The sequence below is a fragment of the Streptomyces nodosus genome, assembly GCF_008704995.1.
In the GTDB taxonomy this organism is placed as follows: domain Bacteria; phylum Actinomycetota; class Actinomycetes; order Streptomycetales; family Streptomycetaceae; genus Streptomyces; species Streptomyces nodosus.
In genome coordinates this window covers 7,671,349-7,772,587 of record NZ_CP023747.1, presented here as the reverse complement: position 1 = coordinate 7,772,587, position 101,239 = coordinate 7,671,349, and the positions used below count along the sequence as shown (strand labels likewise).

Below are 101,239 nucleotides of genomic sequence, written 5' to 3'. Positions count from 1 at the left end.
CAAGTTGGCAAAGGCTCAGTGTCGACCCGCTGCTCTCGATGGATCAGCACCAGTCGCTCAACGGCTACGCCTATGCCGACAACAGTCCCGTCACCTTCAGCGACCCGACAGGGCTCAAGAAGGGCGGCGGTCTCGGTGCCCTTCTCGGTCTGGTCGGCGGCGTGATCGGTGCCGTGCTCAGCACCGTGGGCGCCATAATCTCCAGCGGTGTCCTCAGCGGCAGTGGCGGTGGTGGTGGAAAGACAGGCACCGCGACCACCACGAGCACAGGCACGACGCAGTGCCACTACGCGATGGGGATGAACCAGTGCACCACCACCGGTCCCAGGGCCCCGGCCATGACCGACAACAGCGCCAACACTGGCAACAGCTGCACCGGGTCCGGATACCCGGCCTGCCCGGGCCTGATTGGTGACCAGGGCAACCCTGAGATCATCAAGGAACTCCTACTCATCGGCTGCGGCTGGATCCCTGTCGTCGGAGCGGCCTGCGACGGGTACGACTTCAAGCGCTCGGTCGACGACGGCGACATGGTCGGCTCAACCCTGGGTGCCATAGGCTTCATTCCGCTCGTCGGCGACTTCCTCAAGGTGCCGGGTCAGCTCAAGGACCTGGAACGGATCGCGGATGTCTCAAGGGCAGCCAAGACACGCCCCATCGTGAAGTGGTCCACCCCCGATTACGACGGGTGGGGACACGTGCTCGATAATCACCGCACGAGCGGAAAGGGATACGCAAAAGACCCCGATGGAAAGGGAGTCTTCGAGGGTAAGTTCGTCAAGGGGGAAAAGCTCAAAAAGCGGATCCAGGAAGCCGTCGGAAAAGGCAAGGCGATGCCTAACACCAAGGGGCGTGATGGCGTCGTCTACGAGTACAACTTCGGCCCAGGTAATGTAATCGGACGGCTCTCCAAGAACGATGGCGGGGGAGTCTCAACGGGAATCAGGGTTATCCTGGGGCCTGACGGATCCCTTCGCACGGCCCACCCGATCTAGAGGGAGTACGTAGAGGAGGGCTGGATAGGGAGGGGGGTCGCCCTCCTTATCCAGCCCTCCCTGCATGAATGCCCCGCACATCGAATGCGGAAACTAGGAGAAAAATTGCTAGAGATCAGCTTTGCCCCAGATGTCGACAGCGACATTCCTGAGGCTGCCAAGGATGCATGGAGGGCCGGCAGGATTGACCTCGCCACGCAGAGCGCGACCAACCTGCGCTACGGATACTTTGAATATCCGATTAATTTCATCGTGGGCGGGCATGTACTCTTGTCCGCGACGCGGACCCCATTGATCGACATCATGTTCAGCCTGGCGTACTCGGTCCAAGAGTTGAACTCGGTCGGATTCTCAGAGATCGATTTTACCGAGAACACTCACGTCATTCGAATCGGGCTCGATGAGGGTCGAGTGGCCTTCACGTCATCGCGCTCGCCCGCGGTGACGTCAGATTGCCCTTTCGAAGAGTTCGTTTCGACGGTTCGTAAGTTTGTCGCGAACGGGATCAAATGGCTGACGGGCCAATATCCACAGATCGTAAAGAACCCCGCACTGCGTGAATTGCACAAACTCACACACATCTGATGCCACCATCATCGTGAGCCCATTCCAAGCAGAGCGTGTCGGGCAACCAGGGCTTCGGCGGGCCGGCGTCGGTGCATTCCGGCTTCGCGGGCCGGGAGATGGAAGGTCTCGAGAGCTACCTCCGGGGGAATCCGGCCGCCCTTCCCAACACGCCCCTGCTTGCCTCGGTCTTCACCAACTCGCTGTTCGTTAAACTGTACGCGGAGGGCCTGAGCAGGAGCCGGGACCAGGATGCGGTTGGCTCAGGCGACCATCCGCGTGACCGCAGTGCGGTGTTCGACGCTTATGTCGATCATCGGGCGGAGACCATCTGTTCCCGGCTGGGGCTGGACCCTCTCGAGCGGCCCGTGCACCGTGCGGTGAACGCTCTTGCCTCCTGCATGGCCGCGGGACACCATTTCGTGCTTCCGCGCAGTGAGGCCCGCGGCCTTGTCGACGCCTGCGCGCCCGGACCTACGGGGCCGAGGCCCAGATCGGTATCGGCTTCCCCTACCAGGCGTTCGGTGACGACCGCGTCGTGCGGTCGGTCTTCGCTGCCCACCAGGACGAGATCGACTCGCTGCGTGAGGGCTGGCAGCTGGCCGCCGATTCCCCTCTGCGGGAGTGGCTGCGTCAGGCCTCTCCTAACTATCAGGAGGCGGCGTTGGTTCTGCTGCCCGAGCAGGCCAGCCGTGAGGCCGACGAACTCCTGAGCAAGGCGCGGGCTCGGCTCCAGCATGAATCGGCAGATCACCAGTGGAGTCTTGAGGAGTCACGCCGCACGATCGCCAAGCTCCTCTGCGAAACAGAGGAGGTGCAGTCTGCGGCCAAAAAAATCCTTGAGGAGGCCCACCGCGCAGCTGGCGTCCTCGTGCGGGACGCAGAGCAGCAGGCTCAGTCGATCGTTGGCGACGCGCAGACTTGGACTGCCCACTGTCGTGCCGCAGCGGGTCAGCAGGCTGTGGAGGCGACCAGAGCGCGTAGCCGGGTACGAGATTCTGATGCAGCCTTCGACGAGGTCTGTGCGGGAAGTTGGCAGCTCCTGCTGTTTGCCGCCCATAAGGCCTGGGACAGGGCTGGATTCCGCCTGCCGGAGCATGTGGTCATCGAGAGCGCGTGCGAAGTGCAGTCACTACAGCCCATGTGGGCATCCGGTATGCGTTCGGATGTCGCAGCCGTTGTGAACCGCTCCAGGTCTGATGGAGGCTCGATTCCCTGAGAGGATCGAGTCATGGCCCGTCCGTCCCCTTACCCTGCCGAGCTTCGTGAGCGTGCGGTGCGCATGGTCGCGGAGATCCGCCCCAACTACCCGACCGAGTGGGCCGCGATGAAGGCGGTCGCCGCGAAGCTGGGCATCGGTTCCGCCGAGACGGTGCGGACGTGGGTCCGCAAGGCCGAGGTCGACGCCGGCCGGCGTCCCGGGGTGACTTCGGAGGAGGCCGCGGAGATCAAGCGGCTGAAAGCCGAGAACGCCGAGTTGCGCCGGGCCAACGAGATCCTCAAGGCGGCCTCGGCTTTCTTCGCGGCCGAGCTCGACCGGCCGTCGAAGCGCTCGTAGCGTTCATCGACACCCATCGGCAGGTGTTCGGAGTCGAGCCGATCTGCAAAGTCCTGACCAGCCACGGACTGAAGATCGCGACGAGCACCTACTACGCCGCCAAGAACCGCACCCCCAGTGCCCGGTCGATCCACGACGCAGAGCTGAAGACACAGATCAGCCGCGTCCACGCCGACAACTTCGGTGTCTACGGACTGCGGAAGGTCTGGCGTCAGCTGCACCGCGAGGGCATACCCGTGGCCCGCTGCACGGTCGCCCGGCTGATGCGTGACCTCGGGCTCGAGGGCGCCCGACGCGGGAAGAAGATCCGCACCACCATCCGCGACGACGGCCATGATCGGCCCTCTGACCTGCTCAGACGCGATTTCACCGCATCCCGTCCGAACGAGCGGTGGGTCGCCGACTTCACCTATGTCGCCACCTGGTCCGGCATCGTCTACGTCGCCTTCGTCGTGGACGTGTTCTCCCGGGCGACCGTCGGCTGGTCGGCCGCCACCAGCAAGCGGGCCAAGCTCGTCCTCGACGCCCTCGACATGGCTCTATGGCGCCGCGACCGGGACGGCATCCCCGCAGGTCCCGGGCTCGTTCACCACTCGGACGCGGGCAGTCAATACACGTCTTTCGCGTTCACCGCCCACCTGCTCGAGGCCGGCATCGACGCCTCGATCGGCACCGTCGGCGACGCCCTGGACAACGCCCTCATGGAGTCCCAGATCGGCCTCTACAAAACAGAGCTGATCAACCCCCGCAGGCCCTGGCACGGCCTGGCCGACGTCGAACTCGGCACCGCGGAATGGGTCGACTGGTTCAACAACCAGCGCGTCCATACCGCCATCGGCGACATCCCGCCCCACGAACACGAGACCAACCACTACGCTCAACAGCAGCCCCAACCGGCGGCTGGAGTCAACGCATAGAGCCTCCACCGATCCCGGAGCGGTTCACTCATCGAGTTGTCGGTGCGCCGGCTGTTCTGCGACAACAGCGACTGCACCAGGGTAACTTTCGCTGAGCAGGTCGAGGGGCTGACCAGCCGTTACGGTCGGCGAACGCCCGTCCTGCAGCGGACCATAGGTGCTCTTGGTGTCGTTTTGGCCGCTCGCGCCGTGGTCCGGCTGGGGCTGGTGCTGGGCATCGTGGTCAGCCGGATGACTGTGTTGCGCGTGGTGATGGCGCTGTCGGAGCCGGCCTGGGCGGTCCCGCGGGTGCTGGGAGTGGACGAGTTCGCGACGAGGAAGGGCCGCCGGTACGGGACGATCCTGATCGACTGCGAGACCCACCAGCCCCTGGACCTGCTGCCCGACCACAAGGCCGGGACTTTGGCCGCGTGGCTGCGCGAGCACCCCGGCGTCGAAATCGTCTGCCGCGACCGCGCGGCGTTCTTCGCCGAAGGTGCCCGTGCTGACGCCCCGCAGGCCCATCACTGCGCAGACAAATGGCATGTGTGGCACAACCTCGGCGACGCCGCGAACGCCTGGTCTCCCACCACCGCGTTCTCCTCCGCGGCCTCGTCGAGCCGGAGCCTTCGCCCGAACCCGAAGCCGGACCGGGGCCTGTGCCGACTGCCGTCGGCCAGGAGTCGTCCGGGCCCTACCCGGCGGGGAAGTTCCTCGACCGGCTCCGCGACACCCACGCCGCGGTTCGGGCGCAGGTCGAGCAGGGCCTGAGCCTGCGCGAAGTCGCCCGCCGGCTCGGGCTGGGCCGCAACACGGTGCGGAAGTACGCTCGCGCCGCCAGCCCGGAGGCGATGCTGCACGGCCAGTGGCAAGACCGGACCAGTAAACTCGACCGATACCGACCTTACCTGGAGCAACGGATCGCCGAGGGCTGCACGAACCTGTCGATCCTCCACCGTGAGCTGCAAGAACGTAGGGCCCGCTGCGCCTACAGCACCCTGCGCGACTATGTCCATCCGCTGCGTCCCGGACGCCGACCCGCAGCCAGCCGTCCGCCGATGGCCCGGCCGCCCTCGCCCCGCGAAGCCACCCGCTGGATCATGAGCCACCCCGACCACCTACGTGACGACGACCGGCTGCGGCTCAAGACACTGCTGGCCCGCTCGCCCGAGCTCACAGCCACCACCGCCCACGTCCGGACGTTCGCAACCCTCATGACCAACCGTGAAGGAGAACGGCTGCGCGGATGGATCGCCGATGTCTGCGCCGACCAGCAGTGCGGCCTGGCCTCCTTCGCCGCCGGGCTGATCACCGACCTCGACGCCGTCGTCTTCGGCATGAGCACCGAATGGTCCTCCGGCCCCGTCGAAGGCCGCGTCAACGACCTGAAAGCCCTCAAGCGCAGCATGTTCGGCAGAGCGAAACTTCCGCTACTGCGCAAGCGGCTCCTCCTGATCGCGGCCAGCCGTCGACCCTAGCCTTTGGCGCCTCGGGCCTGGCGGTCCAGGAAGTCGATCAGTCGCGTCGCCGAACGCAGCAGCCGTTCTCGCTGCTCGGCAGGAAGAGACGCGAGGAGGTCGACCAGGACTCGCTTCCGCGGGACGTACACCATGTTGCCGGAGTAGATGCGGCAAGTGGAGCACCAGGCGAGTCCGATGCACCGCTCGAACATCGAGGACTCGGGTGGATGGAAGAGATACTGGTACGAGCAGACGGGTGTTCCGCAGGCGGCGCAGACGCGTCGATCGCCGTCGGGAATCGTGTCCCAGCTCCCGACCTTTCGCCAATGTTGCCGCCCAGCCGGTGCTCTTCAAGTCGTCATGCCGAGCATTCTCGCGTACGGAGATCCACCCAGCACAGCCTCCGAGCAAGACTCCGGCCGACCACAGACCGTAGCCGACCCTTGTTCACCTTCACGGAATCCGTGCCTGAACCCTTTTCAGCCGTCGCCGACACTCAAGAACTGGCGACTCCTCCGCAAACTCCGCTGCTCGACCACCCGCATCACGGGCCTGGTCCAAGCTGTCCTCACCCTGCATCACGCCAGCTCACCCGCAGGTTGAAAAGACCTCACTGAACAAAATCTCCCACTCGAGCGGCCGCCATGCCGCAGCCAACGGGCAGATCATCACCCGCGCCCCCTCCCCGTGCCCACCCCAGCAGCACTGGAAGTCCCTCGCGCTGAACGACGGCGTTCTCGAGCCCGTCCGACCTCTGATCAGCTTCCAGAGATCGACGAGAGGTCGCAGAACGGGCATCTGCGCTCCCCCAGTCACTGCTCTATACGCGTCCTAGAGCACTTGATGCCAGTCCAGGGGAAGTTGCGGTGAGTAAGGTCAGAGGCCTGCCAAACGGAGAATCTGCAGGTCAGAAGCTCGCAGATGCTTTCCGAATACAGTTGAAGCGTCGCAGGTCAGAGAGCCCTCCGAATACCAAGATCACATCATCTCTGTCTGGTCGCGACAGCATGATGGACGCCCTCGCCTTTGAGGCGGCAGTCGCGGAGGATCTTCCACGTCTTCATCCGTGCGAAGACGTGCTCGACGCGGGCCCGGACCTGCTTGTGGGACTTGTTGTGCTCCTCTTTCCAGTCCGCAAGTTCGGTCTGGCCGCGCTCGCGGCGGTGCGGAATGACGAGTCCGGTGCCCGGGTAGCCACCGTCGGCGATCGTGATGGTCTTGCCGACGGCGGCCTTGGCGCCGGACTCCTCCCATGCCTTGCAGTCGTTGCGGTTACCGGCGAGCGGCCGGCCGACCACGACGACCAGGCGGGTGTCGGCGTCGATGACGACCTGGTGGTTGGTGGAGTACCGGTAGTTCTTTGACCGCTCAGCGACGGCGTGATCCCGGGTCGGGACCAAGGTGCCGTCCACGATGAGCACGGTGCCCTTGGCGAACCGCTTGCGGGGCTGGAGCGCGAGCATCGGCCCAAGGCGGTCGATGATGCGGTCCGCTGCCGACTTGGACACCCCGAACAGCGGGGCGAGCTGGCGCATCGTGAGGTTCGTGCGCCAGTACGCCGCGACCAGCAGTGCCCGGTCCTCCAGGGGGAGGCTCCACGGCCGGCCCATGCGGACAGCGTCCGCGCCCTGGCGGCGCAAGACCGTCACCAGCTTCCGCAAGGCTCGGGGGCTCAGTCCGGTGAATGGAGCTATCCAGGACGGCTCCGACGCCGTGATCACACCAGCCACGCGGAGATCATCCCAGGACGGTTAGGGTGCCGCCGTCGAGCCGACGGACTGGAGATGGATGATGGAGCAGGACGAAGCCCTGCAGCTTGCGGTGGCGTTTCTCGCGCAGAGCCAGCGTGATGACGAGCCGCCACTGGCCATCGATGCAGAGCAGGTCCGTGAGAGCAACGGGTTCCTGATCGTGCCCTACAACTCCGTGCAGTATCTGGCCTCGCGCGATGTGAGACAGCAGCTGTTGGACTGCTGGCCCATCCTCGTCGACCTTGAACGCGGAGACGTGCGGTTCGGAACCCTGGACGAGCGGCATCTGTGGAAGAACCTGAGCAGTTGACGAGGCCGTGGCTGCCCCGCAACCACAGTTACGGGACAGCCCTTAGCCGACCGAGATCAATTTCAGCGGCACTTTCTGTGCCTCGACTACTCACACCCGTCGTGGTTCCGGCCCGGGGGTCAGGCTCCGGCCTTGTGGTCCCGCCCCTGACGCCCGCGCCCCGCCGCTGCCGTCGTGGCTCTGCCCCTGTCGTCGTGGCTCTGGTCGGGGGGTCAGGTTTCGGGGAGCGCTGTCGGGGTCACGGTTGCTGTGAATGCGCAGGTGTCGTTCTGCACCGCGGTGATGCGTAGGGGTGTCGCACCGGGGCGGTTGTCCACGGGTCTGCGGCCGTTGCCGGGCCGGCTGGCGTTGTGGTGGCCGGTCTCCTTGCTGGATGGTTCGGTGTGGATCCAGCAGGGTGCGTCGAGTTCTACGTAGTGGGTGAATTCTGCCTGTATGGCGGTGGTGATCAGTGGCTGCGGGTGGGTGTGGGCGTGGGTGGCCTGTCGGGCTGCTTCGAGCAGGAGCATGCCTGGGGCGTGGTCGACGGGGTGGTCGAAGAGTGCCGGGTGGGTGAGGTCGACGCGTAGTTGGTGGAGTGCGGGGGAGTTGGTCGGGGACAGTACGACGTCCGTGAATTCGGTCCGGGCGACCGGGGCCGGCGCGGTCGGTGGTGCGAGGGGGAGGGCGCGCCGGTAGGCCTCGGCGATGTCGGCGTAGGGGCCGCGCAGTCGTGGGTAGAGGGCTGGTGACAGGTTGGCGAAGCGGGTGGATGCGGTGCCCAGCGGGCGGTCGTCGAGGGACAGGTCGATCCGCATGTCGACGGAGACCAGCCGGCCGGCGCGGCGGATCACCTCCGGGCAGGTGATCCGCATCTCCACCTCGGCCGGGGTGTTTGAGACCGCCAGTGCGGCCGGGTCGATCTTGTACCGGAAGCGGCTCCATACCTGCCGGTGGCCGAAGGGGACGTCGTAGGCGGCGTGGCTCAGCAGCGGCACGCACTGGCGGACCGACTCCGCCACGAGCATCGGGTCGTGGAAGCCTCCTACCGGCCCGTAGAAGGGGTGGGTGAGCGGCCACCGGGCGGTGACGCGGTGGCGGTCCGGTCCGGCGGGGCTCCAGCCGGTCAGCAGGACTTCGGACTGCACCGATTTGTGCACGTACTCGCGAGGTACCGCGGTGGCGGGCGAGGTGGGTGTCGCCGGGTTCGAGGCGGTAATCGACATGTGGAATCCCCCAAGGAAGTGTGGGCTGTGCACCGTTGTGACTACGTGCAGGCGTTCGCTCCTCGGAAGAAAATAAAGAGTGCTCGTTTTGTTTTAGGTTTTTGTACGGTAAAGGAATAGTCAGGAATAGGTAAAGCGGGGTGGGGAAAATATGATGTGTCCGTTTATCGCGGGCAAGTGGGAGGGGGTGTTCCGGGGTGGCTGGCCTGGTGACGATCAGGCGGGTAACATAGGGAGCGTTCTGTTTCTTTGGGGGTTTCCGATGGCTCAGCAGCCAAAGCAAGAGCGTGCTGTCCAGACTCGTGAGTCGCTGCTCCGTGCGGCTGCGGACGTCTTCGACGAGGTGGGTTTCGCCGGCGCCAGCATCAGCCGCATCCTCAAGAGGGCCGGACTGACCGCCGGGGCCCTCTACTTCCACTTCGACTCGAAGGAGGACCTGGCGCGCGCGGTCATGAACGCGCAGCCCCGGTCGATCGTCCCGTGGCTGGAGTCCGAGGGGCTGCAGCGGCTCGTCGACATCACCATGGTCTGGGCGTACCAGCTCCGGGTGGATCCGCTGCTGCGGGCGGGTGTGCGTCTCACCGGTGAGCAGGGCTCGTTCGGCGTGAAGGACGCCGCTCCGTACCAGGAGTGGAGCCAGATCATGACCGAGTGCCTCGAATCGGCCCGTGAGAGGGGCGAGTTGCAGGCCGGCGTCGAGCCCGCCGAGCTGGCCGAGTTCGTGGTCGAGGCGTGTACCGGCATGCAGATGTACTCGGCCGTCGCCAGCGAGGCGCGGGCGGACCTGTCCGAGCGCGCGGTTCGGATGTGGCGGTTGCTGCTGCCGGGGGTCGCCGTCCCGGCCGTTGTCGCCCGTACCGAGGTGAACCCGGACCGGATCCGGGACGTGCTCCGGGTGGCGAGCACCGCGGCCACGGCCGCAGACGGGCAGGTCCGGAAGGGCGCCGAGGAGTTTGTGGGCGGGGAGAGAGCCGACGCGGCCGGCTGAGGCCGCGCTTCCAGTGCCGCGGCCGGGCCCGCGGTCTCACCGAGGGGGATCACATGAGTCAGGGTCTGGCGCATCTGCGCCTGGGCGCGGTGAACATCGACGGTGTCATGCTGAACGACACCTTCAGTCCGGTCATCCACCACTTCCTGGTGAGCCGCGGCTGCGTGTACACCGCCGAGCTGGAGCGCACGATCTTCTCCCAGCCCCGCGCGGTCGCGGGGCGGCTGCTCGCCGAGGCCGGGGGGCTGGCGATGAGCGGCGAGGAAGCGCTGGAGGCGTACTTCGAGGAACGGGCGCGGTATCTGAGGACCTGTCCGGTGCGGGTGAACGAGGGCGCTGTCGCCCTCGTGGGGTTGCTGCGCGGCCTGGGGTTGCGCACCGTCTGTTACGGCGGTCTGGGCAGGGACCACTTCGACGCCTTCCTCGGCGAGCACGCGGCGCTGTTCGACGCGCCCGGCTATATCTGCACCGACTCCTTCCGGCCGGGCCTGCGCGAGATCGCCACCGAGTACTTCGGTGTCGAGCACGACGAGGTTCTGGTCGTCGACGACGTCGCCCGGGTCGCCGAGGAGGCGCGGCTGCTCGGCATGCCGTTCGTCGGCCACCCGAGCCGCTTCGAGCACAGCTTCCAGCGGCAGTTGATGCGCGAGGCCGGGGTGCGTCACCTGGTGGACTCGCTGCACGCGATCGACGAGGACCTGCTGCGGACGCTCGACAGCGAGGCGGCGGCCGGCACGGCGTGGGCCGCCTGACGGCCCACGCCGCGTTCTACGAGGCACACGGCGGGGTCCGCGCCCGCGCGGGGTGCGGACCCCGCCCGCGCGCAACCGACTTCACGACGGCAAGGGGGCACAGTGGGCATGAATGGTGCGAGGCGGCTGCTGGACGGCAAGGTGGCCATGATCACCGGGGCGTCCAGCGGCATCGGGGCGGCGGCCGCCCGGCTGTTCGCCGAGGAGGGGGCCGCGGTGGTGGTCGTGGCCCGGCGCAAGGACAGGCTGGACGACCTCGTCGCGGAAATCCGCGCAGGTGGGGGGCGGGCCGTCGCGGCGGCCGGTGACGTGACGGACCCGGACGACGCCGAACGGGCGGTGGCGGTCGCCGTCGACGCCTTCGGCACCCTGAACGCGGCGTTCAACAACGCCGGTTACGCCACCGCGGGGGCGCCGCTGCACGAGATCGACGACGCGACGTACGAGCGCACCGTCGACGTCAATCTGCGCGGCGTGTGGAACTGTCTGCGCCACCAGATACCGGCGATGCTCGCGGGTTCGGGGGGCTCCGTGGTGAACACGTCCAGTGTGGCCGGGACGAAGGCCACCGGCGCCTCGGCCGCCTATGTCGCCGCCAAACACGCGGTGATCGGACTGACCAGGGCGGCCGCGCTGGACTACGGGCAGCGGGGCATCCGCTGCAATGCGCTGGTCGTGGGCAGTACCCGCACCGAGATGATGGAGGGCGTGCTGCAGGCGTACCCGGAGCTCGAGGAAGTCTTCATGGCCGACTCGGTGCAGCGGCGGATCTCCGCGCCGGCCGAGGTGGCACAGGCCGCGGCCTGGCTGTGCAGCGACCGTTCCTCGTTCGTCACCGGCACGGCGATGGCCGTCGACGGCGGTTCGACCGCGGTGTAGCCGTGCGGCGCCGTGCGCCTGTCCCGGACGGGACAGGCGCACGGCCGGGACAGGAGCCCTCGGATCCCGAAGAGCCCCTGTCTCAGGGATGGCCGCGCCCCCTCCCCGTGAAAGAATAGCGAACGATCGCTTTTCTTTCAGTGGAAAAGCGGGGACGCCACCGGCCGGCCCGCACGGTCCGGCCGGGCCCGGCCCCGAGGGAGGAACGAGGAGATGGTTGTTCAGGAGAGGGCGGTGCGCACACGCAGGAGGCTCGTTCGGGCCGCCGCCCTGGAGATCGACCGGGTCGGCTACGAAGGGGCCCGGCTGTCCCGGATCTGCGCGTCGGCATCCGTCTCGATGGGGGCGCTGACCTTTCACTTCCCCTCCAAGGCCGCCCTGGCCGACGCGATCCAGGAGGAGGGCCGGGTGATCGCCCACACGCTCGTGGACCGGGTCCTGGAGTCGCGCGAGCCCACGCTGCGCGCGGTGGCCGAGCTCACTGTCGGGCTCGCCGGGCTGCTGGAGGAGAGCGTCGTCGCGCGCTCGGCCGCGCGGCTCGCCAGGGAACGGCCGCAGGAGCCGGACCGGTGGACCCAGGTCTGGCTGCCCACCGTGCAGGACCTGCTGGAACGCGCCCGCGAGGACGGCCGGCCACGGCTCGCGGTCCGCCCCGAGGCGGTGACCACCCTCGTCAGGTACCTGCTGACGGGCGCCGAAGTGCAGATCCGCGGCGCCGGAGCGCCGGTGGCCGGCGCGGACGTCGGGAGGGTGGCCGACCAGGTGGAGGGGATCTGGCGGCTGGTCCTCGACGGCATGGCGGCTCAGGGCGGCTGACCCGGCTCTCGATCGTTCTGTTTCGGCAAGAAACGACCCGGCGTAGAAAAACATAGCGAGCATTCTGTATGGTTTCTCGGTGTGGGGGCGCGTACCGCCCCTCACACCGCGTATCGGCAGGTGCGCGTCAATCGAGGCAGGGGGAGCGTGAGATGCCAGCAGTCGTGAGCACCGTCGGCCGGCCCGCCGAGGCGGCGGCGGACGTCGCAGTCGTGGGCGCGGGACCCGCCGGCCTGTACGCCGCCTACTACGCCGGGTTCCGCGGCCTGTCAGCGGTGGTCGTCGACGCCCTCGACGAGCCCGGCGGCCAAGTGGCCGCCCTCTACCCGGAGAAGCTGCTGTACGACGTGGCCGGCCACCCCGCCGTCAAGGGACGGCAGTTGATCGACAACCTGCTGGAACAGGCCGCCCCGTTCGGTACGCGCTACCTGCTCGGCCGGACGGTGGTTGGCCTCGCCCGCCGGACCGGAGGCTGGACGCTGAGCACCGACGACGGCGGCCGAGTGGACGCCGAAGCCGTGGTGATCGCCGCCGGGCTCGGCAGGTTCGTGCCCCGCAGGCTGCCCTGCTCGGTGCCGTACGAGGGCAGGGGCGTCGCCTACCACGTCCCGCGCCCGCAGGCGCACGCAGGACGGGACGTGGTCGTGGTCGGCGGCGGCGACAGCGCCGTGGACTGGGCCCTGGCCCTGGCCCCGCTGGCCCGCAGCACGACCCTCGTCCACCGGCGGGGCACCTTCCGCGCCCACGAGTACAGCGTGCGGCAGCTGTACGCCTCCGCCGTCCGGGTCGTCACCGACGCCGAGGTCGTCGCCTGCCACGGCACCCAGCGGCTCGAACGGGTCGAGATCCGGCGAGGCGACGAGGCGTTCACCCTGCCCGCGCAGGCGCTGGTCGCCGCCCTCGGCTTCACCTCCGGCCTCGGTCCCATCGCCGAGTGGGGAATCGACCTGGAGCACCGCAGGATCCGGGTCGACCGATCCATGAGCACCAACCTGCCCGGCGTCCACGCGGCCGGCGACGTGTGCGCCTACCCGGGCCGCGTCCCGCTGATCACCGTCGGCTTCGGCGAGGCCGGCACCGCCGTGAACCACGCGGCCGTGACCCTGCGCCCCGGCGTACGGCTCGCGCCCGAGCACTCCTCCGACGCGTTCCCCGGTGCACGCGACCGCGCAGCCGTCCCGTCGGCGTCGGCCGCGTAGCACCGGCGCCTCGGTCACCGCACCGCATCCCGCGTGCCGGGATGCCCGACCCGCCTCAAGGGGGCCGTACAGCAATGCCGCTCAACAAGCTCACCCTCATGCCCGACAGGGTGGAGATCCTGCTGCCCGACGGCTCCTGCCTCACGGACATCGAGTACGAGAGGCCGGAACAACTGATCCCGTTCGGCTGCCGCTCAGGGGCCTGCGGCGCCTGCGTCATCGAAGTCCTCGACGGCTCCGCGGCGCTCGGGGAGGCCGACCCCGACGAGACGGACTTCCTTGAGGACCTCGGCCGGGCCGACGGGAACCACCGGCTCGCCTGCCAGTGCCGCCTCCTGGGCGCCGCAACCGTCCGCGTCGCGCAGCAGTGAGCGCGGGCCGGCACGACACCGCCTCGCCCCACCACCTCCGTGGAGGAATCCCATGCACCAGCACACCATGATCCCCGGCGTCGTGGACGGCACGGTCACGTCCTCCGTGGACGCCGACGGCAACGTCTCGTTCCGGATCGCGATCCGCGAGAGCGGCCTCCGGCCCGAGAAGGCCGACCACATCGAGATCGTCCTCACACGGCAGGACGCCCGTGCCCTCATGTCGGCCCCCGAGCGGTCCGCGCCCGTCGCCTGCTCCGTCGGCGTCCGGCTGAACAGTGCGCCCTTACCCGCTCTCTCCTCCCTCTAGGAGCCCCGATGGCACTGCTCGACCAGCAAGGCACCCCCGCTCCGGCCACCGGCATCCTGCCCGCTCCGGCAACCCGTGATCCGCGCGAGTCCATGACCGTGCTCCCGGGATTCCTCCAGTTCCCGCTGACGATCCTCACGGGCAAGGCACTGCCCGGCCAGCGGTCCCCGGGCTGGACACCCACCTTCCACCTGGTGACCGCCACGACGTCGATGGCCGCCGGTGTCCTCATCAGCACGCTGGCCTACGCCCTCGGCGGGCCGTTCCTGCTGCTGCTCGCCGCCGGCTGGGCGGTGACACTGCACGGGATGCGCAACCTGCGGATGATGATCTACCACCAGTGCTCGCACCGGAACATGTACCGCCGCCGCAGTCCCGACCGGGCCATGGGCCACGCCGTGTCCAGCCTCCTGATCATTCAGAACTTCCAGCGCTACAGCCGCGAACACGTCAGCGACCACCACGCGCTCGACCACATGACGCTGAAGGACCCCACGGTCCAGGCCTTCCTGGTCAGCCTGGATCTGCACCCGGGCATGACCCGCCGCCGCATGTGGCGCCGCCTCCTCGGAAAACTGGCCTCCCCGCGCTTCCACTTCGCCTTCGCCGTCTCCCGTGCGCGCTCCTTCTGGAACGAGTCGGCGCGCACCGAGAAAGTGGCGGCCGTCACCCTCTACGGCACGCTCGCCCTGGTCACGGCGGCGACCGGCACCTGGCCGGCCCTCCTCGTCGTCTGGTTCGTGCCGCTCGTCCCGCTGTTCCAGGTCAGCAACACCCTGCGGCTGTGCGTCAAGCACACCTTCCCCGAGCCCAGCCTCGAGGACCGCCGCAGCCGGGCGTACTTCGCCTCGCTGACCAACGCCATCTTCCTCGGCGACCCGGCCCCCGCACCGCAGATGCCTGCCGCACGCCGCGCCCTGGCATGGACGCGCTGGACCCTGCGGCTGCTGTTCGTGCACGCCCCGTCCCGCTACCTCGTACTGACCGGCGACACCGTGGTCCACGACTTCCACCACCGTCACCCGCGCGCCGCCAACTGGCCGAACTACGTCTTCGCCCGCCAGGAGGACGCCGAACGCCTCGCGCCGGGGCAGCCGCCGTACCACGAGGTCTGGGGCCTGGTGCCCGCGATCAGCCACGTCTTCGACTCACTGGCCGCCGCCGACCCCGAGGAATTCGACGTCGACCGGCTGAGGTCCGTGAGCAAGCGCGAGCTCTTCGCCGCTTTCGACGACTGACCGCACAGCCACCCACACCACCCCACCAACGACACCGAACCAGGAAGCCCGATGCGTACTTTGCCGGACCAGCACTCCGCACCCCGTACGGTCGTCCTCGGCGTGGCGGCCAGCGACAGCCATGCGGTCGCCAACCACCTCATCGCCCACTCCCTGCGCGGCCTCGGCTACCACGTCGTCAACCTCGGCACCTGCACGGCCGTCGAGGAGTTCGCCGACGCCTGCGAGCGGTACCCGCACGCCGAGGCCGTAGTCATCGGCAGCCTCAACGGCCATGTCCACGAGGACCTGCGCGGCCTCGACCAGGCCAAGCGGTCGGGCCGGATCACTTGCCCCGTCGTCGTCGGCGGCAACCTCTCCGTCGGCAGCCACAAGGACGCCTCGGCCCACGACCGCCTGTACGCCGCCGGAGTGGACCACATCCTGACCGACGCCGCCGAACTGCCCCGCCTCCTCGACCGGTTACGGCCCGACGGCCGCGGTACCCGGCTCACCGATCTGGCGGCGTCATGAGCGTCACCTCCGTCCCGCCCGCCGGCGCTCGCTCCAACACCGTCCCACCGGCCTGCGCGACCTCGCTGCCCACGCCGTCCCAGTCCGCCGCGTACATCGCCTCGCTCGGCAAGCCCACCGCCGCCGAGATCCTCCAGGACTGCAAGGACCGGGGTCGGGTCGCCCTGCAGCCGCGCTGCGGCGTCGGCGGCCACGAGCAGATGAAGCGGCTCCTGACGACCCTGGAGGAAGAAGCCCGCCCCGACATCCTGACGCTGACCATCGACTCCCACACCCGCCTCAAACGGTTCGGCGAGGCCCGCCGCACCCTGCACCTGCGGCCGGCCGACCTCAACGGCTACCCGCTGGTCGCCCACGGCTGGCAGCGCGGCCGTGAACTGAACGAACTGGTCGACGCGCCGCTGGAGATCCGGCACGGATCCCCCGACGCCCGCCTCCTCTTCGACGTCTCCGTCGCCTCCGGCATCACCTCGTTCGAGGGCGGCGGCATCTCGTACAACCTGCCCTACTCCAAAGCCGTACCGCTCGCCGAATCCCTGACCGCCTGGCAGGACGTGGACCGCGCCTGCGGCGAACTCGCCGGGCACGGGGTGATCGTCGACCGGGAGCTGTTCGGCACCCTGACCGCGGTGCTCGTGCCGCCGTCGATCAGCCTCGCCGTCAGCGTGCTGGAGGCGGTCCTCGCCACCCGGGCCGGTGTCCGCTGCGTATCCGTGGCCTACCCGCAGGGCGGCCACCTCGTCCAGGACGTCGCGGCCCTGCGCAGCATCCCCGTCCTCGCCGAGCGCTACCTCCCGGCCGGCATCCAGGTCCACGCGGTACTGCACGAGTTCATGGGCGTCTTCCCCCGCAAACGCGACAACGCCGAGGACCTCATCCTCTACGGGGCACTGGCGGCCCGGCTCGGCGGGGCCTCCAAACTGATCACCAAGACGTACCAGGAGGCGTACGGCATCCCCGACACCGCAGCCAACGTGGCCGGTCTGCGGCTGGCCGACCGGGCCAACTCGCCGCTGCTGGACTTCGTCACCGTCGACGACCGCCAGGTCACCGAGGAGCAGGGGTGGATCCTCGACGAGGTCGCCGATCTCGTCGAACCGCTGCTGCAGCACCCCGACCTGATCGAGGCGGTCGTCGAGGCGTTCGCCGAGGGACGGCTGGACATACCGTTCAGCGCCAGCCGCTTTGCCCGCTCCGACATCATCCCGCGGCGCGACGCCACCGGCGCCATCCGCTACCAAACCGTCGGCGCCCTGCCGTTCGCCCCGGCCCGGCTGCAACGCAACGAAGAACTGCTCCACGCCGTCGACGGCCCCGGCGAACCGGGAATCGACACCCTGATGGCGGGCCTCACCGGCGATATCAACTACTTCCGCGGGCTCTTTTGCGAGTCCGAACCGCACGCCAGCGCCCCCGGACCCGACAGGTCCCTCAACACGACGGCCGCCACCCCCACCGCACCCGGCGAATCGAGGAACTGATGCGTGCCCTGCAAGTGACCCGCCCCGGCGGACCCGACGCCCTCACCGTCACCGACCTGCCCCGCCCCAAGGCATCCCCCGGCCACGTCGTGGTCCGCAACGAAGCCGTCGGCCTCAACTTCATCGACGTCTACTTCCGCGACGGCACCTACCCGACGGCCTACCCGTTCGTCCCTGGCCAGGAAGCCGCCGGAGTAGTCACCGCCGTGGGCCACGGCGTCACGGACTTCGCCCCGGGCGACCGGGTCGCGTACGCCACCCAGCTCGGCGCCTACGCCGAATACACCGCCGTCCCGGAGGCCAAGCTGGTACCCGTTCCCGAAAGCGTCACGCTGCCCGACGCGGCAGCGGCCCTCCTCCAGGGGCTCGCCGCGCTGTACCTCAGCGGTACCACCCACCCCGTCAGAGCCGGCGAAACCGTGGTGGTGCTGGCCGCCGCCGGGGGACTGGGACAGCTCCTGGTGCGGCTGGCCGCACATCTCGGCGCGCGGGTCGTCGCCGTCGCCTCCACCAAGGAGAAACGAGAAGCCGCCCTGGCCGCGGGCGCCCACCACGCCCTGCCCTACAAGGACTTCTCGGCCGGAGTACGCGAACTCACCGGCGGTGAAGGTGCGCACGCGGTCTACGACTCGGTGGGCGCGGCCACGTTCGAGGAAAGCATCAGGGCACTGCGCCGCCGGGGCACCCTCGCCGTGTGCGGACTGTCCAGCGGCCCAATCACGCCGGTCGACGTCGAACTGCTGCGCACCGCAGGCTCCCTCTACCTGACCCGGCCCACCCTCGCCGACCACGTCCCGGACGCGGCCTCGCTCAGGGCGGCGGCCGCCGAGCTCTTCGCGCACGTCGCCGACGGCGTGATCCGTCCCGACATCGGCGAACGGCTGCCGCTGGCCGAGGCGGCGCGGGCCCACACCCTGCTGGAAAGCCGGGCCACCACCGGCAAGGTCCTCCTCACGCCGTGACCCACCGACCGCACCCCGCCACCAGCCCTGCCCCGAGCCGTACCCACAGCCGCTCCCGAAGCGGAGGAAGGACGACGTCATGAGCGTCGACGCAGGCGCCGAGGTGACCGCGGCCCCGTCCACCGGCACCGCCCGCCGGGGCATCGGGGCGGTCCCGGCGCCGGTGCTGATGCTGGCCGGGATGGTCAGCACTCAGCTCGGGGCCGCCTTCGCCAAGCAGTTGTTCACCACCGTGGGACCCGCCGCGATGACCGTGCTACGGCTCGGCTTCGCCGCAGTGGTGCTGCTGCTGCTCTGGCGGCCGTCACCGCGCCTGGACCGGCGCACGGCGGGGGCGGTCGCCGTCCTCGGCATCGCCATCGCCGGCATGAACCTGTGCTTCTACCTGGCCATGGCCCAGATGCCCGTCGGCGTCGCGCTGACCGTCGGGATGGCAGGCCCGCTCACCGTCGCGGCCCTGTCCTCACGCCGGGCCCGCGACCGGCTGTGGGCGGTGCTCGCCGGGTGCGGCATCGCCCTCCTCGGCTGGCAGGGCGGCGCCGCCGGACTCACCGGGCTGCTCATCGCCCTGGCCTGCGCGGTGTTCTGGGGCGCGTACGTGCCCCTGTCGGCCAGGGTCGGCGCACTGCTGCCCGGCGGGAGCGGACTCGCACTCGCGATGGCCTTCGGCACACTGTGCGCCCTGCCGGCCGGACTGTCCGAAGGCGGCTCCGCGCTGACCGATCCGGCGGTCCTCGCCTTCGGCTTCGGCGTCGCGATGCTGTCGTCGCTGGTGCCGTACACCTGCGAGATGGAGACGCTGCGCCGGGTTTCCGCGCTCATCTTCGGGGTCCTGCTCAGCCTGGAACCGGCGATCGGCGCCCTGGCCGCCCTGCTCGTCCTGCACGAGACCATCTCGCCGCTGCAGACGCTGGGCCTCACGGCCGTCGTCGCCGCGTCGATCGGCGTCATCCGCGGCACGCGCGGCGCCCCCGCCGAGCGGGACACCACTTCACGAGACACACCGGACTCACGAGAGCAAGGACTCCGCCAATGATCGACACGGGCAGGAACGCGGCGCTGGCCGGCCGGCCGGAAGGCCTCGAACAGCTGAGGACGCTGGTGGACTCCGCGCTCGGCACGCTCCACGACGCCTTGCTGAAGCGGGGCGGGCCGGTCGCGGCCGGCGGCCCCCGGGCGGCGGCCGCCGCGATGGACCGGTTCCTCGACGGGGGAGCGTTCCTCGCCGAGAGCCCCAGCCCCCGCCGGGTGACCGAGCTGTTCGAGGCATACGCCGCCGGAGCGGCCGACCTCACGCACCCGGCCGCCGTGTCCCGCATGCAGTGCGCGCCCACGGCCGCCTCCGTCGCTGCCGAGCTGCTCGCCGCCGCCCTCAACCAGTCCCTGCACTCCTGGGAGAGCGGCCCCTTCGCCCTGCAGCTGGAGCGGCGGCTGATCGCGGAGATGGCGTCATGGGCCGGCTTCGGCGCCGGGGCGTCGGGCACCTTCACTCCGGGAGGCAGCATCTCCAACCTGATGGGCCTGCTGGTCGCCAGGGAACACGCCCTGCAAGAGAGCGGCGAGGTGTCCCGCTCGGGCCTGACGGGCCTGCGGGCCGCGCCGAGGATCCTGTGCTCGACGGCCGCCCACTTCTCCGTGGCCCGCGCGGCCGGCTTCCTCGGACTCGGCCGGGACACCGTGGTATCCGTGCCGGTGGACGACCTCGGCCGGATGCGCGCGGCCGAAGCCCGCCGTGTCCTCGACCGGTTCGCCCCCGACGAACTCCCGCTGGCCCTGGTCGCGACGGCCGGCACGACGGACCGCGGCTCCTTCGACCCGTTGCCCGAGCTGGCCGACCTGGCCGCCGAGCGGAACACGTGGCTGCACGTCGACGCGGCGTACGGCATCGGGGCACTGTTCTCCCCCTCGCTCGCACCCCTCCTCGCCGGGCTGGACCACGCCGACTCCATCGCCTTCGACCTGCACAAGTTCGGCTGGACACCGGCCTCGTCCAGTGTGCTCCTGGTCCGCGACGAACAGCACCTGCGGTGCCTGGACCAGCAGGCCGTGTACCTCAACCCGGCGGACGACGAGGCGGCCGGATTCACCGCACTGCTGGGCACCTCGATGCAGACCACGCGACGCTCGGACGCCTTCAAGATCGCCGCGTCCCTGCTGACACTGGGCCGGGAGGGCATGGGCGCCTGGGTGGACCGGTGCCACGGCCTGGCCCGCTACGCGGCGGCCCGCATCACGGCTGGCACGGACCTGGACCTGCTCGCCGAGCCGCTGCTCAGCACGGTGATCTTCCGCTGCCGGCCGCCCGCGCGGGGCGTGGCCGACGAGAGCGCCTGGAACGCCGCGGTCCGGCGCACGCTCATGGCGCGGGGACACGCGCTCGTGGCCCGCACCAAGGCGGCCGGCCCCGACGGCGAGCCCCGGGTCCACCTCAAGCTCGTCCTCCTCAACCCGACGACGACCGAGGCGGAGATCGACGAACTGCTGGCGGACATCGCCGCCGTCGCCCGGGAACTGGCCGAGGCCGGCCCCGGCGAGGGCGGCGACGGAAGCACATACGGCGACTGACCGGCAGGCGGCGCGACTTCAACCCCGGAGGACCACGTGGACATCCGCCAGCTCACGACCTTTCAGAAGGCTGCCACCCTGCTCAGTTTCAGCCGGGCGGCAGCGGAGCTCAACTACGCCCAGTCCAGCGTCACCGGCCAGATCAGGAGCCTGGAGAACGCACTCGGCGCCGAGTTGTTCGAGCGGCTCTCGGGCCGCAGCGTTCGGCTCACCCAGGCCGGGGAACGGTTCCTGCCGTACGCCGAGCAGTTGCTCTCCCTGGCCGACGAGGCCCGCAGTGCGACCAGGGGCGGCAGCGAGCCGGCCGGCCGGGTCCTCGTCGGAACCATGGAGAGCATCGCGACCTACCACATGCCGCCGATGCTGGAGTTCTTCCATCACCGCCACCCGGGACTGCAAGTGGTGCTGCGGCCAGGTTCCGGCGAGGAGACCGTCCAGGCACTCGGCCGGGGCGCCCTCGATCTCGGGCTGGTGATGGATGTGAAGACCCGGCACGCCGGCATGGAGAGCGTCGTGCTGCGCACCGAGCCCCTGGCCGCCGTCGTCCGCCCGGACCACCTGCTGGCCGCACGCCGGCTGGTGACCACCGACCAGTTGCGGGAGGCGCCCCTCCTGGTGCCTGAGGCGGGGCCCGGCTGCCGCAGACTGCTGGAACGGGAGCTGTGGGGCGGCCGGGAGCCCGTGCCGCTGCTGGAGTCCGGCACCGTGGAGTCCGCGAAGCGCTGGGCGGCAGCCGGGCTCGGGATCGCCCTGCTGCCCGCCGTGGCCGTGGCGGACGACATCGACACCGGCGTCCTCGCCCCGCTCGCCTGGCGGCCGCCCTTCGAGGTCAGCACCCAGCTCCTGTGGCGCCGCGGCACACGACTGACCAGGGAAATGCGAGTCTTCGTGGACAAGGTCAGTGAATTCCTGACCGAAGAAGCCGAACGAATAGCCGCCTGAATTCCCGGCCGCCCCCCCCGGCCCGGAAACGCGACCCATCGGAATATCCGAACCCTGCGATTCACGAAGCCGATCGAGAATTCATTGACCGGGCACCTCGGGACTGGTGAAATCAATACATCAGCACGGGGGCCGAAAGAAAAAGAAAAACGGATCCCGTGAAATCGATCGTCGTGAAGAAGGAGCCCGCCATGAACGCCACCACCGCCTCCGCCCAGCAGATGCTCGCCGCCCTCTACGCGAACGGCACCGAGTTCGACGCCGACTTCAGCAAGGTCGACGACGCGACGCTGGCGAAGCTCCGCGAGGCCTCCGCCTCCGGTGACGAGGCGCTGCAGAGCCTGCTCACCACCCTCGCCTTCAACAAGTTCGAGGGTGCCGACCAGGCCACCCGACTCTCCGCCTCGCTGGCCGGCATCAAGCAGGCCGCCGTCGCGGAGATCTTCGAGGAACTGCCGACCACGTCCATCGACGAGCTGCGCGCCGCCGCCGAGGCCGCCGGCTACGAGGTCGAGATCCTCGGCTGAGCGAAGGACGGGCAGGGGGCGGGCACACGGCCGCCCGCCCCCGCCTCCCAGGTCGCACATCCAGGAAAGGAAGGACTGTTATGAACGAGTCGTTCGCCATCGAGGGGCTGGGCTGGCGCGAGAACTGGCGGATCGAGAACGGGAACGATTCCTACGTCGTCCCCTTTCCCACCCTGCGGCCCGCGACCCTCGTTTTCCACGGCGAAACAGAATTCAGCTACGGACACTACGGAATTCACCTCGGCCAGGCCGATTGGCTGACCTTCATGGGCCCCAGCACCCGCACCATCACCGGCCACTTCATCGACTGCCGCGAGGGCTCCCCCACCGCGGGCGTCCGCGAGAGGCACACCTGGTCCCCGACCTCCGCCCGAGCTCTGTACATCCCGCCCGGCGTAGCACACACCTTCGACGGCCTGGAGTTCGTGAACTCGATCAACTCCTACGAACTGTTCCTTCCGGACCCGAAGGAATGGGTCCACGGCTCCCTCGACTGGCAGCCCGACGCCGACATCATCAACCTGCCGCTCGACGTGCCCGACGAGGACCTCCCGCTGTACAAGCCCAACACCCACCTCGCCGACGAACTCTGGTACGACATGGTCGCGGCGCAACAGCGGGCGATGATCCCGAAGGTCGCCTACGAATACCCGGTCACCCGCGACGTCCGCCTCGCCGACGGCACCGTCCGCCGGGTCGAGCTGCGCCGGCCCCTCCCGAAGGACGGCAGAAAGAACTGGGAATCCTTCGACGGCGTGTTCGGCGTCGGCTGGGTGCGGCACCCAGTGATCCGCAGCGGCGCCGAGTCCGGATTCTCCGCCCTCCTCGACCGCCACCCGCTGTACTTCATCGACCACGGTGAGGACCGCTACACGCACGACGCGTACGGCATCCACCTCGGCCAGGAAGACCGGCTGACCTTCGTCGGCCCCCGTGACCAGGAGGTCACCCTCCACCTGATCGACACCCGCGTCGACTCGCCCACCTACGGAGCCGACGTCTCGTTCACCCTCTTCCCGGACCCGGAGCGCTACCTGCTCATCCCGCCCGGTGTGGGCCACGCCTTCGAACACCTGGAGAACGTCTACACGATCAACCGGCCCCGCACACTGCTCCCCGAGGACGGCGGCGAGTACCTGCCGGGCAACGACGTCATCGACTGGCCCGTCGACCAGCGCCCGATGCCCTCCCTGCGGGCCAACGCGGTGCCCGCGAGCCGGGAGTACTACGAGGAGCGGGTCGCCGACCAGAAGAAGCTCCGCGCGATACCGCCCACGCACTCCACCCCCTCCGTGATGATGATCACCGGCGAGAACGGCCAGCAGATACGGATCGCACTCAGGAAGAAGGTCCCGGCAGCCTCCTGACCCCGTAGAGGGCGGCAACACTCCCGCCCCTCCGCCACAGCCCCTCCGCATCCCCGGCCGTGCGTGCGGCCACCGTAACCCCGGTGGCCGCACGCACGGCGTCCGCCGTACCCACGCCCCCGAGAACCCGCAGAGTTGGGAATCCCGATGAAGTCCCTGACCAAGCCCTTGGTGCCACTGCGGCACCGTGACTACCGCCTGCTGTTCGTCTCCTACCTCATCAGCATGGTGGGCGACGGCGTCTGGCTGGTCGCCCTGCCCTGGGTAGCCATCGAGCTGGACGCCGACAACTCGGGGCTGGCCATGGTGGTCGGTGCCGAGTCGGTGGGCCTGATCAGCTGCGTACTGATCGGCGGAGCCCTGGCCGACCTCTATCCCCGCAAACAGGTCATCGGCTGGTCCCACGCAGTGGGCTTCACGGTGCTGGCGGCACTCGCCTTCGTCCACCTGAGCGGACATCTGGAGGTCTGGCACCTGGTCGGCGGCGCCTTCGTGCTGGGCGCCGCCGCCGCCGTCAGCGGGCCGGCGGCCGATGCCTTCACCCCCGACCTCGTCCCCGAGGACGACCTGCACGCGGCGAACGCGCTGGAGTCGATCGTGCGGTCACTCGCCGTCCGGATGGTCGGCCCGGGTATCGGAGGCCTGCTCATCGCGCTGGTCGGCTCGCTCGCCGTCATCACCCTCAACGCGCTCAGCTTCGCCGTCGCCGCCCTGTGCGTCGCCGCCATCTCCTTCCGCCCCGCCTGCTCGGCCGATGCCGGCAAGGAGACCACGGGAAACAGCGAGCAGGAGAACACCGGGGAGCCCGTCCGGTACCGGGAGGCCCTGCGGTATCTCTTCGGAGAACGCTGGCTGTGGGTGCTCATCGCCTGGTCCGGCGTGGTCCTGCTGCTCCAGTCGGGCCCCCGGCAGGTCCTGTTGCCGTTCCTGATCCACGACGACCTCGGCGGCGACGCCCGCGGCTACGGACTGCTCGTCGCCGTCACCGGTGTCGCCGCCGTGGTGAGTTCGTTCGCCCTGGCCGCCCGCAAGCCGCCCGCCGACTACGCCCGCCGCATGCTCCTCGCCTGGACGATCGGCGCGGCCCCGCTCGCCCTGATGGTCTTCTCCCCGTCCCTGTGGCTGCTGCTCCCCCTGGGCGCGGTGTACGGCTTCTTCTCCACGGCCGGCAACGTCTACTGGTCGACGCTGGTGCAGACATCCGTTCCCAACGCGGTCCGCGGCCGGGTCATCAGCATCGACTGGCTCGGCTCGCTGGCCCTGGTCCCGCTGTCCGCGACTCTCGCGGGCGTCGGTTCCAGCCGGGAGTTCATGGTCTGGGTCTTCGTCCTCGGCGGCACGCTGCCCGTCCTGCTGACCCTGATCACCCTGCGGTGGGTGGACCTGCGCGGGCTCGGAACTCAGCAGACCCCCGACACCGCCCCCCAGGCGCCGATGGAACAGACGCAACCGGCGACGCCGGACACCCCCCGGGAGGTCCACGGCACTCTCTCCGCCGAACCGGCACCGGCCCGGACGGGCCGGTGACGGGAACCGGAACCACCATGAGGCCGTCCCCGCCCCCGTACGCGACAGCGTGCGCGTACGGGGCCCGTTACCACGTACGCCCGGCCAGCCGGCCCCCACAGCGGCCGGCCCGGTACATCCGGCCGGAGAGCGCCCGCTTTCGCTCGGCGTCGTACTGCGGCCGTACAGCTCCTTCGCTGCCGGGCCCGCCAGGCAGGCCGCACTCGACTTCCCTCACGTGCCGCTGCCAGGCCGGCGCCTTCTCGCGTGCCGCGGCGGGGGCGGTCTCGAACAGCCCCCACTGCGGGGCCGCCCGGGGCACGTCGGCCCCGATGACGGCGAAGCCGGGATCGGCGAACAGGTGCCCGGCGAGTACAACCTCACCGCCGCCGTTCGGGCCGAGGAGGCGGACGTCCGGCACTGTCACGTTGTTGGGTGTGTGGTCGTCCGATGGTGTGTCGGGGTGCGGCGGGACCCGGGTGGGCCCAGGGGTCAGTCTGTGGCGGGCAGGCCGATGGTCTCGGTGATGTGATCCCAGATGGTGAAGCGGACGGTCATCTCGAGGCGGTGTTCAGTGGCGGTCATCAGGTGACGGCGGGGCCGGAAGTGGGATGAGATGCCGCTGAACGCGGACAGGAACCTTTCGGCCGCGCCGATCGAGCGGAAGCCCTTCATCGCGCGTTCGCGCTGCCTCGTTGGCTGGTGGGAGTTCTCGGCCCGGTTGTTCAGCCCCTTGTGTGAGCGGTGCTCGACTGAGGGCATGACCTCGCGGTGGGCGGCGCCGTAGTAGCGGAGCTTGTCGGTGACCATCACCCTCGGCACCGCCCGGGTCTTCTTCACCAGGCGCCGCAGGAAGCGCCTGGCCGCGGCCTTGTCCCGCCGGTTCTGGACGAGGATGTCGAGGACGTCGTGCCCTTCATCAAGGCGGCGGCCTTGTCGGCCGACAGGCCGGTGGGTGCTCCGCCGGGCAGGAGATCGCGTAGGACGGCGTGGAGTCGGTTGAGGACGCGGGTGCGCTCGTGGACCAGGTCATCCCGCCGCTCGGTCAGCAGCCGAAGGATCGTGGTCTGGTCTTCCTGGACGACGGGGCGCAGGTCATGGCGCAAGAGGGCGACCTGGGCGACGTGGAGGGCATCCTTGGCATCGGTCTTGCGGTCTCCGCCGGTGGCCAGCAGCCGGGCCCGGGCCGACAAGGTGGAGGGCACGTCGACCACGTACTCGCCCGCGGCGGCCAGCTGCTGGGCGAGCGAGGTGCCGCTAAAACCTCCCGAAGCCCGTCCACGACCGGCCCGCGCCGGCACCGGGGATGCCGGTAACGCGACAGCCACCGCACGTTCGCCACCAGCGCCTGTCCCGGAACCCCGACCCGCTCGAAGCGCCACCCCGCCTGACGGCAGGCCCGGCGCGTCACCTCGAACGCCTCCGCGTCCCTCGCCTCGATCCGCTCATCGGCACGGACATCCACGACCACCGCCGAGCCGTCCGCGCGGCGCACGAAGCAATCCGGAGCATGCCGACGCTCATGCTCGCCGTCGTGCCAGTGCAGCCAGGACGGCTGCGAGGCGATCCCCACCACCCCGGGATCGAAATCCATCAACAGAAGCCGGTCCCGCTCCAGCCACGACTCGAAACCGACATGCCGCCCTGTCGTCGCCGCCCAGTACCAGCCCGAGAAGTGACGCTCACCGCGCAACCAGCGAAACGGCCGAACCGCCGCCACGTCCTCAAACCGCGCCGTCACGCAGTCCAACAGCGGACGCCGCCGACACTCCCGGACAGCATCCACGTACGACAGCTCGACATACGGCTCCGCAAGATCCACCCCCGCCGGTACGGCCACCCAGCACCCCCAGTACGTCCCCTCGTACGACTAGGTTCGCTGGCAAGGAAGCGGAACGGGTTGCGTCCAGGGAAGTGGTGTACGGGTTCGACCTGATCCGGGGGTTTGCTCCGGCATCAGGATGGTGCCCGCATAGATGAGCGGCCACCGGCTGATCTTCGAAGTGTCGAAGCCTCGAAGGAGATCAGCACGATGACCGCACCCGACAGTCTGCCCCTGCACGCCCTCACCGAGGACAACCTCGCCTCGGCGAGTCCCGATCTGCTGCGCGCGATGGTCAAGACGTTCGCCGACGCGCTCATGTCCGCGGAGGCCGACGCCCTCTGCAACGCCGAATACGGGCAGGTCAGTGACGAGAGAGTCAACCACTGCAACGGCTACCGCCCGCGAGAGTGGGACACCCGGGCCGGCACCGTCGAACTGGCCGTCCCCAAGCTCAGGTCCGGGAGTTACTTCCCGCACTGGCTGCCGGAACGACGTCGCCGGGCCGAGCAGGCCCTGATCTCGGTGGTCGCCACCGCCTACCTGCTCGGGGTCTCCACCCGCCGAGTGGAGAAACTCGCCGAGTCCCTGGGCGTCACCCAGCTGTCGAAGTCGCAGGTCAGCACGATGGCCAAGCACCTGGACGAACAGGTCGCCGCCTTCCGCAACCGCCCCCTGGACGCCGGCCCCTACACCTTCGTCTGGGTCGACGCCCTGACCCAGAAGGTCCGCGAGGGCGGCCGCATCATCAACATCCACGCGCTCATCGCGGTCGGCGTGAACGCCGACGGACACCGCGAGATCCTCGGCCTGGACATCGCCACCGCCGAGGACGGCGCCCACCACAGTATGAGACCCGGAGATCAGGGATCGGCAGCGTCGGCGGCGCCCTGAAGGCAGTTCGAGCCGCCCGCGGTCCGCTGCGTCCGTACCCATGCGCGGCGTGGATGCCTGTGGAGCGGGCCAGTTCCCGCCGCACGAGATCGGCCTTCTTGCCAGGGCTCTTCAGGGCACCGGCAGAGAACGCTCCGGCGCCGCCGGAGGAGGCACGGACGGCAAGGGGTTCCGGGAACTCTTCGGCCCTGGCGGGCACGGCCGCATTCCCGCCCGACAATGTGCCGGTCTCCACCCGGCGCCCGTACCGCTCGCCCCACTCGTGCGCGGTCAGCAACGTCAGTCAGGCGATCCGGCATCACCTGCACCACGATTCCGTTCGCTGCCCGGCTGGCAGGACGCCATCCCGGCTCGATCAGACCACGCAAAACTCGTGGCCTTCCGGGTCTGCCGTCACCACCTGCTCCGGCCTGCGCCGCATGGCGCTCTGCAGATCCTCGGTACGGGGCCGCCGCGCTCTCGGCGGACGTGCCTGCGGTGCCGGGCTGACCGGCTGTCAGCCCGGCATGCCCGGCTCGGCGAGACCGCTCTCGTAGGCGATGATCACGAGCTGTGCCCGGTCCCGGGCGTGCAGCTTCGCCAGCAAGCTGCCGACGTGCGTCTTCACGGTCGGCAGGCTGATCACCAGGCGTTCGGAGATCTCGGCGTTCGACAGACCGTTGGCGATCAGGACGAGCACCTCCTGCTCCCGCTTGGTCAGCCCGACGAGCCGCCGCACGGGGCGCGGCGGCTCGCTGTGCCGCGAGAAGTTCGCGATGAGCCGGCGCGTGACGGTGGGGGCGAGCACGCTCTCGCCGGAGGCGATGACGCGGATCCCGGCGACAAGGTCGGTCGGTGAGGCGTCCTTCAGGAGAAAGCCGCTCGCCCCGGCCTGCAGCGCCGGGTACACGTACTCGTCCATGTCGAACATCGTCAGCGCGAGCACCCGCACACGGGACAGCTCCGGATCCGAGCAGATCCGCCGGGTCGCCTCCATGCCGTCCAGGACCGGCATCCGCAGATCCATCAGGACGACGTCGGGGCGCAGGCTGCGGGCGAGTTCGACGGCAGCGGCGCCGTCGCCCGCCTCGCCGACTGCGGTCATCCCGGGCGTCGCGTCGATAAGGACGCGGAAGCTGCCGCGCAGCAGTGCCTGATCGTCCGCGATCAGCACCCGGACCGCCTCGGCCATCGTGCGTTCCTCGCCTGCTGTTCGTCGGAGTGGAGGTTCAGCGATCTTAACAAGTCCGCCGTCCCCGGCCTTCCTGTGATGCCGGCGTCAGCTCCCCGTCCTCGGTGACCGTGGTGCCGTACGGCTGCGACAGTCGCGCGACCTCCGCGAGGATCTCCTTCGACAGCACCGGGTCGGCGAGGCGCGGCCGCCCCCTGCGGTGTACCGGCTCCCCGTGGCCCAGGTCGACCGGGTGCAGCCTGGCGGCGACGAGCGCCCCGTCCTCGAACGTGAGCTGCGGCACCACCGATCGCCAGTAGCGCGGGTGCGGGGCGAACAGCCGGCGGCCGTCGCCGCTCAGCGCGGCGAAGTAGCGGCCGGGGGTGAGCCGTTCACCGGCCGGTACGCCCGCGTAGTCCTCGGCGGGGACGCGGTCGGCGAGCTCGATCTGGCTGACGATGTTGCCGAGGCTGTAGAAGACGGGCCGGCCCCGGTACAGCTCCACACCGCGCAGGGCGTGCGGGCCGTGCCCGACCACGGCGTGGGCACCCTCGTCGATCACGCGGTGCGCGAACTCCCGCAGGAACTCGGCCGGTTCGTCGGCGGTCGGCCCGGGCTCGTGCGCGTGCACACTGACCAGGACCAGGTCCGCACGGGCCCTCGCCTCGGCCACCCAGAGGGCGATCTGCTCCAGGTCGCGCGGGTCGCACGCGGTCGTCAGGCCCGGCTGGTCAGCCACCTGGAACCGCGCCCCGTAGAGCGTGTAGCGGTCCGCCCCCGGTTGCGCCGGGTCGAAGCCGAGCAGGGTGCGCGCCTCGGCGCGCCGCGCCCTCAGCCCGGTGTCCCCGTCGATCTCCCGCAGTACGTCCATCTGCTCCGCGGTGACATGCAGCGTGGCATGGTGCCGCAGCGGGTTGAGGCCCGGACGGCCGGGCAGGTCGGGCGAGGGCTCGGCCGCCTCCTGGCCGGGCAGGAACGTCGAACTGCACGAGATCAGCGCGAGGCTGCCGGCGGGCCGGTCGACGTAGACCGGGCGCCGGGCGGCGGTCAGATCGGCGCCGATGCCCGCGAAGGGGATGGCGCGCGCGGTGAGCCGGTCCACGGTGCCGAGCACGCCCTCGGCGCCCATGTCCAGGGCGTGGTTGTTGGCGCAGCCCAGGACGGAGAAGCCCGCTGCGGTGACCGCGTCGAGCACGCCAGGATCCGCGATCAGCCCACCGCCGCCCGCCGCGTTGTGCACCGGGTGGCCGCGGTCCGCGCCCGGCACCACCTCCAAGTTGGTGAAGGCGAAGTCGGCGCCGGTCAGCAGCCCGCGCAGGTGCTCCGCGGCCGGTTCGGGGGTGATCAGCGCGGACCGGGTGGCCATGCAGTCGCCGGAGAGCGCCACGGTCAGCCGTGTCATCGCCGCGCCTTCGCCACCGCGCGGGCGAGTTTCCCGGCCGCGTCCCCGCCGGTGACGTCCACGCGCTCGCCGTCGACCATGACGGTCGGGGTCAGCGAGACGCCGTCGGCGGCGGCGACGTCGGACACATAGGTCACCCAGGGTTTGTGCGCCGCGCCCCGGACGCAGCTCCCGAAGGAGGCGTCCTCGATCCCGGCCTCCTCGCCGAGCAGGACGAGTTGGCGCTCGCTCAGGCCGGGGCCCCGTTCGGCGGGCTGCTTCTCGAAGAGCACCTTCGTGTACTCCTCGAACCGGCCCGCGTCCGCCGCGCAGGCCGCTGCGGACGCGGCCCGCGTCGAGTAGCCGGCGGGCTTGCTGTAGCCGTCGAGGAAGGCGACCGGGTGGTAGACCAGCCGTACCGCGCCCTTCTCCTTCAGGGCCTCCAGTTCGCCGGACAGGGACCGTTCGGTGTTGCGGCACTCGGGGCACAGGTAGTCGAGGTACAGGTCGACCCGTACCGCGCCCTCGGAGGCCGCGATACCCGTCTTGTCCTGCGTCGCTCCGGCGGGCGCCTTCGCAGGGGCCTCGCCCGGATCCGTGTCGTTGGCACGGACGAGCCCGGCGCCGAGCAGCGCCGCGACGGCGAGGCCGACGGCGGCCACGGCGGACACCAGCACCGCTCGCCGGCGCCGTCGTCGGCCGAGGACCATGTCCCGTACTTCCGCGGGCTCCAGACTCATGCCTTCAACTCCTCTGTGTCGCTCGGTGGGTCTCGTACGTGTCATTCGTCGCGCACGTCCAGGACCCAGCGGTCCAGGGCGTAGTGGGTGCGCGGACGGCGGATCAGCAAGGCAGCGGCCCCCAGAAAGAGCAGATCGCGCGCGATGTCCACGGCGTAGCCACGCTCGGCGCCGCTGCTGAGCGCGGACCCGGAGCCGAAGCAGCCGCAATCGACGGACAGGCCGCGTGCCCACACCGAAGCGATCGCCGCGATGTACACCGCCATGAGCAGCGCCGTGGCCACGGCCGCCGCCCGGGTGGCAAGCCCGGCGATCAGCAGCAGCGCGAGCGCCACCTCAACGAACGGCAGTGCGCCACCAACGAGTTGGGCCGTGTTCCCGGACACGATCTGATACAGCTCCACCGAGCGCCCCGCGTCGGCAAGGTCCTGGATCTTGACCAGCCCCGCGTAGCCGAGGACGGCGGCCAGCAGCAACCGCGCGGCCACACCCGTCCACGTCGTCACCGCCTGCCTCACGCCCGGCCTCACTTCGAGCTGGAGAAGCGGTATGTGGCCACGCCGAGCGCCAGCGCGACGATCGCGGCGAGCAGCCCCAGCTCGGCGACGACGGGCGGATGCCAGCCGCCGACCAGCAGCCGGGTCTGCTCCGAGCTGAGCACATCGGGCCCCGGCAGGGTGCGGCGCACCGCGTCGATGCCGTAGGTCAGCGGATTCAGCTTGACGACGACGGCGAGCCAGCCCGGCAGCCCGTTCGGCGGGAACATCGCGCCGGAGAAGAACATCAGCGGCATCAGGCTCAGGTTCACCACGACCTGGAACGTGTCCACTTGACGGATCGTCACTGCGGCGAGCAGGCCGAGCGAGGTGAACAGCAGGGAGATCAGCAGGACTTCGACCATGACGACCAGGAGCACCGGCGTGTACCGGATGCTCGCGATGCCGCCGACCGACAGGACGAGGAGACCGTAGATCGCGCCGGTGGTGGCGCCGCCGAGCGCAAGACCGAGTACGACGCTGGACCTCGGGAACGGCGCGACGAGCATCTGCCGCAGCACCCCGAGCCGCCGGTCCCACACCAGCGAGATGCCCACCGCGATGGCCGGCGCCTGCACCGACATGACGAGTACGCCGGGGAACAAGAAGGCCCGGTAGTCGTTGAGTTGGGCCTTGCCGAGGTTCCCGGACGCGGCGTCGAGTCCGGTGCCGAGCACGACGAGGAAGAGGAGCGGGGTGACCAGGCCCATGGCCAGGCGCACCGGGTTGTGCCGCAGCCGGATCATCTCCCGGCGCCACAGCAGGAGACAGGGGCGCAGGGCGCTGACGGCGCGGCGCTCCTCGGTGGCGGCGGGCGCCTGGAGCGCCGTCTCGGTGATGCTCATCGCAGCCCCTCCCCGATGGTGTCGAGCGTGTGCCCACCCGCCTGGCTCTCGCGGATCGCGGCACCGGTGTGGTGCAGGAAGACGTCGTCGAGGGAGGGAGGCGCGATGGACACCGCGCGCACCGTCAGACCGAGCCCGGTACACAGCCGCGGGACCAGCGTCGCGCCGTCCGACACCCGCAGCAGCAGCCCGTCCGGGGTGGGTTCGGCCGCGAGACCGAACCGCTCGGCCAGCGCGTCGGCGGCCCTCGCATCGTCCTCGGTACGCAGCACCACGAGGTCGGAGCCGATCACGGACTTCAGCTCGGCGGGTGTTCCCTGGGTGACGACCCGGCCCCGATCGACGATGGCGACCTGGTCGCAGTGCTCGGCCTCCTCCAGCTGGTGTGTGGTGAAGAAGAGTGTGATGCCCTGCTCCCGGCGGAGCCGGTCGAGGTGGTCCCACACGGCGGCGCGGGTCTGGGCGTCGAGCCCGGTCGTCGGCTCGTCCAGGAAGAGGACGCGCGGCGACCCGATCAGGCCCCGGGCGATCTCCAGGCGGCGGCGCAGACCGGTGGAGAACTGCCGGACCGGAACCCTGCTGCGCTGTGACAGCTCCATCAGGTCGAGCATGGCGGCGATCGCCGCACGGGCCCGCTGCCGCGGCAACCCGCACAGGTCCGCCTGGAAGCGCAGGTTCTCGGCGGCCGTCAGCTCCAGGTCCAGCGTGGACTCCTGGAACACGATGCCGATGCGGCGGCGCACCTCGGCGGGGCGCTCGGCGACATCGAAGCCCGCCACCTCCGCGCGTCCCGCCGTGGGCCTGAGCAGGGTGGTGAGCATGCTGATGGTGGTGGTCTTGCCCGCGCCGTTCGGCCCGAGGAAGCCGAACGTCGAGCCGGCCGGCACCGCCAGATCCAGCCCGTTCACGGCGGGCGTGGTGCCGTAGTACGCATAGAGGGCCTCGGCCCGGATCGCGTCCGTCATACGCGGCCTCCCGGCCCGAGCCGCACGGCCAACACCGTGCGGAACGCGCTGAGTTCGCCGGGCTCGTCGACCGGGCGGCCATCGACCTCGACCCAGGCGTGCGCGCCGAAGGGCCGGGTTCGAAAGCCCGTGCACCAGTCGGCCCAGCGGCCGTGTGCCCGGCACAGCAGCACCGTAGCCACGGACCGTTGCAGACAGCCCAGGCCCGCGCAGCGCGTGCTCACCGACACCACGGCGCGGCGGGCCCGCGCCGCCTCGGCGTACCCGACGGGACGGGCGCCCTTGCTGAGCACGCCGAGCACCCGGTGCAGCCGGGCCGGGGGCAGCTTCACCAGGAGGCGGGCCGCGCCGACCGCGCAGCGTGGGCCGAGCTGGCGGCGAAGCGGGAGGCGGGCCGCCTGTTCGGCGACGGCTGGGGTGGTCACCGGTCGACCTCCACGAGCTCGGCCGCGCTGAGCGAGCCGATCAGCGCCTGTATGTCCTTGCGTACGCGCTCGGCGTCGACCGGCGCCGCGGCGGCCATGCCGGCGACGACCGCGTCGGGCCCTTCGCCGTCGAGCAGCCTGCGCAGCACGGCGCAGCCGGAGGCGTTGAGCTGCCAGTAGCGGCCGCGGCGCCCGTCGAGCAGGACGGCACCGGAGTTGATGTCCGTGAGGGTGACGTCGCGGGCGAGGCTCAGCTTCATCTGCGTACTCCCGTGTCCTGGACATCCGTCGTGGTCTGCGGGTGCGTACGGAGCCAGCTCTCGCACGCCACGGTGGTGTCGATCGGCTGGAGGTGGTGGGACATCGGCCCCGGGTTGAGCACCGCGGCCCGGAACCGCTCCGGGTCGATCAGACCGAGCCGGGCCAGCCGCGAGTCCTCGCACAGTTCGAGGAGGCGGGCCCGGTTGCGCTCGAGGCCGCGGAACGCCTCCGCGCTGAACTCGCCCTTGTCCCGCCGGTCGAGGATGCCGGCGGGTACGGCTCCGCGCACCGCGTCCGTCAGCAGCGGCTTGAACCGGGCGCTCGCCAGCCGCTCCTCGACCCGGACGGCGAGCGCCGCCTCGATCACCCGGTCGTCCAGGAACGGCGCGTCCCAGGCGATGCCGGTGCCCGCGAGCACAGTGTTGACCTGGCGGATCGTGGACCCCTCGAAGACCAGTGAGGCCAGCGCCTGATGGCGGGTGCGGTCGGCATCCAGCGGCTCGGGCGTGCGCCCGGCGGCCTCGGTGAGCAGCTCCCGCACCGCCGCAACCGCGTCCGGCGTGGCCCACGCCGGCATACGCGGCGCGAACACCCAGCCGAAGTCGGGCTCGTCGAGCGAAGGGGGAGGCGCGCCGATCCGGGTGGCGACCGCGGTGAGGTTCTGTGCGAACGTCGACCGGTCGAGCAGGGCCCGTACGGTGGCACCCCACGACCAGCGGTTGGCAAGCCGGTACCGGTTCACCAGGAGCAGCCCGCCGATGGGCCGGGCCCGCGCCAACGACCAGGCCGAGGTGGGCATCCGCCCGAACAGTTCGTCCCCGCCGAAGCCACTCAGATGCAGCGAGGACCCCTCGCCGCGCGCCCGGTGCGCCAGGTCGCGGATGTGCGCGAGGCCCGACGCCCAGGTGGAGGGGCCTTCGGGTGCGGTGTTCGCGTGCTCGGCGGTGTAGCCGACGTCGAAGAGGTTCTCTGCGCGGTCCGCAGTGAGGGTGTGATGGCGGGCGTGCGGCAGCAGCGCGGCGGCCCGGTGCGCCCACCGGGTGTCCTCATTGGCGCTGTCCAGCGGCGCCACGTGGTACGTGACCAGGTCGGCGTTCGCCGCAGCGGCCAGGAAGCACAGAGACGTGGAGTCCATGCCGCCGGACAGGTCCGCGCTGATCGTCCGGCCGGGCCGCACCCGTGCGGCAAGCGCCTCGTCCAGCGCGGTGCGCACCGCCGCGGCACCCTGCGCGAGCGACCGGGACGCCTCCGGCAGCCGCCACCACCGCACCTGCCGCGCCCGCCCCTCAGCATCCATCCGCAGCCAGTGCCCGGTCGTGAGCGGGTCGACACCGCGCCGCACCGGACGCTGGGCCAGCGGCCAGGGTGCGCCGCCCGGCGCGAGCAGCCGCGCGGCGAGCACGGACTCGTCGAGGTCCGCGCCGGTGAGCCGGGCGAGCGGTGCCACACCACTGGCGGCGACCGTGACACCGTCCACCGCAGCACTGAAAATCTGTCGTACACCGACGACCGAGCCCTGGACCCGCACGGTGCCGTCCAGCGACACCAGCACATGGCAGGAACCCACCAGCCGGGACGCGATCCGGTCCACCTCGTCCAGCGACCGCAGCCGCCCGAGGCGGTCCTTCGCCGCCGCCTCGTCGAGTGTCACCTGCCCGATCAGCGCCATCCGGCGCGGCCCCGCCACAACCAGGTGAACCTGGTCGTCGGGCCAGTCGCCCACGATCCAGGGCCGCCCCGACGCGTGGTTGATCCGCCGCCCCGGCGCGAGGCGGGCAGCGGGCCCGGCCGCGGCCGGACAGTCTGGAAGTACTACGAATTCCATGTCGCCTCGTTCCCCGGGCGGTGCCGGTGCGTCCGGGCGGACGCACCGGCACCGGCTGATCACCAGAAGCAGACGATCGCGTAGCCGCAGCCGGCGAAGTCGTTGCAGCTTCCGACGCCGAGGCACTTGGTCAGCTCGTCGAAGTCGCCGATCTCCTGGAGCATCGGGGGCTCGTAGATCTCAACCGACATGGTGTCCCTCCCAATTGAGCCGGGCGGAGAGGGCCGACCTTTTCGGCCCGCGTCCCGACGTGAGGGAAACTATGGCGTCGCATGTCCTACCGGCATGGGTCAGCGGCCCTTGCCGTGTCCCGTCACGCGTCCCACCGCCGGTGCCGCACCCAGCCGAACGCGACCGCCGCCACGGTCCACACCAGGAGCACCACACAGCCGCGGACCGCGTCGTGTGTGCCGACGGTGAGCAGCTCGCTGCCGGCCCGGTCGGGGAAGTACCGCACGACCGCCTTGGTGGCGCCGATGACCGACAGGATCTGGGAGCCGGCCAGCACCATCGGCAGCAGCACCGCCAGCGGCACGACGGCGCTGCGCGCGGCCGTCGCGATGCCGGCCGCGAACAGGCTCATCAGTGTCAGATAGAGCACCGCCCCGGCCAGCGCCCCGGGCACCCCCGGGTCGGTGAGGGAGGCTCCGTGCGGGCCGAGCGCGGCCTGGGTGACGAGGTATCCGGCCACGGTGACCGGCACCGCGACCAGCAGCGCGGCGGCCGCGGTGACGGTCAGCTTCGCCGCGTACAGCCGCCCGCGCAGAGGCACGGCGAGCAGCGAGGCGCGCATCATCCCGGAGCCGTACTCGGTGCTCACGACGAGGACTCCGAACACGATCAGTGCGAGCTGCCCGTACAGGATGCCGTCCAGACCGGCCTGTTGGGCGGTGAAGCCGTCGCGCAGCATGCCGCTGTCCGACTCGATCGCCGACTTCGCGGACCACCCGTCGAGAGCGGCCACCCCCAGGCTGAGCGGCACGAACAGCAGCAGTGCGAGGAAGGTGCTGCGAATCCCGCGCACCTTGGTGAACTCGGCCCGGACGGCCGCGAGCGTCTCAGACACGGTGGCCCCCGTTCTCCTTGCCGACCAGCGCGAGGAACGTGTCCTCCAACGAGCCGGTGTGCGTGCTCAGTTCGTCGAGGGTGCGGCCGCCCGCCGTAGCGATCCGGCTCACCTCGGCGGCGGCAAGACCGTCGACCTCCAGACTCCCGTCGACGGCGCGCACCACACGGGCGCCGTGCCGCTCCAGCTCCGGGACCAGCGCCCCGGGTTCGAGGGTCCGTACGCGTACATACATCCGCCCGTGGAGCCGGATGAACTCGTCCATGCCGGTATCAGCGAGCAGCCGCCCCCGGTCGATGACCACGAGATGGTCCGCGACCAGCGACATCTCGGTCATCAGATGGCTGGAGACGAGGACGGTGCGGCCCTCGGCGGCCTTGGCCCGCAGCAGCTCGCGCAGCCACCGGATACCCTCCGCGTCCAGGCCGTTGACCGGTTCGTCGAGGACCAGCACCGGCGGGTCGCCGAGCAGAGCGGCGGCCAGGCCGAGCCGCTGCCCCATGCCGAGAGAGTACGTGCCGACCCGCCGCCGCGCGGCCCCCGCGAGGCCGACCAGGTCCAGGACCTCGCCGACCCGCTGCCGCGGGATCCGGTTGCACTGGGCCATCCAGCGCAGATGGTCGGCGGCGGTCAGGCTGCGGTGCGGGATCGCGGTCTCCAGGAGTGCGCCCACGTGCCGGGCCGGACGGCGCAGTTCCGGGTAGGCGCGCCCGTCGAACCGCGTCATCCCCTCGTCGGGCCGGGTGAGGCCGAGCATCATCCGCATCGTGGTGGACTTGCCGGCCCCGTTGGGCCCCAGGAACCCGGTGACGGCGCCCGGTCGCACCGTGAACGTCAGGCCGTCGACGACGGTCCGCTCCCCGTACCGCTTGGTCAAGTTCTGAAGGTCGATCACACAGCCAGCATTCCCGCGGCCCCCCGTGCGCACATCGGACCGTGGTCGGGAAGGCCGGGTGGGCAGACCCTGACAGACCCATACCTGAGGATGAGTCCGCGGCCGTACGCCGGTCAGTAGGGCAGCGTCGCGAGGACCCGGAAGCCGCCGCCCGGCCGCGGTCCCGCCGAAAGAGCGCCGCCGTGCGCCTCGGCCCGCTCGCGCATCCCGACCAGGCCGAGCCCGCCGCCGGGCACCACCGGCCGGTGCGCACCGCCGGGTACGGGTCCGTCATCGGCGACTTCGATCGTCAACGCGCCCTCCCGCGCGGCCAGTTCTACGCGGCAACGGGTAGGCGCGGCATGCTTGACGACGTTGGTCAGGGCCTCCTGCACGATCCGGTACGCCGAGGTCACCACGGCGTCCGGCAGCTGCTCGGCACAGCGGGACGCCAGGTCCACATGGACGCCCGCAGCCTCCGCCGTGCGTACCAGGGCGGGCAGATCGGCGAGACCCGGCAGCGGCTTGAGGCCGTCAGCGCCCGCCTCGTCCTGGCGCAGCAGCTGGAGCGTGGAGCGCAGGTCGCGCAGCGCCTTGCGGCTGACACCCTCGATCACCGTCAGGGCCTCGCGCGCCTCCTGCGGGCGTGTGTCGACCACATGGTTGGCGATACCGGCCTTGACGGCGATCAGGCCGACGCTGTGCGTCACCACGTCGTGCATGTCCCGGGCGATCCGCAGCCGCTCCTCGACCTTGGCTCGCTCGGCGGTCTGCTCGATCACCCGAAGGACGTTCTCCCGCTGCTCCCGCACGGCCGCGCCCGCCGCCCAGGTCGCGCCGAGGGCCAGCACCCCGAACACCACCTGTACGGTGCCGGTCCCGCCCTCGTAGTGCTGCCCGCCGGTCATGGTCAGCAGGGCCGCGCCCACCGCACACCCCCCGCCGACGGCGACCGCGCCGCGGCCGGGTCGGCGCCGGCTCACGGCGACTGCGTACAGCGCGTAGGCGGCGGCTGGGAACGAGGTCGCCGCGAGTCCGAACGGCACCGCGACGCACGCCACGGTCAGGACGAACGCAAAGACCGGTAGCGGCCACACCCGCCGTACCGCCAGCGGCAGCGCGGCGGCGAGCGACAGCAGCCACCCGGCCGCCTCACCTGATCCGCCGCCGGCAAGGGCGGTCCGCACCGGCGCCAACTGCGGCAGCAGGGCGAAGCCGAGCGCGGCCATCGCATCGAGCACGAACGGTCGCCGCCCCAGGATACGCATCATGCGTCGAACGTAGCACCGCCCGAATCGGAGCGATTCGGACAATTTCATGGGCGCACTTGTGTTCCCATGAACCATCTACTCATACTCAGCAGGCGTCACACCATGCCGTCTGCCCGACCGCTGTTGTCTCTCCGCGCCCTCTCCACATGGCTGGACAACGAGCCGAAAGAATCCCGCGCATCTTCACCGTGCCGAGATCCCGCACGGCCGACCACCGAAGGAGACGTACCCAGTGGCGTCGCAATTCGATTCCGCGAGCGACCCGAACGGCAAGATCAACCTGATGATTCTCGGTGACGATCCGGTGGCCCTCGCCGGACTCGAGGCCATTGTCGACAAGGACGACGAAGTGACGCTCGTCGACCAGCCGTTCGACAGTGATCAGGCCCGGTCTTCCGCCGACGCGGCGGAACAACCGCACGTCATCATCCTCGGCGAGCCGCCTTCGAAGCGTGCGATCTGCGCGGACGTCCACCGGATCAAGACCACGTACGGCCGCACCGCGCGCCGGCCCAGAACCCTGGTGGTGTCCCAGAACGATGACGACGACGTGATAATCGCCGCATTACGCGCCGGCGTCAACGGCTATCTCACACGCATCGGTTCACCCGAGGAACTGCTCCACTCCATTCGCATCGTGGCCACAGGTGGAGCGGCATTCAGTACCGCGGTAGCCGCCAGATTCAGCAGGTATTTCAACACCATGCAGAGCATTCCGGAGTGCGCCGAGCTCGCAGATCTGACCAGTCGGGAACTGGAGATCCTGGAGCTGCTCGCCGGGGGCATGGGAAACCAACAGATCGCGCGCAGGCTCTTCTTGGCCGAGAAGACCGTCCGCAACTACGTCTCGCGGATCTTCACCAAGCTGGAGGTCCACGACCGCACCGCTGCCGCGGTGCGGGCCCGCGACGTCGGCTTCGGCGGCCCGCCGAAGCACGCCTGAAGCGGCGGAGTCAGGTGCGCCGGTCGGCGTCGCGATCAAGCCGGCCCAGGCCCCCCACACACCGCACCCCCGCTGCACTCTCCGCGATCAGGCCGTTGACCAGGAGAAACACAGTCCCTGTGGACGTTTCCGCGGTGTTGAGGACGCCGGTGCCCCACGCCGTCCTGGACGGGTTGTCCCGCCACTCGCCGATCGGAGTGTCCGCCTTCGACAGCGAACTGCGCTATCTGCATGTCAACACCGCCCTGGAGACGATCAACGGCGTGCCCGAGGTCAGGCACCTCGGTCGGCGGCCGTCCGAGGTGCTGCCCGAGGTGAACGGCGCCGAGGTGGAGACCGTGATGCAGCGGGTGCTGGACACCGGCGAACCCGTGGTCGACTTCCGCACGACGGGCCGCACCACCCGGTCCTCGTACGAGGACCGGGTGGTGGCCGACCGTGTGCGGGTTCGTGAGTTCGATGATGAGATGAGGGTCGGCGACTGCTGCCGATCGTCCGCAGAGGCACCGGCTCGGTGGTGACGTGGTGGCGGGCGCGACCTACACCCGCCCGCATGGGGTCCGGCACCTGTTCGCGGCCTACGACCTGGCCCGAGACTAGCTTTGCGGCCACGTCAAACCCAAGAATAACCGCACCAGGTTCCTGGAGTTCTGCCGCTACCTGCGCAGGGACCACCGCCCGGAGGTCGGTGGCGGCACCGAGTGCACCGCCCGGGCGCGCACCCTCTGCTAGTGCCTGAGGTCGAACAGCGCCGGCAGGCGGCCGCGGCGGCGGGCCCTGCGCCGGGGAATAAGTCCCGCCGCCTCCCTGTCGGAGGGACACCCACCGAGGAGGCGCACAGTTGAACCTTTCTGAACGGATCTCGATCCCGGCTGCGACGGCTCCTCACCCACAGCAGAAAGAGCCGGAGATGAATGACAAAGGCAAGACGGCGGGCGCTGTTTCGCGGCGCGGGATCCTGAGAGGCGTCGCCGTCGGCGGCGGCGCGGTCGCGGCTGCCGCCCTGCTCCCCGCGGGCGCTGCTCACGCCGACGACCGGGGCCCGGCGGGCGGCGGCACCGTGCGGCAGGTGCCCGGGGTCCACACCGTGATCGACACTTCGCACGCCACCGACGAGGCCGCGCGGATCTTCAGCGCGTACTTCCGCACCAAGAGCGCCAAGGACTACGAGGGCATCAGCACGTTCTTCTCGAAGCAGAACGCCAACTATCTCGACGCGATCCTCGGCTGGCCCTTCTACGGCTGGCAGGCCATCCATGACCTGTTCGCCCAGTACATGCCCCGGTGGCCGAAGGACGGCACGTCCTCCCCGGTCCGGATCCTGGGGGACGCCACCAGCGCCGTCGTGTTCTTCACCAACACGACGGGGCTGTTCGGCCCGTCGGAGATGCGTGCCGCCGGTGTCGTCAACTTCCAGCGCGGCAAGATCGCACGCTGGGTCGACTACTGGGACGGCCGCCACTTCGGGACCGACAACCTCGACGCGGAACGCCTGCCGGCCGACCAGTTCCCGACGGACTGGATGGAGTCCACGGTCGGCGAGACCGCATCGCCGGTGATCCGGAAGGTCTCCGAGCAACTCTCGGCAGCCCTGCGGGCGGGTGAGGGCGAGCGCGCGGCGGCGCTGTTCGCCTCGGACGCCGTATTCGAGGACATGACCGCGCACCTCCAGATCCTGGGCCCCCGCAGCATCGGCGCCTACCTCACCACCGCCTCCGACGTCCTGCCCTACACAGGCAAGGGCACCAGGGTGCGGCACGTCGTGGGCAGCGCCCGCGGCGGCGGCTACGAGTGGGCCGCCGCGGGGCCCGTTCCACGCGGTCTTCACACCCTCGAACTCGATGCCCAGGGCCGGATCACCCGGCTGACCGCAGTCTGGGACGGCACCCTCGTGGACGACGAGACCCTCATGACGATGGCCCGCAGGGCGATCGAGCACTGACTCGGCGTTCCCACCGCGCTGTCGGCCCCTGTGCGGGGATGGGCGTTTCGCCCCCCCGCACAGGGGAAGTGCCGCCAGGTCCCTGTCGCAGCTGCAGTGCCGGCGTACGCGGTATGAGTAGCTGGTCAGGCAGGAACCGGCTGATGGCCTAGTACGATGCGATGCTTCCCCGGCGGTGAGCCCAGCCGCTTCGAGGGCGCCACAGTACTGTGGTCGGCACGGCGTGCGAGATGTGACCAGCGGCGCCTGAGCCTCCCGGCCGGCGCACATGTCCGGAATCCAGAGAGGCAGGGGCGCGGGGCGGCTTGAGGAACGGCCGTGCTGGCGGGGCCCGTTCTTGGCGGGTACCGCCAGCACCGAGGGTCACGCAGACGCCGTCGGCACGGCCGGTTCCGGGACGAGCCCTGCCTCGCGGGCGGCGATGACGGCGCACGCCTCGTCCACGTCCGAGCTGTCGCCGCTGACGCCCACGGCGCCGACGATCACACCGCTTCCGTCTCGCAGCAGCACGCCCCCGGGGGCCGGGAACATCCGGCCGTCAGAGGCGACCGCGAGCGCGTCGAAGAAGCCGGGGAAACGCTTCGCTGCCTCGGCGATGCCCCGCGAGCTGAAGCCCAGGCCGAGTGAGCCCCATGCCTTGCCCACGGCGATCTGTGGACGCACGATCCCGGCGCCGTCCTGCCGGTAGAGGACGACCTGGTGCCCGCCGGCGTCCAGCACGGCGACGGTCAGCGGGGCGGTCCCCCGGCGTCGTCCCTCCTCTAGCACGGTGTGCGCGATCCGCTGCGCGATATCGAAACTCAGCATGGTGGGATCCACTTTCATCTCGTTGTGCACGGTGCTCGGTCAGAAGCTTTCGTGACCGCACCGTCCGGGGCCAGGTCTCGCCGGTCGCCGGGTTGCCTGTGGCGTTCCGATGAGGCCCGTGCCGCGTGGACAGGCAGAAGCGGATCGGTATTCCCACCTCGCCCCTGCCCGGGCGGGTCGGCTGCAGGAGAGAGGAGGATCGGGCGGGACAGCGCGTCGCCCCGTCCCGGCGCAGCTGTCAGCCGGTGGTGGCGGTCGAGACGGGCACGGAGGCCGGATCGGGCGCCGACGGCTCGGTGGCGTGGTCCGTGAGATAGGTGCGGAGGGCCTGGCGGCCGCGGCTCAGCCGGCTCATCACGGTCCCGATGGGAACATCGGTGATCCGAGCGATCTCCTTGTACGAGTAGCCTTCGACGTCCGCGAGCAGGACGGTGCGCAGGAAGGGGGCGGGCAGGGAGGTCAGGGCCGTTCTGAGTACATCGTCGGGTAGCCGATCGAGGGCGGCCTCGGCAGGATCACGTCCGATGCCGGTCGGGTCGGCAGGACGGTCGTACCCCTCCAGGCCCATCACCTCGGGACGCAGTTTGCGGGCGTTGTAGGCGTTGATGAAGGTGTTCGTAAGGATGCGGCTGAGCCAAGCCCGCAAGTGAGTGCCGCGGAAGCTCTCACAGTTCTTGTGCGCCCTGAAAAAGGTCTCCTGCACCAGGTCCTCCGCGTCCGCGGAGTTGTGGGTCATCCGGTAGGCAGCGGAGAACAGCGTCGACGTGTACCCCACTGCCTCCTCTGCCCACTCCTCATCAGACCGTGCCATCGCTTTGCCCATCGCATTCATCCTCATCGCACGACGAAACTCACAGACGAAACTCACAGACGAACAGGACCGGTGCGGCACGGGCTTTATTCCATCCCGGCGGGCGTGATGCGGGCGGACGGCGGCGGGTTCGCGATGTCGCAAGAACAGCGGCGCAGACCCGCCCTCCGACAACGCGTCACAGACGGAGCGGGCGAGTCCGCGCAAGGACCTGGTCGGCGTCATTCCAGTCGGTGCCGGGCACATCGATGTACAGCTCGATCTCGTTGCCGTCGGGGTCATAGAGATAGATGCTGTGCGTGACGGTGTGATCGCTCGCGCCCTGCACCGGGATCCCGGCGTCGGCGAGTGCCTTGATGGCGGCGGCCAACTCCTCGTCGGTGTCACCGATTTTGAAGCCGATGTGGTAGAGCCCGGCGCGGTGGCCGTTACCGGGGTGAGGGGCGTTCTCGCCGACCTCGATGAGCAGCATCTCGTGATGGGTGCGCCCCGACGAGAACGCCTGTACGAGGCCACGCAGATGCTTCGGCGACTCGATGGCTCGGAAGCCAAGCACGTCCCGGTAGAAGTGCACAGAACGGTCCAGCTTCTTGACGAAGAGCACGACGTGCCCGAGCTCTCGGATCTCCATGGGTCCTCCCTTGTCCAGTTCGGCAAGCAGACAGGCGCAGGCACCGTTTCATTCCCGCGACCAGGTGGGAGGTTCATCGGCCGTGCGGGGCGGCGCGCCGGAGTCAGCCGGCGCGCCGCGAAGGGAGACATCTGGCGCGGGTGGTCCCGTCGCTCTGTCGCTTCAAAGGTGACTGTCGTTACTGGGGCAATCCGCCGGTGACGCCGATGGTGGTGCCGCTGACCCAGGCGGCGAGGTCGCTGACAAGGTATTCGGCGGCGTCGGCGACATCCTTGGGAGTGCCGATACGGTCTCCGATGCGGCCGGCGGCCTGGAGGCTGCGGAATGGGGAGTCGGCGGGGATGGAGTCGATGAAGACTCCGGCGTCGTCGATCGGCCCCGGCTGGATGATGTTGACCGTGATGCCACGGTCGGACGTCTCCCTGGCGAGGACTTCAGCGAAATAGCGGCCGGGGGCCTTCGTCGCGGTGTAGAGGCCCGCTCCCGGTACGGGGTTGGCGATGGCGGTGGAGGCGATGTACACGATCCGCCCGTTGTCGGAGATGTTCTTGGCAGCCCGGTGCATCGTCAGGAGTGCGCCTCGGGCGTTGACGTTGACCATGTTGTCGATCTGCTCGTCGGTGAGGTCGGTGATCGGGACACCGAGAAGTTCAAGGCCGGCATTGGCGACGACGATGTCTGCAGAACCGAAGCGCTCTTCGGCCTCGGCGAAGAGACGGTCGACGTCTGCGGCCTCGGAGATGTCGGCCTGGACTGCGATGGCCTGTCCTCCGTGCTCGTGGACCTCCTTCAGCGCCTGCTCGCCGTTTGCGGTGTCGGACGAGTAGTTGATCACGATGTTGGCGCCGAGTTTCGCGTAGCGCAGCGCGATGGCCTTGCCGATGCCTCGGGCGGAGCCCGTGACCAGGGCAGTCTTGCCGGTGAGGTCAGTCATTTCTTTCTCCGGTGTCTCTTCGGACGGGCTGCTGATCGGTCGGACAGGGTCGGTCTTTCGTCTGGACCAGGCCGGATCAGGGAGCAGGGTCTGGTGCCGGGGGTGCCTCTCACGCCTCTCAGGCAGTGGGGGGGGAGGTACGCAAGGCGGGGGAGGGCGGCAGGGCGGAGGCCCTGACAACCGACGACAATGCTGTGAGGTGCGGTGCAAGACCCCGCGAGCCCGGCGTGATCCAGGACAAGAGGCCCTAGTTCACAGCCGGTGTGGGGAAGCGGTACTCGATCTGGGTGCGGTCCGTGTAGAGCCTCCAGTAGGTCTCGGCGAGGTCGGCGGGGTCGATGACGTGCATGCCGGTGGTGCCGCCGGTGATCTCGGCGAGCTGCTCGGGTGAGATGGCGTTGTACGACTCGCTGTTCTTGATGAGCGCCGACAGGGTGACGACGCCGGCGTAGACACCGGAGTCGGCGATCTCGCCGTGGAGCGAGTAGATGAAGTTGCGGATGGCGGCCATGGCCGGGCCGATGCCGCTGATGAAGGGCTGGGGGTCGGCGGCGGTGAATCCGCCGGTGACCATGAACCCTCCGGTGCCTCGAGCGGTCATCTCGGGCAGGACGGCGTGGGCGATCTCGACGGGGGTGAGGAGGAGCAGATTCACCCAGTGGCTGAGGCGTTCGGCGTCGAGCTCGGCGGCGGGGACGAAGGCGGTGCCGCCGGGTAGAGGCTGGTAGGACACGACGTCGATACGGCCGTAGCGGTCCTTGATGGCCTGCACGACCCCGGCAGCGTTGGCCGGGTTCGACAGGTCGGCGGGGAAGGCTGCGGCGTCGATGCCCTCGGCGGCCAGCTCCTCGGCCATGGCCTGGAGCCGCTCGGCGTTCCGAGCGACCAGGGCGATGCTGAAGTCCTCCTTGCCGAAGCGGCGGGCAAGGGCGGTGCCGAGGCCGGAGCCGGCACCGAAGATGGCGATGATCTTGGACACGGTGTGCTTCTTTCGTGGTGTCGGTGAGGCATGCCGGCCCGGTTTCGGGCGGGCCGGACAGGGGCCGGTGATGACATCGACGGCCCAGTGGCTGACGAGCTGGGTGATGTCAGAAGTCGGTGGAGGCGGCGGTCTCCTTGCCGGCGTCGAGCTCGGCGATGCGACTGGCCAGCGCGGTGCGCATGGCGTTGTAGGCGTCGCTGCCGAGGGCCAGACGGCGCGGCGCCGGGGTCGAGTCGGCTGAGGCGATGATCGCCGCGGCGACCTTCCGAGGATCGCCGGGCGCCTCGGCGGTGACATTGCCGACAGTTTCGAGGTACTTGCGGATCTGACCGGCCGGGCCGTCGGCGTACTCGGGCATCCCCGGCGAGATGCTGAGGTTGGCGCCGAAGGTGGTGCGGATGATGCCCGGCTCCACCATGGTGATGCCGACACCGAAGGGCGCCACCTCGGCGATCACGGACTCGAGGAAGCCCTCCACGCCCCACTTCGAAGCGTGGTACATGCTGGCGCCGGGTGTCGAGATGTGTGCGCCCATGGTCGACATCTGGATGAACCGTCCGCCTCGCTGGGCGCGGAAGTGCGGCAGCACGGCACGCAGCAGGTGGATGGGAGCGGTCATGTTGAGCGCGATCTGCTCCTCGATCGCCTCGGCAGTCATCTCCTCCGCGGCGCCGACGGATCCCCGCCCGGCGTTGGAGTAGACGACCTCGATCTCGCCGAGGTCGGCGAACGCGCGCTCGACCACGTCACCCAGCGCCTTGGTGTCGGTGACGTCGAGGGAGGCGGTCCACAGCCGATCGCCGTGCCGGTCGGCGAGGTCGGACAGCACCTCGGGTCGGCGGGCGGTGGCCGCGACGCGGTCGCCCCGCTCGAGCAGCTGCTCCGTGACGATGCGGCCGATTCCCGCGGATGCACCCGTGATGAACCAGGTCTTCGATGGCATGCCCACACTCCAAATCCAACTAGTTGTTTTGGTTGCGGGTCGGAAAGCTACGCCCGAGCCGTACGGGTGTCAACCAGACGGTTGGTTTACACTCGGGACATGGCTTATGACTCCGCTGCTACCAGGGCCCGGCTCCTGGACGCCGCCTACGACGAGTTCGTGCGGCTCGGGCTCGCCGGCGCCAGGGTCGATCGCATCGCGACGGCCGCCTCGGCGAACAAGCAGGCGATCTACGCCTACTTCGGCTCCAAGGAGGCCCTGTTCGACGCGGTGATGGCTGATCGGCTGCGCATCCTCGCCGACGTAGCACCCATCACCGCCGACGACCTGCCGGGCTATGCCGGGGCACTGTTCGACGCGCTCGTGGCCGATCCGGGACTCCAGCGGCTGAGCCAGTGGCGTGCGCTCGAGTTCCCCGAGGCGTCGGAGGCCGAGATCGAATCCCACATCGCGAAAGCCACCGAGATCGCCACGAGCTACGGCGTCGAACTCACCGTGGCCACGGACCTGATGATGATCGCGCTGGGCGCCGCGCTGGCCTGGAACGCCACCGCCCCCCGGATCCGGAACCCGCTCGGTGAACCCGACGATCAACGCATCGCCACCCACCGTCACTCGGTCGTCACCGCTGTGGCAGCGCTGACCGAGGCGCTCACCGCCCAGGCCGGCGAACCGGCGGAGGCGACGTCATGAGCGGTCGGTCGTGGTTCATCACCGGCGTCACCAGCGGCTTGGGCCGGCAGATGGCAACACGGCTGCTCGAAGGCGGTGACCGAGTCGCCGGCACGGGCCGCAACACCGCCGCCCTCGAGGAGATCGCGGCCAGGTACGGGGACGCGTTCTGGCCGGCGACGCTCGACGTGACCGACACCGCTGCCGTCAAGGACACCATCGACCGTGCAGCGGCAGCACTGGGCAACATCGACGTCGCCGTCAACAACGCCGGCTACGGGATGTTCGGCGCGGCCGAGGAGTTCACCGACGAGCAGATCGCCCACCACCTCGCGACCAACCTCACCGGCTCCATCGCCGTGGCCCGGAGCGTATTGCCTCACCTTCGGGCCAACGGCGGCGGGCGCATCGTGCAGATCTCCACGTACGGCGGCCAGTCAGCCAACCCCGGCGGCGCTCTCTACAGCGCAGGCAAGTTCGGCGTCGAAGGGTTCATGGAAGCCCTCGCAGCCGAGGTCGCCCCGTTCGGGATCGGCGTCAGCATCATCGAGCCCGGCGGAACAGCAACGGGCTTTCGCCGCAACGCCGTCTTCAGCAAGCCGTTGGCCGCCTACGACGACACCCCCGCCGCCATGGTGCGCGGGCTGTCGGGAAGTACGCGCCCCTCGCCCGGCGATCCCGCCAAGGTCGTAGCCGCGATCATCGCCGCCACCGAGACCGAACCGGCTCCGCTACGAGTCGTGCTCGGCAGCGACTCGTTCCGGTACGTCCACCAGGCCCTCGCCAATCGTCTCGCGGACGTCACCAGACAGCACGACTCTGCAGCGGCCGTCGACATCACCGCCCAACAGGACTCCGTCAGGTCTTCCGGTCCGGCCTGATCCCGGGGATGCCGGGTGGGTCGATGCACATGAAGTGAGCCGTGTGCGGGCGGGGTTGGCGTTGGGATACTGGCTGCTGGAGCGGCCCGAAGGCGCCGAGGCTCCCACTGATCACCGGCTTTCCCACACATCGGGGTCCGCACCGGCGTCCGGTAGGCGACGCAGCGGCCGTTCTCGCGGCCGTCGGGGTCACGCACCCCCGCGCTCCGCAGTCGTCACTGCCCACGCGTCATCGCTCGGCAGCTCATAGCGCTGGCCGTTGCTTTCTTGAGGCCGAAGGCCGCATGTGCGGCCCGATGGGTTGCCGCATTGATCGATGAGTCCCCCTGCGACCGTCCCTACGGCACCGGCCGACCGGTGACCGCGTCCAGGAGGACACGGTCACCGAGTGGCCGACTCAGCTTCACCGTCACCCTCTCCAGCAGCAGGTCTGCGGTGCAGGGGCCCTCCTTCGTCCCGACGACGGAAGCGGACAGCACCACGCTCTCGCTCGTCTCCAGCACGTCCACGACAGGACCGTCGTCGCAGGCTCCGTGGCCGGCGAGCACCGTGACGGACCGGCCGTCCCTCGCGATCCTGACCTGCTGCATGTCGCTGAGCCCCTCTGCGACCGGCTTGACCGGCGGCGTGAGAGGCTTCGAGGGACGGACGGCGGCCAGCTTGAGCGGCGTGTCGTAGCCGTCCAGGGTGAAAAGCCAGGCCGGGACGGTCGCCGGGCCGCGGCTGGTCGACAGGGTCATCTCACCCAACTTCGCCCCGGTCACGGTCAAGTGCGGTCCGTTGTTGCTGCCACGGGCCACTGCCTCATACGCCTGCCGCGCCTCCATCAGCGGCAGTGTGAGCGAGCCCCCGCTCTCCCACTTGACCCGGCCGTTCTTTCCCGACGCGGCGGGGAGTTGGCCGCGCAGAGTAAAGTTCCGGGCCCCGTAGGCCCGCTTGTCCGATACATTACGGAATGCACCCTCGGGCAGCTCGACAGCCTCTCCGATCGGGTGGTAGCCCTTCCGCCAAGCCCGGGCGGCCTCGGAGCCGTCCCATGCGTCGGCGACCTGACGAGCGCGGGCCTCCGTCACCGGGTCGCAGCCGGTGACGGTCCAGCCCGCTGCGGCGAACAGGACCAGGACAAGCGGCAGTTGGGCGGTGCGGGCCAGGGCGCCGGAGAAGGCGGCCGCATTGGCTCGTATACGCATGCGTTCCCCAGGTGGAGAAAGGGGCCGGGCGCCGATCGTTCTTCGCAGTCCGTCGCAGCGCAGGCCCAATGATCGTGGAGTCTGTTTGACTCATGTGATCAGATTCCTCACCGGTGGGGTTGGTTGTACGGGAATTTGAAGTTCTGGAAGCGCCTTGTCAGTCGCCGTGGCGGCGGCCACCTTGGGCTTCCCGACGACCAACTCCAAAGCGGTCCACGTGATGGCGAAGCACTACCGCGCACCAGGCCGCATTCCTGACCGCCTCAGCCCACAACACCGGCCGGTCTCCGCTCACCACACGCCTTCCACCTCCCTCCGCGCCGTCATGCAACGGCGTCGCGCTGGGAACCGCACCCGTCCCTCCGCGCGCCTTACCAGTCCCGACACGATCAACGGACGGCTGTCCTGGCCACCTTCGGACGGCCCGAGCCCGGTCTGGCACATGCGAATCCGACCAGCATGGTCAGCTGGGTTTCCTGACTGGTGTGTGCGACATCCCGTGAGTTCCTCGGGCCTTCCCCCGTGATGGTGGACACGCTTCGTTGATCACGCGGCGAGCGTGAGCTTAGCCGCGTGGTGTCGGCGTTCGTATTCGTTGGGGCTGAGCTGGCCGTTGGCGGGGTGCCGACGGCGGGTGTTGTAGCGGGCCAGCCATGCGAAGACCGTCCTTCTGCAGGTGCCGGCGTCGCCGTAGCGCCGGGCGGCCTGGAGGGTCTCGCGTTTCAGGGATGCGTGGAAACCTTCGCAGGCCGCGTTGTCCGCGCTGGTGCCGACCGCACCCATCGACCTCGTGACCCCGAACTGGTCACAGAGGTCGGCGAAGGCCCGGGATCCGTACTGGGCCCCGTGATCGGAGTGGAACACCCAGCTGTCCAGGCCACCCCGCGTCACGGCCGCCATCCGCAGGGCGTCGGTGACCAGGTCGGTGCGCATGTGGTCGGCGATGGACCAGCCGACGACCTTGCGGCTGAAGCAGTCCAGCACGTCGCGAGATAGAGAAACTCCCCGCCCACGGGCGGGAGATAGGTGATGTCGCCCATGTATTTCCGTCCCGGCTCGGTGGCGGTGAAGTCCCGCTGGAACAGGTCCGGAACCTGTGAGGCCGTCGGGCCCGGGACGGTGGTGCGGACACGTCTGCGCAGGCGGATGCCGTGGATGGAGAACCTCCGCATCACCCGGGCGACCCTCTCAGGGGGGAGGCCCCCTCGCCCCACACCGAGATCATCACGAGGCAAGGCGAGGGGATCGAGGCACCTTCAAGAAACGGCCTAGCGGACCTGCCCGAAGCCCCCGTCGATCGTCAGCTCGATACCGTTGACTCCGGAGGCAAGGTCGGATGCCAGGAACAGCGCGGCCTTCGCGACCTCGTCGGGCTGGATGATCGATCCGCGCGGGTTGCCCTGCCCGAGGGCGGTGGACATCGCGTCGATGTCGCGTGCGCCCACGAGATTGAGCAGGCCGTTGGTCGCCGTCGCGCCCGGGGCAAGTACATTGACCCTGATACGCCGATCCGCCAGCTCGACAAGCCAGCTTCGGACCAGGTTGCGTTCCACGGCCTTCGTGGCGGAGTAGATACTGCGTCCTGGGCCGCCCACCTGGTTGTCCACCGAGGACGTGAGGATGATCGACGCCCCGGCCACGAGAAGCGGCAGCGCCTTCTGCACTGTGAAGACCATGCCCTTGATATTCACCGCGAGCGTCCGGTCGACGTGAGCCTCGGTCAGCTCGCCCAACGAGACCTGCTCGGCGATTGATGCGTTCGCGACGAGCACGTCCACACGTTCGTAGGTTGCGCGCACGACCTCGAAGAGGTGGTCGAGATCGTCGAGGCTGGCCGCGTCGAGTCGCACTCCGATCACGTCGGGGCCAAGCTCAGCTGTCGCCTTGTCCAGTCGCTCCTGGCGCCGCGCGCCGATGACGACCTTGGCACCTTCTGCCACAAAGCGCCTGGCGGTCGCGAGGCCGATCCCGTCCGAGCCGCCGGTAATCACGGCGACCTTGCCCTGAAGAAGCGTGCTCATATCTGGTTCCTTCTCGTTGTCGTCGTTACGGCGGCAGGCCTGGCATGTCAGTTGACGAGGACCGTCCGGAATCGAGCCGCACCGGACCTCACTTTGCGGGCATTTTGATCACCGTGAGGACTGGGACACCATGGCGGCTGCGGCAACGGCGGGGAATGACGTCCTGCTCGCCGATGGCCTTCGCGAGTTCGCTGGGATTCGGTGCCCCGATCATGATCGTCACAGCCGTCGCGACTTCTTCGATCCGCGCCGACTGCAGGCGCTGAATTGCCGGGGAGGCAAGACGTCAGCAGCCTCCGCGCGGCACCGGGGCAGGTCTCGAGATGGGCAGCAGGCCACAGTGGGCACCTGCCCGTCCGCAAAGTCACGGGCATGCCGCGCGCGTGGGTTCCGAAGGTGAGGAGCGTTTACAGGACGGTGATCAGTTCCTCACCTCCGGACGTCGGCTCGGCTTGTCCTGACCTGCGCGGGCGTGGTGGCGATGGACCTGCGCCGACTAAGCTGCGTGACTCCAGTTGAGCCCGGCCGTGTCGACGTCTGTCATCGCCACCGACCTCTCCACGAGCTGGTTAAACGTCTGTTGGCGTCCGGTCTGCCGGCAGTCGGCTCTCTTTCCCGCTCACCACGTGGGCCGTACGAGGTCGTCGGCGTTCCCTCCCGCGCGGAGCCGGGCGAGCATGTCGTCGGGATCGAAGGGGACGCCGACCGGGTTGGCGGCGAAGGACGGCGACTCCATAAAGGCCGTGCCCTCCTCGATGGTGTCGAAGTTGTCGATCTGCAACTCGATCTGATTGCCGTCCGGGTCGGCGTAGTACATCGACGTGGTGGTGCCGTGGTTGATGCTCGTCGTGGGCGTGATTGCCTCGGCTTTGAGCCGCTCATAGTTCCCGAGGAGGTCATCCAGCCTACTGAAGGTGAACGCGATGTGGGCGAGCCCGCGCAGCGGGGGAAGGCCCGCCGGGCAGTCGTCGGCCGGGAGGGGCGCCTGTGCGCCGCCGGCGCCGATCAGCCCCTCGGATGACCCGGCCAGCTCCTGCGCGGCACGGGCGGCGGCCACGGGGTCGGCTACCGCGATTCGGTGGTGCTCATCGTCGTAAGTGATGAACGCGCCGGCGGGGTTCTGGTGGACAACCCGGCCATCGAGCACCTTGAGGTACCAGTCACGCATGTCCTGGACCTGTGTCGTCCACAGGACCACGTGCGCCAGCTTCGTTGGTGAGGCCATTTGCCGTCTGCCTTTCATGGGTTAGGGATGAGACGTGAGGGACTGTCAGGCGGTGAAGCCGCCGAGGACCGCGGTCGCGGCGGCCAGGGCGAGCATCATGACCGCAGGCGCGACCGCGAAATCGCGGATGCGCACATGCGACGCGATCGCCCCGAGGAAGTAGAGGATCAGCCCGCAGCTGGCCGCGATGGCCAGCGGCGGCCGCCACACGCCGAGGACGAGGCCGCCCGCGCCCGCGACCTCGCAGGCACCGAGAAGCCACGCCTTGTCCTCGGGGAAGCCGACCTTGCGCAAGGTCGTCATCTGCATCTCCTGGCGGGCGAGCTTGCCGCCGGCCGAGGCGAGCAGAAGGGCCGCGAATACCGCCGAGACGACGATCATCGCCGTATGCACAGGTGCCTCCTAGGCCCAGGTCCGCTTGCTTGAGGTCCGGCCCGCTGGCGTGCACCGGGCTGGTCCTTGTGCTTCCAGCCTTCACCGGCGGTCGGGCACCGTCCAAAACGGGGTTAGTTACTAATTAAACGTAAGCATCTGATCCCAGGCTGTCTGCCCCGCGCGTCATCGCGTGACCATCCCGGCCGACAGGTCGATGTCGGCGGCGCGCAGCCCCGGCATGTGCAGCATCGCGATGACGGCATCGGCGACCTCCCCCTCGGCGTCCATCCGGTGCATGACCGTGCGGGAGCCGAACTCCCGCTCGACCTTGAGCCGGAAGTCGCGGTCCACGCGAGTCCCGCGGACGGGCCCGAAGGAAAGCAAGTTCACGGTGACACCGTCGGGGCCGACCTCGTGGGCGAGCGGAGCGTGGGGGTGAGGCGGATGACGGCCATCGTCGATGCCGCATAGGGGGTCCGGCCCGCCGACGGACGCTTGCCCGAGACCAGTGCGAGGTTGTTGACGTCGCCTGCCTCCAGCTGACCACGCTCGACAGAAAGGCGCGGCACATGAGCTCGGGCCCCGTACGTTGTCGGCGAACACCTCATCCCACTCGGCCGGGTCCACGGACACCAGTGGGGCGACGGGGCCCGCTGCCCCGGCATTCCTGACGAGGAACGACACCTCCTCGGCGGCCCAACAGGCACAGCCGGTGCCTCCGACTTCTCGCTGATGACAAGCAATAGTGACTTACTATGAGTGAGTGACTTCGCTATCCACAGGTACCCGCCCCGCAGGAAATGCCGAGGCGACCACCGATGACCGGGTGCATGACGCTGACGCGCAGGACTGCCTGGCCATGCAGTCGATGCTGGGCATTGTGGGTCGGCGGTGGACTGGGGCGGTGCTCCTCGCCTGCACGCGAGGAGCGCGGCGGTTCGGCGAGTACCGACACCTAGTTGGCGGCATCTCCGATCGGCTGCTCTCACAGCGGCTCAAAGAACTCGAATCGCTCAAGCTGATCGAGCGAGAGGTGATCCCGACGACTCCGGTGCGGATCCTGTATCACCCGACCGATAGCGGCAGGGAACTGGTCGAGGCACTTCACCCGCTGATTTCCTGGGGATCGCGCCACATGCCCCGAGAGATTCCCAGCGGCGTACCTCGCCGGGCTCCTGGCCCCTAGCCGTGGTTTTCGCGTGCCTGGTTCCTGGTGAGGGCGATCTGCGCCAGGAAAGCTGGACTTGGCGAACGACCCTGGTGAGGGTGCTGCTTTGACTCAGTAGAGCTGGGTGCCGTCCATGAGGTGCAGAGTCAAAGATGCATCTTGATCGAGATACTTGAACCAGGGCCTGGCGTCGCTCACGAGCCATGGTGCGTGGTGAGCAGTCGCGTCTCTGCGGCCGATCGTTCCCTCTGCCGCCAGGTTCCGGGCGGTTCTCCGTGATAGCGACGGAAGGCGGCGGCGAAAGCGAAGGGTGAGCCGTAGCCGATGGCGTCGGCGATCTGGGGCAGGGTGAGATCCTCGGCGCGCAGGTGGTCGCGGGCGATGGTCATCCGCCATTCGGTCAGGTATTGCATGGGGGCCCGGCCGAGTGCCTCCCGGAACACGCGTGCGAAGGCGGCCCGGGACAGACCGCTGATCGCGGCGAGTTCGGGGACCGTCCACGGGTGGGCCGCGTTCTCGTGCATGGCTTGTAGCGCGGCGCCCAGCCGCGGGTCTGCGCATGCCCGGTACCAGCGCGGTGCGGTCGTGCTGCGGCGGAAGTCGCTGCGGATGGCCAGGACGAGAAGCAGGTCCAGGAGTCGATCGAGGACGATCTGCTGGGCGAGTTCGTTCCGGACCAGTTCGCGGGACAGCAAAGTGATCACGTCCCGCAGGGGATCGTCGTCGGCCGCCGAGAGGGTCATGACCTGGGGCAGCGCCTCCAGCAATGCGCTGCCGACATCCCCGGAGAACTGGTAGGCGCCGCACAGGAACACCGTGGCCTGCGGGTTGTCTCCGGGGCTCTTCTGCGCGTGGCGTGTCCGGAACTCGTCCGGCTCCAGGCATTCCGCGCCCGGCTCATGCCCGATGTAGTGGTTCGGCCCGCCGCGTACCAGCGTGATGCTTCCCGGTATGAGCTCCACGGCGCTGCCGGGGGTGTCAAGCCAGAGGTGGCCCCGGCCACGGACCAGCGTGTGCACCGACAACTGTATAGAACCGTCCAGCCGAAGTCCCCACGGTGGTTCCGCGACCGTACGCGCGAACACCGCGCCGGTGGCGCGCGCCCGTACCAGGTGGTCAGCCAGCAGATCCATGGAATCAGCTTGACCGGCATAAGCATCAGGGTCAAGGCATGAGAGTTTCGCATAAAAAACTGAGTGGATCACACATGGATTGTCTTGCTCAGAGCTTCGAGTATGGAGTCATGAACAACGAAGCACTCACGGCACTCATCCTGGGCGGCACCGGCCGGACCGGTTCGCTGCTGGCCGACGCGCTTGCCCAGCGAGGAATCGTCCCCCGTACCGCGGCGCGTAGCGGAGCGGACGTCCGGTTCGACTGGGACGACCCGACCACCCACACGGACGCCCTGGCCGGCGTTGACCGCCTCTATCTGGTGACACCCACCATGCGCGTCAGCTACGCCGACCAGGTCGGCGCCTTCCTGGACCTCGCCGAGGCGGCCGGCGTGCGCCACGTCACCTACCTGAGTGTCTACAACGCCGACCAGGCGCCGGCGGGGATCGATATCGCGGCCGTCGAGGCCGATCTGGCCTCCCGGCACGGCATCACACACTCGATCGTGCGCCCCGCGTGGGTGATGCAGAACTTCGCCGACGACCATCTCCCGGTCATCGACGGAGTGATCACAAGCCCGAGCGCCGGCGGCGGGGAGGCCTTCGTCGACGCTGCCGACATCGCGGCGGTCGCGGCCGAGACGCTGCTGGACCCCGAAACCCACGCCGACGCCACCTACTCGCTCACCGGCCCGCAGTCCCTCACCTTCCAGGACATCGCGGACACCATTACCCTCGTGAGCGACCGCCCCGTCGCTTACAGCGACATCGATCAGGAGACGTGGATCAACGGCGCGCTCGCCGCGGGCGTCCCCACCGACTACGTGGTGATGCTGCGCTGGCTCACCGACGCCATCGTCGCCGGCAACGGCTCCACGCCCACCGGTGACATCGAGAAGGTCACCGGTCGGCCGGCCACCACCTTCCGCAGGTTCGCCGAACGCAACGCCCACGTCTGGACCTCGGAGGCGAAGTGAGCAAGACCGTCGACGACAACGCTCCCCTGGTCGGGGCGAACAGCCCGTTCTTTCGCATCATCAAGAAGGGGCTGGACGGCCTGGTCGACGGGGAGGACTACTACGACCTGCTGGCCGAGGACGTGGTCTTCGAGTACGTGATCACCGTGCCGGGGTATCCCCGGCGGCTCGCGGGACGCCAGGGAATCATCGACCTCTACAGCGACTACATGAAGCTGCTCAGCGCGGACAACCTGCACGTCCACCGGGATCCCGAGACCGCGGTGGTCGTCTTGGAGTACGAAGTGCACGGCACGTCGGTGAGGACGGGACGGCCGTACGATAACCGCTTCGTCTCCGTCGTGACCATCAAGGACCGCAAGGTGACGCACTGGCGCGACTACCTGGACCCTATCGCCGTATTCGACGCACAGGGATGGCCGCAAGACCGCCGCTCGTAGCAGCCAGCGCGTGCCGAGGCCGCCTCACCCAGGCGACCCGCCTTCCCACCAAGGCGCTCAATGTCTGAGCCGCCTGGGGCGAGTGGTTGAACTGGCGCTGGCCTCAAACTCTCGTGGGGAGCAGCGGGGCTGGGATTCGCTCCGTCGCCGCCATTCCCCCACGCTTGCGCGCGCCTCTCATCATCACGGCGTCGGCCTCGCGAAGGGCGTTGCGAACGTGGCCGTGCGCGGCTGGGCGACCACTCCGGTGGTCATCCTCGCCGCCACCATCGCTGCGCCGTCTTCTGCCAGGGCCCCTTCGAGGAGTCCGACCGCTACCGCCGTTTCATGGGCTGGGAGATGCCCTGGTACTCCGTGCCCGCCGAGTCGCACGAACGGCTCCTCGCCGGCCGCCACTTCGGCATGAAAGCGGCCTACCTCCGCGACGGGGACCGCGTCTTCGAGACGTACTGGACCACCGGACGAGGCGTCGAACCCATGGCACCCTCCTACGGCATCCTCGACATGACCGTCCACGGACGGCAGGAGACCTGGGAAGACTCCCCACCCGGCTGGCCACAGCCGTACGAGACACGCGGCCAGCAGTTCCGCAAGAACGGACGACCGACCGCCCAATGGCCACGGATCACCGCCGGACACGACGACAACCTCCATGGCACACCATCCCGCACGGGCGGCTCGGGCTGTTGCCCGTGAACCCGCGCCCCACAGCCGTCGCGGCGGCGTGGTCGGGGCCCTGCGTGTCCTGCGAACCGCCCACCCGGGTTACCCGCAGGACTTCTGGAGTCGCGTCGAGTTGATGGTCAGGGACGGTGATCAAGGCGAGGACGCGGTTCGTGGTGATCGTGGTGCCTGACGCCTCATCAACGCGAACCGCGTCCGCATGCCGCCGTCGCTGGTCACCTCCTGGCCCACCGTGGCGAGATGCCGTGGCGGGCACTGCGAGTCGATGAGTTTTCCCGGTCACAACACCAATCACGGAGTTGCAGAGGCATGCGCTCTCGACGGTGCGGCGAACGAGGGCGTGACCGGCGCCGGTCGCGGATCGTCAACACCTGCTCGCTCGCTTCCGGCAGCTTGCTCGGCCCCCTTCTCGGGGAAGTGGGACTCGGATTGCCAGACGTTCCGTCTTCCGCTTGAAGTGCCAGGTGTGCATTGTGCGATTCACCCCGCGCCTGACAACTTCCTGATATTCGCGCCCCAGGATGGGCGTGTGCCCTCGCCCGCATCATGCGGTCACACCACGGCGAACACCGTGTCGTGCGGTGCAGGGGGTACCGATCCCACCGCTAGGTGGGATTCGTCGTGCAAAACACAGCATGGAGAGCCTATGCATGGCGCCCACCCGCCCTGATCCTCGTCGTTCTCACCTTGACGCCTTGGCGCCTTGGAAGTCTGCTGCCACGGCCGAGACGGGAACGACTGTGCACACGGAAGAGCGAGGCCGATGGCCGACGGCTCCATCCGTCATAGGGCGGTGAGCACACCACCCTACCAGACATGACATGTCCGCTTCACCCGAAGCCGAAGCAAGGAGAGAGAGCACATATGAAGCCACGGGGAAGACATAGGTCCGTCACCGTCGCGGTGGCGGGGATCGCCGTCGTCGCGGCCCTGACCGCAGCCCCCGGCCCAACGGCCGCGGGTGCTGAGGCGGCGAAGGACGCCGGGGCAGGGGGTTTACCGAGGTCTGTGACGCTGGTGACCGGGGACAAAGTGCTGGTGACCGGCTCCGGTACGCTGGTCGGGATCGAGCGTGGCGAGGGACGCGAGAGCGTGGGCTTCTCGGTCCGAGTGGTCGAGGGCCACACACAGGTGGTGCCCGGTGACGCGCTTTCGCTGCTGGCCCGAGGCAGCCTCGACTCGCGCCTGTTCGACGTCACCGGGCTGCTGGCAGACGGGTACGACGACGCGCACCGTTCCGACCTGCCGCTGATCGTGACCCACCCCGGCCACAAGGCGGTCGCCAGAAGCGCGTTCGCCGACACGGGAACGGCAGTCGGTCGCGAACTGCCCACCGTCGACGGCACAGCGATACGGATGGCCAAGAGTGACGGGACGGCGTTCTGGGACACCGTCACCGATGACGGCGGCGCGAAGGGCAATGCAAGGTTCGCCTCCGCGCCCGCAGTGAAGAAGATCTGGCTGGACGGCAGGCGCAAGGCGGCCCTGGACAAGAGCGTGCCACAGATCGGCGCGCCCACGGCCTGGGCGGCCGGATACGACGGGTCCGGAACGAAGATCGCCGTCCTGGACACCGGTGTCGACGAGGATCACCCCGATCTCAAGGGCCAGGAGACGGCACAGGCCAACTTCTCCGACTCACCCGACTCCGTCGACAGGTTCGGCCACGGTACCCATGTGGCGTCGATCGCGGCGGGCACCGGGGCCGCGTCCGGCGGCACATACCGGGGCGTCGCGCCCGCCGCGAAGATCCTGGACGGCAAGGTCCTGGACGACAACGGCTACGGCTACGACTCCACGGTCATCGCGGGCATGCAGTGGGCTGTCGACCAGGGCGCCGATGTCGTCAATCTCAGCCTCGGCGGGCTTGACACACCAGGCACCGATCCGGAGGAGGAGGCGGTCGACCGGCTGTCCGCGACCTCCGACACGCTCTTCGTCATCGCGGCAGGCAACGAGGGCACCTTCGGCGAGGGCACGGTCGGCTCCCCGGGCAGCGCGGACGCCGCCCTGACGGTCGGTGCGGTCGACAAGTCCGACAAGCTCGCCGACTTCTCCAGCCGGGGCCCGCGCGTCGGCGACGGCGGCGTCAAACCGGATGTGACGGCGCCCGGTGTGGCCATCACGGCCGCCGCCGCTCCGGGCAGCTACCTCGAGCAAGCATATTCTTCGGGCGTTACGGGCTATATCACCCTTGACGGCACATCGATGGCCACCCCTCACGTCGCCGGGGCGGCCGCGATTCTGGCCCAGCAGCACCCGGACTGGGGCGGCGAGCGCATCAAGGACGTGCTGACGGCCTCGGCGAAGCCGGGTGCCTACAGCTCGTACCAGCAGGGAACCGGCCGTGTCGACATGACGCGGGCGATCAGGCAGGACGTCGTGGCCGAGGGTGGTCCCGTCGACTTCGCCACACAGCAGTGGCCGCACGACGACGACAAGCCGGTGACCGAGCAGATCACCTATCGCAACCTCGGTACCGAGCCGGTCACGCTGGAGTTGTCCACCGATGCGTTCACGGTGGACGGCAAGCACGCCCCTGCGGGAATGTTCACCGTCTCGCCGCAGCAACTCGCCGTTCCCGCGGGAGGCACGGCGAGCGCCTCGCTGACGGCGGACACCAGCGTGGCCGCCCCCGACGGCTCCTACGGGGGCTCGATAGCCGCGACTTCGAGTGACGACGTCAGCGTGCGCACCGCGTTCGGCGTGGTGCGCGAGGCCGAGTCGTACAACCTGACACTGAAGTACCTGGACGAGCACGGTGAGCCGACGAACGACTCCTTCACCAAGGTCGTGGGGCTCGACAACGACGTGGTCAAGGATCTGGACACGCTGGACGGCGAGCTGACCGTTCGGCTGCCGGCGGGCTCCTACACGCTCAGCAGCGTGATACACCCGCTGATCGCGGACGACCGTGCCCATGTGCTGGTGCAGCCGAGGCTGGACCTGCACACCGACACCACGGTGACGGTCGACGCACGGGACGCCCGGCCGGTGGAGGTCACCGTGCCCGACACCGCGGCGGTCAACACCTCGGCCATGGTGGCGGTCGCGTTCGGGCGCGCTGCCGGGCAGCGGGCGGGCTCCTTCATGTACCTCCTGCCGAGCTTCACCAATGTCAAGTTCGGGCAGATCGGCCCCGAGGTCCCCGCGCGGGAGTCGTTCGCCCGTTACATGGGAGACTGGACGCACCTGGTCGAGGGCAAGCCGGCCACGGTCTATAACCTGGCCTGGGACCGCACCGGCACGTCCCTGGACGGCTTCACCGATCACGTCGACGAGAACCGGCTCGCCCGGGTGGACGTGGTCGCGGGCTCACCCTCCGCGGACAAGACCCTGCAGGTGACGGCTACGCCCGTACTGCCCGGAACGAACTTCCCGAATTTCGGCTACTACGACAGGGGGCCGTCCCCGCGGCGGAGCACCCACTACGTCCTCGACAACGACGTCCCCTGGGGCTTCCGTCTGTGGCAGGGCGTCCTGGACGACGACGGAATCGCCAGCTGGGACACGTTCCTCAACCACCCGGCCACCACCTATCACGCCGGCGAGGGGCACGCGGTACGGATGAACGTCGGCGTCTCAGGACCGACGCTGCCGTCCTCCGGCACCGAGTCCGGCGAGGGCAGTCCCGGCGCCGAACGGCAGGGGGACACCATCCGGGCGTTCCTGCCGTTGTTCGGCGACGGCGGCGGAAGCTGGGGGCTGAGCGACTACACCTCGGCGAAGGCCACCCTGCTGGCCGACGGGAAGGAGATCACCAGCGAATTCCTCCCCGTCGACGGCGCTACCCAGTACTCGGTCCCCTCCGGGAGCAGTGAGTACTCGCTGTCTCTGGACGTGGCCCGGGACCCGTCGCTCTTCCCGCTGAGCACCCGTGTCACCGCGCGGTGGACCTTCCGTTCGGCGCGTACTGCCGAGGACCGTTGGACCTCGCTGCCGCTGTCCGTCGTCCGCTTCTCCCCGCGCCTGACACTGTCCAGCACAGCGGCAGCGGGTCGCTCGTTCGACGTGCCCTTCACTGTGGAGGGAGCCGCCGCGAGGAAGAAGGACACGAAGGTGGCCTTCCGGGTGTCCTACGACGAGGGCAGGACCTGGAAGCCCGCGAAGGTGACGGGCTCCCGTCTCGCCCTGCATCACCCGTCCCACGCGGGCACCGTCTCGCTGCGGGCCGAACTCACCGATCGTGACGGCAACACGCTGATCCAGTCGATCGAACGCGCTTACAGCATCACCGAATAGCCTCACCCGTTCCGGCAAGCAGGCCGCTGTCTTACCCGGGGTGCGATCGTGCGATCGTTCACTGCGCTTCGGGTGAGGCAGCGTCTCACATGCCGACGGTCGGTGCCGACCGCTGCGCGCGGCTGTTCACCGGCGGATACGGGTCCTTGGTCGTCGGTTGGACCTCCGCCTTGCTTCGCTCGGGTGCTCCACACCTCGACATATGTAACTGAAATGATTACATTGGAGGGGTGAGCGCAAACAGCAAGCTGACGGTCGCGACGCACGCACTGGCATGGATGGCCCTCAACGAGCGTCAGGGATGTGAGCTGACGACCTCGGATCAGATCGCGAACAGCGTGAAGACCAACCCCGTGGTGATCCGTCGGCTGATGAGTGAGATGAGCAAGGCCGGCCTGATCGAGTCCCGGCGCGGTGCCGGCGCAGGCTGGCGGCTGGCCAGGTCGCCGGAGGCGATCAGCCTGTGGGACATCGACAAGGCACTCGGCCCTGAGGCGACTTTCGCGATGCACCGCAACGAGCCAAGTGACTCGTGCCCGATCGCGCGCGGCATCCGGCCCGCCCTCGTACCCGTCTACGCCCGCGTCGACGACTCGATCCGTCGCGAACTCGCGAGCACCAGCCTCGCAGAGGTCCTGCGAGACACCCTCAGCGCCGGCGGCGCCTGAGCGGTCGACACCACAGAGGAGAGAAGTCGATGTCCAGCACCAGCGGTCTGGCGTACGCCGTACGCACCGCGACACGACAGGGTTTGACCAGGGACCTGCCCCACGGGCCTGATGACCTTCAATGGGTCGCCAACACCGCGACCTTGATCTACGGTGACCGTGATGCCGTCCTGGTCGACACCTACACCTCCATCGAGCAAAACGCAGAACTCGTGGAATGGGTCACGTCCTTCGGTCGTCAACTGACCCATATCTTCATCACCCATGGTCACGGCGATCACTTCTTCGGGATCGGCCAGCTCCTGAAGGCATTCCCGGAGGCGAAGGCGATCGCTTCCAAGGGCTCCGTCGCCGGAGCGCACACACAAGGCGAGCCGAAATGGCGTGACGGCTTCTGGGAGAAGCTCTTTCCGGGACAGATCCCCGAGATCACCTACCCCGAGCCCCTTGATGGTGACCACTTCGAACTCGAAGGGCACCGGTTGGAGGTGATGGAGATGGGTTACACCGACACCGTCGACACCACCTCGCTGTGGTTGCCGGACCTCGGGCTCGTCGTCGCCGGGGACGTCGTCTACAACGACACCCATCAGTTCACCGCCGAAACCACCCCGGAGAGCCGCGAGCACTGGGCTCAGGCTGCCGAACGTCTCGCCGAGCTCAATCCCGTCGCCGTGGTCGCCGGACACAAGAAGCCGAACACGCCCGACCACCCGATGATTCTGGCCCAGACCGCCGGCTATCTGCGTAGCTTCAACGCCGCCGTCGAGGGCTCCCGGACGGCCGAGGAGCTCTACGCCCGGATGCTCCGTCTCTACCCCCGTCGGGCCAACCCGGGTGCTCTGTGGGGAGGCGCGAAGGTCGCCAAGCCGACCCCTACCTGAGATCTCCGGATGCCTCCGGTCTGCTCGCCGACGAAGCGCGAGCAGACCGGAGACATGCCGGTCAGTCGTCAAAGGACGAGGGTGAAGTCGGTCCAGCCTGACCGGCTTCCATTGACCTGTACTTCGAGGGCGTGGGTGCCTGCGTGATGGACACGTGTGGTCATGGGGCGGAAGACATGGCTTTTGGTGAACCGCGTGGTTTCCCCGGGAGCGAGTTCCCGCACCGCGAGTTTGAAGACCTTGTCGCTGAGTGAGCCATTGGCCTTTGCGAAGTGGATGACATAGTCGACAGCTACGTTCGCGGGCTCAGGGCCGTCGTTCGTCACGTCAAAAGCAAACGCCAGCTTTCCGGGCGCTTGCACTTGATTGCTCTCCAGCCGCGGTGTGGACACCGTCAGTGCGGAGGCGCTGAAGCCCATCAAGGCGAGTGCGCCCGGATGCGCCCGCTTGATCAGAGTGCGTAGGCCGTGCCGCACGACGGAGCGTGTGTGCCGACCCGGATCGCGCAGCCACTCGGTCGCGAGGGAGACGACGAGATCCGGGTCCTGGCGGCTGAGGTCGTTGAGGTGGTTGGCAACGGAGCGGCGGACGTAGTCACTTTCGTCCTCATGGAGGGCGTTGAGGATGGGTACCGTGCACGCGGTCGTGTCGAGGATGCTCCTGACCCGGATCGCCCAAGGAAGAAAGGGACGGGTTCCCTCGCTGGCCAGACGCCGCACTGCGGCGTCGCGATGCGCTGTCCAGGTCATGACGGACTCCAGTGCGCGATCAAGGTCGGCCATCAGGAATCGACGGATGGCGAACTCGCTGGTCAAGCGAGGAGTGAGCTCCGCCAGCAGGGAAAGCCCGTCGTCGAACGCTGCCGGAACGTCTGACGAGAGTGCGAGAGCCGCGACGGCTTCGGTGACAGGCCAGATCGACCAGCCGCTGAAGCCCGGGCCGGCGAGAGCGCGCCTGAAGATTGCCGCAACTGCATAGAAGTCGTCAGGTAGATCATTGAGCAGTGCGGCCTCTACCAGATCACTGCGCGCACGCAGGTTCAGCGGCTCGAGATCAGAGCTGGTGATCGACGAAGTCTTGGCAAGGCGCTGACCGGGCGCCGCAGTTTCCAGTTCAGTGACGAGGCATCGGATGACATCGACGTCGATAAGTTCGTTCATGGCGCCCATACGTTCTCATTCTGTCATGGCTGGAGCTGCCGGGCACCGGCCCGCTGGGCGGTGGGGCGGGACGAAGCGGCGGTGGCCGGCTGGGGGAAGGACGCCCGCCCGACCATGACGACATCACGCATTCAAGGTCGATAACCTCGTGCCGTGACCGTCACAGGGCTCCGGCGTCCCGGGCCGTCCAGACGCTCGGGTAGATCGGCCGGAAGCCGAGCTCCCGGCGGATGCGCCGGTTGGACATGATCCCGAACCACGGGTCGGGGTCCGTGAGCTCGTGAAGCCCGGCGGGCACCTCGACGCCGTTGAGCTGGTACAGCTCGACCGTCGTGACGGGGGCGTCGTCGGCGATGTTGTAGATTCGGCCGGCGATACCCGGCGCGTACAGCAGACGCATCAGGCCTTGCGCGACGTCCGCGTGGTGGGCCATCTGCAGACGCTGGTGCGGCGCCCAACGGGCCGCCCAGTGCAAGGAGTTGGCGAGGTGTGGGTCGCCCTCGCCGTAGACGAAGGGGAGCCGGCCGATGCGTACGTCCAGGCCCTTCAGCGCGAGCAGTTCACGCTCGGCCTCGGCCTTGGACTCTGGGTAGGCGCCCCACATCTCGCCGCCCGGTCGGCTCTCGTCCTCCTCGGTCAGCGGGCGGCCCCGTCCGACGCCGTACACATTGCCGGTGCTGACCTGCACGAACCGCTCCACGTCGGAGGCCTGCGCGGCGCGGCCCAGGGCCACCGCGGCGTCCCGGTTGACGGCCCACGCCTCCTCGTCGGGTACCCCGCGGAAGGAGGCGGCGACGTTCACGACGGCGTCCACGCCGGCGAGCGCCTTGCCGAGTGTCTCCTCGTCACGCATGTCCCCTACGGCGACCTGGGCGCCCAGCTCCGCGAAGCGCTCGCCTCGGGCTGCGTCCCGTACCAGGACCCGCACCTGCTCGCCCGGCTGCCGCTGGGCCAGCAGCCTCGGCACGAAGCGGCGTCCGACCTGTCCCGTCGTACCGGTCACCAAAGTCAGCATGATGTGCTCCTCACTCAGTCTGTCGCCTGTCGTTGATGACCAGCCTCGGCCGACGCGGGGACGACCGGGAGAGACCTCTTCATCAGGGGATCGGGAGTCCCTGGATAAGCCGGCCGGCGTCCCGCACCCTGGAGAGGTGAACCGAGCCGAACTCGCCGACTTCCTGCGCCGCGGGCGCGCCCGCCTGGACCCCTCCGACGTGGGGCTCACGGCCGGAGCCCGCCGCCGTACGCCGGGGCTGCGCCGCGAGGAGGTGGCCCAGCTGGCCGGCATGTCCGTGGACTACTACACGCGGCTGGAACAGTCCCGGGGCCCGCGCCCGTCCCGCCAGATGCTCACCGCGCTGGCCCGCGCCCTGCGCCTGACGGAGGACGAACGCGACCACCTCTTCCACCTCACCGGTGAGGAGCCGCCGCGGCGGGAGGCGACCAGCACGCACGTGCGCCCGGGCCTGCTCCTGGTGCTGGACCGGCTGCACGACACCCCGGCGATGGTGGTGACCGACTGCGGTGAGGTCCTGGCCCAGAATGCGCTGTCGCGGGCATTGAGCGGAGATGTCCTCGCCCGGCCGCCCCGGGGACGCAACATGATCCGCCGCTTCTTCCTGGACGCGGCGGCCCAGGAGCTGTTCCCGCCCGAGGACCGCCCGGAGCGCGCCCGCGAGCAGGTGGCCGGGCTGCGAGCGGTGACCTCGGCCCGCCCCACGGACCCGAATGCCGCCGCCCTCGTCGCCGAACTACGCGCCGCGAGCAGGGAGTTCGCCCGCCTCTGGGACGAGCACGAGGTCGCCGTACGCCGCGCCTCCACGAAACGCTTCCGGCACCCTGCGGTCGGCATCCTCGAACTCGACTGCGAGGTTCTCGTCAATGCCGATCACAACCAGCAGCTCGTCATCCACACGGCCCGCCCGGGCACGGAGTCGTACGAGCGCTTGCAGTTGCTGCGGGTGGTGGGCTTGCAGGACCTGACTCCGACGAGCTCGACACCGCATGGAGCCAAGACGGGGTCAGCATCGGACACTGGATCCGGCAGAACAGAGTGGCCCCATTGATGCCCAGGTCAGCGGTGATGCTCTTGTACGTCGCCCCGGGCGTGGACTCGTACGAGGGCCACAGCGTCGGTCCTGAACTCGTCCGAGTAGTCCCGCATCGGCATCGGTCGGACCGGGCAAGTCCACCCCGGTCCGCGGCTCAGTCCTGAGGTGCATTGCGGCACAGACACTTTCAGGGCACGGATTCGCCACGCTGTGCCACGACCGCACCGTCCGCGGGGAATGTGTGGATGCATGGACCTGGGCAAAATGTTGGCGTACCTGGCCGGATACGGCCTGCTGAGCCTGGCTGGATTCGTAGTCGGTCTGGTCTGTCTGGTCGGGTTGCTGCTCGGCGCAGTCGCCGGCATCGGCCACTGGACCCACCGCTGGCTGGGCGGCCGCCACGAAGACGGACACACCGACGCAGACGAGGAAGACAACACCCTCGCATCGTTCCGCTGGGAAAAGGCGCAGGCCCCTGACGAAGCGCAGTAGAACCAGACCACGAAAGCATTCACCGATCCGCTGCTCTGCGACGGCGTAGGCTCCAGTGGTGCACGGTCAGGAGGGCCATCACCGCATCGGCCGATGTTCGGCGACCCAGCCCAGGCCTGCCTCGCGGAGGTCTCTGGCGCCGAGGTCTCCCGGCAGGCCATCTCCGCCATCACCGACGAGGTCCTGGACGGCATGGCTCCGGCGTCCCGGGCCGTCCAGACGCTCGGGTAGATCGGCCAGGTGAACTACGCCTGGGTTGTGCGATGCGGACACCGCACGGGCGCACCCCTGATCTATGGCTTGCATGACAAGCGAATCAAATGAGCATCTCACCCTATCGGGTGTTTTGTTGACCGATTTATCCGGGTGCCGAATACGCTCCCTTTACTCGGCATTACGATCCTTTTGCCGATCTTTGAGAACCAGTCGCCTCACGCCGTGCCGCACGGCCACTCCGCCGCAACTGCCATGTTCGCGACCGCGCCACACCCGGAAGAGAGGGAAACATGCCTGCTTGTGTCCCCGCCCGTGCCTCCGACTCGGCTCGAAGGCGTGCGCACCAGCCCCACAGTCCCCCGCCGGCTCCGCCCCGCCGCTTCCCGGTGGCGGGCGCCGATCTGTCGGCCTCCGTCGCGGTCTTCCTGATCGCCCTGCCGCTGTCCCTCGGTATCGCCCTCGCCACCGGCGCACCCCTGCAGTCCGGCCTCGTCGCCGCCGCCGTCGGCGGTCTCGTCGCCGGCCGGCTCGGCGGGTCCCCGCTCCAGGTCAGCGGCCCCGCAGCCGGGCTCACCGTGGTCACTGCCGACCTCATCCATCACTATGGCTGGCGGGCCACCTGCGCCATCACTGTCCTCGCCGGGGTCACCCAGCTGGGCCTCGGCTGTCTGCGTGTGGCCCGTACGGCGCTCGCCGTCAGCCCCGCGATCGTGCACGGGATGCTCGCCGGCATCGGCGTCACCATTGCCGTCGCCCAGCTGCACATCGTGCTCGGCGGCACTCCGCAGAGCTCGGTTCTCGGCAATCTCCTGGCGCTGCCCGCCCAGTTGGCGCGGATGCAGCCGGCCGCCCTGTCGATGAGCGTGCTGACGCTGATGATCCTGTGGGCCTGGCCGCGCATCCCCGGGCGCGCCGGCCGTCGGCTGCGTGGAGTTCCGGCCGCCCTCGTGGCCGTCGCCGCGGCCACCCTGACCGCCTCGCTCGCCACGCTCATCGTGCCCAGGGTCGAGCTGTCCTCCTGGCGGGACCACGCGCCGGCCGGGCTGCCCGAGGGGCCGGTTCTCGGCGTCATCGGCGCCGTGCTCACCATCACCCTGGTGTGCAGTGTGCAGTCTCTGCTCGGCGCCGTCGCGGTGGACAAGCTGGCGGCCGGGCGGCACCCGCACCTCGCTCGTTCCGACCTGGACCGCGAGTTGCTCGGACAAGGCGCCGCGAACATCGTCTCCGGCGCGCTCGGCGGGCTGCCGCTCGCGGGTGTCGCCGTCAGAAGCTCGGCGAATGTGCGCTCCGGCGCGATCAGCCGGAACTCCACGATGCTGCACGGCGTTTGGACCGTGACAGCCGCGCTGCTGATGGTCCCGGTGCTCGAGCTCATCCCCCTCGCCTCGCTCGCCGCTCTGGTGATGGCCGTCGGAATCCAGATGGTGTCCCTGCACCACATCCGCACGGTCACCCGCCACCGAGAGGTTCCGGTGTACGCCGTCACCACACTCGGTGTCGTCTTCCTGGGTGTCCTGGAGGGCGTGGCCCTGGGGGTCGCCGTGGCCGCCGCCATGGCCTTGCGCCGCCTCGCCCGCACCCGCATCACCCATCAGGAGAGACAAGGAGTCCACCATGTACACGTACGAGGCCAGTTGACGTTCCTCGCGGTGCCCCGGCTCAGCAAGGCGCTGCACCTGGTGCCCGCGGGGACGGACGCCGTGGTGCGGTTCGACGGGTCGTTCATGGATCACGCGGCGTACGAGACCCTGCAGGACTGGGAGCGGACTCATCGTGCGCACGGAGGAACGCTCGCCCTCACCGGCCGGGCAGGAGCCCGCGTCGCGACGACGCTCTCGCCGGAGGTGACTACACGCGGGGGCGAACCGAGCGCCGTACAGACGCCCGTGTGCCGGTGCCGGCCTTGGACGCCCTGGCGCAACCACCGGTGCGACCGGCCCACTCCCGCCCCGCATGACACTCCCCGCGACCGAGCGGACAGCGGGCCCGGGCGAAGCGGGCAGCAACTCGCGCGCGGGATCAGCGCGTTCCAGCGGAACACCGCTCCCCTGCTCCGCGGCGAGCTGGCCCGTCTCGCCCGCGAGGGGCAGAGGCCGTCGCAGCTCTTCCTGACCTGCGCCGACTCTCGCGTTGTCACATCGATGATCACCTCCAGCGGTCCGGGCGACCTCTTCGTCGTCCGCAACATGGGCAATCTGGTGCCGCTGCCCGGCACACAGAACGGTGACGACTCCGTGGCGGCCGCCCTCGAGTACGCCGTGGACGTCCTGGCCGTGCGGTCCATCACGGTGTGCGGGCACTCCGGATGCGGCGCGATACAGGCCCTGCTCGCCTCGGAGCCCGGGATGCCGGGGACCCCGCTCGGACGGTGGCTGCGACATGGACTGCCCAGCCTGGAGCGGATGGCCGACGGCACACGGCCAGAGCCCCGGCTCACCGGACGGGACCCGGCCGACGCGGTCGAGTTGCTGTGTCTGACCAATGTGGTGCAGCAGTTGGAGCATCTGCGGGCGCATGGGTCCGTGGCCCGGGCACTCCACGACGGCGCTCTCGACCTGCATGGGGTGTACTTCCACGTCGGCGAGGCCCAGGCGTATCTGCTCGGCACGACCGACGAGGACGACGTCTTCGGACCGGTGGCGGCGGCCGGAGACCTGCGCGACCCGGCGTGACGGCGTGGTGACGCACCCGCCTGGCCGGACCGCGCAGGGAAGCGGCAGCGGTCGGTGAACCACCGGAGCCCTCGCCGCCCTCGTCGACGCACTCCGCCAGACCCCCGTCGGATCCGCTTGTAGCGTGGTCGACTGACTCACCGTCGATGGCAGATGGCAGGAGCTTCGCTCCGGCTGCAGCAGATGGCAGGTCCCAGCGCCGACATCCGTGTCCGGCCGGGCCGTGTTCGTCGGGGTTCCGATGCGGTATCGGTGGCTGACCCCGCCGATGATGCGACGGGGTCGATCGATGACAGGCTCATTCGTGGCCGCGGACCGCGCGGGCCAGAAAGTGGTGCGGGGCGTCCTCGTAGCAGTCCAGGTGCCAGCCCGCTGCTCGCAGTGCGGGACGCAGATGCTCCTCGGCCATCAGGTCGTCCGGGTCGAGGGTGCGGCCGTGGCGGGCGGCGCGTTCGGCGCGGCCCGAGGGGTGGAAGAGGAGCAGGACACCCTCGGAGGCGGTCACTCGGGCCCATTCGCCCAGCGCCGCGACCGGATCGGAAACGTGATTGATCAGGCCCGCGCTGAAGACGCCGTACACCGCGCCGGTCGGCAGCGGCAGCCGGGCCGCATCGGCCAGTAGCAACTGCGCCTCCGCGTCCCGGCCTTCGCATGTCGCGGCCTTCAGCATCGCGGGCGTGAGGTCGACGCCGACAACGACGCCCTCGGTGCCGACCTGCGCGCGCAGTGCGGGCAGTGCCAGGCCGGTGCCGCAGCCCAGGTCGAGAACGTGCTGCCCGGGGCGCAGTCCCATCCGTTCGACTGCCGCCGCGTACCGGGGGCCGTCGCCGGCGAAGCGCTGCTCCCAGGTGGACGCTCGCCGGGTGAAGAAGGCCCGGGTGGCCGTCTGTTCGACCCGTCCGGCGACGAAGGCGGCGAAGCGTTTGCACACGTCGTCGCGGTGACGGGCGAGGGCTGCCAGTTCCACGGGGGCGGTCTCCAGCAGACCGGGGGCGGTAGCCGCTTCCTCGGGGAAGGCCCTGGCGAGCGCCTCGACGGCCACCTCGTCCACTTCCAGATGGAACTGGAGGCCCCAGGCGCAACGGCCGATCCGGAACGCCTGCACCGGGTAGCGATCGCAGGAAGCGAGGAGCGTCGCCTCGGTCGGCAGGTCCATCATGTCGCCGTGCCGGTGCAGCACTCGCAACTGGCCAGGGATGGCGGCGAACAGCGGGTCGATCGCCGCGGCCGCCGTCGTCCGTACGTCGCCCCAGCCGATCTGTGTCCCGCCGCCGGGCTTGCCGGCGCCGCCCGCCGCGACCGCAAGCAGCTGCGCGCCCAGACACACCCCGAGCACGGGAATCTCGGCCTCCAGGGCGGCCCTCAGCAGTGCCAGTTCCGCGCTACGGCTCGGGAAGTCGTCGTAGGCGGCCATCGGCCCGCCCATGACCACCAGGCCCACCAGGTCGTCCACCGTCTCCGGCACCCGGTCACCCGCCCAGACGCGGCAGACCCGCACCGGCAACCCGGCCGCCTCAAGTGCGGTACCGATGGCGTACGGCCCTTCCTGCGGTGCGTGCTCCACGATCTGGATCACGGGCCACCACCTCCTGCACGACCGTACCCGGACGGCAGCGGCAGCCAAACGCAAATGCAAGAGCAGGCTATCCATCCAGGCCGCATCTGCCAGCTCATCGCCTCCGTGACCCACGCGTATGCAGCCGTTCGGATGAGCAGTCGGGATTCCGGTGGCCGACACTGTACGACCGCGGTACCTGCCTGACACCGCCGCAAGGTCGGTCGGACCGCTCCCGCGACTCACCGTGATAGGCCCCGGCCACACCGGCACAAGGAGTGAGCGCCTACCCTGCACGGGAAAGCAGGCCCACACCACGAGATGAAGAGGGCGGGGTGCCTACCGTGGCCGATGAGCGTTACCCCGAGCCCAAGGCCCCCGACCGCATGCCGCCCGGACAGCGCTTCGTGAACGGCTGGCCCGTCTCGCACTACGGCCCCGTCCCCCGCTTCCGCCCCGAACGCTGGAGCCTGCGCGTCTTCGGTGCCACCGCCTCCGGCGACACCCACGAGTGGACTTTCGACGACCTCGCCGGCCTCCCCCGCACCACGGTCACCGCCGACCTGCACTGCGCGAGCGGCCCCACCTCCACCGGGCACGAGTGGTACGGCATCCCGGCCACGACCGTCCTGGACCTGGTCCCGCCGGCGCCTGAAGTCACGCACGTCATGGCCTGGGCCGAGTACGGCTACTCCGCCAACCTGCGCCTCGCCGACTTCACCTCGTCCCAGACCCTGATGGCCACCCACCACAACGGCGAGCCCCTCACCGCCGAACACGGCTTCCCTCTCCGCCTGGTCGTCCCCCATCTGTTCGGCTACAAGGGCCCCAAATGGCTGCGCGGCATCGAGTACATGACGGCGGACCGGCGCGGCTTCTGGGAGGAACGCGGCTACCACAACCTCGCCGACCCCTGGCTGCAGCAGCGCTACTCCTACCAGGAGGACGCGAGCGACTAGCCAGAGCTAGCGGTTGTCGGTGCGGGGTCCGAAGACGGCCTCGATCCATTGCGCGTCGGTGAGATACCGGCGGTCGTGTCCGTCGGCGACGTGCCGGCTGAAGGCCGGATGGCCCGCTGCCGCCTGCGTGTACATCGACTCGACCAGCGCCCGCAGCCGCGCCGCCGCGACTGCGGGGAACTCGGCCCGTTCTTCCTCGGACAGCCCGTACGCGTCGGCGAAGAGCGTCAGCCGGCGGCAGGCTTCGGGGACGGGCAGCGTGGGTTCGGCTGCGTCCGGTGCGTACAGCGGCACGAAGCGGTACGCCGTGTAGGCCACATCCCACAGCCGCGGCCCGGGGTGAGCAGTGTCGAAGTCGATGAAGGCGACGGGGAGTTGGCCCCGGAACACCGTGTTGTACGTCGCCGCGTCGCCGTGACAGATCACCTCCGTGGGCTCATGCGCCGGGAACATCCATACGTCATCCGGCTCTCGTACGAAGCTCACCGAGGCATCGTGGAGAGCGCGCAGCAGTCGGGCCGCCGCGATCAGGGACGCGTCGCTGCGCACCTGCGGTGCGGCGAAGTCGTGTCCCACCTCGCCGGGCAGGAACATGGCTGCCAGGTCTGTCGGCCATACCCCAGCAGATCTCAAACGCCATCTCGGTAGCTATGCCTGATGACAACATGCCAAAAAGAGGGCTTAAAGACGGCATTGTCACCCGCGCCTGACTCCGCCATGCTGGCCCGGCGTCCACTGCGCAGAACTCTCTGCGCACGGCAGGGGAAGGCCATTGAAGAAACGAAGGATGATCGCGCTCACGGCGGCGGCCACCGTCGCGGCCGGGCTGTTCCTCGCCCCGGCACCCACGGCGGCCGCGGCGGCCACGTCGTGCTACGGCAGCGCCAAGGCCATTAACGGCACCGACGACAACGGCCACTGGCCGCCCGGCGGTTCCGCGAAGACCACGTCCAACTGCAACGACATCAACGTCAAGATCACCCGGACGATCGACGTACAGACCTGCTTCGCACCCTCGAGCGGCGGCTACTACTGCAACGGCTGGCACACGGTCTACGCCAACACCTGGGGACTGGCGGCCACCGACGTCAAGGACGGCACCACGTTCTGGCTGCTGTTCACCAGCACCGACGTCCACGGACTCGCTGCCTACTGATCCTGAAGGGGTTCCGGAGCGGGTCTCGTGTGCCGGATCCCCGGTCATGTGGTGGGTGCGGTGATCTGCCGTTTGAGGAGTGAACCGGCCGCGAGCCCCAGCGATTGCGAGGGCGGCCACGTTCTCACTGGTCATCGGTGCATCGTCCATGATCGGGAGTTGCACCGAAGGATGTGCGGTCGCGCGGCCGCAGGAGCGGATGACCGCACCGGACGGACGGCTGCGCGGCCGCTCGCGGCCTCTGCGGCGTTCACAGGGTCAATCGCGGGCCACCGGCACCGGCGAAGGGCACCTGGGGCATGAGGGCTGCCTGCCGTCCGTACGGGTGCTGCCACAGGCCCTGCGCCTGAAGCTTCGGCAGGACGCCCTCGCCGAACCAGTAGGCCTCCTCCAGATGCGGGTAGCCGGAGAGCACGAACTCCTCGATGCCCAGGCCGGCGTACTCCTTGATCCGCTCGGTCACCTCGGTGTGACTGCCGACCAGCGCCGTGCCCGCGCCGCCGCGCACCAGGCCGATGCCGGCCCAGAGGTTGGGGTGGATCTCCAGACGGTCACGGCTGCCGCCGCCGTGCAGGGCGAGCATGCGCTGCTGGCCCTCGGACTCGCTGCGGGCCAGTCCCGCCTGGATGGCCTTGACCGCCTCCGGGCCGAAGCCGTCGAGGAGCCGCTTCGCCTCGGCCCAGGCCTGTTCGGAGGTGTCGCGGGTGATGACGTGCAACCGGATACCGAAGCGGACGCTTCGGCCTTCCTCGGCGGCCAGCGCGCGGATCCAGGCGATCTTCTGGGCGACCTGCGCGGGTGGCTCGCCCCAGGTGAGGTAGACATCGACGTGCTTGGCGGCGACTTCTCCGGCGACGGGTGAGGATCCGCCGAAGTACACCTCGGGGACCGGGTCCGGCACTCGGGCGAGCTTCGCGTCCTCGACCTGGAGGTGCTCGCCGCGCAGGTCGATGGTCCTGCCCTCCCACAGTCCCCGTACGATCTCCAGGAATTCACCGGTCCGGCGGTAGCGGGCGTCCTTGTCGAGGAAGTCGCCGTAGGCCCGCTGTTCGTGGCTCTCGCCGCCGGTGACGACGTTCAGCAGCAGCCGTCCGCCGGTCTGCCGCTGGAAGGTCGACGCCATCTGCGCGGCGAGCGTCGGCGAGACGAAGCCTGGCCGGAAGGCGACGAGGAACTTCAGGCGTTCGGTGTTCTGGCTGACCATCGCGGTGGTCAGCCACGCGTCCTCGCACCAGGCCCCCGTCGGGGTCAGCACGCCGACGAAGCCCAGGTCCTCGGCGGCGCGGGCGATCTGGCTCAGGTAGGCGACCGTCGGCGGCCGGTCGCGTCCGGACTCCGTGGCGGGGGTGCCGTGGCCACCGCCGACGACATGGCGGCTGTCTCCGTTGGTGGGCAGGAACCAGTGGAAGGTGAGGGACACGCGGGGACTCCGATCAGGGGGTTCGTCAGCGTTCGTCAGGGTTCGTCAGAGAAGGCCGTGCCGGGGCGGCCTGGTGCCGTTGAGGACGTGGCGGCCGATGTGCTGGACCTTCCAGCGGGACGGGTCGTGCAGGGTGTGGGTGCGTGCGTCGCGCCAGTGGCGGTGCAGGCCCAGGGAGTCGAGCGCGGAGCGGGTGCCGGAGACCTCGAAGAGGGCGCTGCCGATGTCCACGGCGGCCTCCGCCGCCGTCACCTTGGCAGCGGCCACGGCGATCGAGGCCTCGGCGGCGGAGTCGTCGGTCAGGTCGGCGCGGGCCGCGTCCACGGACCTGGCCGCGGCGGCGAGCAGCGCGTCGGCGGCCCTTACCCGGATCGCCAGTTCGCCGAACCGCTGGATCAGCAGCGGGTCCTCGGCAGCCGTCCCGAAGCCGCTCTCGAACCAGGGGCGGCTCTTGGTGCGGACGAACTCCACCGCCTCGGCCAATGCTCCGAAGGCGATCCCGGCGTCGATGGCCGCGTGCAGCAACTGGGCGAGGGCGCCGTGGAGTTGGGGTCCTCGGAAGGTGAGGTGGTGCGGCACGATCCGGTGGGCGGGCACGGGCACCGACTCCAGGCGGACGGTTCCGCCGGCGGTGGTGCGCTGCCCCATACCGTCCCAGTCGTCGACGACCGTGAGGCCGGGCGCGTCGCGCGGCACGTACGCCACGTGCAGGTTGTCGTCCTCGGTGCGGGCGAGAACGGGGATCCAGTGGGCGAACAGCGCGCCGGTGGAGTAGTGCTTGACGCCGTCGAGGAGGTACGAGCCGTCCGGGCGCCGTGCGAGCCGGGTGCGGATGTCCTGGACGTGCCTGGTGCCCGCCTCGGACTGGGCGTTGCCGAACCGCTTGCCCCGCAGCACCTCTCCGAAGAAGAACTTCTGCTGCTCGTCGGTCCCCTGCCGGCGCAGCACATTGACGTACACGAAGTGGCTCTGCGGGATCTGGGCGAGGCTGGCGTCGGCGGCGGCGAGCAGCCGGAAGATCTCGGCGAGGGTGGCCGCGCGGACGTCCGCGCCGCCGTGGTCCGCGGGCACCGTCACAGCCAGTAGCCCGGAGGCGGACAGCCGCTCCAGCTCGGCGTCCGGGAGCCGACGGCGTGCATCCCGCTCGGCGGCGCCCGTACGGAAGTCCGCGGCCAGCTCCGCAGCCACGGCAAGGGCCTCGGTGTCGTCGGCGATGACGTACGCGCCGCTCATCCGGCGGCCGCCAGCAGCGTCGTACGGCCGCCCAGCGCCGCGGAGAACTGGTCCGTGACCTGTGCCAGAGCCTCGGCCGAGCCCGGCGCGACGGTCAGCGTGCCGTCCTCGCCCACCGTGATGTCCTTGTCGAGCGTGAACCAGCCCGGCGTGATGTGCGCAGGGGCCATGGAAGCGAGAACCGGGCGCAGGGCGTAGTCGATGGCCAGGACATGCGCGGCGGTTCCCCCGGTGGCGAGCGGAAGGACCGTCCTGCCTGCCAGGGCGTACTGCGGGAGCGGGCCGAGCAGCGACTTCAGCAGACCGGAACAGCCGGCCTTGTAGACGGGGGTACCGATCACCACTCCGTCCGCCTGACGGCGTAGCAGCCGAGCGGTGCGTGAGGTGGCGGAGGGGCTTCCGGAGACGGACAGGACGGTGGCCATGAGGGACCTTTCGGTTCGTCGTTCTGTGTGCGGGCGGCGGTCAGGCGGCGACGGGGACGGGCTCGGACTCTGCTTCCTGTGCCTCCAGTTCGCGCACCAGGGGCAACACCCGCTTGCCGGAGTACTCGACCTCCCCCAGGTAGTGCAGGAAGCCGAGGAGGAGAAGTCCCGTTCGACAGGTGGTCGGCGGTGGCTCCGAGTTTGGCGAGCACGCCTACGCTCGGGACCCAGTAGGCGAAGCGGACGGGATCGGATCCGGGGGTCACGGGCGACACGGGCGACACGGGCATGGAGAACTCCTGGCAGGAGAATGCTGCGCGCGCAGAACGAATGAGCTCTGCGGAATGCAGGCGCGCTGGAGCGGCGTTTCCGGGAAAGCCGTCGTCACGACGGACATGAGCCGGGAACGGAATGCACGGGAGGAAGTCGCGGAGGGTGCGGGTGGGAGGGTTTCCCTCGGGTGCGCTCAGACCCGACAGCGACAGCAGGCGCTGGAGACACGCGCAAGGTCGACGTGGCGTCGCCTCGTGAGGTCCTGTCGCTTCATGCCACCGATCGAACCAGGGTGAGTCCGGCCGGTCAAGAATGCGTGGATGTGATTCCACATGATGAGAGTCGGTATTCACGAGGTTGTGACAGGGATTCCCTTGAACCGGTCCCCGGGTTGGCGCAAGTCTCCTGCTCGCGCGTATCGAACAGCTCGAATACATCGCTGCCGTCACTCGGCTCGGTTCGCTGCGGCGCGCCGCCGAGGAACTGCATCTGTCCCAGCCGGCGCTCAGCGAGACGGTACGCAATCTGGAGCGCGAGTTCGGCGTGGACCTGCTGGAGCGCAAGCGGTCCGGGGCGAAGGTCAGCGACGAGGGGCGGGAGCTTGAGTCGTCGGCCTGGTCTCCAACTGCGCCGTCCGGCACAGAGAGGCGAGCCCGGACCTGGCGGCCCGGGGTCCAGATAAGTTAGGTTAGGCAATCCTAACTTCCCATCCCAGTTCTGGAGAGGCCGGATGCACCGTTCCCCTGCCCAGGTGCCGACAGCCGCCGAGCGTGTCCGCTCGATCCTGGCCACGGCCGATTCGATGACCGTGGTGAGCGACGGGCGGCACACCGAAGTGCACCGTCTCGACGGCACCCTGGCCATGAGTCACGTCCATCTGCACGCCCCGGCCGAAGGTGCCGGTGCCCCGTCGGCCGGGCGGATCCCGGTCCGGCTGGACCTCACCGATGTCGCCCCGACGCCCGTGCGCGACCGGTTGCGCGCCCGGGTCACCCTGACCGGAGTACTGGCGGCCCCGTACGAACCCGAGTCCACGGACAGCACCTGCATGGAGTTCGGGCAGGCGGTGCTGGAGGACGCCACCGGGCGCACATTCGTGGCCTTCGAGGAGCTGGAAGCAACCGAACTCGACCCCCTGGCGACGAGCGAGGCCGATCTGCTGACCCACCTCGTCGACACCCACGGCGAACTCGTCCCCCTGTTCATGCGCCTCCTCCGCCCGCTCCCGGACAGCGGGGTTCAGCGCGCCCTCCCGGTGGGAATGGACCGTTACGGCCTGACCCTGCGTCTCGAATACCCGCACACCCACCGCGACGCCCGACTGCCGTTCCGAACACCCGTGCACCACAGCGCTCACGTTGGTTCCCGGATCCAGGCCCTCGTGGCCGCAGCACGCCGCCTCTCCCCCACGGGTCACCCACTCTGACCCGAGACGAGAAAGGCCGACGCCCATGACATCGTCGCGCGTCTCCCCCTACCTCATGACCGCCGCGGCGTCACCGCCCGTCGGCGGCCCCTCCTGGAGCATCGACCCGAAACGGTCGGCGCTTCTGGTGCAGCACATGCAGAAGTACCTCGTGCACGCCCTGCGCGACCACGCGCCCGTCACCGAACTCCTCGCCAACGTCAGCCGGTTGACGCGATCCGCTCGGGCGGCGGGAGTCCCGGTCGTGTACGCGGTACGGGTTCCACAGCAGCGAGCAGGCGCCCCGGACGGAGGCCACCCCGTCCTCCTGGGGCCCGCCCCCGAGGTCCGGGTGGATGCGGTCGTGGACGTGGTGCAGCCACAGGTCGGTGACACCGTGCTCACCGCCAAGCGGTCCAGCTCGTTCGCCGGCACCCAACTGCCCTTCACCCTGCGGAGGCTGGGACGGGACCAGTTGGTGGTCGTCGGGACCACCGCGGGGACGGAAGTGCTCCGCACCGCCGCGGACGCCTGGACGCGGGACATCGAATCCTTCGTCGTCAGCGACGCCGTGGTCGACCGGACGGCCGGAGACCACGCGACGGCCTTACGGTGGCTGGCCGCCACCTGCGCATCGGTCGTGGCCACCGACTCCGTGCTGGAGGCGTTCCGCGGGCCGCACACCGCCGCCGGGACGCCGTGAAGGAACTGACGCCAAGAACCCCAGGAGCGGTTCCAAGAGTTTCAGTTTGAAATTAGGCTAGGCTAAGCTAACTTGCTTTTGTGTGCCCCGATCCGTGCGGTATGCGACAAGGAGAAGGAATCGCCTGTGGGCCTGACGACGATCGACCTCTGCCCGCCCTGGAACGCCTTAGCCCCCTGCCGGGCGCACCGCTCATGAACCGACCGCTGAAGGAAGCTCAGGACGGCCCGACAGTCGTCAAGTACGGCGGTAACGCCATGGTGGACGAGGACCTCCGGCGGGCCTTCGCCCGGGACGTGGTGGAACTGTGGCACGCGGGTCTGCGTCCGGTCGTCGTGCACGGCGGCGGACCGCAGATCAGCGCGATGCTCCGCCACCTCGGTCTGGAGAGCCGCTTCGAAGCGGGCCTCAGGGTCACCACCCCGGAGACCATGGACGTGGTGCGCATGGTGCTTGCGGGCCGGGTCCAGCGGGAGCTGGTCGGCCACATCAACGCTCATGGGCCCCATGCCGTGGGCATCACGGGCGAGGACGCGCACACCCTGACCGCCGTGCGGCGGCTGGCTCAGGTGGACGGCCGCCAGGTGGACATCGGCCTCGTCGGCGACATCGTCGAGGTGAACCCGCGTACGGTGCGCGCCCTGCTGGATCAGGGCCATATCCCCGTCGTCTCCCCCGTGGCGCGTGGTGAGGACGGCCAGGTCTACAACGTCAACGCGGACCTCGCCGCGTCCGCGCTGGCCGTTTCCCTGGAAGCCGCGCGCCTGGTGGTGCTCACCGATGTGGAGGGGCTGTACGGCGACTGGCCGCGCGGCACCACGGTGATCGAGCGTCTGACGGCCCGCGAACTGGAGCGGCTGCTGCCCGGGCTGACAGCCGGGATGCTGCCGAAGATGGAGGGGTGTCTGCGGGCCGTCCGGGGCGGTGTGGGCAGGGCTCATGTACTCGACGGCCGGGTGCCGCATGTGCTGCTGCGGAGCGTCCTCGAGCGACATGGCACGGGAACCACCGTGGTTCCGGACGACGGTTCCGGCTGACGGAACGGCCACGAGAGGCGCTGCCGGCTGCCTGCCGTCTCCTACGACGGCAGGCACAGACTCAGGGCGAGGACCTGCGCATTGCGCCGAGGGTCCAGGGAACTCGCCCAGCCCGAGGGCGCCAGGCATGCGTCGACCGGAGTGAATCCGTACCGGAGAAAGAGGCTGCCGCCGCCGGTCGTCGCCGTGAACAGGGCGCCCAGCCGCTCGGAGCGAGCCCTGGACAGAGCCGCCAGTAACAGGCGGGCCCCCGTTCCGCATCCCTGACGGTGCCGGGCCACGCAGAAGCTGTACAGGACACCCGCGGGGCCCGACCCGCGCTCCTGGTCGGCCGGATGGACTCGCAGGCCCAGGCATCCGTCGAGGGTGCCGTCGGGGGCCTCCACCACCAGGAAGTCAGCCGCGTGGTCGGCGTACAGGGACAGGGGACGCTCGCGCAGCGCACCCGAGCGGACGAACGGCCGTGACAGTACGGCGAGTGCGGCGGCGTCCTCGCGGCGGGCGGGACGGACCGGCGGTGTCGCCGGGGTGCGCGCAGGCGGCAGGGCAAGGCGCGGCATGCCCGTGATCAAGGTTCTCCCTCCTCGGTTCCGTCGAAGGCATGGCACCACTGCACTCGGCTCCGGGCGGACGGCGAAGCGCTGCTCAGGGCAGGCCGGTCTCCGGGGCGCGGCCGTCGACGTATGCCGCCACCACCTCGATGTCTCCGATCCGCGAAGAGTCCATGCGCAGGGGGTCGTCACCGAGCACGACCAGGTCCGCGCGCTTGCCCGGGGTGAGGCTGCCGGCCCTGTCCTCCCAGTGGCAGGCGCGGGCGCCCGCGACGGTGTAGGCGTGCAGGGCCTCCTCGACGGTGATCCCCTCCTCCGGGCCGATCACCTGACCGAACTCGGAGGCACGCTCGACCATGAACTGCACGGCCCGCAGCGGGGATCCGTCCGCGACCGGGCGGTCGGAGCTGCCGACCAGGGGGACACCGTGATCCAGGAATCCTCTGCCCCGGTAGAGCCAGGGCGCTCGCTCCTCACCCATGATCGCCGCATAGTCGTCGCCGAAGTGGCGCAGGAAGTTCGGCTGGACGACGGCGCTGACACCGAGCCGGGCGAAGCGCGGCAGTTGGTCGGGGCGGATGAGCCCGGCGTGTTCGATGCGGTGCCGGGCGCCGGGGCGCGGCCTGAGGCGCTGGGCGCGTTCCAGGGCGTCGAGGGCGACGTCCGCGGCGCGGTCGCCGATGGCGTGCACGGCGAGTTGCCAGCCCGCGAGGTGGCCGTCCACGATCGACTCCGTGAGCACCTGCGGGTCGTCCTGCAACTGCCCTGTGTGGCCGAGCCCTTCGTAGGGGGCGCTGAGTGCGGCGGTACGGGCCATCATGCCGCCGTCGGTGAAGATCTTCAGCGCGCCCACGGAGAGCCGGTCGTCGCCGAACCCCGTGCGCAGGCCGAGGTCGAGGGCCTTGGGGATGCCGTCGGCCCGGTGCGCGCCGACCGGGTGCAGCCGGTCGGCGGAGACCATGAGCTGCACATGGAGCGGGAGCAGGCCCTGCTCCCGGGCGAGTTGGTACGCGCCCAGTTCGACGGGGCTGTGGCCGAGCAGGCTGCCGCCGATGCCGGCCTCGGCGCAGGCGGTGACACCTTCGGCGAGGCAGGTCCGGGCGGCGCGTCCGATCGCCGCGGCCAGTTCGTCCTGTGAGTGCGGCAGCCGCAGCGCACGGGCGGCGCCCATGGCTCCCTCGGCGAGGAAGCCGTTCTCGTCCGGGACACCGTCGGGGAGCAGGTCGAGCACCGCGGTGTTGACCACACAGCCGTGGCCGGATTCATGCATCAGGAACACCTTGTGCCCATGGCTGACCCTGTCCAGTTCGGCAGCGGTCAGATGCCGGCCGAGGGCCCGCTGGTCGTAACCGGCGATGTTCACCCAGGAACCGGGCGAGTCGGCCTGGCGGACGGCCTGCTCCACGACGCCCAGTACGTCGTCGATCCGGCTGAGGCCCGCGATGCTCGGGGTGCCCAGCTTGAGGCCGGTCCAGGCGAGGTGGACATGGGCGTCGATGAACCCGGGGAGCACGGTGGCGCCCTGAAGGTCGATCACCTCCCGGGCCGGCAGGGAGGTCACCGCCTCGTCCAAGCCGACGATCCGGCCGTGCCAGATGCCGAGGTCATGGGCGACCGGGTGGTCCGGATCCATGGTGCGGAAGCGGGCGTTGGTCAGTCTGGCGCAGAGCATCAGCGGGGTGCTCCCAGGAGGGTGTCGGCGCGGACGCGGTGGTCGCCGTGGGGGTTCATGTGTCCGTGGAGGCCACGAGGGACCGGGGACGCAGATCCGTCCAGTGGGCCTCGATGTGGTCGAGGCATGCCTGCCGGGTGTCCTCGCCGAAGACGGTGGTCCACCCTCCGGGCACGTCCGCGAAGGACGGCCACAGGGAGTGCTGGCCCTCGTCGTTCACGAGGACCAGGAAGCGGCCTTCGGTGTCGTCGAAGGGGTTGGTGCTCATGGTGAGTGCCTCCCGGAACGGTCCAACTTAGGTTAGCCTCGCCTAACTTGGATGAGCCTATACTTTCTCTGTCTCTCTCACAAGGAGATGTTCATGCGAGGCCCCACGCCCGGCACGGACGACGACTTCGTCCGGTTCGGACTGTCCGGCACACCTGGTACCGACGATTTCTGGGCGGCGGTGAGGACACCCGCGTTCATCCCCGTCGACGGCGGCTGGGCGGCCCTGTTCCTGTGGCGCGGGTCCGGGGCGAGCCTCGGGTTCGAGAGCTGGTCGGACCCGATGGCCCTGCGCCGGTGGGGCGACACGGACTGCTGGTACGCCGAGATGCGCATGTCCGCACGGCTGCGGGTGACCTACCAGTTCCTCAGCGGCGACGAGGCATACGCCGACCCGTTCAACCCGGTCGGTGCGGGCGGTGACCGGTCCGTCGCGGCCACACCGGACACCCCGGACCAGCCGCACTGGCCCGCCCTCGGCGCCGATGCCGTCCTCCCCCTGCCGCGGGCCAGGATCCGCTGGGCCAGTGAACGGCTCGGCGGGCGGCGCACCGTCCGGGTCCATCCGGTGGGCGGAGGCGGGCCGTTGGTCCTGCTGCTCGACGGGGACGACTGGCTGTATCTGCACCCGGCCATGACCGCGTTCGAGTCGGCCGTCGCCAGTGGTGAGATGCCCCCGGTCACTCTTGTCTTCCTCCCGGCCAAGGACCGGGAGACCGAGTTCGCCTGCCGGTCCGAGCTGTGGGAGGCGGTCCGGGACGAACTGCTGCCTCTGGTGGCCGAGTCCGGCGTGCCGGCCACCCCTGACCGGCTGGTGGTCGCCGGGCAGAGCCTCGGCGGGCTGAGCGCGCTCCACGCGGCCCTGGAGTTCCCGGAACTGGTGTCCCGGGTGGCCTGCCAGTCGGCGTCGTTGTGGTGGTCGGCCGACGCCACCGACCCGGCGGATCCTCTGGCCGGCCCGGTCGGCGGGACCCTCGCGGAGCGCCTGCGGCGGCGGCCCGACCTGTCCGGTCTCCGGGTCGCCTTCGACGTGGGGGAACACGAGACGCGGATGCTGCCGCACTGTGCCCTGGTGGAGGAGCTGACCGAACGGGCCGGTGCGACCGTGCGGGTGTCTCGGTCGGCCTCCGGCCATGACCGGGCGGGCTGGCGGCACGCCCTGCTCAGGGATGTCGCCTGGGTCCTCGCCTGAGCGGTTCCGGAGCGGTCCCAGGGCCGCTCCGGAGCCGGTCGGCGGGTTCACCGGGCGACCGCCAGGCAGTAGTCGTCGTCGGTCGCGAGCAGTTGGCGGTGGGTGTTCTCCGCGGTGATGACGCCCTCGTCCAGGACGAGGACACGGTCCGCGGCGTCCAGGAGCGCCGGACTGCTCGTGATCACGACGGTGGTGCGGCCCCGCCGCAGTTCCGCGACCCTGCGGGCGATGAGCTGCTCGGTGACCGCGTCGACGGCCGTCGTCGGGTCGTGCAGCACCAGGACGTCCGTGTCGGCGGCCAACGCACGGGCCAGGGACAGCCGTTGGCGCTGCCCCCCGGAGAGGTTCGCGCCGCGGTCGCGGACACCGTAGTCGAGTCCTTCGCGGTGCAGGGCGACGACATCGGCCAGCATGGACGCCTCGACGGCCTCCGGAACCGTTCGGCTGGTGCCGGAGGGGTCGATGTTCGTGCGCAGCGTGCCCGCGAAGATCTCCCCGTCGTAGGGGTTCACCAGCAGGTGCTCGCGGACCCCCTCGACCGACAGCTCCGCCAGCTCCCGCCCGCCGACCCGCACCACTCCCTCGTACGCGTCCGGCGGGACGTTCATGGCCAGGACCGACGCGAGATCGGCCGCCGCACGGGGCTGGTAGGCGGCGATCGCCACGAACTCGCCTGCGGGCACCGTGAACTTGAGGTGGCGGAGCGTGCCGTGCCGGACCCCGTCGACCTGCAGGCCCCCGCCCGCGGCCGGGAGTTCCGTTCCCGGTGTGGTCACCGGCGGCGCGGCGAGCACCAGCGCCATCCGCTCGGCCGACGCGCGCGCGATCATCACATACTTCGGCATCTGGGAGAACAGCTTGAGCGGTTCCATGATGAACTGCGCGAGACCCACGGCCATCACGAGTTCGCCGATGTTGATCCGGCCGTCGAAGGCCAGCATTCCCGCCGTCAGGGTCACCGCGCCTGCGAGGACCGCGTTGAGCGCCAGCGCGGTGCCCTCGTACGCCCCGTTCACCCTGGCGACGGTGACCGCCTGGAGCCTGGCCTCCGTGCTGACCTGCCGGTAGGACCGGAACGCCGCGTGGTTCCCGCCGAAGCCGTGCAGCGGGCGCAGACCGCTGATCAGGTCGGCGACCTTCGCACCGGCCCGCGCCACCCGGGCCTGCTGCTCGTGGGTGCTGCTGCCGATCCGTCTGGAGAGCACGCTCAGGATCGACAGGATCGCGACCGTTCCCACGATCACCAGCAGGCCGAGCCGGATGTCGGCCAGTGCGAGCGCGACCGCGGCGACCGCCACCGCGACCAGCGAACTGATCAGCAGTGGCACCACCTCGATGATGTCGGCGGTCTGGTCGGCGTCCTCGGTGGCGATGGTCAGCACCTCGCCGGACTTGAGGTCCGTCCTCCTGGCCACCGGCTGGAGGCCGCAGGCCGCGACCCTCACCCGCCAGCGGTGCGCCTCGGTGGTGTTGGCCTTCTGGAGGATGCGCATCCCGAACCGCCAGGACAGCGACACGGTGGTGATGATCACGGCCAGGGCGGCGATCGACAGGCCGAGCGCGCCGAGGCTCCGATCGCGCAGCGTGTGCTCCACGATCAGACCGAGCGCGATGGGGAAGGCGGTCTCCCCTGCCTGGTACAGGCCCATGAGGACGGTGCCCCAGGCCATCGCGCCGATGTTGCGGCGCAGCGCGGTGCGCAGGATGTCCGCCCCCGTGCGGGGCCGCTGCGTGTCAGGAGTGGTCATCAAGGTGTCGGGCAATCGCTTCCGGGGTGCGCAGGGTGAACAGATCGCGGATGGTGATCACTGGACCGAACTCCCGGCGGAGCAGGCCGATCAGCCGCACCGCCAGCATCGAGTGCCCGCCTAGGGACACGAAGTCGCTCACCGCGCTCACCTCGTCGTCGTCCAGGTCCAGTGCCTCGGCGAAGAACTCGCACACCACGCTCTCGGTCTCGGTCCGGGGTCCGCGCTCACCCGCCGTGGTCAGCGCGCCGAGCGGCTTGGCGTCGGGCAGCGCCTTGGTGTCGGTCTTCCCGTTCACCGTGAGCGGGATGCTCTCGACCTGGGCGTAGTGCGTGGGACGCAGGAAGTCGGGCAGTGCGGCGCCCACTTCGGCGGCGACCGTCGCCAGGTCGGCCCAGTCCAGCACGAGATAGGCGGCCAGCCGGTGGGCGCCGTCGACCCCCGGGTCGGGCTGGGCGACCGCGGCGACGAACCGCACCGCCGGGTGCGCCGCGAACGCGGCCTCGACCTCGCCTAGTTCGACCCGGTGCCCGCGGATCTTGACCTGCTGGTCGGTCCGGCCCAGATACATCAGGTTCCCGTCGGACCGGCGGATCACCAGGTCCCCGGTGCGGTACATGCGCTCACCAGGTGTGCCGAACGGGCAGGCGACGAACCGGTGCGCGGTCTGGGCCGGCCGGCCGAGGTAGCCGCGGGCGATGCCGATGCCCGACACATACAGCTCGCCGGGAACACCGTCCGGCACGGGCCGCAGCCACGGGTCAAGGACGTACACCTCGGTGTTGTCGATGGCCACGCCCACCACCGGGTCCTGGCATTCGAAGGTGCCGACGCCGAGGGTGTTGATGGTGTACTCGGTGGGTCCGTACAGGTTGTAGCCGGCCGTCCCCTCGGTGTCGGCGAGCCGCTGCCACAGCGTCGGGGTGACCGCCTCCCCGCCGAGCAGCACCAAGGCCGGCCGCCGTGCCGGATCGTCGAGCAGCCCCTCGGCCACCAGCTGCTGTGCGTAGGTCGGGGTCACATTGATGACGTCGATCCCGTGCTCCAGGCAGTACTCGACCAGCCGGGGCGCGTCACGGCGCAGTTCCTCGTCGCAGATGTGCACCTCGTGGCCGTCCGCCAGCCACAGCAGTTCCTCCCACGACATGTCGAACGCGAACGACACGGTGTGCGCGATCCGGAAGACCCGGTGTCCGTGCTCCGCGAGGACCGGTTCGAAGATACGGCGCTGATGGTTGATCAGCATATTGGTGAGCCCGGCGTACTCGGTGACCACGCCCTTGGGCTGCCCGGTCGAGCCGGAGGTGTAGATGGTGTACGCGGGGTGCCGCAGCCGGTCGGGGTCGTCCGGCGCGTACGTCACGAACGGCTCGGCCTCCGGCAGGGGGCGGTCCAGCTCGATCAGGTCGCCGGACAGCCGGTGCGAGACCGCGCTCACGGTGAGGATCACCTCGGGGCGGGCGTCCGCGAGGATGGTGGCGATCCGCTCGTCGGGGTGGTCCAGCTCCAGCGGCACATAGGCGGCGCCGACGCGCAGCACGGCGAAGAGCGCCACGATCGAGTCCAGGGAGCGCGGGATCGCCAGACCCACGGTCGTCTCGGGGCCGATGCCGCGTGCGGCGAGCACGCCTGCCACCGCGCGGCTGCGGTCCCTCAGCTCGGCGAAGGTCATGGCCGTGCCGTGGGCGACGAGCGCCACCCGCCCCGGATCGCGGTCGGCGGCCCGGTCGAACCGGTCGGCCACGGTGTCCGTGCCGATGTCCGTGCGCTCGGCGGGCCGGGGCCGCGGGCCCATGCCCGGCAGTGCGCCCACCGGGCCGGTCGACCTGGCCAGGTCCTCCAGCATCCGTACATAGTCGTCGAGGAGCCGGCGGGCGTCGTCCTCGCTGCCGTACCGGTGTTCCAGCTTGATGGTGAGCCGGTCGCCGGGCGTGACGACCCAGGTGAACGGGTAGTGGGTGGAGTCGTCGGCCCGCACCGAGGTGATGCCGTGCCGGGCGTTCATCTCGGCGAAGGCGTCCAGATCGAGGAAGTTCTGCAGCACGAAGAGGTTGTCGAACAGCGCGTCCTGTCGTCCGCAGGCCCGCTGGATCTCACCGAGTCCCAGGTGTTCGTGTTCCATCGCCGCGGTCCTGGCCGTCTGCACGGCCGCCAGATAGGCGCCGACCGTGTCGTCGGCGCGGGCCCGCGTCCACAGGGGCACGGTGTTGAGCAGCACCCCGACGATGTCGGAGAGCCCCTCGCCCTCGCGGCCCGAGACGGTCACCCCGAACACGGCGTCGGAGCGGCCCGTGTGGGCGCCGAGGAGCAGGCCGAACGCGCCGGTGAGCACCGAGTTCAGGGTGACGCCGTGCCCCTTGGCCGTCTCCCTCAGCAGCTCCGACGACTCGGCGGACAGCGTGTGCACCAGGGCGCGCGGCAGGTCGTCCGAGAGGGCCGGTGCCGGTCCGGCGAGCAGCGTCGGGCCGGGGAGGCCGGCCAGGTGCTCGGCCCAGAAGCGTTCCGACGCGGCGGTGTCCTCGGCGTCGAGCCGCCGGGCGTAGTCCTCGAAGCCCGGCGTGGCGGGGGTGGGGTCGAGCGGGGTGCCGGACAGGACGGACGCGTAGGCGTCGAACAGGTCCCGCAGCACGATCTCTCGGGACCAGCCGTCCCACAGCAGCAGGTGGTAGCTCAGCAGCAGGCCGTCGCGGTCCTCGGGCAGCCGGACCACGGTCATCCGGATCAGCGGCGGCTCGGCCGGGTCGAATCCCGTGTCGCGGTCCCGGGCGCGCAGGGCCTCGACCTCGGCGTCCGTGGCCAGTTCGACCGTATGGACGTCGACCCGTCGGCCCGCCCTGAGGACCTGGACCGGATGTCCGTCGTCGTCCGTGGTGAATCCGGCGCCGACGACGGGGTGCCGCGCCATCACCTGGGCCATCGCGTCGGCCAGCGCCTCCGTGTCCAGCCGCCGGTCGAAGGTGAACCAGCTCTGGGCGACATAGTGTCCGGCCGAACCGGCCAGCTGTGCCTGGAAGTACAGGCCCCTCTGGAGCGGGGTGACCGGTGCGGTGCGCTCGGCGGTCGCCGCGGTGTCCGCGAGCTGTTCCAGGGCGCTCAGCCAGTGCCCGGTGATCTCGTCGGAGATGCCGTCGGCGAGGGTGAAAGCCGCGTGCAGGGCGCCGGTGGCCTCGTCGGTCCACGCGTTGACCTCGACCGCGTACGCGCCGCCCGGATCGCTGTCCGCGATGTGCACCGCCTGGTCCTCGGTGCCGCGGCCGAGGTAGTTGAACAGCACCTGCGGGCGCGCGTCCAGCAGGGGGGACGTCTGCGGGTTGAGATACCTCAGCAGGCCGTACGTCAGGTGTGCGCGCTCGTCCGGCTGGCGTTCGGCGACCTCGCGGGCCGCCGCGACGGGGTCGGTGTGCGCGGTGAGCCGCACGGGAGCGATCGCGGTGAACCAGCCGACGGTCCGGGTGTAGTCGTGGTGTTCCCGTACGGGGACCCGGCCGTGCCGTTCCAGTTCGATCGCGAGGTCGGTGGGCGAGGGCTGGACGCGGGTGAGCGCGGTACGCAGGGCGCCGCACAACAGCTCGGTGAGGCCGATGCCGAGTGCCGCGGGCGCGGTGCGTGTGATGCGGTCCCCGGCCTCGGGCGCAAGGACGACGGTGACCTCGCGCCTGCCCTGGACCGCGGGCAGCAGCGCCGGCGCCCGGAGCGTGGTGAGCCAGTGCCCCAGGTCGCCGATCGCGTCGGCGGACCCGAGCGCCAGTGCCTCGGCGTACTCGGCGTAGGACGTGGTCGGTGGCGGCAGGGCCCGGCCGCTCAGGGCGGTGGCGATGTCGTCCAGCAGGATCCGCCAGGACACCGCGTCGACCGCGAAGTGGTGCACGGTGACCACCAGGGTCCGGCACCGCTCCAGCCAGGAGAACGCGATGACCTCCCCGGACTCGGGGTCGAGCCTCCCGGCGGCCTCGGTGGCAGCCGTCGCCGGGTCGGTGGTGTCCATGGGGACGACGATGATCCGCCCCGCGGGCTCGGTGCGCAGCGCCCACGCCCCGAGCTCGACGCGCAGCCGGATCCGCAGGGCGGGGTGGGCGGCCACGACGGCGTTCGCGGCGCGCCCGATGTCGGCGAGCGCGGTGCCCTCGGACAGGGTGACGGTCCTGGCCTGCACGAATCCGGTGAGGGATCCGCCCAGTTCACGCTGGCGCAGGATGATGGGGGTCGGGCTGAGCGGGCCGTCCGTGCGGGGGGCGGGCGCGGGCGCCGAGGTCGGCTGTGGTGCCTGGGCCGCGAGGTGCTCGGCGAGTGCGCGGGGGGTGCGGAGCAGGAAGACGTCCCGGGGGGCGATCGGCAGGCCGAGTGCCCGGGCCCGGTTGATCACGGTGATGGCGACGATGCTGTCGCCGCCGGCCCGGAAGAAGTCGGTGTCGCCGTCCACGGACGCGCCGGGCAGGGCGTCGGCGTAGATGCCGACGAGCGCGGTGAGCGCCGGGTCACCGTCGGCGTACCGAGGGCCGGGCGCCGGTTCGGGGGTGGTCCGGGCAGCCCGTTCGATGAGGGCCCTGCGGTCCAGTTTGCCGTTGACCGTCAGCGGTAGGGCGTCGACCGTCAGGACTCGGCCCGGCACCATGTGCGCGGGCAGTTTCGCGGACAGCAGCCCGGTGAGGTCGGCGGGCATCCGGCCCACGACGTGCGCGACCAGATGGTCGCCGCTGTCCGCGACGGTCACGGCCACGTCGACGACGCCGTCGAGTTCCCTGACCGCCGATTCCACCTCGCCCAGTTCGATGCGGAATCCCTTGAGCTGGACCTGGTCGTCGGCGCGGCCGGCGAACTCCAGCTCGCCGTCGAGGGTGCGGCGGGCGAGGTCGCCCGTGTGGTACATGCGGGAGCCGTCGCCGGCGAACGGGTCGGCCACGAACCGGCCGGCGGTGAGCGCCGGCCGTCCGAGGTAGCCGAGCGCCACCTGGTCGCCGGCCACATAGATGGCACCCACTGTGCCCGGCGGCACCGGCCGCAGCCGTTCGTCGAGGAGATGGGTGGTCAGTCCGGGGATCGGGCCGCCGATGGGGCTGACGTCGTCGGCCGGACGGAAGTCCGCCTCGGTCAGCACCCGATGGGTGACATGGACGGTGGTCTCGGTGATCCCGTACATGTTGACCAGTTCGGGCGAGGCGGTGCCGTGCCGCTCGACCCAGTCGCCGAGGCGTCCGAGGTCCAGGGCCTCACCGCCGAAGATGATCCTGCACAGGGCAGGCAGCGGTTCACCGGCCTGCCGGTCGGCCTCGATGAACTGGTAGAAGGCGGAGGGGGTCTGGTTGAGCACGGTCACCCCGCGCTCGCGGACCAGCCGGTGGAAGTCGACCGGGGAACGGGTCAGCCCGTACTCCGGCACCAACAGTTCGCCGCCGTGCGCCAGCGCGCCCCACAGCTCCCAGACCGCGAAGTCGAAGGAGTAGGAGTGGAACTGGACCCATACGTCGTGCGGTCCGAACCCCATCTCGGCGCGGGTGTTGGCGAGCAGCGTCACCACACTGGAGTGGGGGACGACGACGCCCTTGGGCCGGCCGGTCGATCCGGACGTGTAGATCACATACGCGGGGTCGTACCAGTCGGCCTCGGCCACGGGGGCGGCGGTCGCGGTCGGGGGCAGCTCGCTCCCCTGTACGACCACCCGGGCGGACACGCCCACGCGGTCCAACAGCCGGGTGAAGCGGTCCTGTTGCTCCGGGTCCACGAGGACGACCTGGGGAGCGGCGTCGGCGAGGATGTACTCCAGGCGTTCGTCCGGGTAGGCCGGGTCCAGCGGCACATAGGCGCCGCCCGCGCTGACGATCCCGAGGAGCGCGACGACCTGCTGAAGAGAGCGCGGCACGGCGACGGCGACCCGCGCGCCGGGCCGCACCCTCGCCGCACGCAGGACGGAGGCCAACTCGTTCTTGGCGACGGCCAGTTCGCCGTAGGTGAGCGAGCTGCCGCTGCCGTCGAGAGCGCACCGGGTGACGGCGGTGGCGGCCGGGGCGCGGTCGGCGGCGGCGTCGAAGAGCGCGCCGAGCGTCGTCGGGACGATCCGCTCGGGGGGCCGGGTGCTCCGGGTCTCGAGGTCGTCGACCAGGTCGTCCGGACGGGTCAGCAGTCCGGTGAAGGCGGCGGTGAACGTGGACAGGATCTTCCGGGCGCTCGCCTCCCGCAGCAGTGCGCCGTCGTAGATCAAGTTGAAGCGCGCGGGACCTTCGGGAGCGCGCTCCACGACGAGGGTCAACGGGTAGTGCGGCGCGCCCTCGTTGACGATTCCGGTGACGGCGAGTTCGTCACCGGGCCGCCGCAGCGCGTCCAGGTCGGTGGCGACGTCGAACACGACCAGGGTGTCGAACAGCGGGCCCTCGCCGGCCAGACGGCCGATCCTCGCCAACGACACATGCTGGTGCGGCAGGACCGCGCTCTGGTGTTCCCGTACCGAGGCGAGCAGGTCGCGGGCGGTCGTGGTGCCGGACCACCGGGCGCGCACCGGGACGGTGTTGATGAACAGCCCCACCATGTCCTCGATGCCGGGCACGTCCGCGTCCCGGCCGGACACGGTGGAGCCGAACACCACGTCCCTGTCGTGCAGGAGGCCGCCCAGGGTCAGCGCCCAGGCGCTGTGCACGGCCACGCTCAGCGGGACGCCTGCCGACCGGGCGGCCGCGTCGATGTCGTGCGCCGCTTCCACGGCGGTGTCCTCGTACCGGTCGGACGGGGTGTGCCCGCGGGCGACCAGTGAGGGGCCCGGCAGATCGGCGAGCTGGGCGCTCCAGACCCGGTCGCTCTCGTCGTCGTCGCGTCCGGCCAGCCAGCTCACATAGTCGCGGAAGCCGCCGAGCGGATACCCGGTCCCGGGTGCGTGGTACTGGGCGAGCAGTGCCCGGAGCATGGGCGGCACCGACCAGCCGTCGGCGATGATGTGATGCACGGTCTGCACCAGGACGTTCCGTCCTGGGCCCCCGCGGACGAGGGTGTACCTCATCAGCGGACCGGCGGCCAGGTCGAAGCCCGCGCGCCGGTCCGCCTCGGCCAGCTCGCGCAGCTCGGAGTCGGTGATGCCGGGCCGGTCGACCGTGGTGAAGGGTGCCTGCGCGCCGCTCTCCAGCACGGACACCACACGGCCGTCGGCGAGAGCCATGAACCGGGCGGCCAGGTTCGGGTACAGCGCGAGCAGCCGGGTGGCCGCATGTGCGAGCCGATCGGCGTCCACATCGCCGTCGAGCGTGAGCAGTTGCTGTTCGACATAGGCGCCGGCCGAGTCGTCGTCGAAGACCGAGTGGAAGTACAGGCCCTCCTGGAGCGGGGTCAGCGGAAGGACGTCCTGGAGTGTGGGGCCGTCCAGGGCGTCGACGTCGGCCTGGGTGAGCGGCACCAGGGGGAAGTCGCTCGGTGTGTGGCCGCCCCGGTCGAGCGCGGCCAGGCCGGTCAGGGCGTCCTGGAAGTGCTCGCAGACGGCGGTGACATCCTGGTCGGTGAGTATCCCTTCGGGCCAGGAGACGGTGGTGACCAGTTCGTACTTCCCGGAGGGGGCGGGTTCGGCGATCGCGTTGAACTCCAGTACCCGCGGCAGGCGCATCCTCGGGTCGCGCCTCTCGCCGAGCTGGCCGGTGGTGCCCGTGTGCTGCCACTCCCCCGAGGTGCCCGCGTCGACGCGGCCCAGGTAGTTGAACAGCACCTGGGGTGCGGGCGCGTCGAACTCGCAGCGGGCGAGGTAGCGCAGGGCGCCGTAGGAGACACCGTTGTCCGGGACCCGGGCCAGGTCTTCCTTGACCGCCTTGAGCGCGGCGGCCAGATACTCTGGCGCGGTGAGGTCGCCCCCGGTTCCGGGGTCCACGGTCACCGGGAAGAGTGTGGTGAACCAGCCGACGGTGCGGGACAGTTCGGGCTCGAAGCCGGCGGTGGGGGCCACGAAATGCGCTTCGCGGCCATGGCCCTCCAGCTCGATGTACGCGAAGGTCTGGTCCTGCCCGAGGTCGCGGCGCCATCCCGCGAGGGCGACGGCGAGCGCGGTGATCAGTACGTCGTTGACGCCCGCGTGGAACTTGGCGGGGATCTCGCCCAGGAGGGCAGCGGTGGTCTCGGGGCCGACCGTGACGGTCCGCAGTCGCTCCCCGGCGACGGTGTCGGCCGCGGACAGCTCGCGCCTGCCGAGCGGCTGGTCCGTTCCGGGCAGGGGACGGCGGTAGGAGGAGCTGTCGGCGTCGAAGGCCGCACGGTCGAGGAGCTGGGTCCAGCGCCTGAAGGACGTGCCCGCCGGGGGAAGTTCGACGGGCTTACCCGAGGTGTACTGCTGCCAGGCGGAGGCCAGGTCGTCCATCAAGATCCGCCAGGACACACCGTCGATCACCACATGGTGGGCGACGAGGACCAGTTGCCGTGCCGCGCGGCGCCACACGGCACGCAGCATGGCTCCGCCGTCGGGGTCCAGGGCGGCGGTGGCGAGGGCGGCACATTCGTCGAGCGGCCGGTCGCTCTCCTGCCAGGCGCGCGGGTCCGGGTGGTCCTCGGGGATGTCGAAGCTCCAGCGTTCGCCTCGCACCAGGTGGGCGCGCAGCATGTCGTGCCGCCGGATCACGGCGGTGAGGATCGTGTCGAGGGCGTCGGCGGTGAGGTCCGCCGGGGTGTTCAGCACCACGGACTGCACAAAGCCGTCGATCGCGTCCGTGGTCTGGCCGAGCCACTGCAGGACGGGCGATCCCACGACGGGGCCGGTCGGGGCGTCCCGGTGGTCCACGACCGATGTGTCCTCGCGAGCGGCGACCGCCGCGAGTTCCCCCACGGTGCTGTGGGTGAAGATCTGCCGTGCCGTGACATAGAGCCCCGCCTCACGCAGGGTGCTCAGCAGCGAGATCGCCAGGATGCTGTCTCCGCCGAGCTGGAAGAAGTCCTGGTCGACACCGACCTCTTCGAGCCGCAGCACCGAGGCGACCGCCGCGCACACGGTGCGCTCCTGCTCGGTCGTGGGAGGGGTGATCCGGCCCGTCGTGATCACGGGTTCGGGGAGCGCGTTCCGGTCGAGCTTGCCGTTCGCGGTGAGGGGGAACTCGCTCGTCACCACGATGTGGGTGGGCACCATGTACTCCACCATGTGCCGTTCGGCCCACGCCTTGACCTCGTCCGCCCGCAGGTCCTCGTGGCCGGCGCTGGGGATGACATAGCCCACCAGGTAGGTGCCGCCCGCCGTGTTCTTCTTGGCGACGACGCAGGTGTACCGCACCGCGGGGTGCTCGGCGAGACCGATCTCGACGTCCTCGATCTCCAGCCGCATGCCGCGGATCTTGATCTGGTTGTCGGCGCGGCCGAGGAAGTCCAGGGAGCCGTCGGCGTTGAACCGCGCGAGGTCACCGGTGCGGTACAGCCGGGACCCGTCGTCGGCGAAGGGGTTCGCGACGAACCGGGAGGCGGTGAGTCCGGGCGCGTTGGCGTAGCCGCGTCCGAGGAGGAGTCCGCCCGCGTACAGTTCGCCGCCGACCCCGACCGGCACCGGGCGCAGTTCGTCGTCCAGCACATACAACTGGGTGTTGGGGTTGGCCTTGCCGATCGATGTGGACATCCGTGCCGCGGCGCCCCGGTAGATGACGTGCGAGATGCCGATCGTCGTCTCGGCCGGGCCGTAGCCGTGGTACATGGGGATGTCGAGCCGGGTGCGGAACCGCTCGTACAGCTCCGGGGTCAGCACCTCGCCGCCGCACCACACATGGCGCAGGCTGCTCAGCCGCCCGGAGTCGCCCGCGATCTCCAGCAGCACGTCCAGCATGGACGACACCAGATAGGTGAAGGTGACGCGCTGCTCGGCGATCACGTCGAGGAGGTGGTGCGGGTCCCGTTCGCCGCCGGGCCGCAGGACCACGAGACGGCCGCCGGACACCAGCGGCAGGAAGATCTCGTTGATGGAGATGTCGAAGGACAGCGGAGCCTTGAACAGCGACGCGTCGTCGTGGCCGAAGCCCAGGATCTCGTCGACCTGCCACAGCAGCCGCTCGCTGATCGCCTCGTGCCGGATCATCGCGCCCTTGGGCCGGCCGGTCGAGCCCGAGGTGAAGATGACATAGGCGAGGGAGTCGCCGCGGACGGCGGCGGCCCGCGTTCCGTCGTGGGGGCAGGGTCCGAGGTCCCAGTCGTCGAGGTCGACGGCGACGGCCTCCGGTTCGGTCGGGGGGTGCGCGCCCGAGTCGTTGAGCTGGACCATGACCCGGGCGTCCTCGATGACGACGGCGCGGCGCTCGGCCGGCCACTGGGGGTCGAGCGGTACGAAGGCGCCGCCCGCGCGGAGCACGGCGAGCAGTCCGATCACCATCTCGGCGGAGCGGCCCAGTGAGATGCCGACGACCTGTTCGGCGGTCAGGCCGCGTTCGATGAGACGGTGGGCCAGTTCGGCCGACCGCTCCTCGGCCTGACGGTAGGTCAGTGACCGGTGCTCGTCGACGACGGCGACGGCCTCCGGCCTGGCCCGCGCCTGTTCGAGGAACATCTCGACGATGGTGGGGCGGGCCCGGTCGGCCCCGGTGTCGTTCCATTCGGCGAGGGTGGCGAGCCTGCCGGCCACGCTGGAGGGGCTGATGGTGCCCAGCGGCCGGTCCGGGAAGTCGGCGAGGTCGTCCAGGGCGAGTTGGGCGTCGGCGGTGACGACGCCGTCCGGCACGGTGATGCTGCCGTCGTCGGGGCCGAGTTCCCAGCCCTCGGGCCCGGCACCGCCGTTGTCGGCCCATCCCAGGACGTCGGCGAACAGGGTGGCGGGGGTGAGATCGATGCCTTCGGGGCTGCGGCCGGTCGCCCAGTACGACAGGCCGATGGCGCACGCCTCGGTGATGGTCCTGTGGGAGTAGTCGCCGGCTCGTCGGCGTACGTCGGCCAGACGCGCGGGAGAAAGCCGTATGAGACGAGCACTCGGTTCCATCATCGAAGACTCAACGTCCTTCCAAGGAAATCGAAAGCAAGCCGATCGAGGTCGGGCTTGCGCTTGCCTAACTGCCTTCTCGCCACGCCTGCCACAGCCGCGCGTACCGGCCGCCCAGCGCCACCAGCTCGTCATGAGTGCCCTGTTCGACGATGCGCCCGGCGTCCAGCACCGCGATCCGGTCCGCCGCCATCGCCTGGGTCAGCCGGTGCGCCACGAACAGCGTGGTCCGGCCGGCGCACGCGGCCAGCACGGCCCGCTCCAGTTCGGCGGCGCCCTCGCTGCCCGCCTCCGCGGTCGACTCGTCGAGCACCACCACCGGCGCCCGGCCCAGCACCAGCCGGGCCAGGGCGATCTGGGCGACCTTGGTGACGTCCAGGCGCTCACCGCCCTCGCCGACCGGGGTGTTCAGCCCCTCGGGCAGCTCCTCGACCCACGCGTGCGCGCCGACGGTCCGCAGTGCGTCCAGCAGCTCGGCGTCGGTCGCCTGCGGCGCCGCCAGCCGCAGATCGTCGGCGAGCGGACCGGAGAACACATATGTCTCCTGCGTCAGGATGCTCACCATGGCCCGAGCACCGGCCCCGTCGAGTCCCGCGAGGTCGGTCGTGCCGACGCGCACCGAACCGGACTGCGGGGTTCCGATGCCCGCGATCAGCGCGGCCAGGGTCGTCTTGCCCGCGCCCGTCGCGCCCACCAGGGCGAGCGAACCACCCGCCGGGATCGTCAGGTCGATGTCCCGCAGGACCGGTTCCTCGCTCCCGGGATAGACGAACGTCAGCCCCTCGACCGTCACCGGCAGCGGCGCGGGACCCGTGGATCCGACGGCCGGGTCGCCCACCAGCCGTTCGTCCGCGGCTTCCCCGAGCACACCGACCAGCCGGGTCAGGCTCGCACCCGATTTCTGTGCCTCGTCGAAGGTGAACATGATCAGGCCGAGCGGGGTGAACAGCCGGTGGAACAGCAGCGGGGCCGCCGACACCTCGCCCAGGCTGGCGGCACCGGCCTCGATGAGGGCGTATCCCACCACGATGATCAGGACAAGACCGATGAACTCGGCGCGGTTCTCCCGGCCGACGAAGCGGCCGAAGAAGCGGAACACCTCGATGCCGAGGTCCCGCACCCGCCGCGACTCCTCGGTGACCTTCTCCCGGAAGACGCCTTCCAGGCGGTAGGCCCGGACCGTGTCGATGCCGTCGAGGCCGCTGATCAACGCCTGCGCGCGGTCGGCCTGGGCCGCCCGCTGTTTCCGGTAGAGCGGGGCGGACCTCGGGAGGTACCAGCGCAGGGCCAGCGCGTACGCGGGAAGGGCGCCCGCGCCTGCCAGTCCCAGCCGCCAGTCCAGTCCGAACATGGCGGCCGTGGCGATGGTGACCAGCACACCGGCCGAGAACACCGTGGGAATGGCCGTACGGATCCCCTTGGAGATGACGGCCACGTCGTCGCCGGCCCTGGAGAGCACGTCCCCGCGGCCGACCTGCTCGATCCGCGCGCTGGGCATCCCCAGCACCGCGCGCACCGCGCCTTCGCGCAGCCGGGCGAGCAGTTCCGCGCCCAGCCGCCCGATCAGATAGGTCGATGCCGCGGTGGCCGCCCCGCCGAGCAGCGCGGCGGCCGCGACGAGTACCCCGATGGTCACGAGGACCGATCGCGACTCGCCCTCGACGACCCCGTCCACCACCTTGCCGAGCAGGAGCACGGGCAGCACCTGGAGGGCGGCGCCCGCCACCGTGGTGAGCACGGTGGCGGTCGACAGCCAGGGCGCCTCCCTGCAGTGCGCCACGACCCACCGGGTGGCTTCGCGTCCGGTCGCCGTGCGCAGGGTCCTACGGGCGACGCGTGTGTCGATCGTGCTCACACCACTCCCCGGACGGGCCGAGGACGGGTCATGGGGATCCGCATCGCTAGCCGGCCGCCGACTTGACGAGTTCGTCGATCGCGTACGGCATGGACAGCAGCGTGCCCTGGGAGATGGCCGCGCCGATCGCCGGGCCCTCACCGTCCAGCAGGTACGACACGTTCCCCTTCTTCACGGCCTCCAGGTTGGCGAACAGCTCGAACTTCTTCAGCGCGTCCATGTCCGCCTTGTCGTTGATGACGAAGATGCGGTCGACGTCGACCAGGTCGACGCGCTCGGGGGAGAGCTTGGTGTAGAAGCTGCCGCCCGCGAACTTGTCGATCGCGGTCTGGTACTTGAAGCCGATGCCGGTCAGCAGTCGTCCGCGCACATCGGTGGAGACGAACGGTGCCACCGAGTTCTCGTACCAGGACAGCGCGACGACGGTCTGGTCCGCGAACTCCGGGTGCGCCTTCTTGGCCGCGTCCAGCTTGCCCTGGATGTCCGTCACCATCTTCGCGCCCTCGTCGGCCTTGCCGAGGGCCTTGGCGATCTGGAGCGCGTTGTCCTGCCAGGGCGCGCTGAACGGCTCCTTCTCCTCCTTGGTGCGGCCCACCGTGGGAGCGATCCTGGAGAGCTTGTCGTAGGCGGCCTGGTCGATCTCGGAGTAGACCGCGATGATCAGGTCCGGTCGCAGTGCGGCGATCTTCTCGTAGTTCGGGCCGGAGTCGCCGTTCTTCATGATGACTTCGGGACGGGTGTCGCCCCACTTGTCCTTCACCCAGGGCCACTGGGTGTTGACGTCGGGGGTGTGGCCCGCCGGGTTCGGGTACTGGTCGACCATGCCGACCGGTTTGACGCCGAACGCCAGGATGGTCTGGTCGTCGGTGTAGCCGACGGAGACGACCCGCTCGGGGGCCTTGTCGATCGTCGTCGATCCGAACGCGTGCTCCACGGTGACCGGGAAGGCTCCGCTCGCGGTGTTCGTGATCGTGTCGCTCGCCTTGTCGTCCGCCGAGTCCGAGCCGGAACCGCATCCCGCGAGGAGGCCGACACCGAGCGTCGCGGCGGACAGTACCGCCACCACTCGCCGCCAGGTCTTCGTACGCGTCGTTCTGAGGAGGAGCATCCGGATTCCCCTTGTTCTTCGTGCTGCCTGTACATCTGCCCTGAGGCAGGCAAACCGTAGCGCACCTTAAGTAAGGTTAGCCTAGCCTAACTTTTACAACTGGGTCGCGACCTGGTCGAGTTGGACATGTGTGCGGCCGATGGGCACGATGAGCGGCCGGTCCCCCACCGGGTCGTCGATGACCCTGGCGTGCAGTCCGAACGCCTCGCGCAGCAGCTCGGCGGTGATCACCTCACTGGGGTGCCCCTGCGCGACGACCGAACCGTCCCTCATGACGATGAGGTTGTCGCTGTACCGTGCGGCCAGGTTGAGGTCGTGCAGCACCATCACGACGGTGCAGCCCGACTCGTGCAGGTCGTTCACCAGGTCGAGCACATCGACCGCGTGCGCGAGATCGAGGTAGGTCGTCGGTTCGTCGAGGAGCAGCAGATCGGTGCCCTGGGCCAACGTCATGGAGATCCAGACGCGTTGGCGCTGCCCCCCGGACAGCGTGTCGACCGCGCGGTCCGCCAGGTCGGACACCCCGGTCAGGGCCAGCGCGCGCTCGACCACGGCGGCGTCGTCCGACGACCATTGCCGCAGCCAGTTCTGATGCGGATGCCGGCCCCGGGCCACCAGGTCGGCGACCGTCAGGCCCTCCGGCGCCACCGGTGCCTGCGGCAGGAGACCGAGCTTCTTCGCCACATCCCTGGTCCTGAGCCTGGCGATGTCGTCGCCGTCCAGCACGACCGTCCCCTTGGCCGGCTTGAGCAACCGCGACAGCGCCCGCAACAGCGTCGACTTACCACAGCCGTTGGGGCCGATGATCGTGGTGATCACCCCCGACGGTATCGCCACGTCGAGATCGTCGATGACGGTCCGAGCGCCGTATCCGACCGAGATGCCCCGCGCCGCCAGCCGCGAGGCGTCACCGGATCCGGAGTCGATCCCGGTGATGGACTGCTTGGCCACTGGGCCTCCTTCTTCAGGCTTGCCGTACTTCTGCACCAGCTATCCGCGGTTCGCCCGGACCAGCAGATAGACGAGGAAGGGGCCGCCGATCGCCGCGGTGACCACGCCGACCGGGAGACTGACGGGCAGTGCCGTACGTGCGATGAGATCGGCACCGATCAGCAGCACCGCGCCCACCAGGCCGGAGGCCGCCATCGGCGGTGTGGGCCGACGCGCCAGACGCATCGCCACCTGAGGCGCCACCAGGGCCACGAAGGGCACCGGGCCCGCCGCGCTCACCGCCGTCCCGGCCAGCAGCACCGCACACAGCAGAAGGACCGCTCGCACCGCCGAGTACCGCACCCCCAGGCCCGCGGCGACATCGTCGCCCAGATGCATCGGCTTGAACTGGAACGCGGCGCCGGTCACGACGACCAGCAGGACGAGCGTGCCCCACAGCGCCACCCCGACCTCGTCCCAGGACCGGCCGTCCAGCGAGCCGATCAGCCATGCC

At 69.9% G+C, this 101,239-nt stretch carries 93 protein-coding genes and 9 pseudogenes (1 of these 102 cut by a window edge); 50 read left to right on the top strand and 52 right to left on the bottom strand.

Annotated features, from left to right (window positions below):
• The 6 genes and pseudogenes from CP978_RS34685 to CP978_RS34660 all read left to right on the top strand — a co-directional run.
• Positions 1 to 995 (top strand): annotated as a pseudogene (locus tag CP978_RS34685) (hypothetical protein); the annotation flags it as partial.
• Between the two features lie 105 nt (positions 996 to 1,100).
• Positions 1,101 to 1,580, top strand: coding sequence for a hypothetical protein (locus CP978_RS34680; RefSeq protein WP_052454492.1), 480 nt, complete (start codon positions 1,101 to 1,103; stop codon positions 1,578 to 1,580).
• 517 nt (positions 1,581 to 2,097) lie between these two features.
• Entirely contained in the window at positions 2,098 to 2,778 is a 681-nt protein-coding gene (locus CP978_RS35995; protein WP_043447741.1) for a hypothetical protein, read from the top strand.
• A 12-nt stretch (positions 2,779 to 2,790) separates the two neighbouring features.
• Positions 2,791 to 4,034, top strand: a protein-coding gene (locus CP978_RS34670; RefSeq protein ID WP_150478365.1) for an IS3 family transposase whose coding sequence is annotated in 2 segments (ribosomal slippage) — positions 2,791 to 3,073 and positions 3,073 to 4,034 — 1,245 coding nt in all. Because the reading frame shifts where the segments join, the coding sequence is not laid out codon by codon here.
• Positions 4,035 to 4,208: 174 nt separating this feature from the next.
• Positions 4,209 to 4,784: a transposase gene (locus CP978_RS34665; protein WP_158508380.1), complete on the top strand. Its 576-nt coding sequence runs from the start codon at positions 4,209 to 4,211 to the stop codon at positions 4,782 to 4,784.
• 80 nt (positions 4,785 to 4,864) lie between these two features.
• Positions 4,865 to 5,491: a transposase gene (locus CP978_RS34660; protein WP_063839153.1), complete on the top strand. Its 627-nt coding sequence runs from the start codon at positions 4,865 to 4,867 to the stop codon at positions 5,489 to 5,491.
• Here the strand turns inward: CP978_RS34660 and CP978_RS34655 are convergent.
• On the bottom strand, positions 5,488 to 5,685 hold the full coding sequence (locus tag CP978_RS34655; RefSeq protein ID WP_043447733.1) for a hypothetical protein: 198 nt from the start codon (positions 5,683 to 5,685) through the stop codon (positions 5,488 to 5,490). The genes CP978_RS34660 and CP978_RS34655 overlap by 4 nt on opposite strands.
• Before the next feature lie 268 nt (positions 5,686 to 5,953).
• Here CP978_RS34655 and CP978_RS34650 point away from each other — a divergent pair.
• Positions 5,954 to 6,076, top strand: a pseudogene (locus CP978_RS34650) (IS5/IS1182 family transposase); the annotation flags it as partial.
• A gap of 380 nt (positions 6,077 to 6,456) precedes the next feature.
• Here CP978_RS34650 and CP978_RS34645 read toward each other — a convergent pair.
• Positions 6,457 to 7,203, bottom strand: a complete 747-nt coding sequence (locus CP978_RS34645; protein WP_043447729.1) for an IS5/IS1182 family transposase — start codon at positions 7,201 to 7,203, stop codon at positions 6,457 to 6,459.
• A 58-nt stretch (positions 7,204 to 7,261) separates the two neighbouring features.
• On the opposite strand from CP978_RS34645, the gene CP978_RS34640 reads away from it, so the two are divergent.
• Entirely contained in the window at positions 7,262 to 7,534 is a 273-nt protein-coding gene (locus tag CP978_RS34640; protein ID WP_043447725.1) for a YrhB domain-containing protein, read from the top strand.
• A gap of 212 nt (positions 7,535 to 7,746) precedes the next feature.
• On the opposite strand, the gene CP978_RS34635 is transcribed toward CP978_RS34640, so the two are convergent.
• Complete coding sequence (locus CP978_RS34635; protein WP_043447722.1) at positions 7,747 to 8,739, bottom strand: ScbA/BarX family gamma-butyrolactone biosynthesis protein; 993 nt, start codon at positions 8,737 to 8,739, stop codon at positions 7,747 to 7,749.
• Positions 8,740 to 9,001: 262 nt separating this feature from the next.
• On the opposite strand from CP978_RS34635, the gene CP978_RS34630 reads away from it, so the two are divergent.
• The 17 genes from CP978_RS34630 to CP978_RS34550 all read left to right on the top strand — a co-directional run bounded on the left by CP978_RS34630 (position 9,002) and on the right by CP978_RS34550 (position 25,176).
• Positions 9,002 to 9,727, top strand: coding sequence for a ScbR family autoregulator-binding transcription factor (locus CP978_RS34630; protein WP_079162609.1), 726 nt, complete (start codon positions 9,002 to 9,004; stop codon positions 9,725 to 9,727).
• A 53-nt stretch (positions 9,728 to 9,780) separates the two neighbouring features.
• Positions 9,781 to 10,479 carry a type I phosphoribosyltransferase gene (locus tag CP978_RS34625; RefSeq protein ID WP_043447719.1) on the top strand — a complete coding sequence of 233 codons (699 nt, stop codon included), beginning with the start codon at positions 9,781 to 9,783 and terminating at the stop codon, positions 10,477 to 10,479.
• A gap of 108 nt (positions 10,480 to 10,587) precedes the next feature.
• Positions 10,588 to 11,358, top strand: coding sequence for an SDR family NAD(P)-dependent oxidoreductase (locus tag CP978_RS34620; protein WP_079162463.1), 771 nt, complete (start codon positions 10,588 to 10,590; stop codon positions 11,356 to 11,358).
• Positions 11,359 to 11,592: 234 nt separating this feature from the next.
• On the top strand, positions 11,593 to 12,174 hold the full coding sequence (locus tag CP978_RS34615) for a TetR/AcrR family transcriptional regulator (protein WP_052454490.1): 582 nt from the start codon (positions 11,593 to 11,595) through the stop codon (positions 12,172 to 12,174).
• Between the two features lie 152 nt (positions 12,175 to 12,326).
• On the top strand, positions 12,327 to 13,373 hold the full coding sequence (locus CP978_RS34610; RefSeq protein ID WP_079162462.1) for an NAD(P)/FAD-dependent oxidoreductase: 1,047 nt from the start codon (positions 12,327 to 12,329) through the stop codon (positions 13,371 to 13,373).
• A 98-nt stretch (positions 13,374 to 13,471) separates the two neighbouring features.
• Positions 13,472 to 13,744 carry a 2Fe-2S iron-sulfur cluster-binding protein gene (locus CP978_RS34605; RefSeq protein ID WP_227745594.1) on the top strand — a complete coding sequence of 91 codons (273 nt, stop codon included), beginning with the start codon at positions 13,472 to 13,474 and terminating at the stop codon, positions 13,742 to 13,744.
• A 52-nt stretch (positions 13,745 to 13,796) separates the two neighbouring features.
• On the top strand, positions 13,797 to 14,054 hold the full coding sequence (locus CP978_RS34600) for a hypothetical protein (RefSeq protein WP_043447711.1): 258 nt from the start codon (positions 13,797 to 13,799) through the stop codon (positions 14,052 to 14,054).
• Positions 14,055 to 14,062: 8 nt separating this feature from the next.
• Positions 14,063 to 15,292 (top strand): fatty acid desaturase, encoded by a 1,230-nt coding sequence (locus CP978_RS34595; RefSeq protein WP_207312856.1) that lies wholly within the window; start codon positions 14,063 to 14,065, stop codon positions 15,290 to 15,292.
• Positions 15,293 to 15,343: 51 nt separating this feature from the next.
• Positions 15,344 to 15,805, top strand: a complete 462-nt coding sequence (locus CP978_RS34590; RefSeq protein WP_043447708.1) for a cobalamin-dependent protein — start codon at positions 15,344 to 15,346, stop codon at positions 15,803 to 15,805.
• Positions 15,802 to 17,286 (top strand): methylaspartate mutase, encoded by a 1,485-nt coding sequence (locus CP978_RS34585; RefSeq protein ID WP_052454489.1) that lies wholly within the window; start codon positions 15,802 to 15,804, stop codon positions 17,284 to 17,286. Before CP978_RS34590 ends, CP978_RS34585 begins: the two co-directional genes overlap by 4 nt.
• Positions 17,286 to 18,248, top strand: coding sequence for a quinone oxidoreductase family protein (locus CP978_RS34580; protein WP_043447705.1), 963 nt, complete (start codon positions 17,286 to 17,288; stop codon positions 18,246 to 18,248). Before CP978_RS34585 ends, CP978_RS34580 begins: the two co-directional genes overlap by 1 nt.
• A gap of 79 nt (positions 18,249 to 18,327) precedes the next feature.
• Entirely contained in the window at positions 18,328 to 19,284 is a 957-nt protein-coding gene (locus tag CP978_RS34575) for an EamA family transporter (RefSeq protein WP_052454488.1), read from the top strand.
• Entirely contained in the window at positions 19,281 to 20,813 is a 1,533-nt protein-coding gene (locus CP978_RS34570; protein ID WP_052454487.1) for a pyridoxal phosphate-dependent decarboxylase family protein, read from the top strand. Before CP978_RS34575 ends, CP978_RS34570 begins: the two co-directional genes overlap by 4 nt.
• Before the next feature lie 36 nt (positions 20,814 to 20,849).
• Positions 20,850 to 21,755: a LysR family transcriptional regulator gene (locus CP978_RS34565; RefSeq protein WP_043447703.1), complete on the top strand. Its 906-nt coding sequence runs from the start codon at positions 20,850 to 20,852 to the stop codon at positions 21,753 to 21,755.
• 158 nt (positions 21,756 to 21,913) lie between these two features.
• Complete coding sequence (locus tag CP978_RS34560) at positions 21,914 to 22,282, top strand: hypothetical protein (RefSeq protein ID WP_144401533.1); 369 nt, start codon at positions 21,914 to 21,916, stop codon at positions 22,280 to 22,282.
• 80 nt (positions 22,283 to 22,362) lie between these two features.
• Positions 22,363 to 23,649: a dTDP-4-dehydrorhamnose 3,5-epimerase family protein gene (locus tag CP978_RS34555; protein WP_043447697.1), complete on the top strand. Its 1,287-nt coding sequence runs from the start codon at positions 22,363 to 22,365 to the stop codon at positions 23,647 to 23,649.
• A gap of 147 nt (positions 23,650 to 23,796) precedes the next feature.
• Positions 23,797 to 25,176, top strand: a complete 1,380-nt coding sequence (locus CP978_RS34550) for an MFS transporter (protein ID WP_043447695.1) — start codon at positions 23,797 to 23,799, stop codon at positions 25,174 to 25,176.
• Positions 25,177 to 25,243: 67 nt separating this feature from the next.
• Here the strand turns inward: CP978_RS34550 and CP978_RS34545 are convergent, their stop codons facing one another.
• The 4 genes and pseudogenes from CP978_RS34545 to CP978_RS34530 form a co-directional block, all read right to left on the bottom strand.
• A complete protein-coding gene (locus tag CP978_RS34545; RefSeq protein WP_311775063.1) occupies positions 25,244 to 25,582 on the bottom strand; it encodes a hypothetical protein in 339 nt (112 codons plus the stop codon).
• Between the two features lie 65 nt (positions 25,583 to 25,647).
• Positions 25,648 to 26,067, bottom strand: a pseudogene (locus tag CP978_RS34540) (IS6 family transposase); the annotation flags it as partial.
• The gene (locus CP978_RS34535; protein ID WP_242647085.1) at positions 25,992 to 26,360 is read right to left on the bottom strand and encodes an IS110 family transposase; all 369 of its coding nucleotides are present in this window, start codon (positions 26,358 to 26,360) and stop codon (positions 25,992 to 25,994) included. The gene CP978_RS34535 and the pseudogene CP978_RS34540, both read right to left, overlap by 76 nt.
• Positions 26,361 to 26,461: 101 nt before the next feature.
• Positions 26,462 to 26,875, bottom strand: a pseudogene (locus CP978_RS34530) (TnsA-like heteromeric transposase endonuclease subunit); the annotation flags it as partial.
• Between the two features lie 312 nt (positions 26,876 to 27,187).
• On the opposite strand from CP978_RS34530, the pseudogene CP978_RS34525 reads away from it, so the two are divergent.
• Positions 27,188 to 27,817: pseudogene (locus CP978_RS34525) on the top strand (IS256 family transposase); the annotation flags it as partial.
• A 550-nt stretch (positions 27,818 to 28,367) separates the two neighbouring features.
• On the opposite strand, the gene CP978_RS34520 reads toward CP978_RS34525, so the two are convergent.
• The 13 genes from CP978_RS34520 to CP978_RS34460 all read right to left on the bottom strand — a co-directional run bounded on the left by CP978_RS34520 (position 28,368) and on the right by CP978_RS34460 (position 39,210).
• Complete coding sequence (locus tag CP978_RS34520; protein WP_043447688.1) at positions 28,368 to 29,042, bottom strand: response regulator; 675 nt, start codon at positions 29,040 to 29,042, stop codon at positions 28,368 to 28,370.
• A 46-nt stretch (positions 29,043 to 29,088) separates the two neighbouring features.
• Positions 29,089 to 30,423 (bottom strand): lasso peptide C-terminal Trp epimerase, encoded by a 1,335-nt coding sequence (gene mslH / locus CP978_RS34515; RefSeq protein WP_052454485.1) that lies wholly within the window; start codon positions 30,421 to 30,423, stop codon positions 29,089 to 29,091.
• On the bottom strand, positions 30,420 to 31,142 hold the full coding sequence (locus CP978_RS34510; RefSeq protein ID WP_043447685.1) for a DsbA family protein: 723 nt from the start codon (positions 31,140 to 31,142) through the stop codon (positions 30,420 to 30,422). Before CP978_RS34510 ends, mslH begins: the two co-directional genes overlap by 4 nt.
• A 41-nt stretch (positions 31,143 to 31,183) precedes the next feature.
• Positions 31,184 to 31,648, bottom strand: coding sequence for a MauE/DoxX family redox-associated membrane protein (locus CP978_RS34505; protein WP_207312857.1), 465 nt, complete (start codon positions 31,646 to 31,648; stop codon positions 31,184 to 31,186).
• Positions 31,649 to 31,668: 20 nt separating this feature from the next.
• The gene (locus CP978_RS34500; RefSeq protein WP_043447681.1) at positions 31,669 to 32,523 is read right to left on the bottom strand and encodes an ABC transporter permease; all 855 of its coding nucleotides are present in this window, start codon (positions 32,521 to 32,523) and stop codon (positions 31,669 to 31,671) included.
• Positions 32,520 to 33,488, bottom strand: coding sequence for an ATP-binding cassette domain-containing protein (locus tag CP978_RS34495; protein WP_043447678.1), 969 nt, complete (start codon positions 33,486 to 33,488; stop codon positions 32,520 to 32,522). Before CP978_RS34495 ends, CP978_RS34500 begins: the two co-directional genes overlap by 4 nt.
• Entirely contained in the window at positions 33,485 to 33,913 is a 429-nt protein-coding gene (locus CP978_RS34490; RefSeq protein ID WP_043447676.1) for a lasso peptide biosynthesis B2 protein, read from the bottom strand. Before CP978_RS34490 ends, CP978_RS34495 begins: the two co-directional genes overlap by 4 nt.
• Positions 33,910 to 34,173: a lasso peptide biosynthesis PqqD family chaperone gene (locus tag CP978_RS34485; protein WP_043447674.1), complete on the bottom strand. Its 264-nt coding sequence runs from the start codon at positions 34,171 to 34,173 to the stop codon at positions 33,910 to 33,912. The genes CP978_RS34490 and CP978_RS34485 overlap by 4 nt, the downstream gene beginning before the upstream one ends.
• Positions 34,170 to 35,999: a lasso peptide isopeptide bond-forming cyclase gene (locus CP978_RS34480; protein ID WP_063839106.1), complete on the bottom strand. Its 1,830-nt coding sequence runs from the start codon at positions 35,997 to 35,999 to the stop codon at positions 34,170 to 34,172. The genes CP978_RS34485 and CP978_RS34480 overlap by 4 nt, the downstream gene beginning before the upstream one ends.
• 59 nt (positions 36,000 to 36,058) lie before the next feature.
• Positions 36,059 to 36,190 carry an aborycin family tricyclic lasso peptide gene (locus tag CP978_RS34475; protein ID WP_107070498.1) on the bottom strand — a complete coding sequence of 44 codons (132 nt, stop codon included), beginning with the start codon at positions 36,188 to 36,190 and terminating at the stop codon, positions 36,059 to 36,061.
• Between the two features lie 122 nt (positions 36,191 to 36,312).
• Entirely contained in the window at positions 36,313 to 37,065 is a 753-nt protein-coding gene (locus tag CP978_RS34470; RefSeq protein WP_043447672.1) for an ABC transporter permease, read from the bottom strand.
• Positions 37,058 to 37,960, bottom strand: coding sequence for an ABC transporter ATP-binding protein (locus CP978_RS34465; RefSeq protein WP_043447670.1), 903 nt, complete (start codon positions 37,958 to 37,960; stop codon positions 37,058 to 37,060). Before CP978_RS34465 ends, CP978_RS34470 begins: the two co-directional genes overlap by 8 nt.
• A gap of 113 nt (positions 37,961 to 38,073) precedes the next feature.
• On the bottom strand, positions 38,074 to 39,210 hold the full coding sequence (locus CP978_RS34460) for a sensor histidine kinase (protein WP_052454483.1): 1,137 nt from the start codon (positions 39,208 to 39,210) through the stop codon (positions 38,074 to 38,076).
• A 232-nt stretch (positions 39,211 to 39,442) separates the two neighbouring features.
• Between CP978_RS34460 and CP978_RS34455 the strand changes: the two genes are divergently transcribed.
• From CP978_RS34455 to CP978_RS34435, 4 genes and pseudogenes are all read left to right on the top strand, one after another.
• Positions 39,443 to 40,153 carry a response regulator transcription factor gene (locus CP978_RS34455; RefSeq protein ID WP_052454482.1) on the top strand — a complete coding sequence of 237 codons (711 nt, stop codon included), beginning with the start codon at positions 39,443 to 39,445 and terminating at the stop codon, positions 40,151 to 40,153.
• A gap of 149 nt (positions 40,154 to 40,302) precedes the next feature.
• Positions 40,303 to 40,674 carry a PAS domain-containing protein gene (locus CP978_RS35340; protein WP_043447667.1) on the top strand — a complete coding sequence of 124 codons (372 nt, stop codon included), beginning with the start codon at positions 40,303 to 40,305 and terminating at the stop codon, positions 40,672 to 40,674.
• A 13-nt stretch (positions 40,675 to 40,687) separates the two neighbouring features.
• Positions 40,688 to 40,837: pseudogene (locus CP978_RS36290) on the top strand (IS630 family transposase); the annotation flags it as partial.
• 226 nt (positions 40,838 to 41,063) lie between these two features.
• Positions 41,064 to 42,095, top strand: coding sequence for a sigma-70 family RNA polymerase sigma factor family protein (locus tag CP978_RS34435; RefSeq protein ID WP_150478363.1), 1,032 nt, complete (start codon positions 41,064 to 41,066; stop codon positions 42,093 to 42,095).
• Between the two features lie 363 nt (positions 42,096 to 42,458).
• On the opposite strand, the gene CP978_RS34430 is transcribed toward CP978_RS34435, so the two are convergent.
• The 6 genes from CP978_RS34430 to CP978_RS34405 form a co-directional block, all read right to left on the bottom strand.
• Positions 42,459 to 42,902 (bottom strand): GlcG/HbpS family heme-binding protein, encoded by a 444-nt coding sequence (locus tag CP978_RS34430; RefSeq protein ID WP_052454480.1) that lies wholly within the window; start codon positions 42,900 to 42,902, stop codon positions 42,459 to 42,461.
• A gap of 238 nt (positions 42,903 to 43,140) precedes the next feature.
• Positions 43,141 to 43,677, bottom strand: coding sequence for a sigma-70 family RNA polymerase sigma factor (locus CP978_RS34425; protein ID WP_227745593.1), 537 nt, complete (start codon positions 43,675 to 43,677; stop codon positions 43,141 to 43,143).
• A gap of 214 nt (positions 43,678 to 43,891) precedes the next feature.
• On the bottom strand, positions 43,892 to 44,344 hold the full coding sequence (locus CP978_RS34420; RefSeq protein WP_150478362.1) for a VOC family protein: 453 nt from the start codon (positions 44,342 to 44,344) through the stop codon (positions 43,892 to 43,894).
• 178 nt (positions 44,345 to 44,522) lie between these two features.
• The gene (locus tag CP978_RS34415) at positions 44,523 to 45,278 is read right to left on the bottom strand and encodes an SDR family oxidoreductase (RefSeq protein ID WP_043447665.1); all 756 of its coding nucleotides are present in this window, start codon (positions 45,276 to 45,278) and stop codon (positions 44,523 to 44,525) included.
• 247 nt (positions 45,279 to 45,525) lie between these two features.
• Positions 45,526 to 46,257, bottom strand: coding sequence for an SDR family NAD(P)-dependent oxidoreductase (locus CP978_RS34410; RefSeq protein ID WP_043447662.1), 732 nt, complete (start codon positions 46,255 to 46,257; stop codon positions 45,526 to 45,528).
• A gap of 109 nt (positions 46,258 to 46,366) precedes the next feature.
• Positions 46,367 to 47,203: an SDR family oxidoreductase gene (locus tag CP978_RS34405; protein WP_043447660.1), complete on the bottom strand. Its 837-nt coding sequence runs from the start codon at positions 47,201 to 47,203 to the stop codon at positions 46,367 to 46,369.
• 99 nt (positions 47,204 to 47,302) lie between these two features.
• Here CP978_RS34405 and CP978_RS34400 point away from each other — a divergent pair, with 99 nt between their 5' ends.
• Together CP978_RS34400 and CP978_RS34395 are read left to right on the top strand one after the other, a co-directional pair.
• Entirely contained in the window at positions 47,303 to 47,896 is a 594-nt protein-coding gene (locus tag CP978_RS34400; RefSeq protein WP_043447658.1) for a TetR/AcrR family transcriptional regulator, read from the top strand.
• Complete coding sequence (locus tag CP978_RS34395) at positions 47,893 to 48,756, top strand: SDR family oxidoreductase (protein ID WP_043447655.1); 864 nt, start codon at positions 47,893 to 47,895, stop codon at positions 48,754 to 48,756. Before CP978_RS34400 ends, CP978_RS34395 begins: the two co-directional genes overlap by 4 nt.
• A gap of 338 nt (positions 48,757 to 49,094) precedes the next feature.
• On the opposite strand, the gene CP978_RS34390 is transcribed toward CP978_RS34395, so the two are convergent.
• The 7 genes and pseudogenes from CP978_RS34390 to CP978_RS34365 form a co-directional block, all read right to left on the bottom strand.
• A complete protein-coding gene (locus tag CP978_RS34390) occupies positions 49,095 to 49,946 on the bottom strand; it encodes a hypothetical protein (protein ID WP_052454479.1) in 852 nt (283 codons plus the stop codon).
• A 546-nt stretch (positions 49,947 to 50,492) separates the two neighbouring features.
• Positions 50,493 to 51,136 (bottom strand): annotated as a pseudogene (locus CP978_RS35990) (IS3 family transposase); the annotation flags it as partial.
• A 78-nt stretch (positions 51,137 to 51,214) separates the two neighbouring features.
• Positions 51,215 to 51,967, bottom strand: a complete 753-nt coding sequence (locus CP978_RS34380; protein ID WP_043447653.1) for an SDR family NAD(P)-dependent oxidoreductase — start codon at positions 51,965 to 51,967, stop codon at positions 51,215 to 51,217.
• Between the two features lie 88 nt (positions 51,968 to 52,055).
• Entirely contained in the window at positions 52,056 to 52,190 is a 135-nt protein-coding gene (locus CP978_RS36175; protein WP_260421141.1) for a hypothetical protein, read from the bottom strand.
• Between the two features lie 396 nt (positions 52,191 to 52,586).
• Positions 52,587 to 53,192, bottom strand: a complete 606-nt coding sequence (locus CP978_RS34375) for a VOC family protein (RefSeq protein WP_043447652.1) — start codon at positions 53,190 to 53,192, stop codon at positions 52,587 to 52,589.
• Between the two features lie 45 nt (positions 53,193 to 53,237).
• Positions 53,238 to 53,585 (bottom strand): DoxX family protein, encoded by a 348-nt coding sequence (locus CP978_RS34370; RefSeq protein ID WP_144401532.1) that lies wholly within the window; start codon positions 53,583 to 53,585, stop codon positions 53,238 to 53,240.
• A 165-nt stretch (positions 53,586 to 53,750) separates the two neighbouring features.
• Positions 53,751 to 53,957 carry a hypothetical protein gene (locus CP978_RS34365; RefSeq protein ID WP_144401531.1) on the bottom strand — a complete coding sequence of 69 codons (207 nt, stop codon included), beginning with the start codon at positions 53,955 to 53,957 and terminating at the stop codon, positions 53,751 to 53,753.
• Positions 53,958 to 54,330: 373 nt separating this feature from the next.
• Here CP978_RS34365 and CP978_RS34360 point away from each other — a divergent pair, with 373 nt between their 5' ends.
• The gene (locus CP978_RS34360) at positions 54,331 to 54,753 is read left to right on the top strand and encodes a winged helix-turn-helix transcriptional regulator (protein ID WP_043447646.1); all 423 of its coding nucleotides are present in this window, start codon (positions 54,331 to 54,333) and stop codon (positions 54,751 to 54,753) included.
• Positions 54,754 to 54,929: 176 nt separating this feature from the next.
• On the opposite strand, the gene CP978_RS34355 is transcribed toward CP978_RS34360, so the two are convergent.
• Positions 54,930 to 55,868, bottom strand: a complete 939-nt coding sequence (locus CP978_RS34355; protein ID WP_052454477.1) for an AraC family transcriptional regulator — start codon at positions 55,866 to 55,868, stop codon at positions 54,930 to 54,932.
• A gap of 110 nt (positions 55,869 to 55,978) precedes the next feature.
• Between CP978_RS34355 and CP978_RS34350 the strand changes: the two genes are divergently transcribed.
• The 6 genes from CP978_RS34350 to CP978_RS34325 all read left to right on the top strand — a co-directional run bounded on the left by CP978_RS34350 (position 55,979) and on the right by CP978_RS34325 (position 63,745).
• The gene (locus CP978_RS34350; protein ID WP_043447644.1) at positions 55,979 to 56,827 is read left to right on the top strand and encodes an NmrA family NAD(P)-binding protein; all 849 of its coding nucleotides are present in this window, start codon (positions 55,979 to 55,981) and stop codon (positions 56,825 to 56,827) included.
• Complete coding sequence (locus tag CP978_RS34345) at positions 56,824 to 57,267, top strand: nuclear transport factor 2 family protein (RefSeq protein ID WP_052454476.1); 444 nt, start codon at positions 56,824 to 56,826, stop codon at positions 57,265 to 57,267. Before CP978_RS34350 ends, CP978_RS34345 begins: the two co-directional genes overlap by 4 nt.
• Before the next feature lie 129 nt (positions 57,268 to 57,396).
• A complete protein-coding gene (locus tag CP978_RS34340; protein ID WP_311775069.1) occupies positions 57,397 to 57,963 on the top strand; it encodes a DUF899 family protein in 567 nt (188 codons plus the stop codon).
• A gap of 1,005 nt (positions 57,964 to 58,968) precedes the next feature.
• Positions 58,969 to 62,193, top strand: a complete 3,225-nt coding sequence (locus CP978_RS34335) for a S8 family peptidase (RefSeq protein ID WP_227745592.1) — start codon at positions 58,969 to 58,971, stop codon at positions 62,191 to 62,193.
• Between the two features lie 230 nt (positions 62,194 to 62,423).
• Complete coding sequence (locus tag CP978_RS34330) at positions 62,424 to 62,861, top strand: Rrf2 family transcriptional regulator (protein WP_043447641.1); 438 nt, start codon at positions 62,424 to 62,426, stop codon at positions 62,859 to 62,861.
• A 29-nt stretch (positions 62,862 to 62,890) separates the two neighbouring features.
• Positions 62,891 to 63,745 carry an MBL fold metallo-hydrolase gene (locus CP978_RS34325; RefSeq protein ID WP_043447639.1) on the top strand — a complete coding sequence of 285 codons (855 nt, stop codon included), beginning with the start codon at positions 62,891 to 62,893 and terminating at the stop codon, positions 63,743 to 63,745.
• Between the two features lie 68 nt (positions 63,746 to 63,813).
• Here the strand turns inward: CP978_RS34325 and CP978_RS34320 are convergent, their stop codons facing one another.
• Together CP978_RS34320 and CP978_RS34315 are read right to left on the bottom strand one after the other, a co-directional pair.
• A complete protein-coding gene (locus CP978_RS34320; protein ID WP_043447637.1) occupies positions 63,814 to 64,914 on the bottom strand; it encodes a DNA alkylation repair protein in 1,101 nt (366 codons plus the stop codon).
• A gap of 151 nt (positions 64,915 to 65,065) precedes the next feature.
• On the bottom strand, positions 65,066 to 65,920 hold the full coding sequence (locus CP978_RS34315) for an NAD-dependent epimerase/dehydratase family protein (protein WP_043447635.1): 855 nt from the start codon (positions 65,918 to 65,920) through the stop codon (positions 65,066 to 65,068).
• Between the two features lie 136 nt (positions 65,921 to 66,056).
• Between CP978_RS34315 and CP978_RS34310 the strand changes: the two genes are divergently transcribed.
• The 4 genes from CP978_RS34310 to CP978_RS34300 all read left to right on the top strand — a co-directional run bounded on the left by CP978_RS34310 (position 66,057) and on the right by CP978_RS34300 (position 70,336).
• Positions 66,057 to 66,971: a helix-turn-helix transcriptional regulator gene (locus CP978_RS34310; RefSeq protein ID WP_043447633.1), complete on the top strand. Its 915-nt coding sequence runs from the start codon at positions 66,057 to 66,059 to the stop codon at positions 66,969 to 66,971.
• 234 nt (positions 66,972 to 67,205) lie between these two features.
• Positions 67,206 to 67,448 (top strand): hypothetical protein, encoded by a 243-nt coding sequence (locus CP978_RS34305; RefSeq protein WP_043447631.1) that lies wholly within the window; start codon positions 67,206 to 67,208, stop codon positions 67,446 to 67,448.
• Between the two features lie 93 nt (positions 67,449 to 67,541).
• Positions 67,542 to 67,679 (top strand): hypothetical protein, encoded by a 138-nt coding sequence (locus tag CP978_RS35135; protein ID WP_158508379.1) that lies wholly within the window; start codon positions 67,542 to 67,544, stop codon positions 67,677 to 67,679.
• A 275-nt stretch (positions 67,680 to 67,954) separates the two neighbouring features.
• Entirely contained in the window at positions 67,955 to 70,336 is a 2,382-nt protein-coding gene (locus tag CP978_RS34300; RefSeq protein WP_043447629.1) for a SulP family inorganic anion transporter, read from the top strand.
• A gap of 298 nt (positions 70,337 to 70,634) precedes the next feature.
• Here the strand turns inward: CP978_RS34300 and CP978_RS34295 are convergent, their stop codons facing one another.
• On the bottom strand, positions 70,635 to 71,912 hold the full coding sequence (locus tag CP978_RS34295; protein ID WP_043447627.1) for a methyltransferase domain-containing protein: 1,278 nt from the start codon (positions 71,910 to 71,912) through the stop codon (positions 70,635 to 70,637).
• 365 nt (positions 71,913 to 72,277) lie between these two features.
• Here CP978_RS34295 and CP978_RS34290 point away from each other — a divergent pair, with 365 nt between their 5' ends.
• Positions 72,278 to 72,850: a molybdopterin-dependent oxidoreductase gene (locus CP978_RS34290; protein WP_052454670.1), complete on the top strand. Its 573-nt coding sequence runs from the start codon at positions 72,278 to 72,280 to the stop codon at positions 72,848 to 72,850.
• Between the two features lie 6 nt (positions 72,851 to 72,856).
• Here CP978_RS34290 and CP978_RS34285 read toward each other — a convergent pair whose 3' ends face one another.
• Complete coding sequence (locus CP978_RS34285; RefSeq protein WP_079162456.1) at positions 72,857 to 73,444, bottom strand: phosphotransferase; 588 nt, start codon at positions 73,442 to 73,444, stop codon at positions 72,857 to 72,859.
• Positions 73,445 to 73,637: 193 nt separating this feature from the next.
• Between CP978_RS34285 and CP978_RS34280 the strand changes: the two genes are divergently transcribed.
• The gene (locus CP978_RS34280) at positions 73,638 to 74,006 is read left to right on the top strand and encodes a hypothetical protein (RefSeq protein WP_043447623.1); all 369 of its coding nucleotides are present in this window, start codon (positions 73,638 to 73,640) and stop codon (positions 74,004 to 74,006) included.
• Between the two features lie 250 nt (positions 74,007 to 74,256).
• Here the strand turns inward: CP978_RS34280 and CP978_RS34275 are convergent, their stop codons facing one another.
• From CP978_RS34275 to CP978_RS36510, 5 genes and pseudogenes are all read right to left on the bottom strand, one after another.
• Complete coding sequence (locus tag CP978_RS34275) at positions 74,257 to 75,426, bottom strand: LLM class flavin-dependent oxidoreductase (RefSeq protein WP_043447621.1); 1,170 nt, start codon at positions 75,424 to 75,426, stop codon at positions 74,257 to 74,259.
• Positions 75,427 to 75,471: 45 nt separating this feature from the next.
• On the bottom strand, positions 75,472 to 76,659 hold the full coding sequence (locus CP978_RS34270; protein WP_043447619.1) for an SfnB family sulfur acquisition oxidoreductase: 1,188 nt from the start codon (positions 76,657 to 76,659) through the stop codon (positions 75,472 to 75,474).
• Positions 76,656 to 77,084 (bottom strand): NAD(P)H-dependent oxidoreductase, encoded by a 429-nt coding sequence (locus CP978_RS34265; protein ID WP_043447618.1) that lies wholly within the window; start codon positions 77,082 to 77,084, stop codon positions 76,656 to 76,658. The genes CP978_RS34270 and CP978_RS34265 overlap by 4 nt, the downstream gene beginning before the upstream one ends.
• Before the next feature lie 40 nt (positions 77,085 to 77,124).
• Positions 77,125 to 77,250: pseudogene (locus tag CP978_RS35985) on the bottom strand (dimethylsulfone monooxygenase SfnG); the annotation flags it as partial.
• 300 nt (positions 77,251 to 77,550) lie between these two features.
• The gene (locus tag CP978_RS36510) at positions 77,551 to 77,631 is read right to left on the bottom strand and encodes a putative leader peptide (RefSeq protein ID WP_351800093.1); all 81 of its coding nucleotides are present in this window, start codon (positions 77,629 to 77,631) and stop codon (positions 77,551 to 77,553) included.
• Between the two features lie 131 nt (positions 77,632 to 77,762).
• Here CP978_RS36510 and CP978_RS34255 point away from each other — a divergent pair.
• The 4 genes and pseudogenes from CP978_RS34255 to argB all read left to right on the top strand — a co-directional run.
• Positions 77,763 to 77,960 (top strand): annotated as a pseudogene (locus CP978_RS34255) (helix-turn-helix domain-containing protein); the annotation flags it as partial.
• A gap of 127 nt (positions 77,961 to 78,087) precedes the next feature.
• Positions 78,088 to 78,783: a DUF2470 domain-containing protein gene (locus CP978_RS34250; RefSeq protein WP_043447616.1), complete on the top strand. Its 696-nt coding sequence runs from the start codon at positions 78,088 to 78,090 to the stop codon at positions 78,781 to 78,783.
• A 25-nt stretch (positions 78,784 to 78,808) separates the two neighbouring features.
• Positions 78,809 to 79,465: an isochorismatase family protein gene (locus CP978_RS34245; protein ID WP_063839104.1), complete on the top strand. Its 657-nt coding sequence runs from the start codon at positions 78,809 to 78,811 to the stop codon at positions 79,463 to 79,465.
• 194 nt (positions 79,466 to 79,659) lie between these two features.
• The gene (argB, locus tag CP978_RS34240) at positions 79,660 to 80,502 is read left to right on the top strand and encodes an acetylglutamate kinase (protein ID WP_043447614.1); all 843 of its coding nucleotides are present in this window, start codon (positions 79,660 to 79,662) and stop codon (positions 80,500 to 80,502) included.
• A gap of 41 nt (positions 80,503 to 80,543) precedes the next feature.
• Here the strand turns inward: argB and CP978_RS34235 are convergent, their stop codons facing one another.
• From CP978_RS34235 to CP978_RS34225, 3 genes are all read right to left on the bottom strand, one after another.
• Complete coding sequence (locus tag CP978_RS34235) at positions 80,544 to 81,074, bottom strand: GNAT family N-acetyltransferase (RefSeq protein WP_376697986.1); 531 nt, start codon at positions 81,072 to 81,074, stop codon at positions 80,544 to 80,546.
• A gap of 73 nt (positions 81,075 to 81,147) precedes the next feature.
• Positions 81,148 to 82,725, bottom strand: a complete 1,578-nt coding sequence (locus tag CP978_RS34230; protein ID WP_043447611.1) for an amidohydrolase — start codon at positions 82,723 to 82,725, stop codon at positions 81,148 to 81,150.
• Positions 82,726 to 82,780: 55 nt separating this feature from the next.
• Positions 82,781 to 82,993 carry an MbtH family protein gene (locus tag CP978_RS34225; RefSeq protein ID WP_043447609.1) on the bottom strand — a complete coding sequence of 71 codons (213 nt, stop codon included), beginning with the start codon at positions 82,991 to 82,993 and terminating at the stop codon, positions 82,781 to 82,783.
• 93 nt (positions 82,994 to 83,086) lie between these two features.
• Between CP978_RS34225 and CP978_RS34220 the strand changes: the two genes are divergently transcribed.
• A complete protein-coding gene (locus CP978_RS34220; RefSeq protein WP_043450311.1) occupies positions 83,087 to 84,184 on the top strand; it encodes an alpha/beta hydrolase-fold protein in 1,098 nt (365 codons plus the stop codon).
• Between the two features lie 47 nt (positions 84,185 to 84,231).
• Here CP978_RS34220 and CP978_RS34215 read toward each other — a convergent pair whose 3' ends face one another.
• From CP978_RS34215 to CP978_RS34190, 6 genes are all read right to left on the bottom strand, one after another.
• Positions 84,232 to 85,932 (bottom strand): ABC transporter ATP-binding protein, encoded by a 1,701-nt coding sequence (locus CP978_RS34215; RefSeq protein WP_043447606.1) that lies wholly within the window; start codon positions 85,930 to 85,932, stop codon positions 84,232 to 84,234.
• The gene (locus CP978_RS34210; RefSeq protein ID WP_043447604.1) at positions 85,919 to 96,835 is read right to left on the bottom strand and encodes a non-ribosomal peptide synthetase; all 10,917 of its coding nucleotides are present in this window, start codon (positions 96,833 to 96,835) and stop codon (positions 85,919 to 85,921) included. The genes CP978_RS34215 and CP978_RS34210 overlap by 14 nt, the downstream gene beginning before the upstream one ends.
• 64 nt (positions 96,836 to 96,899) lie before the next feature.
• The gene (locus CP978_RS34205) at positions 96,900 to 98,687 is read right to left on the bottom strand and encodes an ABC transporter ATP-binding protein (RefSeq protein WP_043447602.1); all 1,788 of its coding nucleotides are present in this window, start codon (positions 98,685 to 98,687) and stop codon (positions 96,900 to 96,902) included.
• A 46-nt stretch (positions 98,688 to 98,733) separates the two neighbouring features.
• Entirely contained in the window at positions 98,734 to 99,795 is a 1,062-nt protein-coding gene (locus tag CP978_RS34200) for an iron-siderophore ABC transporter substrate-binding protein (protein WP_043447598.1), read from the bottom strand.
• A 93-nt stretch (positions 99,796 to 99,888) separates the two neighbouring features.
• The gene (locus tag CP978_RS34195) at positions 99,889 to 100,746 is read right to left on the bottom strand and encodes an ABC transporter ATP-binding protein (RefSeq protein ID WP_043447595.1); all 858 of its coding nucleotides are present in this window, start codon (positions 100,744 to 100,746) and stop codon (positions 99,889 to 99,891) included.
• A gap of 39 nt (positions 100,747 to 100,785) precedes the next feature.
• A protein-coding gene (locus CP978_RS34190) for a FecCD family ABC transporter permease (RefSeq protein WP_043447592.1) crosses the window boundary here: on the bottom strand, positions 100,786 to 101,239 show its 3' portion. The gene runs 608 nt beyond the window's last position; the window shows 454 of its 1,062 coding nt (coding positions 609-1,062); the start codon falls outside the window, past its right edge; it ends in the stop codon at positions 100,786 to 100,788.

Coding starts and splice junctions, on each gene's coding strand:
- CP978_RS34485 (WP_043447674.1), bottom strand. CDS start 34,173: ATGAAGCTGAGCCTCGCCCGCGACGTCACCCTCACGGACATCAACTCC.
- CP978_RS34610 (WP_079162462.1), top strand. CDS start 12,327: ATGCCAGCAGTCGTGAGCACCGTCGGCCGGCCCGCCGAGGCGGCGGCG.
- CP978_RS34630 (WP_079162609.1), top strand. CDS start 9,002: ATGGCTCAGCAGCCAAAGCAAGAGCGTGCTGTCCAGACTCGTGAGTCG.
- CP978_RS34415 (WP_043447665.1), bottom strand. CDS start 45,278: ATGACTGACCTCACCGGCAAGACTGCCCTGGTCACGGGCTCCGCCCGA.
- CP978_RS34405 (WP_043447660.1), bottom strand. CDS start 47,203: ATGCCATCGAAGACCTGGTTCATCACGGGTGCATCCGCGGGAATCGGC.
- CP978_RS34585 (WP_052454489.1), top strand. CDS start 15,802: ATGAGCGTCACCTCCGTCCCGCCCGCCGGCGCTCGCTCCAACACCGTC.
- CP978_RS34590 (WP_043447708.1), top strand. CDS start 15,344: ATGCGTACTTTGCCGGACCAGCACTCCGCACCCCGTACGGTCGTCCTC.
- CP978_RS34575 (WP_052454488.1), top strand. CDS start 18,328: ATGAGCGTCGACGCAGGCGCCGAGGTGACCGCGGCCCCGTCCACCGGC.
- CP978_RS34325 (WP_043447639.1), top strand. CDS start 62,891: ATGTCCAGCACCAGCGGTCTGGCGTACGCCGTACGCACCGCGACACGA.
- mslH (WP_052454485.1), bottom strand. CDS start 30,423: ATGACACGGCTGACCGTGGCGCTCTCCGGCGACTGCATGGCCACCCGG.
- CP978_RS34580 (WP_043447705.1), top strand. CDS start 17,286: ATGCGTGCCCTGCAAGTGACCCGCCCCGGCGGACCCGACGCCCTCACC.
- CP978_RS34605 (WP_227745594.1), top strand. CDS start 13,472: ATGCCCGACAGGGTGGAGATCCTGCTGCCCGACGGCTCCTGCCTCACG.
- argB (WP_043447614.1), top strand. CDS start 79,660: ATGAACCGACCGCTGAAGGAAGCTCAGGACGGCCCGACAGTCGTCAAG.
- CP978_RS34395 (WP_043447655.1), top strand. CDS start 47,893: ATGAGCGGTCGGTCGTGGTTCATCACCGGCGTCACCAGCGGCTTGGGC.
- CP978_RS34220 (WP_043450311.1), top strand. CDS start 83,087: ATGCGAGGCCCCACGCCCGGCACGGACGACGACTTCGTCCGGTTCGGA.
- CP978_RS34435 (WP_150478363.1), top strand. CDS start 41,064: ATGAATGACAAAGGCAAGACGGCGGGCGCTGTTTCGCGGCGCGGGATC.
- CP978_RS34570 (WP_052454487.1), top strand. CDS start 19,281: ATGATCGACACGGGCAGGAACGCGGCGCTGGCCGGCCGGCCGGAAGGC.
- CP978_RS34355 (WP_052454477.1), bottom strand. CDS start 55,868: ATGGATCTGCTGGCTGACCACCTGGTACGGGCGCGCGCCACCGGCGCG.
- CP978_RS34290 (WP_052454670.1), top strand. CDS start 72,278: ATGCCGCCCGGACAGCGCTTCGTGAACGGCTGGCCCGTCTCGCACTAC.
- CP978_RS34635 (WP_043447722.1), bottom strand. CDS start 8,739: ATGTCGATTACCGCCTCGAACCCGGCGACACCCACCTCGCCCGCCACC.
- CP978_RS34305 (WP_043447631.1), top strand. CDS start 67,206: ATGGACCTGGGCAAAATGTTGGCGTACCTGGCCGGATACGGCCTGCTG.
- CP978_RS34200 (WP_043447598.1), bottom strand. CDS start 99,795: ATGCTCCTCCTCAGAACGACGCGTACGAAGACCTGGCGGCGAGTGGTG.
- CP978_RS34495 (WP_043447678.1), bottom strand. CDS start 33,488: ATGACGGACGCGATCCGGGCCGAGGCCCTCTATGCGTACTACGGCACC.
- CP978_RS34375 (WP_043447652.1), bottom strand. CDS start 53,192: ATGGCCTCACCAACGAAGCTGGCGCACGTGGTCCTGTGGACGACACAG.
- CP978_RS34210 (WP_043447604.1), bottom strand. CDS start 96,835: ATGATGGAACCGAGTGCTCGTCTCATACGGCTTTCTCCCGCGCGTCTG.
- CP978_RS34400 (WP_043447658.1), top strand. CDS start 47,303: ATGGCTTATGACTCCGCTGCTACCAGGGCCCGGCTCCTGGACGCCGCC.
- CP978_RS34285 (WP_079162456.1), bottom strand. CDS start 73,444: ATGTTCCTGCCCGGCGAGGTGGGACACGACTTCGCCGCACCGCAGGTG.
- CP978_RS34480 (WP_063839106.1), bottom strand. CDS start 35,999: ATGGAATTCGTAGTACTTCCAGACTGTCCGGCCGCGGCCGGGCCCGCT.
- CP978_RS34660 (WP_063839153.1), top strand. CDS start 4,865: ATGCTGCACGGCCAGTGGCAAGACCGGACCAGTAAACTCGACCGATAC.
- CP978_RS34250 (WP_043447616.1), top strand. CDS start 78,088: ATGCACCGTTCCCCTGCCCAGGTGCCGACAGCCGCCGAGCGTGTCCGC.
- CP978_RS34225 (WP_043447609.1), bottom strand. CDS start 82,993: ATGAGCACCAACCCCTTCGACGACACCGAAGGCCGCTTCCTGGTCCTC.
- CP978_RS34510 (WP_043447685.1), bottom strand. CDS start 31,142: ATGAGTCTGGAGCCCGCGGAAGTACGGGACATGGTCCTCGGCCGACGA.
- CP978_RS34350 (WP_043447644.1), top strand. CDS start 55,979: ATGAACAACGAAGCACTCACGGCACTCATCCTGGGCGGCACCGGCCGG.
- CP978_RS34520 (WP_043447688.1), bottom strand. CDS start 29,042: ATGGCCGAGGCGGTCCGGGTGCTGATCGCGGACGATCAGGCACTGCTG.
- CP978_RS34655 (WP_043447733.1), bottom strand. CDS start 5,685: ATGTTCGAGCGGTGCATCGGACTCGCCTGGTGCTCCACTTGCCGCATC.
- CP978_RS34270 (WP_043447619.1), bottom strand. CDS start 76,659: ATGAGCGGCGCGTACGTCATCGCCGACGACACCGAGGCCCTTGCCGTG.
- CP978_RS34390 (WP_052454479.1), bottom strand. CDS start 49,946: ATGCGTATACGAGCCAATGCGGCCGCCTTCTCCGGCGCCCTGGCCCGC.
- CP978_RS34300 (WP_043447629.1), top strand. CDS start 67,955: ATGCCTGCTTGTGTCCCCGCCCGTGCCTCCGACTCGGCTCGAAGGCGT.
- CP978_RS34620 (WP_079162463.1), top strand. CDS start 10,588: ATGAATGGTGCGAGGCGGCTGCTGGACGGCAAGGTGGCCATGATCACC.
- CP978_RS35135 (WP_158508379.1), top strand. CDS start 67,542: ATGTTCGGCGACCCAGCCCAGGCCTGCCTCGCGGAGGTCTCTGGCGCC.
- CP978_RS34625 (WP_043447719.1), top strand. CDS start 9,781: ATGAGTCAGGGTCTGGCGCATCTGCGCCTGGGCGCGGTGAACATCGAC.
- CP978_RS34280 (WP_043447623.1), top strand. CDS start 73,638: ATGATCGCGCTCACGGCGGCGGCCACCGTCGCGGCCGGGCTGTTCCTC.
- CP978_RS34320 (WP_043447637.1), bottom strand. CDS start 64,914: ATGGGCGCCATGAACGAACTTATCGACGTCGATGTCATCCGATGCCTC.
- CP978_RS34430 (WP_052454480.1), bottom strand. CDS start 42,902: ATGCTGAGTTTCGATATCGCGCAGCGGATCGCGCACACCGTGCTAGAG.
- CP978_RS34550 (WP_043447695.1), top strand. CDS start 23,797: ATGAAGTCCCTGACCAAGCCCTTGGTGCCACTGCGGCACCGTGACTAC.
- CP978_RS34595 (WP_207312856.1), top strand. CDS start 14,063: ATGGCACTGCTCGACCAGCAAGGCACCCCCGCTCCGGCCACCGGCATC.
- CP978_RS34640 (WP_043447725.1), top strand. CDS start 7,262: ATGATGGAGCAGGACGAAGCCCTGCAGCTTGCGGTGGCGTTTCTCGCG.
- CP978_RS34420 (WP_150478362.1), bottom strand. CDS start 44,344: ATGGAGATCCGAGAGCTCGGGCACGTCGTGCTCTTCGTCAAGAAGCTG.
- CP978_RS34555 (WP_043447697.1), top strand. CDS start 22,363: ATGAACGAGTCGTTCGCCATCGAGGGGCTGGGCTGGCGCGAGAACTGG.
- CP978_RS36510 (WP_351800093.1), bottom strand. CDS start 77,631: ATGAAGCGACAGGACCTCACGAGGCGACGCCACGTCGACCTTGCGCGT.
- CP978_RS34215 (WP_043447606.1), bottom strand. CDS start 85,932: ATGACCACTCCTGACACGCAGCGGCCCCGCACGGGGGCGGACATCCTG.
- CP978_RS34600 (WP_043447711.1), top strand. CDS start 13,797: ATGCACCAGCACACCATGATCCCCGGCGTCGTGGACGGCACGGTCACG.
- CP978_RS34475 (WP_107070498.1), bottom strand. CDS start 36,190: ATGTCGGTTGAGATCTACGAGCCCCCGATGCTCCAGGAGATCGGCGAC.
- CP978_RS34380 (WP_043447653.1), bottom strand. CDS start 51,967: ATGAGCACGCTTCTTCAGGGCAAGGTCGCCGTGATTACCGGCGGCTCG.
- CP978_RS34230 (WP_043447611.1), bottom strand. CDS start 82,725: ATGCTCTGCGCCAGACTGACCAACGCCCGCTTCCGCACCATGGATCCG.
- CP978_RS34245 (WP_063839104.1), top strand. CDS start 78,809: ATGACATCGTCGCGCGTCTCCCCCTACCTCATGACCGCCGCGGCGTCA.
- CP978_RS34500 (WP_043447681.1), bottom strand. CDS start 32,523: ATGAGCATCACCGAGACGGCGCTCCAGGCGCCCGCCGCCACCGAGGAG.
- CP978_RS34460 (WP_052454483.1), bottom strand. CDS start 39,210: ATGATGCGTATCCTGGGGCGGCGACCGTTCGTGCTCGATGCGATGGCC.
- CP978_RS34315 (WP_043447635.1), bottom strand. CDS start 65,920: ATGCTGACTTTGGTGACCGGTACGACGGGACAGGTCGGACGCCGCTTC.
- CP978_RS34265 (WP_043447618.1), bottom strand. CDS start 77,084: ATGGCCACCGTCCTGTCCGTCTCCGGAAGCCCCTCCGCCACCTCACGC.